Origin of the sequence: Tissierella sp. MB52-C2 (assembly GCF_030931715.1) — a bacterium.
GTDB lineage: Bacteria > Bacillota > Clostridia > Tissierellales > Tissierellaceae > Tissierella.
On record NZ_CP133261.1, the window covers coordinates 1,499,458 to 1,614,800 of the forward strand.

General features: G+C 29.8%; 131 protein-coding genes and 1 pseudogene (2 of these 132 only partly in view). 47 read left to right on the forward strand and 85 right to left on the reverse strand.

Going from position 1 to position 115,343, the window contains the following annotated elements:
• The 37 genes from steA to RBU61_RS07505 form a co-directional block, all read left to right on the forward strand.
• Positions 1-33 carry the 3' end of a putative cytokinetic ring protein SteA gene (gene steA / locus RBU61_RS07325; protein ID WP_308878981.1) on the forward strand. Its footprint begins 1,089 nt before the window's first position, so 33 of the gene's 1,122 nt are visible here — the last part of the coding sequence; its start codon lies beyond the left edge, outside the window; it ends in the stop codon at positions 31-33.
• Positions 34-44: 11 nt separating this feature from the next.
• Positions 45-920 carry a copper transporter gene (locus RBU61_RS07330; protein WP_308878982.1) on the forward strand — a complete coding sequence of 292 codons (876 nt, stop codon included), beginning with the start codon at positions 45-47 and terminating at the stop codon, positions 918-920.
• A gap of 17 nt (positions 921-937) precedes the next feature.
• Complete coding sequence (locus RBU61_RS07335; RefSeq protein WP_308878983.1) at positions 938-1,630, forward strand: glycosyltransferase family 2 protein; 693 nt, start codon at positions 938-940, stop codon at positions 1,628-1,630.
• 4 nt (positions 1,631-1,634) lie between these two features.
• Positions 1,635-2,450, forward strand: a complete 816-nt coding sequence (locus RBU61_RS07340; protein ID WP_308878984.1) for a phospho-N-acetylmuramoyl-pentapeptide-transferase — start codon at positions 1,635-1,637, stop codon at positions 2,448-2,450.
• Positions 2,451-2,459: 9 nt separating this feature from the next.
• A complete protein-coding gene (locus tag RBU61_RS07345) occupies positions 2,460-3,530 on the forward strand; it encodes a DUF3866 family protein (RefSeq protein ID WP_308878985.1) in 1,071 nt (356 codons plus the stop codon).
• A 15-nt stretch (positions 3,531-3,545) separates the two neighbouring features.
• Positions 3,546-4,088: an NUDIX hydrolase gene (locus RBU61_RS07350; RefSeq protein WP_308878986.1), complete on the forward strand. Its 543-nt coding sequence runs from the start codon at positions 3,546-3,548 to the stop codon at positions 4,086-4,088.
• Positions 4,089-4,152: 64 nt separating this feature from the next.
• On the forward strand, positions 4,153-4,773 hold the full coding sequence (gene spoIIM / locus RBU61_RS07355; RefSeq protein WP_308878987.1) for a stage II sporulation protein M: 621 nt from the start codon (positions 4,153-4,155) through the stop codon (positions 4,771-4,773).
• Between the two features lie 30 nt (positions 4,774-4,803).
• Positions 4,804-5,694, forward strand: coding sequence for a site-specific tyrosine recombinase XerD (gene xerD, locus RBU61_RS07360; protein ID WP_308878988.1), 891 nt, complete (start codon positions 4,804-4,806; stop codon positions 5,692-5,694).
• Between the two features lie 11 nt (positions 5,695-5,705).
• Positions 5,706-6,524 (forward strand): purine-nucleoside phosphorylase, encoded by an 819-nt coding sequence (locus RBU61_RS07365; protein WP_308878989.1) that lies wholly within the window; start codon positions 5,706-5,708, stop codon positions 6,522-6,524.
• A 14-nt stretch (positions 6,525-6,538) separates the two neighbouring features.
• Positions 6,539-7,843, forward strand: a complete 1,305-nt coding sequence (locus RBU61_RS07370) for a pyrimidine-nucleoside phosphorylase (protein WP_308878990.1) — start codon at positions 6,539-6,541, stop codon at positions 7,841-7,843.
• Positions 7,844-7,936: 93 nt separating this feature from the next.
• On the forward strand, positions 7,937-9,097 hold the full coding sequence (locus RBU61_RS07375) for a D-alanyl-D-alanine carboxypeptidase family protein (protein WP_308878991.1): 1,161 nt from the start codon (positions 7,937-7,939) through the stop codon (positions 9,095-9,097).
• Positions 9,098-9,194: 97 nt separating this feature from the next.
• Positions 9,195-9,785, forward strand: coding sequence for a site-2 protease family protein (locus tag RBU61_RS07380; RefSeq protein ID WP_308878992.1), 591 nt, complete (start codon positions 9,195-9,197; stop codon positions 9,783-9,785).
• A 5-nt stretch (positions 9,786-9,790) separates the two neighbouring features.
• Complete coding sequence (locus RBU61_RS07385; RefSeq protein WP_308878993.1) at positions 9,791-10,534, forward strand: segregation/condensation protein A; 744 nt, start codon at positions 9,791-9,793, stop codon at positions 10,532-10,534.
• A gap of 5 nt (positions 10,535-10,539) precedes the next feature.
• Positions 10,540-11,085: an SMC-Scp complex subunit ScpB gene (gene scpB / locus RBU61_RS07390; RefSeq protein ID WP_308878994.1), complete on the forward strand. Its 546-nt coding sequence runs from the start codon at positions 10,540-10,542 to the stop codon at positions 11,083-11,085.
• A 69-nt stretch (positions 11,086-11,154) separates the two neighbouring features.
• Positions 11,155-11,730, forward strand: a complete 576-nt coding sequence (locus RBU61_RS07395) for a DUF2953 domain-containing protein (protein ID WP_308878995.1) — start codon at positions 11,155-11,157, stop codon at positions 11,728-11,730.
• Entirely contained in the window at positions 11,684-12,112 is a 429-nt protein-coding gene (ytfJ, locus tag RBU61_RS07400) for a GerW family sporulation protein (protein ID WP_308878997.1), read from the forward strand. Before RBU61_RS07395 ends, ytfJ begins: the two co-directional genes overlap by 47 nt.
• 83 nt (positions 12,113-12,195) lie before the next feature.
• Complete coding sequence (locus RBU61_RS07405) at positions 12,196-13,296, forward strand: D-alanyl-D-alanine carboxypeptidase family protein (RefSeq protein WP_308878998.1); 1,101 nt, start codon at positions 12,196-12,198, stop codon at positions 13,294-13,296.
• A 73-nt stretch (positions 13,297-13,369) separates the two neighbouring features.
• On the forward strand, positions 13,370-14,077 hold the full coding sequence (locus RBU61_RS07410; protein WP_308879000.1) for a pseudouridine synthase: 708 nt from the start codon (positions 13,370-13,372) through the stop codon (positions 14,075-14,077).
• A gap of 13 nt (positions 14,078-14,090) precedes the next feature.
• Positions 14,091-14,495 carry a hypothetical protein gene (locus tag RBU61_RS07415; protein ID WP_308879002.1) on the forward strand — a complete coding sequence of 135 codons (405 nt, stop codon included), beginning with the start codon at positions 14,091-14,093 and terminating at the stop codon, positions 14,493-14,495.
• Positions 14,485-15,069, forward strand: coding sequence for a class I SAM-dependent methyltransferase (locus tag RBU61_RS07420; RefSeq protein WP_308879003.1), 585 nt, complete (start codon positions 14,485-14,487; stop codon positions 15,067-15,069). Before RBU61_RS07415 ends, RBU61_RS07420 begins: the two co-directional genes overlap by 11 nt.
• Before the next feature lies 1 nt (position 15,070).
• Entirely contained in the window at positions 15,071-16,471 is a 1,401-nt protein-coding gene (locus tag RBU61_RS07425; protein WP_308879004.1) for an oxaloacetate decarboxylase subunit alpha, read from the forward strand.
• Positions 16,472-16,989: 518 nt separating this feature from the next.
• Positions 16,990-17,190 carry a 4Fe-4S binding protein gene (locus RBU61_RS07430; protein ID WP_308879005.1) on the forward strand — a complete coding sequence of 67 codons (201 nt, stop codon included), beginning with the start codon at positions 16,990-16,992 and terminating at the stop codon, positions 17,188-17,190.
• 1 nt (position 17,191) lies between these two features.
• The gene (locus RBU61_RS07435) at positions 17,192-18,349 is read left to right on the forward strand and encodes a 2-oxoacid:acceptor oxidoreductase subunit alpha (protein WP_308879006.1); all 1,158 of its coding nucleotides are present in this window, start codon (positions 17,192-17,194) and stop codon (positions 18,347-18,349) included.
• Complete coding sequence (locus RBU61_RS07440; protein WP_308879007.1) at positions 18,330-19,151, forward strand: 2-oxoacid:ferredoxin oxidoreductase subunit beta; 822 nt, start codon at positions 18,330-18,332, stop codon at positions 19,149-19,151. The genes RBU61_RS07435 and RBU61_RS07440 overlap by 20 nt, the downstream gene beginning before the upstream one ends.
• A 1-nt stretch (position 19,152) precedes the next feature.
• Positions 19,153-19,716, forward strand: coding sequence for a 2-oxoacid:acceptor oxidoreductase family protein (locus tag RBU61_RS07445; RefSeq protein ID WP_308879009.1), 564 nt, complete (start codon positions 19,153-19,155; stop codon positions 19,714-19,716).
• Positions 19,700-20,590, forward strand: coding sequence for a MurR/RpiR family transcriptional regulator (locus tag RBU61_RS07450; protein WP_308879010.1), 891 nt, complete (start codon positions 19,700-19,702; stop codon positions 20,588-20,590). The genes RBU61_RS07445 and RBU61_RS07450 overlap by 17 nt, the downstream gene beginning before the upstream one ends.
• Positions 20,591-20,715: 125 nt before the next feature.
• On the forward strand, positions 20,716-21,330 hold the full coding sequence (locus RBU61_RS07455; RefSeq protein ID WP_308879011.1) for a histidine phosphatase family protein: 615 nt from the start codon (positions 20,716-20,718) through the stop codon (positions 21,328-21,330).
• Complete coding sequence (locus RBU61_RS07460) at positions 21,331-22,557, forward strand: NAD(P)/FAD-dependent oxidoreductase (RefSeq protein ID WP_308879012.1); 1,227 nt, start codon at positions 21,331-21,333, stop codon at positions 22,555-22,557.
• A 76-nt stretch (positions 22,558-22,633) separates the two neighbouring features.
• A complete protein-coding gene (gene aroH / locus RBU61_RS07465; protein WP_308879013.1) occupies positions 22,634-23,002 on the forward strand; it encodes a chorismate mutase in 369 nt (122 codons plus the stop codon).
• 54 nt (positions 23,003-23,056) lie between these two features.
• Complete coding sequence (cmk, locus tag RBU61_RS07470; protein ID WP_308879014.1) at positions 23,057-23,719, forward strand: (d)CMP kinase; 663 nt, start codon at positions 23,057-23,059, stop codon at positions 23,717-23,719.
• Between the two features lie 3 nt (positions 23,720-23,722).
• Positions 23,723-24,337 (forward strand): lysophospholipid acyltransferase family protein, encoded by a 615-nt coding sequence (locus RBU61_RS07475; RefSeq protein ID WP_308879015.1) that lies wholly within the window; start codon positions 23,723-23,725, stop codon positions 24,335-24,337.
• On the forward strand, positions 24,318-26,294 hold the full coding sequence (locus RBU61_RS07480) for a bifunctional 4-hydroxy-3-methylbut-2-enyl diphosphate reductase/30S ribosomal protein S1 (RefSeq protein ID WP_308879016.1): 1,977 nt from the start codon (positions 24,318-24,320) through the stop codon (positions 26,292-26,294). The genes RBU61_RS07475 and RBU61_RS07480 overlap by 20 nt, the downstream gene beginning before the upstream one ends.
• A gap of 88 nt (positions 26,295-26,382) precedes the next feature.
• Positions 26,383-27,159 (forward strand): protein-glutamate O-methyltransferase CheR, encoded by a 777-nt coding sequence (locus tag RBU61_RS07485; RefSeq protein WP_308879017.1) that lies wholly within the window; start codon positions 26,383-26,385, stop codon positions 27,157-27,159.
• Between the two features lie 35 nt (positions 27,160-27,194).
• The gene (locus tag RBU61_RS07490; RefSeq protein ID WP_308879019.1) at positions 27,195-28,250 is read left to right on the forward strand and encodes a M42 family metallopeptidase; all 1,056 of its coding nucleotides are present in this window, start codon (positions 27,195-27,197) and stop codon (positions 28,248-28,250) included.
• Positions 28,241-29,260, forward strand: coding sequence for a M42 family metallopeptidase (locus RBU61_RS07495; RefSeq protein ID WP_308879020.1), 1,020 nt, complete (start codon positions 28,241-28,243; stop codon positions 29,258-29,260). Before RBU61_RS07490 ends, RBU61_RS07495 begins: the two co-directional genes overlap by 10 nt.
• Positions 29,260-30,258, forward strand: coding sequence for a M42 family metallopeptidase (locus RBU61_RS07500; protein WP_308879021.1), 999 nt, complete (start codon positions 29,260-29,262; stop codon positions 30,256-30,258). The genes RBU61_RS07495 and RBU61_RS07500 overlap by 1 nt, the downstream gene beginning before the upstream one ends.
• Positions 30,259-30,475: 217 nt before the next feature.
• A complete protein-coding gene (locus RBU61_RS07505; protein ID WP_308879022.1) occupies positions 30,476-31,075 on the forward strand; it encodes a MerR family transcriptional regulator in 600 nt (199 codons plus the stop codon).
• 121 nt (positions 31,076-31,196) lie between these two features.
• On the opposite strand, the gene RBU61_RS07510 is transcribed toward RBU61_RS07505, so the two are convergent.
• Positions 31,197-32,513, reverse strand: coding sequence for an aminotransferase class I/II-fold pyridoxal phosphate-dependent enzyme (locus RBU61_RS07510; protein ID WP_308879023.1), 1,317 nt, complete (start codon positions 32,511-32,513; stop codon positions 31,197-31,199).
• A gap of 474 nt (positions 32,514-32,987) precedes the next feature.
• A complete protein-coding gene (locus RBU61_RS07515) occupies positions 32,988-33,725 on the reverse strand; it encodes a polysaccharide deacetylase family protein (RefSeq protein ID WP_308879024.1) in 738 nt (245 codons plus the stop codon).
• Between the two features lie 477 nt (positions 33,726-34,202).
• Here RBU61_RS07515 and RBU61_RS07520 point away from each other — a divergent pair, with 477 nt between their 5' ends.
• From RBU61_RS07520 to RBU61_RS07555, 8 genes are all read left to right on the forward strand, one after another.
• Positions 34,203-34,787, forward strand: coding sequence for an ATP-dependent Clp protease proteolytic subunit (locus RBU61_RS07520; protein WP_308879025.1), 585 nt, complete (start codon positions 34,203-34,205; stop codon positions 34,785-34,787).
• 207 nt (positions 34,788-34,994) lie between these two features.
• Positions 34,995-36,329 carry a tRNA (N6-isopentenyl adenosine(37)-C2)-methylthiotransferase MiaB gene (gene miaB / locus RBU61_RS07525; protein ID WP_308879026.1) on the forward strand — a complete coding sequence of 445 codons (1,335 nt, stop codon included), beginning with the start codon at positions 34,995-34,997 and terminating at the stop codon, positions 36,327-36,329.
• A gap of 28 nt (positions 36,330-36,357) precedes the next feature.
• Entirely contained in the window at positions 36,358-38,979 is a 2,622-nt protein-coding gene (mutS, locus tag RBU61_RS07530) for a DNA mismatch repair protein MutS (RefSeq protein ID WP_308879027.1), read from the forward strand.
• Positions 38,972-40,801: a DNA mismatch repair endonuclease MutL gene (gene mutL, locus RBU61_RS07535; RefSeq protein WP_308879028.1), complete on the forward strand. Its 1,830-nt coding sequence runs from the start codon at positions 38,972-38,974 to the stop codon at positions 40,799-40,801. The genes mutS and mutL overlap by 8 nt, the downstream gene beginning before the upstream one ends.
• A gap of 12 nt (positions 40,802-40,813) precedes the next feature.
• Positions 40,814-41,761, forward strand: a complete 948-nt coding sequence (miaA, locus tag RBU61_RS07540) for a tRNA (adenosine(37)-N6)-dimethylallyltransferase MiaA (RefSeq protein ID WP_308879029.1) — start codon at positions 40,814-40,816, stop codon at positions 41,759-41,761.
• 13 nt (positions 41,762-41,774) lie between these two features.
• Positions 41,775-41,996 carry an RNA chaperone Hfq gene (hfq, locus tag RBU61_RS07545; RefSeq protein ID WP_308879030.1) on the forward strand — a complete coding sequence of 74 codons (222 nt, stop codon included), beginning with the start codon at positions 41,775-41,777 and terminating at the stop codon, positions 41,994-41,996.
• 115 nt (positions 41,997-42,111) lie between these two features.
• On the forward strand, positions 42,112-43,404 hold the full coding sequence (locus tag RBU61_RS07550) for a methionine gamma-lyase family protein (protein ID WP_308879031.1): 1,293 nt from the start codon (positions 42,112-42,114) through the stop codon (positions 43,402-43,404).
• A 590-nt stretch (positions 43,405-43,994) separates the two neighbouring features.
• Positions 43,995-45,719, forward strand: a complete 1,725-nt coding sequence (locus RBU61_RS07555; RefSeq protein ID WP_308879032.1) for a S41 family peptidase — start codon at positions 43,995-43,997, stop codon at positions 45,717-45,719.
• A 71-nt stretch (positions 45,720-45,790) separates the two neighbouring features.
• On the opposite strand, the gene lexA is transcribed toward RBU61_RS07555, so the two are convergent.
• Entirely contained in the window at positions 45,791-46,408 is a 618-nt protein-coding gene (gene lexA / locus RBU61_RS07560; RefSeq protein ID WP_308879033.1) for a transcriptional repressor LexA, read from the reverse strand.
• 185 nt (positions 46,409-46,593) lie between these two features.
• Between lexA and RBU61_RS07565 the strand changes: the two genes are divergently transcribed.
• Complete coding sequence (locus RBU61_RS07565) at positions 46,594-46,899, forward strand: LysM peptidoglycan-binding domain-containing protein (RefSeq protein ID WP_308879034.1); 306 nt, start codon at positions 46,594-46,596, stop codon at positions 46,897-46,899.
• Positions 46,900-46,929: 30 nt separating this feature from the next.
• Here RBU61_RS07565 and RBU61_RS07570 read toward each other — a convergent pair whose 3' ends face one another.
• Positions 46,930-47,904, reverse strand: a complete 975-nt coding sequence (locus tag RBU61_RS07570) for a tyrosine recombinase XerC (protein ID WP_308879035.1) — start codon at positions 47,902-47,904, stop codon at positions 46,930-46,932.
• Between the two features lie 712 nt (positions 47,905-48,616).
• Between RBU61_RS07570 and RBU61_RS07575 the strand changes: the two genes are divergently transcribed.
• Positions 48,617-48,709 (forward strand): ATP-binding protein, encoded by a 93-nt coding sequence (locus RBU61_RS07575; RefSeq protein WP_374212495.1) that lies wholly within the window; start codon positions 48,617-48,619, stop codon positions 48,707-48,709.
• Positions 48,710-48,865: 156 nt separating this feature from the next.
• Here RBU61_RS07575 and RBU61_RS07580 read toward each other — a convergent pair whose 3' ends face one another.
• The 81 genes and pseudogenes from RBU61_RS07580 to RBU61_RS07965 all read right to left on the reverse strand — a co-directional run.
• The gene (locus RBU61_RS07580; protein WP_308879037.1) at positions 48,866-49,168 is read right to left on the reverse strand and encodes a hypothetical protein; all 303 of its coding nucleotides are present in this window, start codon (positions 49,166-49,168) and stop codon (positions 48,866-48,868) included.
• A gap of 545 nt (positions 49,169-49,713) precedes the next feature.
• Complete coding sequence (locus RBU61_RS07585; RefSeq protein WP_308879038.1) at positions 49,714-49,881, reverse strand: hypothetical protein; 168 nt, start codon at positions 49,879-49,881, stop codon at positions 49,714-49,716.
• Positions 49,882-49,886: 5 nt separating this feature from the next.
• On the reverse strand, positions 49,887-50,216 hold the full coding sequence (locus RBU61_RS07590; protein ID WP_308879039.1) for a hypothetical protein: 330 nt from the start codon (positions 50,214-50,216) through the stop codon (positions 49,887-49,889).
• A 301-nt stretch (positions 50,217-50,517) separates the two neighbouring features.
• Positions 50,518-50,655, reverse strand: a complete 138-nt coding sequence (locus RBU61_RS07595; protein WP_308879040.1) for a hypothetical protein — start codon at positions 50,653-50,655, stop codon at positions 50,518-50,520.
• Positions 50,656-50,959: 304 nt separating this feature from the next.
• Entirely contained in the window at positions 50,960-51,217 is a 258-nt protein-coding gene (locus RBU61_RS07600; RefSeq protein ID WP_308879042.1) for a hypothetical protein, read from the reverse strand.
• 396 nt (positions 51,218-51,613) lie between these two features.
• Complete coding sequence (locus RBU61_RS07605) at positions 51,614-52,276, reverse strand: Type 1 glutamine amidotransferase-like domain-containing protein (protein ID WP_308879043.1); 663 nt, start codon at positions 52,274-52,276, stop codon at positions 51,614-51,616.
• 334 nt (positions 52,277-52,610) lie between these two features.
• A complete protein-coding gene (locus RBU61_RS07610) occupies positions 52,611-52,775 on the reverse strand; it encodes a hypothetical protein (protein ID WP_308879044.1) in 165 nt (54 codons plus the stop codon).
• Between the two features lie 71 nt (positions 52,776-52,846).
• On the reverse strand, positions 52,847-52,981 hold the full coding sequence (locus tag RBU61_RS07615; RefSeq protein ID WP_308879045.1) for a hypothetical protein: 135 nt from the start codon (positions 52,979-52,981) through the stop codon (positions 52,847-52,849).
• Positions 52,974-53,102 (reverse strand): hypothetical protein, encoded by a 129-nt coding sequence (locus RBU61_RS07620; RefSeq protein WP_308879046.1) that lies wholly within the window; start codon positions 53,100-53,102, stop codon positions 52,974-52,976. Before RBU61_RS07620 ends, RBU61_RS07615 begins: the two co-directional genes overlap by 8 nt.
• The gene (locus tag RBU61_RS07625) at positions 53,089-53,319 is read right to left on the reverse strand and encodes a DnaB-like helicase C-terminal domain-containing protein (protein ID WP_374212519.1); all 231 of its coding nucleotides are present in this window, start codon (positions 53,317-53,319) and stop codon (positions 53,089-53,091) included. The genes RBU61_RS07620 and RBU61_RS07625 overlap by 14 nt, the downstream gene beginning before the upstream one ends.
• A gap of 2 nt (positions 53,320-53,321) precedes the next feature.
• Positions 53,322-53,462, reverse strand: coding sequence for a DnaB-like helicase C-terminal domain-containing protein (locus RBU61_RS19550; protein WP_374212496.1), 141 nt, complete (start codon positions 53,460-53,462; stop codon positions 53,322-53,324).
• A complete protein-coding gene (locus tag RBU61_RS07630) occupies positions 53,404-53,565 on the reverse strand; it encodes a hypothetical protein (RefSeq protein ID WP_308879050.1) in 162 nt (53 codons plus the stop codon). Before RBU61_RS07630 ends, RBU61_RS19550 begins: the two co-directional genes overlap by 59 nt.
• A gap of 38 nt (positions 53,566-53,603) precedes the next feature.
• On the reverse strand, positions 53,604-53,798 hold the full coding sequence (locus tag RBU61_RS07635) for a hypothetical protein (RefSeq protein WP_308879051.1): 195 nt from the start codon (positions 53,796-53,798) through the stop codon (positions 53,604-53,606).
• A 113-nt stretch (positions 53,799-53,911) separates the two neighbouring features.
• Positions 53,912-54,154 (reverse strand): DNA circularization N-terminal domain-containing protein, encoded by a 243-nt coding sequence (locus RBU61_RS07640; protein ID WP_308879052.1) that lies wholly within the window; start codon positions 54,152-54,154, stop codon positions 53,912-53,914.
• Positions 54,155-54,286: 132 nt separating this feature from the next.
• Positions 54,287-55,036, reverse strand: a complete 750-nt coding sequence (locus RBU61_RS07645; protein WP_308879053.1) for a WecB/TagA/CpsF family glycosyltransferase — start codon at positions 55,034-55,036, stop codon at positions 54,287-54,289.
• Positions 55,037-55,733: 697 nt separating this feature from the next.
• Positions 55,734-55,943 (reverse strand): methyltransferase, encoded by a 210-nt coding sequence (locus RBU61_RS19555; protein ID WP_374212520.1) that lies wholly within the window; start codon positions 55,941-55,943, stop codon positions 55,734-55,736.
• Positions 55,916-56,236, reverse strand: coding sequence for a methyltransferase (locus RBU61_RS07650; protein WP_308879054.1), 321 nt, complete (start codon positions 56,234-56,236; stop codon positions 55,916-55,918). The genes RBU61_RS19555 and RBU61_RS07650 overlap by 28 nt, the downstream gene beginning before the upstream one ends.
• A 30-nt stretch (positions 56,237-56,266) precedes the next feature.
• The gene (locus RBU61_RS07655; protein WP_308879055.1) at positions 56,267-56,503 is read right to left on the reverse strand and encodes a hypothetical protein; all 237 of its coding nucleotides are present in this window, start codon (positions 56,501-56,503) and stop codon (positions 56,267-56,269) included.
• A gap of 241 nt (positions 56,504-56,744) precedes the next feature.
• The gene (locus tag RBU61_RS07660; RefSeq protein WP_308879056.1) at positions 56,745-57,938 is read right to left on the reverse strand and encodes a pyridoxal phosphate-dependent aminotransferase; all 1,194 of its coding nucleotides are present in this window, start codon (positions 57,936-57,938) and stop codon (positions 56,745-56,747) included.
• Positions 57,939-57,964: 26 nt separating this feature from the next.
• Entirely contained in the window at positions 57,965-58,348 is a 384-nt protein-coding gene (locus RBU61_RS07665; protein WP_308879057.1) for a PadR family transcriptional regulator, read from the reverse strand.
• Positions 58,349-59,164 carry a PHP domain-containing protein gene (locus tag RBU61_RS07670; protein ID WP_308879059.1) on the reverse strand — a complete coding sequence of 272 codons (816 nt, stop codon included), beginning with the start codon at positions 59,162-59,164 and terminating at the stop codon, positions 58,349-58,351.
• Between the two features lie 70 nt (positions 59,165-59,234).
• A complete protein-coding gene (locus RBU61_RS07675; protein ID WP_308879060.1) occupies positions 59,235-59,495 on the reverse strand; it encodes a stage V sporulation protein S in 261 nt (86 codons plus the stop codon).
• Positions 59,496-59,574: 79 nt separating this feature from the next.
• On the reverse strand, positions 59,575-61,110 hold the full coding sequence (gene rny, locus RBU61_RS07680; RefSeq protein ID WP_308879061.1) for a ribonuclease Y: 1,536 nt from the start codon (positions 61,108-61,110) through the stop codon (positions 59,575-59,577).
• 166 nt (positions 61,111-61,276) lie between these two features.
• A complete protein-coding gene (locus RBU61_RS07685; RefSeq protein ID WP_308879062.1) occupies positions 61,277-61,930 on the reverse strand; it encodes an ATPase in 654 nt (217 codons plus the stop codon).
• A gap of 4 nt (positions 61,931-61,934) precedes the next feature.
• A complete protein-coding gene (locus RBU61_RS07690) occupies positions 61,935-62,183 on the reverse strand; it encodes a hypothetical protein (protein ID WP_308879063.1) in 249 nt (82 codons plus the stop codon).
• A gap of 11 nt (positions 62,184-62,194) precedes the next feature.
• Positions 62,195-63,649: an AAA family ATPase gene (locus RBU61_RS07695; RefSeq protein WP_308879064.1), complete on the reverse strand. Its 1,455-nt coding sequence runs from the start codon at positions 63,647-63,649 to the stop codon at positions 62,195-62,197.
• Positions 63,639-64,622 (reverse strand): metallophosphoesterase, encoded by a 984-nt coding sequence (locus RBU61_RS07700; RefSeq protein ID WP_308879065.1) that lies wholly within the window; start codon positions 64,620-64,622, stop codon positions 63,639-63,641. The genes RBU61_RS07695 and RBU61_RS07700 overlap by 11 nt, the downstream gene beginning before the upstream one ends.
• A 48-nt stretch (positions 64,623-64,670) precedes the next feature.
• Positions 64,671-65,729, reverse strand: a complete 1,059-nt coding sequence (gene recA, locus RBU61_RS07705) for a recombinase RecA (RefSeq protein ID WP_308879066.1) — start codon at positions 65,727-65,729, stop codon at positions 64,671-64,673.
• Between the two features lie 78 nt (positions 65,730-65,807).
• Complete coding sequence (locus RBU61_RS07710) at positions 65,808-67,046, reverse strand: competence/damage-inducible protein A (RefSeq protein ID WP_308879068.1); 1,239 nt, start codon at positions 67,044-67,046, stop codon at positions 65,808-65,810.
• Positions 67,047-67,059: 13 nt separating this feature from the next.
• The gene (gene pgsA / locus RBU61_RS07715; RefSeq protein WP_308879070.1) at positions 67,060-67,605 is read right to left on the reverse strand and encodes a CDP-diacylglycerol--glycerol-3-phosphate 3-phosphatidyltransferase; all 546 of its coding nucleotides are present in this window, start codon (positions 67,603-67,605) and stop codon (positions 67,060-67,062) included.
• Positions 67,602-68,930, reverse strand: a complete 1,329-nt coding sequence (gene rimO / locus RBU61_RS07720; RefSeq protein ID WP_308879071.1) for a 30S ribosomal protein S12 methylthiotransferase RimO — start codon at positions 68,928-68,930, stop codon at positions 67,602-67,604. Before rimO ends, pgsA begins: the two co-directional genes overlap by 4 nt.
• 1 nt (position 68,931) lies before the next feature.
• Positions 68,932-71,043, reverse strand: a complete 2,112-nt coding sequence (locus RBU61_RS07725) for a DNA translocase FtsK (RefSeq protein WP_308879072.1) — start codon at positions 71,041-71,043, stop codon at positions 68,932-68,934.
• Between the two features lie 143 nt (positions 71,044-71,186).
• On the reverse strand, positions 71,187-71,894 hold the full coding sequence (locus RBU61_RS07730) for an ATP-dependent Clp protease proteolytic subunit (RefSeq protein ID WP_308879073.1): 708 nt from the start codon (positions 71,892-71,894) through the stop codon (positions 71,187-71,189).
• Positions 71,895-72,049: 155 nt separating this feature from the next.
• Positions 72,050-72,289: a YlmC/YmxH family sporulation protein gene (locus RBU61_RS07735; RefSeq protein WP_308879074.1), complete on the reverse strand. Its 240-nt coding sequence runs from the start codon at positions 72,287-72,289 to the stop codon at positions 72,050-72,052.
• Positions 72,290-72,611: 322 nt separating this feature from the next.
• Positions 72,612-73,046 (reverse strand): deoxyuridine 5'-triphosphate nucleotidohydrolase, encoded by a 435-nt coding sequence (locus RBU61_RS07740; protein ID WP_308879076.1) that lies wholly within the window; start codon positions 73,044-73,046, stop codon positions 72,612-72,614.
• Between the two features lie 194 nt (positions 73,047-73,240).
• The gene (locus RBU61_RS07745; RefSeq protein ID WP_308879078.1) at positions 73,241-74,512 is read right to left on the reverse strand and encodes a pitrilysin family protein; all 1,272 of its coding nucleotides are present in this window, start codon (positions 74,510-74,512) and stop codon (positions 73,241-73,243) included.
• Positions 74,513-74,532: 20 nt separating this feature from the next.
• Positions 74,533-75,243: a polysaccharide deacetylase family protein gene (locus RBU61_RS07750; protein WP_308879079.1), complete on the reverse strand. Its 711-nt coding sequence runs from the start codon at positions 75,241-75,243 to the stop codon at positions 74,533-74,535.
• 649 nt (positions 75,244-75,892) lie between these two features.
• Positions 75,893-76,366 carry a group II intron maturase-specific domain-containing protein gene (locus RBU61_RS07755; RefSeq protein ID WP_308879080.1) on the reverse strand — a complete coding sequence of 158 codons (474 nt, stop codon included), beginning with the start codon at positions 76,364-76,366 and terminating at the stop codon, positions 75,893-75,895.
• 118 nt (positions 76,367-76,484) lie between these two features.
• Positions 76,485-76,715 (reverse strand): group II intron maturase-specific domain-containing protein, encoded by a 231-nt coding sequence (locus RBU61_RS19560; protein ID WP_374212497.1) that lies wholly within the window; start codon positions 76,713-76,715, stop codon positions 76,485-76,487.
• A 12-nt stretch (positions 76,716-76,727) separates the two neighbouring features.
• Positions 76,728-76,979: a hypothetical protein gene (locus RBU61_RS07760; protein ID WP_308879081.1), complete on the reverse strand. Its 252-nt coding sequence runs from the start codon at positions 76,977-76,979 to the stop codon at positions 76,728-76,730.
• A gap of 791 nt (positions 76,980-77,770) precedes the next feature.
• Positions 77,771-78,145, reverse strand: a pseudogene (locus RBU61_RS07765) (helix-turn-helix domain-containing protein); the annotation flags it as partial.
• A 141-nt stretch (positions 78,146-78,286) separates the two neighbouring features.
• Positions 78,287-80,026, reverse strand: a complete 1,740-nt coding sequence (locus RBU61_RS07770) for an ABC transporter ATP-binding protein (RefSeq protein WP_308879082.1) — start codon at positions 80,024-80,026, stop codon at positions 78,287-78,289.
• The gene (locus RBU61_RS07775) at positions 80,013-81,059 is read right to left on the reverse strand and encodes a S8 family serine peptidase (RefSeq protein WP_308879083.1); all 1,047 of its coding nucleotides are present in this window, start codon (positions 81,057-81,059) and stop codon (positions 80,013-80,015) included. The genes RBU61_RS07770 and RBU61_RS07775 overlap by 14 nt, the downstream gene beginning before the upstream one ends.
• Positions 81,060-81,193: 134 nt before the next feature.
• On the reverse strand, positions 81,194-81,886 hold the full coding sequence (locus RBU61_RS07780; protein ID WP_308879084.1) for a hypothetical protein: 693 nt from the start codon (positions 81,884-81,886) through the stop codon (positions 81,194-81,196).
• Between the two features lies 1 nt (position 81,887).
• Positions 81,888-82,964, reverse strand: coding sequence for a hypothetical protein (locus RBU61_RS07785; RefSeq protein ID WP_308879085.1), 1,077 nt, complete (start codon positions 82,962-82,964; stop codon positions 81,888-81,890).
• Positions 82,964-83,845 carry an ABC transporter ATP-binding protein gene (locus tag RBU61_RS07790; protein ID WP_308879086.1) on the reverse strand — a complete coding sequence of 294 codons (882 nt, stop codon included), beginning with the start codon at positions 83,843-83,845 and terminating at the stop codon, positions 82,964-82,966. Before RBU61_RS07790 ends, RBU61_RS07785 begins: the two co-directional genes overlap by 1 nt.
• A gap of 209 nt (positions 83,846-84,054) precedes the next feature.
• A complete protein-coding gene (locus RBU61_RS07795; RefSeq protein ID WP_308879087.1) occupies positions 84,055-84,234 on the reverse strand; it encodes a hypothetical protein in 180 nt (59 codons plus the stop codon).
• A 38-nt stretch (positions 84,235-84,272) separates the two neighbouring features.
• Positions 84,273-84,455: a hypothetical protein gene (locus RBU61_RS07800; RefSeq protein ID WP_308879088.1), complete on the reverse strand. Its 183-nt coding sequence runs from the start codon at positions 84,453-84,455 to the stop codon at positions 84,273-84,275.
• Between the two features lie 86 nt (positions 84,456-84,541).
• Positions 84,542-85,771 (reverse strand): radical SAM/SPASM domain-containing protein, encoded by a 1,230-nt coding sequence (locus tag RBU61_RS07805; RefSeq protein ID WP_308879090.1) that lies wholly within the window; start codon positions 85,769-85,771, stop codon positions 84,542-84,544.
• 78 nt (positions 85,772-85,849) lie between these two features.
• Positions 85,850-86,884 (reverse strand): radical SAM/SPASM domain-containing protein, encoded by a 1,035-nt coding sequence (locus tag RBU61_RS07810; protein ID WP_308879092.1) that lies wholly within the window; start codon positions 86,882-86,884, stop codon positions 85,850-85,852.
• A gap of 208 nt (positions 86,885-87,092) precedes the next feature.
• Positions 87,093-87,281 (reverse strand): hypothetical protein, encoded by a 189-nt coding sequence (locus RBU61_RS07815; RefSeq protein ID WP_308879093.1) that lies wholly within the window; start codon positions 87,279-87,281, stop codon positions 87,093-87,095.
• Positions 87,256-87,504: an accessory gene regulator B family protein gene (locus RBU61_RS07820; RefSeq protein ID WP_308879094.1), complete on the reverse strand. Its 249-nt coding sequence runs from the start codon at positions 87,502-87,504 to the stop codon at positions 87,256-87,258. The genes RBU61_RS07815 and RBU61_RS07820 overlap by 26 nt, the downstream gene beginning before the upstream one ends.
• Positions 87,504-87,647 carry a cyclic lactone autoinducer peptide gene (locus RBU61_RS07825; RefSeq protein WP_308879095.1) on the reverse strand — a complete coding sequence of 48 codons (144 nt, stop codon included), beginning with the start codon at positions 87,645-87,647 and terminating at the stop codon, positions 87,504-87,506. Before RBU61_RS07825 ends, RBU61_RS07820 begins: the two co-directional genes overlap by 1 nt.
• A 189-nt stretch (positions 87,648-87,836) precedes the next feature.
• The gene (locus RBU61_RS07830; RefSeq protein ID WP_308879096.1) at positions 87,837-87,983 is read right to left on the reverse strand and encodes a hypothetical protein; all 147 of its coding nucleotides are present in this window, start codon (positions 87,981-87,983) and stop codon (positions 87,837-87,839) included.
• A gap of 103 nt (positions 87,984-88,086) precedes the next feature.
• Positions 88,087-90,183 (reverse strand): polyribonucleotide nucleotidyltransferase, encoded by a 2,097-nt coding sequence (locus tag RBU61_RS07835; RefSeq protein WP_308879098.1) that lies wholly within the window; start codon positions 90,181-90,183, stop codon positions 88,087-88,089.
• Positions 90,184-90,284: 101 nt separating this feature from the next.
• A complete protein-coding gene (gene rpsO, locus RBU61_RS07840) occupies positions 90,285-90,551 on the reverse strand; it encodes a 30S ribosomal protein S15 (RefSeq protein ID WP_308879099.1) in 267 nt (88 codons plus the stop codon).
• Between the two features lie 125 nt (positions 90,552-90,676).
• Positions 90,677-91,591: a bifunctional riboflavin kinase/FAD synthetase gene (locus RBU61_RS07845; protein WP_308879100.1), complete on the reverse strand. Its 915-nt coding sequence runs from the start codon at positions 91,589-91,591 to the stop codon at positions 90,677-90,679.
• 12 nt (positions 91,592-91,603) lie between these two features.
• A complete protein-coding gene (gene truB, locus RBU61_RS07850) occupies positions 91,604-92,491 on the reverse strand; it encodes a tRNA pseudouridine(55) synthase TruB (protein WP_308879101.1) in 888 nt (295 codons plus the stop codon).
• Positions 92,492-92,499: 8 nt separating this feature from the next.
• Positions 92,500-93,471, reverse strand: coding sequence for a bifunctional oligoribonuclease/PAP phosphatase NrnA (locus RBU61_RS07855; RefSeq protein WP_308879102.1), 972 nt, complete (start codon positions 93,469-93,471; stop codon positions 92,500-92,502).
• Complete coding sequence (gene rbfA / locus RBU61_RS07860; RefSeq protein WP_308879103.1) at positions 93,464-93,841, reverse strand: 30S ribosome-binding factor RbfA; 378 nt, start codon at positions 93,839-93,841, stop codon at positions 93,464-93,466. Before rbfA ends, RBU61_RS07855 begins: the two co-directional genes overlap by 8 nt.
• A gap of 48 nt (positions 93,842-93,889) precedes the next feature.
• On the reverse strand, positions 93,890-95,983 hold the full coding sequence (gene infB / locus RBU61_RS07865) for a translation initiation factor IF-2 (RefSeq protein WP_308879104.1): 2,094 nt from the start codon (positions 95,981-95,983) through the stop codon (positions 93,890-93,892).
• Between the two features lie 48 nt (positions 95,984-96,031).
• Positions 96,032-96,295: an RNase P modulator RnpM gene (gene rnpM, locus RBU61_RS07870; RefSeq protein ID WP_308879105.1), complete on the reverse strand. Its 264-nt coding sequence runs from the start codon at positions 96,293-96,295 to the stop codon at positions 96,032-96,034.
• A gap of 11 nt (positions 96,296-96,306) precedes the next feature.
• The gene (gene nusA / locus RBU61_RS07875; protein ID WP_308879106.1) at positions 96,307-97,353 is read right to left on the reverse strand and encodes a transcription termination factor NusA; all 1,047 of its coding nucleotides are present in this window, start codon (positions 97,351-97,353) and stop codon (positions 96,307-96,309) included.
• A 14-nt stretch (positions 97,354-97,367) separates the two neighbouring features.
• On the reverse strand, positions 97,368-97,832 hold the full coding sequence (gene rimP / locus RBU61_RS07880; RefSeq protein ID WP_308879107.1) for a ribosome maturation factor RimP: 465 nt from the start codon (positions 97,830-97,832) through the stop codon (positions 97,368-97,370).
• Between the two features lie 239 nt (positions 97,833-98,071).
• On the reverse strand, positions 98,072-102,343 hold the full coding sequence (locus tag RBU61_RS07885; protein ID WP_308879108.1) for a PolC-type DNA polymerase III: 4,272 nt from the start codon (positions 102,341-102,343) through the stop codon (positions 98,072-98,074).
• Positions 102,344-102,385: 42 nt separating this feature from the next.
• Positions 102,386-103,435: a flavodoxin-dependent (E)-4-hydroxy-3-methylbut-2-enyl-diphosphate synthase gene (gene ispG / locus RBU61_RS07890; protein WP_308879109.1), complete on the reverse strand. Its 1,050-nt coding sequence runs from the start codon at positions 103,433-103,435 to the stop codon at positions 102,386-102,388.
• A 12-nt stretch (positions 103,436-103,447) separates the two neighbouring features.
• Positions 103,448-104,452 (reverse strand): RIP metalloprotease RseP, encoded by a 1,005-nt coding sequence (rseP, locus tag RBU61_RS07895; RefSeq protein ID WP_308879110.1) that lies wholly within the window; start codon positions 104,450-104,452, stop codon positions 103,448-103,450.
• Positions 104,453-104,470: 18 nt separating this feature from the next.
• Positions 104,471-105,247 carry a phosphatidate cytidylyltransferase gene (locus RBU61_RS07900; protein ID WP_308879111.1) on the reverse strand — a complete coding sequence of 259 codons (777 nt, stop codon included), beginning with the start codon at positions 105,245-105,247 and terminating at the stop codon, positions 104,471-104,473.
• Positions 105,248-105,997 (reverse strand): isoprenyl transferase, encoded by a 750-nt coding sequence (locus RBU61_RS07905; RefSeq protein WP_308879114.1) that lies wholly within the window; start codon positions 105,995-105,997, stop codon positions 105,248-105,250. It lies immediately after the preceding gene.
• A 49-nt stretch (positions 105,998-106,046) separates the two neighbouring features.
• Positions 106,047-106,604, reverse strand: a complete 558-nt coding sequence (gene frr / locus RBU61_RS07910) for a ribosome recycling factor (RefSeq protein ID WP_308879116.1) — start codon at positions 106,602-106,604, stop codon at positions 106,047-106,049.
• Between the two features lie 2 nt (positions 106,605-106,606).
• A complete protein-coding gene (pyrH, locus tag RBU61_RS07915; RefSeq protein ID WP_308879118.1) occupies positions 106,607-107,320 on the reverse strand; it encodes a UMP kinase in 714 nt (237 codons plus the stop codon).
• Positions 107,321-107,387: 67 nt separating this feature from the next.
• On the reverse strand, positions 107,388-108,035 hold the full coding sequence (gene tsf, locus RBU61_RS07920; RefSeq protein WP_308879119.1) for a translation elongation factor Ts: 648 nt from the start codon (positions 108,033-108,035) through the stop codon (positions 107,388-107,390).
• Between the two features lie 74 nt (positions 108,036-108,109).
• Complete coding sequence (gene rpsB / locus RBU61_RS07925) at positions 108,110-108,817, reverse strand: 30S ribosomal protein S2 (protein ID WP_308879120.1); 708 nt, start codon at positions 108,815-108,817, stop codon at positions 108,110-108,112.
• A gap of 148 nt (positions 108,818-108,965) precedes the next feature.
• Entirely contained in the window at positions 108,966-109,382 is a 417-nt protein-coding gene (locus tag RBU61_RS07930; RefSeq protein ID WP_308879121.1) for a DUF6115 domain-containing protein, read from the reverse strand.
• A 12-nt stretch (positions 109,383-109,394) separates the two neighbouring features.
• A complete protein-coding gene (locus RBU61_RS07935) occupies positions 109,395-109,724 on the reverse strand; it encodes a hypothetical protein (RefSeq protein WP_308879122.1) in 330 nt (109 codons plus the stop codon).
• A gap of 11 nt (positions 109,725-109,735) precedes the next feature.
• The gene (locus RBU61_RS07940) at positions 109,736-111,115 is read right to left on the reverse strand and encodes a FapA family protein (RefSeq protein WP_308879123.1); all 1,380 of its coding nucleotides are present in this window, start codon (positions 111,113-111,115) and stop codon (positions 109,736-109,738) included.
• A 10-nt stretch (positions 111,116-111,125) separates the two neighbouring features.
• Entirely contained in the window at positions 111,126-111,875 is a 750-nt protein-coding gene (locus RBU61_RS07945) for a FliA/WhiG family RNA polymerase sigma factor (protein WP_308879124.1), read from the reverse strand.
• Between the two features lie 20 nt (positions 111,876-111,895).
• On the reverse strand, positions 111,896-112,384 hold the full coding sequence (locus RBU61_RS07950; protein WP_308879125.1) for a chemotaxis protein CheD: 489 nt from the start codon (positions 112,382-112,384) through the stop codon (positions 111,896-111,898).
• Between the two features lies 1 nt (position 112,385).
• Positions 112,386-113,000, reverse strand: coding sequence for a chemotaxis protein CheC (locus tag RBU61_RS07955; protein WP_308879126.1), 615 nt, complete (start codon positions 112,998-113,000; stop codon positions 112,386-112,388).
• 11 nt (positions 113,001-113,011) lie between these two features.
• A complete protein-coding gene (locus tag RBU61_RS07960; RefSeq protein WP_308879127.1) occupies positions 113,012-113,443 on the reverse strand; it encodes a chemotaxis protein CheW in 432 nt (143 codons plus the stop codon).
• Between the two features lie 12 nt (positions 113,444-113,455).
• Positions 113,456-115,343: the 3' portion of a chemotaxis protein CheA gene (locus RBU61_RS07965; RefSeq protein ID WP_308879128.1), read on the reverse strand. Its footprint extends 101 nt past the window's final position; 1,888 of the gene's 1,989 nt are visible here — the last part of the coding sequence; its start codon lies beyond the right edge, outside the window; the stop codon is at positions 113,456-113,458.

Consider the following 115,343-nt stretch of genomic DNA (forward strand, 5'->3'; position numbering starts at 1 on the left):
AAAATTAAATTAAGATTATTTTTAGGTCAATAAGGAGGTAAAGTATGTTACCCAGTATGCGATTTTATATAATTTCTATAGTCTCCATTTTTATAGCATTGGGTATAGGAATATTCATTGGATTTACCATTGATACTCAAGATTTTATAACTGAACAAAAAAACATAATAAGTGAAATTGTGGAATCACAGTTTGAAACTTTAATTACTGAAAACAAAGAGCTTAAATCAAATGAAGAGAAACTTGAATTTGAAATTAAATACAGAGATGAATATATTGATGCTAGTTATGAATATTTAATCAAGGATAGACTAAAAGGATTAAATATAGGAATTATAGGAACTAATGAAGACTATGTTACATCTGGCATAGGTAGAGATTTAGAATTAGCAGGGGCTAAAGTAACAAATGTCACTACATTAAATAATATTATGATAAATAGAGAGGATTTAAATAATTTATATAAGAGTCTAGAACTAAATATGCCTAAAAATCCAGTAGAATCTACAGTAACTATCATAACAGAATCGATAGTAAATGGAAAAAGAAATGATATACTTGATGATTTAGAAAGACGGGGATTTATAGAGACCATTGGGAATTATGAAGAAAGTGTAGATTATCTTATTATTTGTGGCGGTAGTTTAACTGAATCTTCTAAGAGGATTAATCAACTGGATAGACATATTGTTCTAACAGTTAAGGAACATGATATTCCTATATTAGGAGTAGAAAAATCTAATGTAAATTATTCTTATATATCTGGATATAAAGACTTAGGCATATCCACAGTAGATAACGTAGATATGACCATAGGTAAGGTAGCCATGATATTAGCCATAGAGGGGATGGGTGGAAACTATGGAATTAAGGACACTTCAGAAAGTATAATTCCTCATCTTTATAATTCCATTCAATAATGAGTAGGAGAGATAATATGAAACAAAAAGGTAGACTTGTATGTGTAGTTCCTGTTTATAATGAGTCAGATTTAATTGTAGATACAGTAGAAAATTTAAAAAAGATAGATTCAATTGATGAGATCCTTGTGATAAATGATGGTTCACAGGATAATACGCTGGAAGTAGTCAATACTTTAGGTGTATCTGTAATTAATCTAGAAAAGAATCACGGCAAGGGCTATGCCATGAGAAGGGCAATAGAAACCTTAGAATATGAGTATATAGCATTTATTGATGGAGACTTGGGGGAAACCAGTATTCAGACAGAAAAATTAATTCTTCCAATAATAAATGGAGAAGCAGATGTATCTATAGCCAAGTTTTCAGAACGAAGTACTATGACTAATACTAAAGGTGGATTTGGCATAGTAAAGAGATTTGCCAAAAGTGGAATCTATCTTTTTACTAAAAAGGAAATAGACACATCTTTATCGGGACAGAGGGTTTATAAAAAGCAAGTCATTGAAAAAATGAACTATATACCAGACAGATACGGTATAGAAGTGGCTATGACTATTCAAACTATAAATAATGGTTTTTCAATAATTGAAGTGCCAGTTACTATGAATCATAGATATAGCCAAAGAAATTTAAAGGGATTTATTCATAGAGGAAAACAATTTATGGATATATTAAAAACATTTATAGTAATGTATTTTAGAAGGTGAGTATATGAATTATTATATAATAACTAGCTTTATAATATCTATTATTTTATCTTACATTGGTTTACCAATGGTTAGAGATTTACTATTGAATTCAAATGTTGTCTGTGAAAACTATGAATCTAAGACTATACCAATATCCATGGGTCTATTATTTATATTTGTTCAAGTAACTACACTAGGTATCTTAGAGATAATATTTGATTTTAACAATAACTTTAACTTGGTATATCTTTTAGGAATAAGTTTTATTGGTTTCATAGGATTGTTAGATGACTTAATAGGAGAGAAGAAAGTAAAGGGCTTAAAAGGACATATAAAGTCCTTTTTAAAAGGAACCCTTACGACTGGAGCTATTAAGGCTTTTATGGGGCTTTTTATTGCCTTAGTAGTTAGTTCTTTTATCTCTAATACATTAGGTGATTTTATTATTAATTCTTTATTAATTGGTTTGTTTACTAACTTTATTAACTTATTTGATTTACGTCCTGGTAGGGCATCTAAGGTTTTTTTGATTATCTCTGTAGTATTATTTTTGACTAGCTTTAAAAATGAAAGAAGTTATATTTTATTTTCATTTTGGGGAATACTTATACCCTATATTAGTTTAGATTTAAAGGCTAAGGTTATGATGGGAGATGTAGGCTCTAACACTTTAGGTTTTACATTAGGTATATATACCGCATCATATTTCAATACTATGACTAGACTTATAATTTTAGTGATATTAATAATTTTTCATATTATGGCTGAAAAGGTATCTTTCTCTAAGGTAATTGATAATAATAGATTTTTAAAGTTTTTAGATAATATAGGAAGGTAGTGAAACAATTTGATTAGCTATAAAAGTGGAATTGTAAAATCCATAATTAATGATGAAAAAGATATTACTACAGTTAATGTTAATGTTGAAGGTGAAGTATATAAAGCTGTGAATTACAAAGATTTCACAGGTGAAGTTAATGTAGAGGATGAAGTTGTATTAAATACTACAGCTGTTGATCTTTCTCTAGGTACAGGTGGATACCATTTTATTATATATAACCATAAAAACAAAACCATGGAACTTAAAGGACCAGGGCATATAATGAAATTAAGATACACACCATATCAAATGAGTTGTTTGGTAGCTGAGGAGGAAGATAGTCCATATCATCATATATTTAATGATTTTAAATCTTTAGATAATCATATATTTATTGTGGCTACTTTACACAGTATGGTTGCACCTATTGCTGCCATGATTAAATATATGAATAAGGATTTAAGAATTAATTATATGATGACAGATGGTGGGGCTTTACCTATGGCCTTTAGCAATACCATCCGAGATCTAAAGGGTAAGGAAATTTTAGATAAAACCATAACTGTAGGTCACGCATTTGGTGGAGATTTAGAGACTATTAATATATATACGGGTCTAATAGCTGCCAAGGAAATTCTAAAAGGAGATATTACAATAATATCTATGGGTCCTGGAATTGTAGGAAGTGGTACAAAATATGGTTTTACCGGTATGGAACAGGGTTATATAATTGATGCCATAAATAATTTGGGAGGGTTAGCGGTTGCTGTGCCTAGAATAAGTTTTAAAGACTTAAGGGAAAGACATAAGGGTATTAGTCACCATACTATTACAGTTTTATCTCAGATTACCAATACTAAAGCAAATGTAGTCTTACCTTACTTAGAAGAAGAAAAAGAAGATTATCTCAAGGAACAAATAGACAAATTAAATATTAAAACAAGGCATAATATTATATTCCAAGATGGGGAAGATATTCAAAAGGCAATGGAAATGTTTAATCTAAAAACAAGCTCCATGGGAAGAACAATAAAAGATGATATAGACTATTTCATTAGCCTAGGTGCTGTAGGACAATATGTAGCTAGTCTATTTTAATAGAGGAGGATATTTATGATCTTTGAAGAAAAAACTATGAAATCAGATAAGTTGTATGAAGGGAAAATACTTAATTTAAGGGTAGATACAGTAGAAATACCAGATAAGAAATATTCCAAAAGAGAGATTGTTGAACATCCTGGTGGAGTTGCAATAATACCTTTAACTGAAGATAATTCTATTATCCTTGTAAAACAATATAGAAAAGCAGTAGAAAAATTTCTATTGGAAATTCCTGCCGGTAAACTAGAGTTAAATGAAGAACCAAGAGAAACTGCCATAAGAGAGCTAAAAGAAGAAACAGGACTAGAAGCTAAGAAAATAGAATACATATCAGAATTCTATACTTCTCCTGGATTTTGTAATGAAAAGATATACTTGTTTTTAGCCACAGACTTAATTGAAGGAGAACCTAATTTAGATTCTGGAGAATTTGTTGAGACTGTGAAGTATAATATAGACGATCTTGTTAAGATGGTAGATAGAGGTGAAATTATAGATAGTAAAACCATAATAGGTATTAATTTTGCAAAAAAATATTTAGATAAAAAACAATAAGTGATATTATCCTCCTTTTTAGCATAATAATTTATAAGGCTTGTATACAAAGGGGGAAAATAAATTGATATCTGTAAGAGTTAGAAATTTAAGTAAAAGACATTTTCAAGCTAATTTTATTGTATATTTTATTTTAACTGTTTGTTTTATACTAGGTATAACTGCTGGTGCATTCTTAATTAACAGATTGAATTATGAAGAAAATCTAAAGTTTGCTAATTATTTTAGCTGGATTTTTGAGTATGTACAGATAGGAAATTCTAAATCAATAGATATATTCAAGATATCTTTGTTTTCTAATATAAAAATGGTATTACTTATTTGGGTTTTAGGGTTGATTAGTATAGGAGTATTAGTCATACCATTGATTGTTTCTTTAAAAGGTGCAGCAATAGGGATTACAGTTGGATTTTTAGTTAAGGAATTTGGAATGAAAGGTTTTATATTTGCATTATCAGGTCTTTTACCTCATTATTTAATAATTATACCTGGAATTTTGGCAATAGGTGCAATAGGATTAACCCATTCACTTTATTGTATAAAAAACAAGAAAGTCAGAACCCATGGCAATATTGTAGATTATTCAATTTTAATTTTATTATTTTTTATAGTTATTATATTAGGAGTTTTAATAGAAGGATTTTTTACTCCTTATTTCTTGAATTTAATTGAATTAAATTTATAATTTTTAAAACCATTACAAAGGAGAAGTAAAATGCCAGACAGTATTATGATAGATTATTTAGATTATATAAAAGAAGAGAAAAAATTAAGAAAAAATACATTAGAAGCATATAGCAGAGATATTTTACAATTCAAGGAGTACCTATTAGAACATAAAATCCAAAAATATGAGGATACAAATAAAACTATTATTATTACATATTTAATGAGCTTACAGAAAGAAGGAAAGGCAGCATCTACAATATCTAGAAGCTTAGCTTCAATTAGATGTTTCTTTCAATTTCTATTAAATAACAATATAATCAAAGAAGATCCAACATTAAATTTAAAGTCTCCAAAGGCGGAAAAAAAGATACCGTCTATTTTAACTATTGATGAGATTAATCTTTTATTATCTCAGCCTAAGGCAAATAACTTTAAAGAAACTAGGGACAAGGCTATGCTTGAACTATTATATGCCACTGGTCTTAGGGTATCAGAGATTATCTCAATTGATATTGATGATATAGATTTAGATTTAGGATTACTTACCGTTAAAGAAAATGATAATAATCAGAGAGTTATACCTGTTGGTACATTTGCATTAGATGCATTAAATAACTATATTTCCGTATATAGGCCTAAAGAAGAATATAAAACAGAAGAGCCACTTTTTATAAATTATAGTGGAAGTAGATTGACTAGACAGGGATTTTGGAAGATAATAAAGCAATATACTAATAAAGCTAATATAGACAAAGTCATAACTCCACATACCCTGAGGCATTCCTTTGCTGTACATCTAATAGAAAATGGTGCAGATATTAAGACAGTTCAAGAAATTTTAGGTCACTCCGATATATCTACTACTCATATATATTCATTCGCATCTAATGATGAAGAATTGAGAGAAGTATACAAAAAATCACATCCAAGAGCATAGGAGGAAAAGAAATGGAATACATGAATAAGATTAAAGAGGCAGTTAATTTTATAACATCAAAAACTAAAGATTCACCTAAGATTGGTTTAGTATTAGGTTCAGGATTAGGAAGTCTGGCAGATAAAATTGAAAATCCTACTATAATTAAATATACTGATATACCTAGTTTTCCTAGATCAACTGTAGAAGGCCATGCAGGACAGTTAGTAATAGGAAAGTTATCAGGTAAAATTGTTGTTGCTATGCAGGGAAGATTCCACTTTTATGAAGGTTACCCATTAAAAGATGTTACTTTTCCTATTAGAGTAATGTTTGGTTTAGGTGTAGAAAACCTTATAGTAACTAATGCAGCTGGTGGTGTAAATACAGAGTTTACTCCAGGAGATTTAATGATAATTACAGATCATATTAATTTTACAGGTCGAAATCCATTAATTGGTGAGAACCTAGATAATTTAGGACCTAGATTTGTAGATATGTCAAATCCATATAATAGAGAATATATTAAAATGACTAAAGAAATAGGAAAAAAATTAGGGTTGGAATTAAAAGAAGGAGTTTATATGTGGTTTACAGGACCTACATATGAAACCCCAGCAGAAGTGAAATTAGCTAGAATTGTAGGTGCTGATGCAGTAGGTATGTCTACTGTACCTGAGGTAATAGTTGCAAACCATGAGAATATTAAAGTTTTAGGAATATCTTGTATAACTAATATGGCATCTGGCATACTAGATCAGCCTCTTAACCATGAAGAGGTAGTAGAAACTTCCAATAAAGTAAAGGATAATTTTGAGAAACTGTTAATCGAAGTAATTAATAATATATAATTGGAGTTGAGTTTATGAGAATCTACGATATTATTAAGAAAAAAAGAGATGGTTACTCTTTAAGTACTGAAGAAATTAATTATTTTGTTGAAAACTATACAAATGGAACTATTCCAGACTATCAAGCTTCAGCTTTATTAATGGCTATTTACCTTAATAAAATGGACAAAAGAGAAACTCTAGATTTAACCAAAGCCATGATTAATTCAGGAGATACATTTGATTTATCCAGTATAAATGGAATAAAAGTAGACAAACATTCTACCGGTGGAGTAGGAGATAGTGTAACACTAATATTAGGGCCTATGGTTGCAGCTTGCGGCGTTCCCTTTGTTAAAATGTCTGGTAGAGGATTAGGTCATACTGGTGGTACTTTAGATAAATTGGAGTCTATTAAAGGCTTTAGAGTTGAATTAAGTAAAGATGAGTTTGTAAGAAATACTAATGATATTAATATTTCTATTTGTAGTCAAACTGGCAACATTACTCCGGCTGATAAAAAACTATATGCTTTAAGAGATGTTACAGCTACAGTTGAAAATCTATCTTTAATAGCTGGAAGTATTATGAGTAAAAAACTTGCCATAGAGTCAGACGCCATAATCTTAGATGTAAAGGTTGGTTCTGGGGCGTTTATGAAAAATATAGAAGATGCTATTTCTTTAGCTAATGAAATGGTTGCAATTGGTAATTCTTATGGTAGAAAAACCATAGCTGTAGTTACAAATATGGATGAACCCTTAGGTAAAGCCATAGGAAATGCTTTAGAAGTAAGGGAAGCTATAGAAACTTTACAAGGTAATGGACCAGATGATTTATATGAACTTTGCTTAAAACTAGGATCTAAATTACTTGTCCTTGCTAAAAAAGTCGATAATGAAGAAGATGGAAGAAATATTTTAATAGATGCTGTGAAATCAGGGAAGGCTTATGAGAAATTAATAGAATTAGTAGAACACCAAGATGGGGATATCTCCTATATAAAAAATACTGATTTACTTCCTAAGGCTAAATATATATTAGAAGTTAAATCTAAAGTAGAAGGATATGTGAAATCTATAGATGCAGAAGAAATAGGTAAGGCTGCCTTATATTTAGGAGCAGGAAGAGAAACTATAGAATCTAAACTAGATTTAGCTGTAGGTATTATTTTAAACAAAAAGGTAGACGATAAAGTAGAATTAGGTGAAGCTTTAGCCTATATACATTCAAATGATATGGAAAAGGCTAAAGAAATAGAAGAAAGACTACAGGAAATATACCTTATTGGTAATAAAAATATTGACGAAAAAGAGTTAATTTATAAAGAAATAGAATAAGCTTTTTCCAATTAATGTAAATAACTTAGACATTGCATAACTAAAGATTTTGTGGTTAATATAAAAGCAAACATATGAAATGGAGGTAATAGCTTGAAAAGGAAACTTATATCTGCCATATTATTGCTTTTAATTGTAATCACTTCTATTCCAACGGAGATCTACGCAGAGGAAGATTTGAAGATTAATGCTAAATCTGCAGTACTTATGGATGTTAATACAGGGGCTATTCTTTATAAATTAAATGAGAATGAAAAGCTGGCTCCAGCTAGTATAACTAAGATAATGACCATGGTACTAGGTATGGAAGCCTTAAGTAAGGGTAAGATCACTTTAGATGATAAGGTAATGGTAAGTGAATATGCTGCTGGAATGGGCGGCTCTCAAGTGTTCCTAGAGGCAGGAGAAGTTCAAACAATAGAAAATTTATTTAAGGCCATTGCCATAAGATCTGGAAATGATGCTGCTGTAGCTTTAGCTGAGCATATAGCTGGTTCAGAAGATATTTTTGTAAAGATGATGAACAATAAGGCTAAAGAATTAGGTATGCTAAATACTCAATTCCATAATGCTAGTGGATTACCTAATAATGACCATTATATTTCTGCATATGATGTTGCTTTAATGTCTAAAGAGTTATTAAAATACGAAAAAGTTCATGAATGGCTGACTACTTATATGGAAGATTTGACAGTAGGAAAAAATAAGAATAGTATACAAACCATGGTGAATACCAATAGATTGCTTAAGGAATATGATGGAACTACTGGTGTGAAAACTGGATCAACAAATGAAGCAGGTTTTTGCTTATCTGGTTCTGCAAAGCGAGGTAATTTAGAGTTAATAGCAGTAATTATGGGAGCTACCGACTCCAAGACTAGATTTAATGAAGCCAAAAGAATGTTAGACTATGGATTTGCAAACTATGATTCTGCCGAAATTGGTAAAAAGGGAGACGTTTTAGCTACAATTCCTGTGGAAAAAGGTAAATTACAGGAAGTGGAAGTTATGCTTTCTAAAGATTCTTATATATTATTAGCTAAGGGTAAGAAGGGTAATATTGAAAAAGAATTAGTCCTACCAGATATTATTCATGCACCTATATTAGCAGGAGATGAAATAGGAGAACTAATAATAAAAATAGATGGAAAAGAAATAGATAAAGTCAAACTTATTTCTAAGTCTGATGTGGAAAAAGCAAATCTATTTAATATTTTAAATAAAACTATAAATAGTTATCTAAGAGGAAGATAAATTAATTTAATATAAAGATTCTTATAGAACCTCGACTTTAGTGAGTCGAGGTTGTATAATGTTATAATATAGATTAATAGAAAGAAGGGTGTTAATAATGGATATAATTTATAATTTACCGGGACTTTTTACAGCTATTATATTTCATGAATTAGCTCATGGGTTTGTAGCCTATAAGTTAGGGGATTCTACAGCAAAAGATGCAGGAAGATTAACTTTAAACCCTTTTAAACATCTGGATTTAACAGGATTTGTTTTTCTACTTTTATTTAGATTTGGATGGGCCAAGCCTGTTCCCATAAATTCCTTTAACTTTAAGAATAGGAAACTAGGTACTATAATGGTTTCTTTAGCAGGTCCAGTGTCTAATTTTATAATAGCTATTATTGTTGGATTTATTCTTTCCTTAGATTTGATTACTAACGCCATAGTATTTAAAATATTATTTATAACTCTATGGTATAATGTTATGCTAGGTGTATTTAACTTACTTCCTTTTCCCCCATTAGATGGATCAAAGATAGTAGCATCTTTACTTCCTAAAAAACTAGAATATTATTTCTATAAATATGAAAGATACTTTTATCTAATTCTTATTATTTTAATAGCCACTAATACTGTAGATAAGTTAATGAGGCCTATTATAGACGCAGTATTAAATTTATTGATTTTGATATTAGGATGGTAAAATAGATGAATTATAAAGTAATGATAGACGCCTTTGAAGGTCCTATGGATTTATTGCTTCATCTTATTGATAAGGCTGAAATAGATATATATGATATACCTATCAGTCTTATAGCAGAACAATTTGTTCAATATATACATCAAATGGAAGAGTTGAATTTAGAAGTAACTGGAGAGTTTTTAGTAATGGCAGCTACACTTTTAGAAATTAAATCTAAATTACTTCTTCCAAATAAGACTTCTTCAGAAGATATGCAGTTAGAGCTTGAAGAAATAGATCCTAGGGTAGAATTAGTAAGAAAGTTAGTAGAATATAAAAAATATAAGAATGCAGCAATGGAATTAAAGAATTTAGAAAATATTTATTCTAAAGTTTATTATAAGCCAAAAGAGGATTTAATAGAATTTGAAGATGACGAATTTCAACTTGAAGGGTTAAATATAGAGATATTATTAAAGTCGATAAATAATATTATTAAGAAAAGAAGTAGGATAACATTAAGCTTAGATGTTGGAGAAATTCAAAGGGAAGAATATACATTAGAAGAATGTATGGAAAAAATTAAAAACCATATATCAGCAGGAGAAGTGCTTAAGTTTAGTTCTTTAATTAATGAAGAGAGTACTAAAAACGAGATAATAACTTATTTTTTATCTGTACTAGAATTAATTAGAATGAAGCATATAAATGTATTTCAAGAAGAAGATTTTTCTGACTTGAATATTAGTAGAAGAATAGAAGAGGAGTAATATATATGGATTCTAGAGAGATAAAATCTATTATTGAAGCCTTATTATTTACTTGGGGTGATCCTTTAGAAGCTAAGGACATAGCTTCAATCTTAGAGTTAAATAAAGAAGAAGTATCTAATATTATGGATGAAATGATAGATGAGTTTGATTATAATATGAGGGGAGTCAAAATAATAAAAATAAAAGATTCCTATCAATTAGGAACAAGGCCTGAACATTTTTCATGGATAAAGAAACTGTCTAATCCTAAAACAGTAAAGGGATTATCTAATGCAGCATTGGAGACTCTATCCATTATCGCCTATAGGCAACCTATTATTAAATCTGATATAGAAGCCATAAGAGGTGTAAGATGTGATAAAGCAGTAGAAACACTAATGGATAGAGAATTGATCAAAGAAATTGGAAGACTTGAACGGGTAGGACGGCCAATACTATATGGTACTACTGATGACTTTCTAAGGGCCTTTGGATTGGAAACATTGGAGAATTTACCGCCATTAAATGAACTTATGGATAATTTAGATAATATAGAAGAGGAAGAATAATACTAAATTTTAGTATTATTTTCTTTTTTTTGGAAATATTACTTAGTAACCTAAAAAGGAAGTGATGAAGTGATATATATTATTATCTTTCTATCTTTAGTTTTATTACTATTATTTCTTATACCTATAAAAGTAAAGATGTACTATGAATTTGCTGAAAAGTCTAGATATAAAGTAACAATTACATATTTGTTCGGACTTATAAAAAAAGAAATTGATTCCACAAGAAAGGAAAATATAGATAAAGAAGTAGATGATGAATTTAATATTAAAGGAAATCATAAATCCTACGTACAATATATAATCGATAAAGGTCATATAAAAAAAATGGATTTTAAAGTGAATATCGGATTTGAAGATCCTAGTTTGTTGGGCATGTCCTTCGGTATTGTTTGGGCAATAGTTAATGTTGTACTTAGTTATATTCTTAGAAACAAAGATATAAACAAAATTGAAGAAAAAGATATACAGATAAACCCTTTATTTAACATGGATATTTTTGAAATGTTTTTTTTATGTATAATTAACGTAAATTTGGTTTATATTATTATTGCATACATTAGAACTTTAAAAGAAATTAGAGAAGGTGGGGAGAGTATTGCCAGAACATCCAATAGAAGGATTAATGAAAACTACAATGAATAATTTAAAGGAAATGGTAGATGTAAATACTATAGTAGGTGATGCCGTACATGCGGCAGATGGCTCTGTGATAATACCAGTGTCTAAAATCTCTTTTGGATTTGCATCAGGTGGTAGTGAGTTCAATATGGGAAAAAACAATCCACAAGAAGAGAAACTTCCTTTTGGTGGTGGAAGTGGAGCGGGAGTTTCAGTATCTCCTGTAGGCTTTATTGTAGTTGGTAATGAACAAATAAAATTATTAACAGTAGATGAAGGTAGTAGTGCTTTAACAAATTTATTTGGATTCGTTGAGAAAATGGCTGATAATTTACAGCAATCATTCGGTAATAAAAACGACACTATGAGTACTCAAGGAAGCACAAATACTACTGAAATGCAGTAAAAGTTTATAAATAATTTTCAATAGGAGCAGGATATAATATCTTGCTTCTTTTAAATTATTCTATATTTTAAGGAGGTTATTATATGAAGAAAAAAATATGTCTTATTATAATTATAATAATGACTTTAAGCTCTAGTATAGTGTTTGGTCAAGAGTTGAGCTTAAGCGGACAATCATATATATTAATGGATGCTGAGACTGGAAGAGTTTTGTATGAAAGAAATGCACATAAAAAGATGCCTATGGCAAGTACTACTAAGATAATGACTGCTTTAGTTGCCTTAGAAAATGGAAAATTAGATGATAAAATAGTTGCCAAGGGTGAGTGTATTGGAGTAGAAGGATCTAGTATATATCTAAAAGAAGGAGAAGTTATTTCATTAAAGGATATGCTCTATGGATTGATGTTAAGATCAGGAAATGATTCATCTGTAGCTATTGCCAATCATATAGGAGGTTCTTTAGATGGCTTTGTATCTTTAATGAATAAAAAAGCAGAGTCCATAGGAGCAGTAAATACTAATTTTGCTAACCCACATGGATTACATGACGATTCACATTATTCCACAGCATATGATTTGGCGTTAATAACCAAAGAAGCCTTTTCCTATGAAGAATTTGGCAATATAGTAAAGTCTAAATCCTATACTGCAGATAGAGAGGAAAACAATTATTTTTACAATAAAAATAAAACTCTTTGGGAATATACTGGTGGAGATGGGGTAAAAACTGGATATACTATGAGATCAGGTAGGTGTTTAGTTTCATCTGCTACGAGGAACGGTATGCATCTTATAGCTGTATCTTTAAATGCAGGGGATTGGTTTAATGATAATTATAAGTTATTAAACTATGGATTCGATAATTATAGTAGATTATTTGTATATGATAATAATCAGTTTATTGAAAGAATTGATGTTGAAAACGGAAATAGAGATTATCTCAACCTAGTCACTGAAAACAGCTTTTTTTATCCTTTTAAAGAAGGGGAAAGAGAAAGCATAAAGCTTAGTATCGATGTACCTGATACTATAGAAGCACCCATAGAAAAAGGAGATAAAATAGGATCCATTTATACTTATCTTGATGGCAAACTAGTACACGAAGGTAATTTAGTGGCAAAGTCAACTATAAAGAGAATCAATAAATTGGAAAAACTCCTTAATAATCTTAAAATCAAATAAAAAAATATTTGATTTTACATTTTAATGGAAAAAAGGTAATATAGTAGTACAAGATGTTGAAAGGGGCTTTAAAATGAGACTACAAAAATATATTGCATTATGTGGAATAAGTTCAAGAAGAAAAGCAGAACAATTAATAATAGATGGTAAAGTAATGGTAAACAATAAAGTAATTACAGAATTAGGAACTACAATAGATCCTAATAAGGACGTAGTTAAAGTAGATAATAAGAAAATAAAGGCAGAAAAAAATAAGGTTTATATTATGTTAAATAAACCTATTGGATTTGTAACTACTTTAAAAGATGAAAAAGATAGGAAGATAGTTACAGATTTAATAGAGGGTGTCAAAGAAAGAATTTATCCAGTAGGAAGGTTGGATGCTGATACTACTGGATTGCTTTTATTGACAAATGATGGAGATATGGCATATAAGCTTACTCATCCAAGTAACGAGATAATGAAAAAGTATATAGCCATAGTAGAAGGAGTTCCAAATAAGGCTGAATTAGAAAAGTTTAGACGTGGATTAGTGATAGATGGAAAGAAGACTTCTAATGCATATATAAAAATAGCGAAAAGATATGATACTGAATCTATTCTTGAGATTGTAATCCATGAAGGTAGAAATAGACAAGTAAAGAAAATGTGTGAGGCGATAAATCATCCTGTTAAAAAACTAAAAAGAGTTTCCATAGGAGAAATCCAAATAGGTGGTTTAGATATAGGAAATTGGAGATATTTAGACGATGAAGAAATCAAATATTTAAGAAGCATATAACGATGGAGGAAGTATGTTATTATTAAGAAGATATTTAGAAAGTGAGAAAGATAAGATACAAGAAATTCTAGCTAAAGAAAATATAAAAGATTTATCTTTAGATGGTGTTATATATATAGGATTAGAAAATGAAGATTTATTTGGAGTGGCAAAGGCAGAGGAAGAAGAAAATAAATGGGTATTGAAATATTTAGTAATTAAGGATTCTAAGCGAGGAGAAAATCTAGGAGATGGACTCTTTAGATCAATAGTTAATTATCTCTATAATCAGGGAACTCATAGGGTTTATTTTAAATCTAAAGACACTTATTTTCTTAAAAAAGGATTTTTTGTAAATAAAGATGATGAATTAGAGTTAAATATACCTGAATTCTTTAGTAAAGGCTGCAATAGTTGTGGAGGTTGTAATGAGGTATAGTGAAATTATAAATACTTTAAAGATAGTTAAAGATATGATTTATAAATGCGTGAAAGATGGACAAGTTGTAGTAGATTGCACCGTAGGTAATGGAAATGATACTATATTACTGGCAAGACTAGTAGGAAAAACTGGAAGAGTATATGGTTTTGATATTCAAAAAAAAGCTTTAGATATAACAAAAGAAAGTTTAGCTTGTGAAAACCTAGACAATGATGTAAGATTAATACATGATGGTCATGAAAACATTGATTTATATATTAAAGAAAAAGTTGATTTTATTATATATAATTTAGGGTATCTACCAAAGGGTAATAAAAATATAAAGACTAATAAAGATACTACTCTTAAATCTTTACGAAAGGCAATAAATATATTAAATGATAATGGTATAATATTGATTACTTGTTATATTGGACATGAAGGTGGTTTAGAGGAAAAAGAAGAAGTGGAAAGATTCTTAAAGAGTTTAGACCAAAAACAATTTAATGTAGTAAAATATGATTTTATTAATCAAATAAATTATCCGCCTATTTTATATGGCGTAGAGAAATCTAAAACTAGGAGGGAGTAAAATGTCAGGCATAAAGATTACAGATACAATTTTAAGAGATGCACATCAGTCTTTAATAGCCACAAGAATGAAACTAGAGGATATGCTGCCTATAGCAGAAAAACTTGATAATGTTGGGTTTTATGCTCTTGAAGTATGGGGAGGAGCTACCTTTGATTCTTGTTTAAGATTTTTAAATGAAGATCCTTGGGAAAGATTAAGAGCATTAAGAAAGGCTTTTAAAAAGACAAAGCTTCAAATGTTATTAAGAGGACAAAACCTTTTAGGATATAGACATTATCCAGATGATGTTGTAGAAGAGTTTGTTAAAAAGTCGATAGAAAATGGTATAGATATTATTAGAGTATTTGATGCATTAAATGATCTTAGAAATATAAAAACATCTATAGAAGCTACGAAAAAATACGGTGGTCATGCACAGGCTGCTATTTCATACACTACTAGCCCTATACACAATACTGCTTATTATGTAGAGTTAGCTAAAGATATGGAAAAAATGGGTGTAGATTCTATATGTATTAAAGATATGTCAGGTATTTTATTACCTTATGCAGCTGAAACATTAGTTAAGGAAATGAAAAAAGTTGTGAAAGTTCCTATAGAAATTCATTCACACTTTACTAGTGGGTTGGCAAATCAAACTTATATGAAAGCTATAGAAGCTGGAGCAGATATAATAGATACGGCGATTTCACCATTGGGAAATGGAACTTCTCAGCCGGCTACTGAACCAATGATTGCATCATTACAAGGTTCTCCATATTATCCAGAGGATATTAATATGGAATTATTACTAGAAGTTTCAGATTACTTTAAGAAGTTAAGAGACAAGTATTTAGAGGAAGGTCTACTTAATACTAAGGTGTTAAATGTAGATGTAAATACTTTAGTATATCAAGTACCAGGTGGAATGCTTTCAAACTTAGTATCTCAGTTAAAAACTCAAGGGAAAGAAGATAAATTTGATGAAGTATTACAGGAAGTACCTAGAGTAAGGGAAGATTTTGGTTATCCGCCTTTAGTAACTCCAATGAGTCAAATGGTAGGAACTCAAGCAGTATTTAATGTTATACTTGGAGAAAGATATAAAATGGTTCCAACAGAGGCTAAAAATTATGTTAAGGGTTTGTATGGAAAACCTACTCTACCTATTTCTGAAGAAATTAGAAAGAAGATAATAGGAGACGAAGAAGTATTTACAGGTAGACCTGCTGATTTAATGGAGCCACAATTAAAAGAATTTAGAGATGAAATAAAACAATATATTGAGCAAGAGGAAGATATATTGACATATGCATTATTCCCACAGATTGCCATAGAGTTTTTTAAACAAAGACAGGCAGCAAAATATAAAATAGAAAATGATTTATTAAATCAAGAATATCAAACTCATCCAGTATAAAAAGAAGCCTTAAATAAATGAAAAGCACCTCCAAAAGTTAGATAATAAACTTAACTTTTGGAGGTGCTTTTGTATAGTCATCCAACATCATAATAAAAAATACACGTTCGGCTGTTTCGAATATGGGTAACTCCTACAATTCATTCAGCTATAAAATCCGTAAAGAAATTTATAGCTCCATTCATTGGGAGTAGTATCCAATGAAACAAGGGATAGCAAAGTTGAATTGTAGATACTACCCCTGTCAGGGTTGGCGAGATTTGCACCGACTGTAAGGAGGTTCAAGTGCGCAACCTACGGCTGGAGTTATTCCATATTCTGCAAATGCACTCTCTTAGTATTTTTTATTATGAATTCGTGTTGGATGCCTATACAATTAAACTTGTTATAAAGATTATCAATGTGAAGTTAAACTTGCAAAAATATATTAATTGGTTAAAAAATGAAATAAATCTTGCAATAGATATTTTGTTTTGATATTATTATATTAACAAATAATGTATAAGGGGGAAATAGAATTGCCAACCAAGACTGATAAATCTCTTACAGTAGATAAAAACTGGTGTAAAGGCTGTGGAATATGTGTTGCATTTTGTCCTAAAAGTGTACTTGAGATGAAAGATGGCAAGGTTAATATTAAGGATTTAGAATCATGTATACAATGTGGACAGTGTGAGCTTAGATGTCCTGATTTTGCTATTTATTTGGGAGGTAAATAATATGGCTGATAAAACGATTAAATTAATGCAAGGAAATGAAGCTTGTGTAGAAGGTGCTATAGCTGCTGGTATGAGATTTTATGCAGGATATCCTATTACCCCATCTACTGAAATTGCAGAATTATCTGCAGAGAAACTGCCTAAAATAGGTGGTAAATTCATTCAGATGGAAGATGAAATAGCAGGTATTTCTGCCGTTATAGGTGCTTCCATAGCTGGAGAGAAGGTCATGACAGCAACTAGTGGTCCAGGATTTTCTTTAAAGCAAGAAGGCTTAGGTTATGCAGTTATAACTGAAGCACCATGTGTAATAGTCAATGTACAAAGAGGTGGACCAAGTACTGGATTACCTACTGCTCCTGCTCAAGGAGAGATTATGCAAGCAAGATGGGGAACTCATGGTGATCATTCTATTATAGCCTTATATCCTTGGTCAGTTAAAGAAATATATAATACTACTATTAAAGCATTTAACTTGGCAGAAAAATATAGAACTCCAGTTATTCTTTTAATGGATGAAGTTATTGCCCATATGAGAGAAAAAATTGAGATACCTAATAATACTGAATTAGAAGTATATAATAGGAAAAAACCAACTTGTTCACCAGAAAACTATAAGCCTTATGAAGTCAAAGAAGGGGATCTGGTTCCAGAAATGGCTGGATTTGGTGAAGGATATAGGTTCCATGTGACGGGATTAGTACATAGTGAATCAGGTTTCCCCTCTGGAAATGAAAAGGTAGCAGAAAACTTAATCAACAGACTAATAGATAAAATAGAAGATAATAAGGATGATATAGTTGAAGTAAGCGAATACCTTACTGAGGATTCAGATATTGCCATAGTAGCCTTTGGTGCAACAGCACGTTCTGCTAAATCAGCAGTAGATACCTTAAGAGAAGATGGTATAAAGGCAGGGTTATTTAGACCTATAACAATTTGGCCATTAGCTGAAAAAGAATTACTTGAGCTATCAAAGAAAGTAAAACGTATAGTAGTAGTAGAGATGAACATGGGACAATATTATTTAGAAGTTGATAGAATTGCCGGTAAGTTTACTAAAGTAGAGAAATACGGACGTCTTAATGGGGAGCTAATAACTCCTGAAGAGATTATTTCTTTTGTTAAGGAGGATCAATATGCCAAGTCAACTAATTAATGAATTTTTTAGAACGGAAAATTTACCGCATATATGGTGTCCAGGTTGTGGTAATGGTATAGTTACAAGAGCTATAGTTAAGGCAATTGATAATTTGGGATTAGATAAAGATAAAGTATGTGTAGTATCTGGAATAGGATGTTCTTCAAGGGCTTCAGGATATTTAGATTTTAACACTATGCACACTACTCATGGCAGGGCTCTAGCTTTTGCTACAGGAATAAAACTTGCAAAGCCAGAATTAACAGTAATAGTTATAACAGGAGATGGAGATTGTTCTGCCATAGGCGGAAATCATTTAATTCATGCAGCAAGGAGAAATATAGATATAACTACTATTGTATTCAATAATAGTACTTATGGAATGACAGGGGGACAATATTCTCCTACTACTCCTACTGGAGATAAGGGAACCACAGCACCTTATGGAAATATTGATATGAATTTTGACCTATGCGAGCTTGCAAAAGCGGCAGGTGGAACTTATGTAAGTAGAGGAACTATATTTACTGCAAATATGTTAATTAAACAAGTAGAGGAAGGAATTAAGAATAAGGGATTCTCTTTTATAGAGGCTCTTACGACTTGCCCTACTTATTATGGTAGAAAGAATAAAAAGGGTGAAGCTGTGGATATGATGAATTATTTAAAAGAAAATGCCATAAATATTGCAGCATATGATAAATTAACAGATGAACAGAAAGATGGTAAATTTGTGGTTGGTGAGTTATATAAAAACACTAGAGCTGAGTATGTTGAAGAATATCAAAAAATAATTGAATCTTTTTCAAAGGAGCGATAATATGGTACGTCAAGAGTTAAGATTAACTGGTTCAGGAGGTCAAGGACTTATACTAGCAGGAATTATATTAGCAGAAGCAGCCTTATATGATGGTATGAATGTAGTTCAATCTCAATCTTACGGTCCTGAAGCTAGAGGGGGAGCCAGTAAAGCTGAAGTAATAATTAGCGAAGAAAAAATAAATTATCCCAAGGTTAATGATTGTGATATAATGCTTACTTTAACACAGGTTGCCTGTGATAAATATATACAATCATTAAAATCAGGCGGAGTATTAATAATGGATAAATCTTTAGAGAGATTACCTGAAAGAGATGATATAAAAATATATAGAGTTCCTATATTAGAAACTGCAATAGATAAGCTTGGTAAGCCAATGGTAGCTAATATAATAGCTTTGGGCAGCATATATGAGCTAACTAAAATAGTAACAAGAGATTCTCTTGAAAGGGCTGTACTTGATAGGGTACCAAGGGGCACAGAAGAGCTTAATAAAAGAGCCTTAGAAGAAGGCTTTAATCTAATAGCGGAACATAAGGAAGATTGTTATGGAGATGTATGTTGATTTGATTAAAAATATTCAAAATAGCTTTAATAGCTTAAGTAAAGGGCAAAGGCTTATAGCTGAATTTATTATAAATAATTATGATAAAGCAGCTTTCATGACTGCTGCAGCTCTTGGAGAAGCAGTTAACGTAAGTGAATCTACCGTCGTAAGATTTGCAAATACATTGGGTTACGATGGATACAGAGAACTCCAGAAGGAATTGCAGGAACTAGTTAAAAATAAACTCACCACAGTTCAAAGACTTACAATGGTGAATAAATATTCAAGCAAAGAAAGTGCATTGAAAAAAGTCATGGAAAAGGATACAGCAAATATAGAAAAGACTATAAATGAAATAGAATATGGTGCATTTCAAGAAGCCACAGACTTAATATTGCAGGCAGAAAATGTTTATATTCTTGGATTAAGATCCTCATCATTTTTAGCAGGATACTTAGGATTTTATCTTAATTTTTTAATTAAAAGAGTTGCGGTAATTACTTCAGGGCCTAATGATGTATTTGAACAATTATTAAAGGCTGATTCAAAAGATGTAATTATTGGAATTAGTTATCCAAGATATTCTAAAAGAACTCTAGAAGCTTTAGAATTTTGCAAGGACAAAGAATGTAAAATTATTAGTATAACTGATAGTTTACTTTCTCCGGCTTCTAAGTATGCTGATATTGCATTGATTGCCAGTAGTGATATGCTTTCCTTTGTAGACTCATTAGTAGCTCCAATGAGTCTAATAAATGCCTTAATAGTAACCATTGGTATGGAAAAAAGAGACGATATACAATCATCCTTTGAAGACCTAGAAAGCATATGGAAAAGATTTAATGTATACAACATAAATAATAAAGAATCATCAAATAAAAACGATATTTAATATATCGTTTTTATTTGATATAATATATCATAATAAATGTTATCATAAATGATAACATTTATTTATAGATAAAATTTGTTATAATATAAATACTATTACAAAAGAAAATTATAGAGGTGATACGATTGACTAAAATATTTTTAATAAGACATGGACAATCAGAATGGAATAAATTGAATAAAATTCAAGGACAGAAAAATACCATATTAACAGAACTTGGAGAAAAACAAGCTGCCCATATGGGAAATAGGTTAATTGAGGAAAACATAGACATAATATATAGTAGTGATTTAAAGAGAGCCTATGATACGGCGAAAATCATATCTAATATAATAAATAAACCTCTAATATCTAGCGAAGCCATTAGAGAAATAAACTTTGGACAATGGGAAGGCTTAAATACAGAGGAACTACAAGAGAAGTATAAAAATCAGTATCGCACATGGACTAAAGAACCAGATAAATTAAATATGGATGGAGCTGAAACTCTAGAGGATTTAAAGCATAGGGGTATGAAATATATAGAAAATATAGTTAAGGAAAATCAAAATAAAAATATTGCAATAGTGTCTCACGGAGTTATGTTAAAGGTCATTATTCTAGGATTGCTAGGTGTTGAGATGTCACATTATAAAAATATATCTTTAAATAATGTATCCCTTAGTATAGTAGAGTGTAGAACTTATAATAATGTCCTAACATTATTAAATGATACTTCACATTTAAAGGAGCTAATATAAATGAACAAAAGTGAAAAAATAGGAATAATAGGAGCAGGACCAGCTGGAATAATAGCGGCAGGAATTGCAGGATCTCGAGGAAAAGATGTTACTTTAATTGAAAAAAATGAAAGAATAGGTAAAAAGCTTTTTATTACAGGGAAGGGCAGATGTAATATTACTAATGATTCTCCAATTGAAGATTTTTTTGATAATGTAATGAAGAACAAGAATTTTCTATACAGTGGGTTTTATAGCTTTAGCAATATAGATATACTAAATTTACTTCATGGCTATGGATTAAGAACAAAAGTAGAAAGAGGAAATAGAGTATTTCCACAAAGTGATAAATCATCTGATGTAATTAAAGCTTTACAGAAATTCTTAGATCATAATAATGTCAATCTAGTTTTAAATACAAATGTAACATCAATTTATTACAATAATTCCAAATTCATAATAAAATCAAATGATAAGGAAATGAGTTTCGATAAGTTAATAATTGCTGCTGGAGGGGCTTCTTATCCTGCAACTGGTTCAACGGGAGATGGATATAAGTTTTCTAAGAGATTAGGCCATAAGATTACTGAGTTAAAACCATCCTTAGTTCCTATTGAAGTCAATGAAGAATGGATTAAAGAATTACAAGGCTTATCTCTCAAAAATGTAACTATATCTGCATATGCAAAAAATAAGCTTTTATATAATGAATTTGGCGAAATGATTTTCACCCACTATGGTGTTTCAGGTCCTATTGTATTATCTATGAGTAATTCTTTGCATAACTATACAAATGGCAAGATTGATTTAAAAATTGACTTAAAACCAGCATTAGATGAAAAAAAATTAGACGACAGAATATTAAGAGATTTTCAGATATACAATAATAAATATATAAGAAATGCATTGGATGATTTATTGCCTCAAAGGCTAATACCGACTATAATATCTTTGTCCGATATAGACCCAGAGAAGACAGTAAATCAAATTACTAAGGAGGAAAGAACAAGGCTATTAAATAATATAAAGGGGCTTACCTTTACATTCAAGTCCTTTAGACCAATAGAAGAAGCCATAATTACATCAGGAGGAGTATCTACTAAGGAGATAAATCCATCTACCATGGAATCAAAATTAATTTCAGGACTATATTTTGCTGGAGAAGTTATTGATGTTGATGCTTTAACAGGTGGGTACAATTTACAAATTGCTTATTCCACAGGCTATTTAGCTGGAAGTAATATATAAAAAATAGAATACAATAAAGCTAAAACTCCTTGTCTACAGTGAGGATTTAATATATAATAATTAAGGAAGTGATATTATGAAAATTGTATCTATTCGAGGTGCCATTACAGTAAAAGAAAATTCAGTTGAAAATATATTAGATAGTACTAAGGAGTTATTAACTGAAATCGAAAAGCAAAATAATTTAGATAGGGCAAAGGTTGTCAGTATAATATTTTCTTGTACTTATGATTTAGATAAAGTATATCCTGCTAGAGCTGCTAGAGATATGGGCTATATTCATGTGGGACTTATGTGTTTTAATGAGATGAAAGTAGAAGGAAACCTCAAAAAATGCATTAGAATAATGATTATTTATAATTCTGATATATCTCAAGAAGATATTAAACATATCTATTTGCGGGATGCAAAAGTTTTAAGACCTGATTTATCAAACAATCCTTAAGCCACCCAAAGGTGGTTATTATTTTGTATTGAAGGTAATTTTAGGAGGGGTATAATGAATAAGAATATTACAATTGCCATAGATGGACCAGCAGGGGCAGGCAAAAGTACAGTTGCAAAGAAAATAGCAGAGATTTTATCTTTTGAATATATAGATACAGGTGCGATGTATAGAGCTTTAACTTTTAAGGTATTAAATTTAGGTTTAGATCCTAAATCTGTTGATGATGTTATAGATACCATGAAAAGTACTTCGATTGATTTTAGAAATAATCATATTTACCTCGATAACGTTCAAATAGATAGAGAAATAAGAGAAAACATTATAAATCAAAATGTTTCCTATGTTGCTAAAATCAAAGAAGTAAGAGAAGGAATGGTAAAGATTCAGCGCGAATTAGCTAAAACCAAATCAGTAGTTATGGACGGTAGAGATATAGCTACAGTAGTTTTTCCCAATGCAGACTTTAAGTTTTTTATTACTGCAAGTGTTGAAGAAAGAGCTAATAGAAGATATAAAGAACTTATTGAAAAAGGTGAAAAAGATATATCATATGAAAATATAAAAAAAGAAATAGAATCTAGAGATAAAATAGATAGTACAAGAGAAATCGCCCCTTTAGTAGAGAGTAAGGATGCTTATAGATTAGATACTACCGATAAAACTATAGATGAATGTGTAGAAGAAATAATTTCAATAGTCAGTAGTGGGAGGTAGGAGATGAGCTTTTATAAAGTAGTAAAGACAGCAGCAGGATTTGTCTTTAAGATAATATATAGAATAGAAGTCCATGGAGAAGAAAATATTCCTATGGATGGCAGACTAGTATTATGTTCAAATCATATACATAATTTTGATCCACTTATTTTATCTATAGTATTCCCAAGAGAAGTTTCCTGGATGGCAAAGAAACAACTATTTAAAAGTAAAACATTATCATCTTTATTAAAAAAACTAGGTGCATTTCCTGTAGATAGAGAAGAATCCGATTTATCAGCAATTAAAAATGCTCTAAAGGTTCTAAAAAAAGAAGGAGTATTGGGAATGTTTCCAGAAGGTACTAGAGTTAAAGAGTTTAATTTAAAGAACGCAAAACCAGGAATTTCATTAATAAGTATAAAATCACGTTCTAGGGTTCTGCCTGTTTATATTGAAGGGAATTATAAAATTTTTAGAAAAATTAAAGTTTATTTTGGAAAACCTATTGATTTCTCAAAATATTATGATGAAAAACTAGGTACAGAGGAGTATAGCCGATTGAGTCAGGAAATTTTGCAATCAATATATTCAAATAAATATAAGGAGGAAGGCAAAATTGGAGATAATCATAGCTGATAATGCTGGTTTTTGTTTTGGTGTTAAGAGAGCTGTAGATATGACAAATAATGAGTTGCTAAACCCTAGCAAAGACATCTATTCTCTTGGACCCTTAATTCATAATCAACAAGCAGTGGAAAAATTAAAAGAAGAAGGCTTACAAACAATTGATGATACTAATGACATAGAAGGAATAAATAATAGTAAGATAATTATAAGAGCCCATGGAGTAAGTAAAAGTGTTATCGATACAATCAATGAAAAAGACTTAGAGATCATCGACAGTACTTGTCCTTATGTAAAATCTGTACATAAGAGGGTTGAAGAATATGAAAATCAAGGATATAATATAATAATAATTGGAGATCCAAATCATCCTGAAATAATAGGTATAAATGGCTGGTGTAATAATAATGCATTTATTGTAAATTCTTTAGAAGAAGCAACAAATTTACCTATTATGGATAAAATATGCGTAGTTTCTCAAACTACAAATACACAAGAAAAGTTTGAAACTTTATCTGAAATCATTAAAGGAAAAGGTAAGGAAGTTAAAATATTTAATACGATTTGCAATGCAACTAATCTAAGACAAGAGTCATGTAGACAACTATCCTCACAGGTTGATGCAATGATAGTAATAGGGGGATATCATAGCTCAAATACGAGGAAATTAGCAGAAGTTAGTAAAAAATATTGTAAAAATGTATATCATATAGAAACTTCAAAAGAATTACCTTTACAAACACTATCAAAATTTAATAAAATAGGAATAACAGCAGGTGCTTCTACACCTGATTGGATAATTAAGGAGGTAGTTGAAACAATGGACAATATCAACAACAATGAAATGATGGAAGCAATCGAGAATTCTTTTACCAAAATTCGTAGAGGAGATGTATTAAAAGGTGAAGTAATCTATGTTACTAATAACGAAGTTATGGTTAATATAAATTATAGATCAGATGGTATAGTTAATAGAGAAGAATTATCTAATGACCCAGAGGTAAAGCCTAAGGATTTATATAAAGTTGGAGATGAAATAAATGTTTTTGTAGTTAAAATAGATGATGGTGAAGGAAACGTTGTACTTTCTGCAAAACGAGCTAATGATTTCAAAAACTGGGATGAAATCGAAGTAATGTTTAACAATAAAGACAGAGTTGAATGTAAGGTATTAAACAGCATCAAAGGTGGTCTTGCAATATTGGTAAATGGTATAAATGGATTTATGCCGGCTTCCCAAGTTTCTACTAGTTTCGTAAGTGATTTAAGCGTATATAAGGGTAAAACATTAATAGCTAAGATTATTGATTTTGATAAAGAAAAAAGAAGAGTTATACTATCAAGAAAAGAAGTAGAAAGAGAAGAACTAAGCAATAAGAGAAAAGAATTATGGGCAAATATATCAGTAGACCAAGTAGTAGAAGGAGTAGTGCAAAGACTTACTGACTTTGGTGCATTTGTTGACTTAGGTGGAGTTGATGGATTAATTCACATATCAGATTTATCTTGGAATAGAGTTAAACATCCTTCAAATGTTGTTAAAGAAGGAGAAAAGGTTTTAGTTAAGATATTAGCTCTTGATAAAGATAAAAATAGAATTTCCTTAGGATTAAAGCAAACTGTTGAAGAACCATGGTCTTTATTCTCTAAAAATGTAAATGTAGGAGATATAGTTGAAGGTACAGTAGTGAATTTATTGGATTTTGGTGCTTTTGTTAGATTAAATGAAGGTGTAGATGGTCTATTACATGTTTCTCAAATATCTAAAGAGCATATAAATAAGCCATCTGATGCATTAAAAGTTGGACAAAAAATTAATGTGAAAGTTATAGATATAGATGAAGAAGGAAAGAAAGTAGGTTTAAGTTTAAAAGAAGCTTTAGAGCCAAGTGAGACAGAAGAAACAATAAGTCACAAGATAGACGAAGAGCCAGAAATAACTATTGGAGACATTGTGGATCAAGATTAATACAATTGATAATGAAGGGTTTTGATGTATGAAAATACATTAAAGCCCTATATTGTATTTTTGTTTAAATAATTTCAGGGGGACAAGAATGGCTAAATATGAAGCGTTTAAAAAAGATGTAAATAGATTGGTTAATATCGATCTAAATTATTATAAAGAAAAACAGATGAAAAGAAGAATATCATCCCTTTTAACTAGAAATAATTTTAGAGATTTTGATGATTACTTTATTGGATTAAAAGAGAACAAAGTTCTTTTAGAACAATTTATCAATTATTTAACCATAAATGTATCTGAGTTTTATCGTAATCCTTCTCAATGGGTAGTTCTACAAAATGATATTATTCCTTCTTTAATGGATAAAAATAAAGGAGGATTAAAGATTTGGAGTTCTGCCTGCTCTACAGGAGAAGAACCTTACTCCCTAGTGATGATGTTGTCTAATTTTTTTCCTTTAAGAGATATTAAAGTATTAGCAACAGATATTGATGAAGAAGCTATGAATAAGGCTAAACTAGGACTTTATAATGAAAAATCATTGGCTAACCTACCTAATGGATTTAAGGAAAAATATTTTACTAAAATTGAAGGATCATATAAAATCTCAGATGAAATAAAAAAATGTGTAGAATATAAGAAAATGGATTTACTTAAAGACAGGTTTCCCTCAAATATTGATTTAATAACCTGTAGAAATGTGATGATTTATTTTACTGAGGAAGCAAAAGAACTTCTATATTCAAAGTTTTATAATTCGCTAAATGAAAAAGGAATATTATTTGTAGGAAGTACTGAGCAGATAATTATGCCTGAAAAACATAAGCTAAAAACAGCTAAAACTTTTTTTTATGAAAAGATAGTTTAGTTCTTTTAAACTTATAAAATAAAGGAGGTATAAATTTGGATACCAAAGTACTTTTAGAGTTACTATGTAATGGAAATGGAGTTTCAGGGTATGAGCATAATTTACAAGATGGAATAATATCAGCATTTAATAAATATGCTGATGACATTAAGACAGACAAATTGGGAAATGTTATAGCATTAAAGAAGGGATCATCTGATACAGACAATGTTAAAATAATGCTTGCTGCCCATATGGATGAAATAGGTCTAATGGTAAAGGACATTGAGGAGAATGGTTTCATTAGGTTTACTAATATAGGAGGAATTGATCCTAGAACTATATTAGGTCAAGAAGTTATAGTACATGGTAAAGAGGATTTATTTGGTGTTATAGGGTCTAAACCACCTCATTTACAAGAACCATCTGAACATGATAAGGCAATCAAGATGGAAGATATGATTATAGATATTGGGTACTCAAAGGAAAAAGTAGATGAGCTTGTAAATATAGGAGATGTCATAACCATTAGAAGGTCCTTAACAAACCTGCAAGGTAGTAGAGTGGCATCAAAAGCATTAGATGATAGGGCTGGAGTAGCTGTTATTTATGAGACTATAAAAGAATTAAATAAGATGAAACATGATGCTGATGTATATTTTGTATCTACAATTCAAGAGGAAGTAGGAATGGCAGGGGCTATAGTAAGTACTTTTGGAATTAATCCTGATATTGGTATAGCTGTTGATGTTGGATTTGGAGCAACTCCTGAACTTTCTAAGGCTGATTCCATAGAATTAGGAAAGGGGCCTGGTATTACTTTAGGAGGCAATATCCACCCAGGACTTAGAAAAAATCTTACAGAGGTAGCTGGGGAATATAATATTCCTTTTCAAATGGAAATCACTCCAGGTTTAACAGGAACAGATGCTAGAGCCATGATAATGACCAAAGAAGGTGTTCCTTCTTTAGTATTATCTATACCATTGAGATATATGCATACATCAGTAGAAGTAGTTGATATGGTTGATATAAAGCATAGTGCTAAGCTATTGGCATTCTTTATTGCTTCTATTTCTAATGAGAATTTGGAGGGATTATTATGCTACTAAAACAACTAACAGAGGCTTCAGGAATTTCTGGAAATGAAAAAGAGGTTAGAGATTTAATAATCTCTGAGATAAAAGATCATGTAGAGTCTTTTAAAATAGATAGAATAGGTAATATTATTGCATATAAAAAAGGTAAAGATACTAGTAAGAAGTTAATGATAACAGCACATATGGATGAGGTTGGATTATTAGTTACAGATATTGATAATTTAGGTCTGCTTAAATTCACTACAGTAGGTGGAGTTGATAAAAGAATTTTAGTATCAAAACCTGTTCTAGTTGGAAAAGATAAGACTGATGGGGTAATAGGTGCAAAACCAATTCATTTGCAAAAAAGACAAGAATGGACTAGGGCACTTGGTATAGATGAATTATATATAGATATAGGAGTTAACTCTAAAGAAGAAGCTGAAAAGTTAGTTCAAATAGGAGACTATGTAACTTTCAAATCTGATTATATTGAATTTGGTGAAGACTTGGTTAAGGCAAAGGCCCTTGACAATAGAGTTGGATGTTCACTTTTAATTAATCTAATTAAAGAAGTTAAAGATATAAGCTTCTATGGAGTATTTACAGTAATGGAAGAGGTAGGGTTAGTAGGAGCTGGTCCTGCTGCTTATGAAGTTGATCCCGATATTTCATTAGTATTAGAAGGAACATTATGTTATGATATGCCAAAGCTTGATACGCATTTAGTACCTACTTATTTAAATAAAGGTCCTGCAATATCATTAATAGATAGAACGACTGTATATGATCGTAATTTTAGAGAAAAGATTACTAGTATTGCTGAAAAGAATAATATTCCATATCAATATAGAAAGACATCTATGGGTGGAAATGATTCTGGAAGGATTCATACTACTAAAGAAGGTTCAGTAACAACTACTATATCTGTACCTTGTAGATATATACATTCACCAACATCTGTAATGAGCAAAAAGGATTATAATCATACTTATGATTTACTAAAGGCTATTTTATCTGAATTTGAAAAGGAGGAATTATAATGAATATAAACTTTAACCTATTAAAGGATTTAGTTAGCGTATATGGACCAGCGAGTAATGAAGATTTAACGAGAGACTATATTACAAATGAAATTAAAGATTTTGTAGATGAGATAGAAGTAGATGCTCTAGGAAATCTAATTGCTAGAAAAAAAGGTGCTGGAAAAAAAGTTATGATCTCTGCCCATATGGATCAAATAGGACTTATGGTAATTGATATAGATGAAAAAGGATTCTTAAGATTTACAAATGTTGGTGGAATATCCCCTGTAGTTTCTTTAAGTCAAAGGGTTATTTTTGAAAATGGCACTATTGGAATTATATATGCTGAACCTGTTGATGATATATCTAAATTAAAATTAGAAAATATGTATATAGATATTGGAGCATTTAGTAAAGAAGAAGCTGAGAGAAAAATAAGCATAGGTGATATTTGTATATACAAATCAGAATATGTGGAAAATGAAAATGTAGTATTCACTCCTTATTTAGATGATAGAGTAGGATGTTTTGTAGCAATTGAAGCTTTAAAATCTATAAAAAACCCAGCTAATGATTTATACTTTGTATTTTCAGTACAAGAAGAGGTAGGACTTAGAGGAGCTAAGACTGCTGCATATAGGATTAACCCAGATGTTGGTATAGCTCTAGATGTGACGTCTCATGGAGACACTCCTAAGGCAAAGAGATTTGCAATCGGATTAAACAAAGGGGCTGCTATTAAAGTAAAAGATAATTCTATTATTTGTCATCCAAAGGTAAAGAATTTGCTTGTTAATTTAGCTAAAGATAATAATATACCTTATCAAATGGAAGTATTAGAATTTGGTGGTACAGATTCAGGTGCTATTCATGTAAATATGGAAGGAGTTCCATCAGGAGTAATCTCTATACCTACAAGATATGTACATTCTACTGTGGAAATGGCATCTAAAAATGATATAATTAACTGTACTAAACTTTTAATAGAGTTTCTGGAGAATGAATTAGATATTTAGTTTTGTTCAGATTTTTAGACAAAAATATAGAAAGAAGATCCATTTTTAAATAAATGGATCTTCTTTCTTTTGTTTCATTGGGATTCATGTAGTATTATGGTAGATTTTGCATTATTACAGGATAATTTGTATGAAAAAATTTTCTTTAAAATAGAGGATTTTAATCTTATATGGAGAAATATATAATAGTAGACTGGATTTGGAAGGGGAATATACTATGTTGGATTTAAATCACGAATATACCATATCAGAAGTATCTGAAATTACTGGATATGCTCCGCATGTTTTAAGATATTATGAGAAAGAATTTGAAATTGACGTTCCTAGAAATAATTCAAATCACAGATATTTTACATATAAAGAGATTGAGTTGATACAATATATAAAAACTCTACAGGATAAAGGTTTTACAAATAAACAGATAAAGCTTATTATACAATCTCCAGAAGTTATAATGAGTAATCAGGAAGAATCTGGCATAGTGTCAGCCAGTGATAATATGTACTTCGATACTTATCAATTAGCTAAGGAAATAAGCATGACTTTAGAAGAAGAGTTTTTTGAAAAATTATTAACCCATATCAATGAAGGATCTGAAAAAAATATCAATGTAATAGAAGAATTAAAAAATGAAGTGGCAATGCTTAGGAATGAGTTGAATTCAAAAGAAAGAGATGTATTAATATGTGAAAATGCGAAGTTAAAAATGCAAGTTAAGGAAAAAGAATTCGAAAATATTGAACTAAAAGGTAAGTTAAAAGAAATAGAAGAAAAACAAATAAGTTTTTTTAAAAGAATATTTATGAAAAATAAATAAGATAGAATATAAGTTATATATTTCTAGTGACTTTAGAATAATCTTTCTCATGGGATAAGGCATAGTATATTACTACCAAATATAGGTAATAATATACTATACCAGATAAATCCTTTTTATATTATCTTTGTGACTCGTATTGTTTTAAAAGTTTAATAAAAAGTTCAGGAATTTTAACCATGTTTTCAGGTGATTCTACAAAGGAAATTCTGAACTGAGTTTTACCTGGATTTTCTTCATCATTTTCAATATCATAGAATCCCTTCATTGGTGCAACAAGAAGAGTTGTTTCTACTCCGTCTATTACAACGGAACCCTTTCCTGCACAGTATAGAACAAAATCAATTGAATCGAAGCCTGGCTTTACAACATTTCTTACATCAATTACTGAATAAATTGATGCATCTGGGCTTGATACTATAAGATTTGGCTCTTGTTCCTTAAGTCCGTTGTAAACCTTTATTATTTGATCTTTATAATAATCTCTCTGTTGTTTACACCATCCAAGTATATCTTCTTTACTCTCATGTGCTAACGCTCCAAAAATATATTGGCCAATTACATTTGCACATAGATTAGCAGTATATTCTGCGATTGAACGGTTATTAAAATCTGCATTATCTGTAATTACTGCTCCTATTCTTAAACCGCAAGCATTCCATACTTTGGAAGCTGTCTCAATACTAATTCTTCTGCCTTCAATTCCTGGAATATCAGTATCTGTTAATCCCCAAATACTTACAAGTTTTTCGTTATCATCATAGTATAATTCACGATAAGCTTCATCACTTACCATCCACATATTATATTTAACGCATAATCTTGCAAGGTCTTTTAAAGTATCATATGTGTAGTATTGACCCGTTGGGTTATCATAAGGGATTACTAAAAGTGCCCCTGGATTATTTGCTTTTATCATTTCTTCAACTTCATCCATATTTGGTAAATTGAATTTGCCGTCTTCTCCCATATGACGTTTTATAGTTACTGTTTTACGTCCTACTCTTTCCGCAAAGGAAATATAGTTTGTATAAGCAGGGTCAATCATCATCAGAGGTCTCTCATCAGTTCCAGCTGGACCACAAACTCCCAAAATTAATAGCTCCATACCAGATGAACCACCATCTGTTATTTGAACATGAAGATTACTTGTATCGAATCCTTCACTTTCTAAGATGTTCTTAAATGCATTTTGTGCCTCAACAGTACCTGCTGTTCCTGAATATCTAATTACTCCACTAGCAAAAGGACTCTCAGGTGCATTAAGTGCAAACATTCTCTTTTGCATAGCTGGGTTTGTTGGTAAAGACACATTTCCTATTCCCACATTTATTACTGCCTCAGGCTTTACTGGACGCTCATCATATTTCATTTGAGCTAAACGAACATCTGATGGTGTTCTTGATTCAAAATGTGCTGATAATATTGGTTTACTCATTACAATTCTCCCCCTCTTTTGATTTATAGAAGATTGTGCCAATAAATTTAATTAGCTACATACCTTTATTATACACTAATTTAAATTAATTTCATCTTAATCTTAAACATTTACTTAAATTATTTCCTATTTCTGGTTTTAATATTATTTATAATTATGCATATAGTAGAAGTTAATATATTTTATATTCAATTCTACTTTTCTCTAGTTAAAACTTCTAAAATAAAAAGCAAAAAAGAAAGTTCCTAAGATTATAAATAGTGAAAATGATTTCCATAGTTTGGTATTATTAATTCAAATTATAATTATAGGAGGAGTTAGATTTCTTATAGAATGTCCAGAAAAGGTAAATGATACAGATAATCCTTTAGTTCTATTTCTCAATGTAGATAAACAGATATATAAATATGTAATAAGATAGATATAAAAAATATTAAAGAGGCTGTCTCAAAATAAAATTTTGAGGCAGCCTCTTTAATAATGTGATAGCTTTACTAGCTCAGATATGGTCACAAATTTGTAGCCTTTGTTAATCAATTCAGGTAAAATTAATTTTAAAGCTTCTACAGTATTACTAGTTTCATAGTATATATAATCATGAAATAATACAATGTCTCCATTCTCTATGTTTGAAATAGTATTAGAAACTATTTTATCCACACTTGGATTACTCCAATCTTTAGAATCTTGCCTAGAAGACCATAATACAATATCACATGATTCATCACTGATAATTTTCATTGTATTTTCATTATAAAGTCCATAAGGTGGCCGAAAAACTTTAGATTTAGCACCCGTTAAGGAAAAAATAATACTTTGAGTCTTATCAAATTCTTCTTTGAACGTCTGAGTAGAAGCTTTTTTGATATTTATATGCGAGTAAGTGTGATTACCAATTTCGTGCCCTTCTTCAGCCTGTCTTTTTATGATATCAGGATATTTTTCCGCAAATTGTCCTAAAACAAAAAAGGTAGCTTTAATGTTATATTGATCTAGCAGATCTAAGATTTCAGGAGTATATTGTGGATGTGGTCCATCATCAAAGGTTAAAGCTATAAATTTTTGTTGCTTAGAACCATTCCGTACTATATTTACATTGTAATCTTTTGATCCATTCGTGCTCACGGATATAACATATTTAATAGAAAATGCTGAAATTGCTAAAAATGCAACTAAAAAAATAATCTTTATTCTTAGAGGTTTTTTTATCATTTTTATGTTCCTTTCAATTATATACTTTATAGTTTAGTTAATATGTTGAGTTTATATACTCAATTAACAAATTTAAAAGTTACTAATTTTATGAAAAAATTCCTTATAAGAGTTTATATACTATAATTAAATATAGTTTAAAATCAATTCCAATTATGTTTTGAAAAAATAAAATGTATAATATCTTTAATTCTTCACATAATAATTATGTAAGGTTCGTAAATAGAATTCGACTTTCAGTTTTTACTGTAAGAAAAATATGTTCTCCTTTCATAAGGTCCGTAATGGATTTTTATGAATATAGACATATTACTCGAATCCATTACGGACCTTACTTTTTATTTTATAATAGTACTTTATCTTGCGATTAACAATTCCTAGTCAATTATGTTATAATTAGTTAAATTGAAAATAGTTGATAATAATTCTATTGTTATCATTAGACTTCAAAATACTAATTGATAGGAGAATGATACCATGAACAATCAAGATCAAAAACAAGAAAAAGAGACTTCAAGTTTAGTGCTAGAAAAATTATTGCAATCTAGATCAATCATAATTTCAGGAGAAATCAATCAAGCTTTAGCGGAAAAAATAACTACACAACTCTTAATCTTACAAGAAATGGGGAACCAGCCAATAAAATTATTTATCAACAGTCAAGGTGGTCATGTAGAAGCTGGCGATACAATTCACGATATGATTAAATTTATTAAACCCCGTGTTATAGTGATTGGTACTGGTTGGGTTGCAAGTGCTGCTATCACAATTTATCTTGCAGCAGAGAAACAAGATCGTTATTCTTTGCCAAACACAAGATATATGATACATCAGCCATTAGGTGGCCTAAATGGTCAAGCTACAGATATTGGAATTGAAGCAAAAGAGATATTGAGAGTACGTGAGAGAATTAATAGCATAATAAGTGAAGCTACTGGTCAATCCTTAGGAAAAATAGAAAAAGACACAGATAGAAATTATTGGTTAAATGCATATGAAGCGATTGATTATGGAATAGTAAATCAAGTTATTTCAAAATACGAAGAGCTAACGAATCTATAATTTGTTAGGATATTAGGAAACATAAAACAGCAAGCCTTATTATAAGGTTTGCTGTTTTATTGTTTCTAACCGTTCAAAATCAGTTCATTAAATTTTCTATTTTAGAATGGGCTGTTCCTTAGTCTATTCTATTTCTTTTATGGTTTTAATAATAGATATAATTATGCTATAATGTATCTAGTATAAATAAATTAATGAGGTGTAAAAATGAAGGAAAACAAAGGACAAAAAACATATCTTATTAAAACCTATGGTTGTCAAATGAATGAACATGACTCTGAGAAAATTTCTTGGATTTTGGGAAATATGGGTTATAGAGAAACAGAAGATATGAATGAAGCTGATTTTATAATATATAATACTTGTTTAGTAAGAGAAAATGCAGAACTAAAGGTATATGGTAATTTAGGAGCATTAAAGCAATTAAAAAGACAAAAACCTGATTTAATGATAGCTGTATGTGGATGTATGATGCAAAGAGAAGACGTAAGAAATGTTATTTTATCTAAACATAAACATGTAGATATAATATTTGGTACTCATAATATTCATAAATTACCTCAATTAATAAATAACCATTTACAGACCGGTGAAACAATTGTAGATATATTTGAAGATGGTAGAGAAATAGTTGAAGATATAAATTCAAATAGGAAATATGAATATAAAGCCTTTGTGAATATTATGTATGGCTGTAATAACTTTTGTACCTATTGTATAGTACCCTATACTCGAGGAAGAGAAATGAGCAGAGAGCCTGAAAACATAATTAAGGAAATAGAAGATTTAGCACAAAATGGGTGTAAAGAAATAACATTACTAGGGCAAAATGTAAACTCCTATGGCAAGTCTTTAAAAACAAATTATGGTTTTACAGATTTATTAAAGGATATAAATAAAATAGAGGGAATTGAAAGAATAAGATTTATGACTTCTCATCCTAAGGACTTATCAGATGAACTAATAGAGTGTTATGCCACTTTAGATAAATTATGTGGACATTTGCATTTACCTGTTCAGTCAGGTAGTAATAAGGTTTTAAAAGAAATGAATAGGAAATACTCTAGAGAAGACTATTTAGAAATTATTAATAAATTAAAGAAAGCAGTTCCAAATATATCAATTACAACAGATATAATTATAGGATTTCCTGGCGAATCAGATGATGACTTTAATCAGACACTTGAATTAGTAAAAGAAGTAAAATATGATTCAGCTTTTACTTTCTTATATTCCATTAGAGAAGGTACTAAAGCAGCCAATATGGAAAATCAAATAGATGATAAGATTAAGCATGATAGATTTCAAAAGTTAACAAACACATTAAATGAGATTGCTTTAGAATTAAATCAAAAATTAATAGGGGAGACCCTAGAAGTATTAGTAGAAGAAGTAAGTAAAAACAATCCTGATGTTTTAACAGGAAGATCAAGGACAAGTAAGCTTATACACTTTAAAGGAGAAGAAAGCCTTATAGGTTCTATTGTTAATGTGAAAATAGATAATGTTAAAACATTTACACTGGAAGGAAAACTAGTTTAATACTTCTCTACTTAGGGGGAGAAATAATTTGGAAAATTTAACACCAATGATGAAACAATATTTCAGTATAAAAAAACAATATGATGATTGTATATTATTCTTTAGACTCGGGGATTTCTATGAAATGTTTTTTGAAGATGCTTTAACGGCTTCAAAGGAATTGGAAATCACTTTAACTCAAAGGGATTGTGGAATGGCTGAAAAAGCTCCCATGTGTGGTGTACCTCATCATGTTGCTGAAACTTATATATCTAGATTAGTAGAAAAGGGATATAAAGTTGCTCTGTGCGAACAAGTGGAAGATCCTAAAGTTGCTAAAGGAATTGTACAAAGGGATGTAATTAAAGTTGTTACTCCTGGTACAATAACAGACCAAGCAGTTTTAGACGAAAAAACTAATAATTATTTAGTATCTATATACTTTGATAATTTAGGTGTAGGAATTTCCTATGTAGATAATTCTACAGGAGAAATGTATACTACTGAATTCCTAGGAGAATCAAGTCAAAATAATACATTTTTAATAGATGAGCTTGGAAAAATACTTCCATCGGAAATCATATGTAATGATGCAATTAATAGTAACGAAAAACTTTTAAAGATTTTACAAAGGACTATTAATCCATATATAAACGATTATAAAGAGGATGATATACGGAAAGACAATTTAGAATCCATAATTATAAATCATTTTAATGGAAAATCACTAGAAGATTTAGGTATCGATAGCAAGATATATTCTATTATAGCAACTAGTAAACTTATAGAGTATCTATATAAGACACAAAAATCGTCTTTGGAACATATTAATAATTTGTCTTATTATAGACCAAATAATTATATGATTTTAGATATAAATACTAGAGCAAATTTAGAGATACATGAGACTATTATAAAAAGAGATAGAAAAGGGGCATTAATTGGCCTGCTAGACAAAACCTCTACATCTATGGGTGGTAGACTTTTAAAAAAATGGTTAGAACAACCTTTAATTAATATAATAGAAATTGAAAAGAGAAATAATATTGTAGAATACTTTTTTGACAATATTGTAATTATGGATGATATAAAATCACTTTTGAGACAGATATATGATATAGAAAGACTTGCTAGTAAAATTTCTAATGGTAATTGTAATGCAAGGGATTTATTATCCTTAAGAAACTCAATCTCTGTCTTACCAGATATAAAGAAGATATTAAAGGACTTAGAAAATCCAGAGTTAATAAATATGAGTATCAATCTAGATACACTTGATGATATTTATTCCTTATTAGCTGATTCTATCAGTGAAAACCCTCCTATTACTATAAAAGAAGGTGGAATTATAAAAGAGGGATATGATGAAAAATTAGATCAAGTTAAAGAAGCCTGTTTAAAAGGGAGAGAATGGCTTACTACATTGGAAGCTAAGGAGAAGGAAAAAACTGGTATTAGGAATTTAAAAATTGGATTTAATAGAGTGTATGGATATTATTTTGAAGTAACTAAATCTAATATATCTTTAGTTCCAAACTATTTTATTAGAAAGCAAACTTTAACTAATTCAGAAAGATATTATACTGAAGAATTGAAAAGTATGGAAGATAAGATATTAGGATCAGAGGAAAAGTCCTTAGATTTAGAGTATGAAATATTCACTGAGATTAGAGATAAAATAAAAAAACATATAGATCGAATTCAAGCTACAAGTAAGATAATATCTCAAATTGACGTACTAAACGCTTTCGCTCAAGTGGCATATAAATTAAATTTTGTTAAACCTAGCCTTAATACAAAGGGAATTATTGAAATCGTAGAAGGAAGGCATCCCGTTGTAGAAAGCAATATTCAAAGCAACTTATTTATACCAAATGATACCTACTTAAATACAAGTGAGAGGATGGTTCAGATTATTACTGGACCTAATATGGCTGGAAAATCTACTTATATGAGACAGGTTGCCATTATAACCTTATTAGCACATATAGGTTCATTTGTACCAGCAAGTAGTGCAAATATATCTATAGTAGATAGAATATTTACTAGAATAGGAGCACAAGACAATCTATCACAGGGTGAAAGTACCTTTATGGTAGAAATGAATGAAGTATCTAATATTATAAGGTCGGCCACTAAAGATAGTTTGATTATTTTAGACGAAGTAGGCAGGGGTACTAGTACCTATGATGGTTTAAGTATAGCTTGGGCCATTGTAGAATATATTACAACTAATATAAAAGCTAAAACTCTATTTGCTACTCATTATCATGAATTAACTCAGCTGCAAAATGAAAATGATAATATAAAGAATTTAACAATTGTTGCTGAAGAAAGTGGCGACCAAATCATATTCCTAAGAAAAATAGTTGAAGGAAGTACAAATAAATCTTATGGAATAGAAGTTGCCAAATTAGCAGGTATAAATGAATCTGTTATTAATAGGGCCAACGAGATACTATCTCTTATTGAGGGTAACCATCAAATCAATATAAATAATAATATAAAAGAAGAACCAAGACAATTAAATTTAATGGATTATAAAAAAGATTATTATGTAGATAGAATTTTAAATTTAGATATAGATAATATAACACCTAAAGAAGCCTTAAATCTTCTTTATACTTTAAAGGAAGATGCTAAAAATCTAAGGAGAGATAATAATGAGTAAGATTAAGGTCTTAGATAATATTACTATACAGAAAATAGCAGCTGGAGAAGTTATAGAGAGACCTGCATCCATAGTAAAAGAGCTAATAGAAAACTCTTTAGATGCCAATGCAGATCATATAACAATAGAAATCAAAAACGGTGGTAAAACTTATATTAGAGTTACTGACAATGGAGATGGAATTGCAGGTGATGATTTGAGTTTAGCCTTTATGAGACATTCAACCTCTAAATTATCTACAGCTGAAGATTTGTATAGAATTAAGTCTTTAGGCTTTAGGGGAGAGGCTTTAGCCAGTATATCTCACGTTTCTAGGGTAGAGGTTATGACAAAAACAGAAGATGCCTTAGGGGGGATTAATGCTATTATTGAAGAGGGTAAGATTTTATCTCAAGAGTCAATAGGGTGTCCAAAGGGTACTACAATGATAGTAAAAGACTTGTTTTACAATATACCCGTTAGGAAGGAATTCTTAAAATCTGACCTTGCTGAATCTAATCAGATTTCAGATATTGTATATAAGGTTGCATTGGGAAATCCCAAAACTTCATTTAAGTTTATAAGGGATAATAGGGTTGTTTTAAACACTTCAAAAAATAATAATATGGAGTCCCATGTCTACAGCATTCTTGGTAAGGATTTTTCTAGTAATCTAACTAAAATTGACTTTGAAGATGAAGGTATTCATGTATATGGCTATATCTCTAATAATAAATTATATAGGAGCAATAGAAGTCACCAATATATTTATGTTAACGGAAGATATGTAAGCAATAAAAGTCTATCAAATGTTATTGAAAATCACTATAGATCCACTATTCCATTAAATAGGTTTCCATGTTTTATTATATTTATGGATTTGGATCCTGGTAGTATAGATGTAAATATACATCCAACAAAACAAGAGATTAAATTTGCTAATGAAGCTGAGATAATTGAAGTAGTAAATAAGGGGATAAAGGAGGTCTTGTATCCATCTTTATCTATACCTAGTATGAGTTTAAAAAATAATATGGAAGTAGATAAAAAACAGGATACTCCGACCCTATTAGTCGTGGATAGTGATTTAGGAATAGACACTAATATTATAGTTAAAGACTTTACTAATAAAATAATATATGAAGAAAAGAATGAACCTAGGATTATAGAATCTAACCTATTTGAAGATAATGAGATCATAAGTTACGAGCCTATAAAAGAGGAAGAAGTTTATAATGAAAAAGCTTCAGATATTAAAGATATACTCTCTAAGATTAGACCTATTGGCATAGTGTTTAATACTTATATACTTTCAGTAGATGATTTGAATCAAAGTTTATACTTTATAGATCAACACGCTGCACATGAAAGGGTTATGTACGAGAAGTATTTAGAAGAATTTGGCACTGAGAATATAGTTACTCAAAATCTTTTAGCTCCAGAAATTATAGATTTAACAAATATGGAGAAAATAAATGTAATGGAGAACCTAGATATATTCAGAGATTTAGGTTTCGATGTTGAGGAATTTGGAAATAATAGTATCGCCATAAGGGCTGTTCCTCTTGTATTTGGAATGCCTAGAATTAAAGATTTGTTTTATGAGATACTTGATAATATTAATAATGTTAAAAGCAATTATGATACTAAGCTAGAAAAGATAATGAAAATAGCATGTACTAAAGCAGTTAAAGGCGGAGATCATATGAATAATATTGAGATCAATAGTTTGATAAAACAATTAAAATTATGTGATAATCCACATAGCTGTCCTCACGGCAGACCTACTGTTTTAGAAATGACTAAAAAAGATATAGAAAAGTCATTTTTAAGAATTATTTAGAAGGATGATAAGATGAAAGACAATTTATTTATTTTAATAGGGCCTACGGCCATAGGGAAGACATCTCTATCCATTGAGTTGGCTAAGAGAATGGATGGTGAGATCATATCGGCAGATTCCATGCAGATATATAAATATATGGATATAGGTTCTGCAAAAGTATCTAAGGAAGAAATGCAGGGTATTCAACATCATTTAATAGATATAATTCTTCCTGACGAAGAATTTACTGTATCTGATTATAAAGATCGTGCTATAACTTTAATTAAAGATATTAATGGGAAACATAAGTTGCCAATGGTTGTAGGAGGTACTGGATTATATATAAATTCTTTAGTATATAAGTTGAATTTTACAGAGGTACCTCCACATAATGAAACTAGAACTAAATTAGAATTATTAGGAGAAAAACATGGAAATGAATATTTACATGAAATGTTAGAAAAGATAGATATAGATAGTGCGGAAAGAATAAGTGTCAATGATAGAAAAAGAATAATTAGAGCAATAGAAATATTTGAAATAACAGGCAAAACTATGACTGAATTTAATAAGGATTTTAGGCAGCCCATAGAGGACTATAATTTAGTGATGGTTGGGCTAAATATGGATAGAGAAAAATTATATAATAGGATAAACTATAGAGTAGATATAATGGTTGAAGAAGGGTTAATAGAGGAAGTAAAAAAACTTTTAGAAATGGGATACGATAGAAAACTTGTATCTATGCAGGGTATAGGCTATAAGGAGATAATAATGTACTTAGAAGGAAATATCTCTTTAGATGAGTCTATAGAAAAAATAAAGCAAGGTTCAAGGAATTATGCAAAAAGACAGTTGACATGGTTTAGAAGAGATAATAGAATTAAATGGGTTGATGTAGATAAGTTTAATAATTTAGAAGATTTAAGTCAATATATAATTGACTATTCTAAAGATAGATTTATAATTAATAGATAAAGGAGGGGACAAAATGAAACAAAACATAAACTTACAGGATATATTTTTAAATAAAGCCCGTAGGGAAAACATTGGTATTACAATATTTTTAGTTAATGGGTATCAAATAAAAGGCCAGGTAAAGGGATTTGATAATTACACTATAATACTAGAAAGTGAAGATAGGCAGCAGTTAATTTATAAACATGCTATTTCTACAATAATACCTATGAGACAGATAGACTTAGATAATTAATTTTTATTTAAATAATTTTATTTAAAAAAGTCTCTGATTACAATCGGAGACTTTTTATAACGAAACAAAAGCTTCTATAGAAGCTTTTGTTATTTTATAGAGAAAGGTGATACATATGAACAAGTTGACAGAAAATATATTATGTGAACAATTCGAGATAAAAGAGGAAGTAATTAAATTTGTACGAGAAAAAGAAAATTTAATTTTAGATAAATTTAAAGGTATTGATGATATTAAAGAATATAACCAATATAAAGTTATAAATGCCATGCAGAAATGCAGATTAGCTTCTACAGACTTTAACTGGACAACAGGGTATGGATATGGTGATATAGGGAGAGATAAGGTAGAAGAAATATATGCCCATGTATTTAATACAGAAGATGCCTTAGTAAGACCTGCAATTGCTTCAGGTACTCATGCCATTACTTTAACTTTATCCGGTATATTAAGACCTGGGGATGAACTTATAGCTATAACAGGTGCGCCATATGATACTTTACAGAAGGTAATAGGAGTAAAGGATAATATGTCTGGTACTCTAATAGACTATGGAGTAAAATATAAAGAGATTCCTCTAAAAGAAAATATTATCAATACGGAAAAGGTAAAGGATGCCATATCTAAAGATACTAAAATGCTTATGATTCAAAGGTCTACTGGATATAGTGATAGAAGGGCATTAACAATTGAAGAAATAGAAAATGCAATCAATGCTATTAGAGAATACAATAAAGATGTAATAATTATGGTGGATAATTGTTATGGAGAATTTTTAGAGCTTAGAGAGCCTACTGATGTTGGGGCAGATGTTATGGCAGGGTCATTGATAAAAAACCCTGGTGGGGGAATTGCTTTATCTGGAGGATATATTGTAGGTAAATCTAAATTAGTTGAACAAGTTTCAAATAGGTTGACGGCACCAGGATTAGGGAAGGAATGTGGGCTTACTTTTGGAACAACCAGAAGTACGCTGCAAGGACTATTTCTGGCACCTCATATAGTGTCTGAAGCCGTTAAGGGTGCATTATTAGTTGGAATAACATATAAAGAACTTGGATTCAAAATAGTTCCAAATATAGACGATGTAAGATCCGATATAATTCAGGGAGTAGAATTAAGGAGTCCAAAAAGAGTTGTAGAATTTTGCAGAGGAATTCAGGCAGCTTCAGTGGTAGATTCTTATGTTGTACCAGAAGCATGGGATATGCCGGGATATGAAGATAAGGTCATAATGGCAGCAGGTGGCTTTATAGAAGGTTCTTCTATTGAACTTAGTGCAGATGGCCCCATAAGAGAGCCTTATTTTGCGTATTATCAAGGTGGATTAACATATGAACACTGTAAGTTAGGAGTTATGAAATCTTTAAATAATTTATATAAAAATAAGTTAATAGATATGAAATAGAATAAAATTTAGTAAAATCTCATATGAAATAATAAAAGAATATCTAAAAATGACTATAAAAATATTGATTTTTCACTTTCCTTGCTTGATGAGGCTGATTTCGGGTAATTCTTAGTTTTCCGGAAAAAAATGAGGCTCTATTTTGCGTTTTAATAGGCTTTTGAAGGTATGCCAATGCTATTTACCCACTTATTTTAAGAAAAAGAAGATGATTTACTCATCTTCTTTTTTTGCAGTGTTGCTTCTTATTATTTGTAATTCAACTTCTAATGTAGCAAGTTTTTTATTTAATTCTTGAATTTTGGTATTGTATTCATCAATTTCCATCCTGTGTAAACTATAATTTTGTTCCATTTCCTTTTAACGAGTTAATTTAATAATAAAAGATAATATGAACAACAATGACGATATCTATATTTGTAATATATATAGTTTCTTTGGTGGGATAAATGCTGGTGGTCAAATTTATGCATAATAAATCGAGAAGACATATCAAAATATGTCGAAAAATGAGTATAATCAATTGCTTGACAGTTTTTTTTATGAATGATATGCTGATTTTAGCGACAATATATGATAAGGAGTTTTTTATGATAAATAAAAAAAGTAAAAATATAATATTTATATATATTATACTTATCTTGATTATAATCACTTCTTTACTTATATTTAGAGATACAATTTTTCAAGATAAAAATAAAGATGATTTAAAAGTTTATAATCTCAAAAAACTTTGCAAAGTATGGGGCTATGTTAAATATACTCATCCTGCTTTTTTATTAGGTGAGAAAGATTGGGATGAAGAACTACTTAATTTAATCCCTATAATTGAGGAATCTAAAAATGAAAAAGAAGTTAATAATATACTTTATGATTGGTTTATAGGTCTTGGAGAAATAGACTATGGAAATTATCAAGGAAAATTCATAGAGTGGGAAATAGCAAAAGAAGAAGATAAAATAGTACAAGTTGATACAAATTGGATTAAAGGTAAATCATATTTGGGAGATTCCCTTTCGGAGGTACTATTAGAAATAAGGGAAATTCCAGAATTAGATAGAAGTAAAGCTCCTGTATTATTTGAAAAAGGTCTATCAACTTTTTTTGAAAATGAAAAAATTTATAAAGATATGGATTATAGTGATAGTAGATACCGTTTATTAAGCCTTTTTAGATTTTGGAATGCTATAGAATATTATTATCCCTATTTAGATATATTAGATGATGACTGGAATTTAATATTAGAAGAATATATAGAGATTATGTTAAGTGGAATAGATAAACATAGCTATAATCGGACTCTTGCTTCACTTTCAACAAAACTTCATGATGGACATACTTTTTTTTCAGGTACTCAATTAGAAGATGCGTTTGAATTCTATGAAATTGAATTTGGTAAATATATAGCTCCAGTATATTTAACAAAAGCTGAGGGGAAATATGTAGTTGAAAGAATTGACAATGAATATAAAGATACATGCCCTTTATTAGCTGGTGATATACCTATAGAAATAAATGGTAAAAAGATAGAAGATGTTATAGAAGATCTAAAGAAATATATATCTATTCCAAATAATGAAAAAATATTAAACCCAATGGGTAGCATGATTTTAATATCTCATGAAAAAATAATGAATATAACTGTGCTAAGAGATAATGATAAAATAGAATATGAGCTTAAAGGAATGCCTTTTAATTTATATAATTACAACAATATAGAAGAAGATTATAAAATTTTAGAAAGCAATATTGGACTTATAAATCCATCTAAATTAAAATTTGATGAAGTAGATATGATTATGAAAGACTTTAAAAATACTGATGGTATAATTATTGATTTACGACAATATCCTAAGAGTAGCTTTGGTTTTTTACAAGAATATTTATTTGATAAAAGAATACCATATGCTAGTTTCAGTATTCCATCAAGAGCAGTTCCAGGTGTATTTATAAATACAGAAAGGTTTGCAGAATTTTCTACAGAACTTATATATGAAAATCCTATAGTAATATTGATGGATGAAACTACCCAAAGTGCAGGTGAAACTTCTGTTTTAAGCCTTAGAGAAGCTTCTAATGTAACTGTTATGGGAGAAAATTCTATTGGAGCAAATGGAGATGTAAGTTTCATACAGCTTCCTTGTGGAAATGCAATATCTTTTTCAGCTATTGGAGTATATACAGCTGAAGGTAAACAGACTCAAAGAATAGGACTTAGTCCAGAAATCCATATAGAAAAAACTATAGAAGGAGTAAGGGAAGGTAGAGATGAGTATATAGAAGAAGCAATTAAATATATTTTGGAAAATAAATAGTTGTTTATAATAATCGTTGGAGATATTTGGAAAGGCACCGCCAGTAAAATAGCAGGATATATCCTGCTATTTTACATTTTTCTAAATAAACCTATAACTTTCCCTAATATAGATACATCTGTGCTATATATAGGTTTCATAAATTGATTTTCTGGTTGTAATCTTATTTTATCTTTTTCTTTAAAAAATCTTTTTATAGTTGCTTCTTCCTCAAGTAAAGCAACTACAATATCACCGTTTACTGCATATTTCTGTTCTTTAACTAAAACTAGATCTCCATCTAATATACCTGCATCGATCATACTTTCACCTTGGACTTTTAACATAAATACATCATAATCTTTTACAAATTCCAATGGAATAGGATAAGTATCTTCAATATTTTCTACAGCTAATATAGGGGAACCAGCAGTTACCCTTCCTACAATAGGTACATCTACAGTCTTTTTAGAAACAAGTAGAAAATCATCGTTTCTATCAAGAATTTCAATAGCTCTTGGCTTTGTAGGATCCTTTCTAATATAACCTTTAGATTCAAGTTTTTCTAAATGACTGTGAACTGTAGAAGTAGATTTTAAATCAACACCTTTACAAATATCTCTAACTGAGGGGGGATAACCTTGTCTTTGAACCTCAGATTTTATATATAATAAGATTTCAATCTGCTTCTGAGTTAAATCTTCGTACATAAAACACACCTCTCATATCATATAATATATCAATGTAATATTTTTATTTAACTCATTATACCATATTAATGAAAAAAGTTCAAACAAAGGTTCGGTAAATTTCCAAAATACTATTGACACGGAACCTATGTTTGTGTAAAATGTATTTAGAACTACTGTTCAGAACTAATGTGCGAGGTGCTATTATGAAAAAAAGGTATAAAATAATTAACAAAACAAGATTTTATTCATTTATTACTTCAGTTTGTGTCATATTACTTTTGGTGATATTTAATTTATTAACAACTAATAAAGTCCACAGCTCAGTTTATGAAGTTAAATATAAAGAAGTCCAAGTAACAGAAGGTGATACCCTTTGGACTATTGCAATGAATCATTTACCAAATAATACGGATATAAGAAAGATGATATATAATATTAAAGAATTTAATGACATGAGTAGCAGCTACATATATCCTGGAAATGTAATAAAAATCCCTATGAATAATTAGCAAATAAATAGAACTAATAAAAGGAATTAATTAATTCCTTTTATTAGTTCTATTGGACAGAGGATTGCTTTTAACTGCATCTCTAAGTCTATCATCGTCTATATGGGTATAAATTTGAGTAGTAGATACTGATTCGTGCCCCAATAGTTCTTGTAATGCACGTATATCTACGTTTCCATACTTATACATCAAGGTAGCTGCAGTATGCCTCAATTTGTGGGTGGAGTAGATGGAAGGGTCTAAACCTGATTTCTCTAAATATCTATCAATCATATGTTGGATAGCTCTGTTGCTCATTCTATTTTTCCTTTTACTTATGAACATAGCTTTCTTATCCTTAGATTCTTTAGGTCGCACAGCAAGATAATCTTTAATGGCAAATACACAGCCATCGTTTAAGAAAACAGTTCTTTCTTTATTTCCTTTTCCAATAATAGATAGAGTATCATTGTCCTTAATTTTATCTATATCTATACTTGCAAGTTCAGAAAGACGAAGTCCACAATTTAAAAATAACATAATAATAGCATAATCTCTTTTTCTGTATTCTTCATTTTTGTTCTCTAGTACATTATTCAATAGTAATTCCGACTGTTCTAAAGTAAGATAAACAGGATGTCTATTTTCCTTTTTCGGAAATTCTAAAGCTTCAGCAGGGTTATGGTCAATTAAACTTACCTTAGAATAGAGGTAGTCGAAAAATGATCTAAGTGAAGCAACTTTTCTAGATTTAGTATAATTATTATTATCTCTTTTTTTATCGGCATATGAGATATATGCGTGCATATCTTGAATTCTTAATTTACTTATTAAATCTAAATCCACATCTGAAATATCAATCTGGTCAAATTCAATATCTTGTTCGACTAATCTATATCTTGTTTTAATAAATCTAAAAAAAGTTCTTAGGTCAAAAAAGTATTCTTTTACAGTATTGGGAGAAACCCCTTTAATTGTTTCCATATAATTTAAGTAATCCTCAAGAAGTATTGGTATATCATTCATTTAAGCTCCCTCTTTCCTTATAACATTAGTCACAAAATAGTTATTTTGTGACTAATGTTATTTTACACTAAAATTATCCAAAAATCAATATCAAAAAATTAATTTATTTAAGCAAAAAATAATCGAAAAACTTACTTATATAACAAATTTGAATTTAACCAATGTATTAACTTCATAATTAACCTTTAAAGATTATTCATGTAAATATATTCCTATGGATAATTGAAGCCCTTAAAAACCATTCTGAGAGGTCAAAATTTAAGAACTTATCCATTATATAATAGATAAGTTCTTAAATAGACTTTTAATATAATTATTTTATATTATCTACAAACTGAAAATTTTGTTTTACTGTTCTGTACGGAATACATACAAGAACTACTCTTCAGCTTTGTGAATTTAAAATCCTAATTGGCTGCCCTATTTTATTTTTTTAAAGTGATGTAGAATATTTTTTAAAATCCAGTTTCACCAAAAAATTAACATAATTATATTATGTATACATTTCTGGCGTTATGACTTTAAGATCTAAATAGTCGACATATTATATTTATGTCAACTATTTAGATTAGATAATAGGCCTATGGTTAGATTTTACTGGTTATCCATATAAAATGAATTTTCGTATAATAAACTATTTAACTGTTCTACAGTTCATGGAGTTGTTATCATTTTAAAGACAGGTGCTAGTTTAACTTATCCCGCCAAGTTTATGCTTATCGCCAGTATGAATCCTTGTCCATGTGGTTTTTCTGGGGACCCTCCACATGAATGCACTTGTAGAATATTGGACAAAACTATATAATCATAATGTTTATTTAAATTTAATGAAAAAAAATCTCCTTTGACAAATCTTATACTACTTACATCATTAAATTCCTTATATTCCTCTCCAATGTTACAAGGAATACATTTATCAACCACGATTACTTCACAATTAGGATTAGCCATTAAAATTGCATTAGCCCAATCCACCACTATTCCTTCCAATATCCAAAATATTTGAGTCTTTAAAATCACATATTTTACTTAAGGTATCTCTGATATCAAAACTAAAAGATCCATTTACATTATCTATAGCTTTTTGTTGTATTTCTGTTGCTACTTGTTTTGATATTTCATCCATAGCATTTTTTATATATAAATACTTTTCAATTTTTATATATAAATACTTTTCAATATGATCCTTTCCCACTAGATCTAGCTTTGTATCTTTTATGCTGTTTATTTTCTCATCTATCTTACTTAGTATATCTAAAAGCATTTACATCATCTATCACCTCTAGAGGGTCGTATGCTATGGTGACAATAATCTTTCTATGGTTGCATCACAATAAAAGCAATATGCTTTCATTTTCTCACGTCGTTATATATAATAAAAAATCCCACCGGGAAACTTGGTGAGATTTCTTGTAATCCTTATTTATTTGACACATGATTCATTTTGGAATAGTTTTCCATAGTATAATAATAGCACACTTAAAACGAACATGGCAAACAAGCTTAAGAATTACCTAAGAATCTATTATGTATCATTCTTACACTATCAGCTGTATTATTTCCACCTATACTCGCTGCCACCTGTTCCCATTCTAATCCATTTATATATCTTAATGTAAATATTTGCCGTATATTACCTTATATCATTAAAACTTTATCCATTTTTAAGTAAAATTTAGAATCATCAAGTTACTAAACTATCCCTATATTGTTTATGTAGTCATTAGTTTCTTCTACTAAGTCTATTAGCTCCTCTACCCTTCTATTCAGCTTTCTTTGCAGCCTATTTAGTTTATTATCATGTCCTTGCTAATCTACTCCTGTAATCAAGAAATCACTCTCTATATAGGGGAAATAAGGAGTAGATTCCTTTACTGGATCTGTTGTTATAGTGTAAGTAATATCTTCTATTTGTTTTTTTAGTATCTCTATTTCACTTTTTAAATATTTAAATTGCGATAATTGTTCTTTATCCATTTCTCCTACACCCCCTTCCTCTCTGCCTCAATCTGCTTCATAACTATATCTATATTAAGCTTAGTCTTATATATAAACTGCATATTGCTTTCATGTAAAGTCTCTGCTATATCTCTTTTTACTTTTAAATCTGCTATGTTTTCATTCCCTCGACATAGATCAGATATTATTGTTATTGGTATACCCTCCGTTCTTAATCTTAAGATTTCCTTTGCTAATTCTACTCTATAATCTCTTTCTGCTATTGCCCTATTCTTTACCCTTTCTCTTATAGCTGTAATTGCTTTGTTTAAATCACTTCTATATTTATTTAATTCTATCTGTAAATCCTGCATATCCTCCCTCCCAAAAAAGAAAAGCCCAGGGATTTTCTTTTATTATCCCTGGGCTTCTAGAGCCTCTATCTATGATTTAACACTTACGATATCAATAAAAATACCGCTATTATCATTTATTTTCTGTCATCAGTTCCCATCTCATACTAAATTTATCTATTAGAGATACAAAGCAACTGCTGTATGATGTTTCTAAGAACCATACCTCCATCAATTAATATATTGTAAGCGTTCTTAACATCGCTTGAGCAGTCAAATGTTGAGTTCCTATAACCATTTCTGCATGGTATACATAGTCTCCCTATCTGATAAATATGTTTCTTGGATTTGCGTCCTTATAGTGCATAAGTATAATTAGGCTACAATTAAATGCTTTTTGGTATAACTTTAAAGCTTCTTCACAATTACCATTAAAATGATAATTTGGGGTAACAATCATCTACTATCCTCCTAATACGTAATGTCTTCCTAATCTGATTAATCTAACAACAAAATCATACCATATTATTCATATTTTCAAGATAATTTTATATTTAATACCGTATTATTCAATTTTCAAGGTTCAAATTTCACTTTTTATATTTATGTTGCATAAATAGCTTTAGTTACTTAAAGTACAACATAAAAATACCGTAAAACTCTTTTCTGAATAATACGGTATTTTGATTAAATATTTTATTTTAATAATTATGGCGTTTTAATATAAATTATTCATCTTACCCATATATAAATCATCATATTGATTAAACTTTATTTTTATTGTTATCCATTACTGCACCTATAACTATTCCCATAAGCATTCCAAATCCAGATCCAAGAGCCAAAACCATTGGAAATAAACTATCTCCCATTAACCCAAACACAACTCCAATAACTGCTGCAAATAAACATCCTCCTATTAATCCAACGCCAACCCCAAAACCTACATAATGATTATTATCGTTTTCTTGATTTTTATTATTATATGAATTATCTTCATTAATATTGTTTCTCTTAGGCATTTTTACTCAATTCCTCTTCCTTGATTTTTCTGCACATAATCCCAATACTACGTATTACTAATATAGATATTGTAGCATATGTTTAATAAATATTGTAGTATATGTTTAATGGTAAATATAACCATTTTCCAATACCGTACTATTCAATTTTCAATGTTCAATCTCTATTTCCAATAATTACTTAAAAGATAAGATAAAAAATACCGCAAAATTCATTCCTGAATAATACGGTATTTTGATTAAATATTTAGCTTTTACAACATGACGTTTATTATAAATATTGTGCAAGAAACTTAATGTAGATTATGCTTATACTGTACGCGACCATGACCTTGCCTGTTGCAGAAGTTTTGCATAAAGAAATTAATTCAGTTAAGCCATAGCCACTCACCACAACTAAAGCGTCTCATCCAACTTCTGAATCTTTGAGTGAGAAATTAAATATACATTGCCTAAAATGTCGATTTTGTCTCCCTTTACGCGTACAGCACAATCTTTGTTTGACGCATAAACATTTATTTCTTCTGATAAAGGAGATAGTTCGCCTTGAATCTGCTCAATGTTATTTTCAAGATCAAAATGAGACAGGACAGAAAAATCGTCAAGGCCGATACCATCGTAAATAGAGCTTATTTCACCTTTATAGCCAGTGTATTTCGAGCATAACCATTTAGCGGACATGTTTATCGCACCAGCGCTTGTTCCCATCACAACGGCTCTGCTTTTTTTAATCAAATCCGACAATTCATATTCAATCAAAATACCGCTCTGTTCAACGGTATTTCCACCCAACAAGAAAATGACCGAAGCATTTTGAATTAATTTATGAGCCTCTTCCTTCTGTACGCCATAATCAATTAAATGATATTCATCAAACATAATGTTGGCCTGATCAAGCCACGAACGTTCAGTGGCACCAACTTCCTCATCTTCATGAAGAAATGGATTCGCACTAATCATAACAAGCGATTTTCTATCAGTTATATCCTCATGCAACAACTTAACCAGCTTCTCAGGAAAAATATCGTTAAACCAACCTAAATAATAGTGAGTTTTCATAAGTACCTCCGTAGTAAAGTTTATATAATATAAATAATCTGTAGTTCGCCTTATTATACGACTACGACCTACTTATATGATAATTGTAGCATACATATCATATAACACCAATAAGTTTATGGAAATATTTTACTTTTTAATACCGTATTATTCAGTTTTCAAAGTCCAATTTCATGTAAATAATTAACTATTCTTTTTAGTATCAATTTTAGCCTTAATCTTACATCTAGGACACACTATTTCTGCTCTCCCCTCAAGTTCAAGAAGTAATTTACCACATTCTTTACATCTGATTTTCTTCATTACTCCACACTCCGTTTCTCTGAAGTATTCATTACTGACCTAGCCACCATTCAAATACTTCTTGCCCTGTTTTCCACTCTGTCGGCAATTCTCGTTTTTTTCTTTCCGTCAACATTCTTTTAAATGTTTTAATATAGTTTGTTTTATGTTTTGGGAATCTCTGAAATTCTACTTCTCTTTGCTTTACTGACTGCATAGGGCAACCGATACATCCCAATCTTGTATATCCTTGATCGTACAGTTTCTTCAGCTAATAATAGAACTGGCTTATTCAAGTGGAGTCACCTCTAATATTTTAATAGCTCTATCTAACGCTTGTCTGTCTTTCTCAGAAAGATATTTATCTGCACTTCTTTTATATTTCAGGCTCGTCAACTTTCCTACAACCTCTTCCTTATTCATAATAATCCTCCTTCGTTCCCATCTCATAGAATACATTTGCTATACTATACATCTCCTGGTCTTCTTCTTTCTTTTCTCCGAAGTATTTATATAAATCTTTCATAGCATCAATTCCGTTCATAGCTTTCACTCCTATTTAGAAACTTTGTATATTCCTCATACCAAGTCAATTTAGTTCTTCCAACCCTTCCATTCCTATTTTTAGCTATTACTATATCTGCATCTCTTTTTATTTCTATATTTGTTCTATCATAGTAGTATTCACGATGTAAAAGCATAATCACATCTGCATCAAATTCTAATTGTGCTGTTTCTCTTAAGTCGCTCATTACTGGTATTTTTACATCCTCGTTTCATTTGCTCTAGATAAACTAGATACTATCAATACAGGAACGTCTAACATTTTAGCCATGTTTTTTATGTCATTTGATACTTGCTCCAATTGACTGCATATCTGATACCGTTTTATTAGGGTCATCATCTATTAATAAGTTTTTATTTAATAAATAGTTACTAGATTGTTTTCTGCCAAAGATAACTGTACCTATAGCTCTAGTTGCATCCTTTCTATTTCCTACGTTCATTCCTTTTCCCCACATATCAAGATAACTATCTATTGCAGTCATAGGATTACTTTGTTTAAGGATATAGGTTCAGCATCATTTTCTAGAAATATCATAGATTTATCTCTTCCACCTATTTCTATTTCGCTTCCATTATCATCCCAATACTCATCTACATCATCAGCTATTCCATTTAATATTACTCCATAGTCTATAGTGTTAAAGGTTACTTGTTTCTTTTTTTGAACCTTCACTTCTGAAAAGTGTTCTATAAATCCAAAGTTGTATTTTACATAATTAGGCGTTGGTTCTTGAGCTGCTTCCAGTCTATTAAATATAGCTTGTTGTATTTTCCATATGGGATGTATTAATGGACTGGTCCTTTACTATAAAATATACTGGCCAGCTTTTGAAACTCTTCATATGCACCTTTTCCTATAAATTCTCCTTTTCCATTTACTTCTCTAGGCTTCATTCCAATATCATCTACCTTATTAATATTAGTGTAAGGGTAATGGTGTATAGCTGTATTTTTTTCAAATCTTAATGAATATGTTCTAGGATTTATTGCCCATGTATAGCTTTTATATTTTAATGGGGATAATTTCAACCTAGCACCACCTTTCAATTCATGTAAAAAGACCACTAACTAATTATCTTAATTCAAAAAGAGACAAGTCAAATAGATAAGGACTTGTCTCTTTGTTTATATGTGTACAATGTGAAATTAAATTTAAATATACTACTGCTTTGAATTTTTATAAACTACTTCTACAAATGCTCTATATGCAAAAATCTTTAGTCGTTTCTGTCGTTCCTTTCGTGAAGGAGTAATGATTCTACGGTGTAACCATTCTAACTTCATTTTTTTCCAAATTTCTGGTGTACGTTTAACTTTTCCTGTAATAACATCTAAACTTCCACCTACACCAAAAGTAACTTTTGCAGGAATTCTATCTTTGTATGTATATATCCACTTGTCTGCTAATGGTGAGCCTAATGCAACAATAAGAATATCTGGTTTTGAGTTTTCAATATCTTCAATTATCTGTGTCTCTTCTTGCTTGTTGAAGAAACCATTATGTCTACCCGCAACTTTAACATTAGGATAATTTTCAGTTACGTATTCCGCCATCTTTTTGTTTACTGATTCCTCTGACCCAAAGAAATAAAAAGACCATCCTCTTTGGTTTCCTAACTTTAACAATTCTAAAAGTAAATCAAAACCAGTAACACGTTCAGGTATTGGATTTCTTTTTAATTTTGACGCTAAAACAATGCCAACTCCATCAGGAGTGATTAAATCAGCCTCAAGTGATATTTTCTTTAATTCGGAGTCTTCCTGAATATCTATCGCAATTTCTGGATTCACAGTGATAATATGAAATGTTTTGCCTTTACATTCCTTAATCTTGTTATCAATTAAATTAACAGTATCCATTAGAGTTAGTTTTGAAAACGAAATTCCTAAAATATTTACATAATTATTCATGTTTTATCTCCACCTTAAAAATCTATATATTAGCCAATTAACGATAAGAATCTTTGCGTCATAGACCTTGTTTTTGTTAATGTGATATAAGAAATCCTTGAACCCTCTACTAGACCCTGGTATTTACTTGTAGTACATTCTGTGTTGGTTTTATAGAAGATACTTTTACATTTTTATGAGGGGTCTGTAGCCATCTCATCAATACCTATATCACGATAATCACTGCCTTTTGTTAAAGGAATTCAGAAAACTCCTTCAAAGGTAAAACTTCCCATACCAAATAATTCATATACACAATATACTATATATACTAATAATAATCAATATGGTTTATAAGTAACCATAGCATAAATATAATAGATAGAACATACACAGAATACAGGGTTAAATTTATCTACTTATCCAACTTATTTATATTTAAGGTATTTCTCATCGATATTTTATATCGATCAAAAACATACCATATATTTTATCCAATTATATCAAAGAGACATACATTTAAAAATGGAGTAGGATTAAAATTTAATCCTACTCCAAATATGTACAATAAGAACTAATAAGAACTAATTTTTTGATACATAACTACTTACTCCTTTCTTATTTATTGATTCATAGATTATCATGCTTTGTACATCATTAATTACTTCTTTTTTATCCATATAAAATGAATTTTAGTATAATAAACTATTTAATTGTTCTACAGTTCTTTGTTTCCCTTGAATGGATTAATTTCATTACTTAATATATCTTCAATTATTATAATTTTAGTATCTTGACCAGAGTGTTTTCTACACACATTTAATATACGCTTACAATCTCTATCAGAATAATCATGTAGAATATTAGATAAAACTATATAATCATAATGTTTATTTAAATTTAATGAAAAAAATCTCCTTTGACAAATCTTATACTACTTACATCATTAAATTCCTTATATTCCTCTCCAATGTTACAAGGAATAGATTTATCAACCACAGTTACTTCACAATTAGGATTAGCCATTAAAATTGCATTAGCCAATCCCCCGCTATTCCCTCCAATATCCAAAATATTCAGGTCTTCAAAATCACATATTTTACTTAAGGTATGTCCTATATCAAAACTAATCGGATAATTGTATCTGGAATATATCTCATACTCAATATCTGATATATAATCAAAGAAACCACCTTTTATTTCTTGATTAATTTTATCCAATAATATTGCTATATTTCTAATAGTATTATTTTACTTCATCTTGAATTTTAAATTCTTTATCTTCAATAAATTTTCATCTGTGGCATAATAACCACTATCTTCATACATTATTAAATTGTGTGCAGCTAGCAAACGTAAAGTCGCATTAAATATATTTTCAGACAAACTACTACTAAATGAATATGCATTTGTATTATCTTGTTTTTTGTATGGTTCGCAATATTCGTCAAAGATAAATATAGCTTCATATAATCTACTATTATCCATTTGTTATTTCCCCTCTATATATTTTATAAGTCCACATATAATAATAAATCGGTGTATTATAAATATCTAATAGCGTGAGACGAACTATGTCCAGAATCATCTTTTCAAATTATATTATTTAGACAAACAAAACAATTAACATAATCATATTATGTAGACCATCTTGAGCTTATGGTTTTAAAAAAGAAAATGGTTGACATAAATATAATATGTCAACCATTTTTCCTTTATAAATTATCTTTTATTCTTCTACTATTTCTTTAATTCTTTTTAATCCTTCTTTAATATTATCCATAGATGTAGCATAAGAAAGTCTTATATATTTATCATCACCAAAAGCGATTCCAGGTACTACCGCTACCTTACTTTCATCTAATAATAGATTAGCAAAATCCATAGAGGAGTTTATCTCTTTACCTCTAATAGTCTTTCCTAATAACTGTGTAAGGTTTACCATTATATAAAATGCACCTTCAGGCTTTCTACAACTTAATCCCTTAATAGAATTTATTGTCTCTGCCATATAGTCTCTTCTCTCAACAAAATGTTTTTTCATCTCTTCTACACTGCCTTGATCTCCTATAAGCCCTTCAACACTTGCATATTGAGATATTGAACATGGATTAGATGTTGCATGGCTTTGAATATTGCTCATTACCTTAACTATCTGTTCATGGGCTGCAGCATATCCAATTCTCCAACCTGTCATAGCATGTGATTTTGACATACCATTAATAACTATTGTTAATCTCTTTATATCCTCATTGAAAGAAGCAATACAAACGTGTTTATTATCATCATAAATTAATTTTTCATAGATTTCATCAGAAATAATAAAGATATTATTCTTTACAGCCCAGTCAGCTATTTCTCTTAATTCTTCTTCAGTATAAATAGCACCTGTTGGATTGCTTGGACTATTTAATATAATAGCTTTTGTCTTATCAGTTAGTACCTTGTTTAAATCTTCTACATTAAATTTAAAATCATTTTCCTCTTTTGTATCTATTAAAACAGGAACCCCATCAGCAAGTCTTACTAATTCAGGATAACTTACCCAATATGGAACAGCATAAATTACTTCATCCCCTGGATTAAGTATTGCCATTAAAGCATTATGTATTGAATGCTTTGCACCACTTGATATTATAATATTACTTGGCTTATAGTCTAGATTATTATCTTTTTTAAATTTTTCACATATAGCTTTTTTAAGTTCAACAATTCCAGAAGCCGGAGTATATCTAGTTAATCCCTCTTTTATTGCTCTAATACCTTCATTTTGGATATTTTCTGGTGTATTAAAATCTGGTTCTCCAGCACCAAAGCTAATAACGTCTATTCCAGAGTCTTTCATAGCCTTTGCCTTTGCAGTAATCTCCAAAGTAATAGAAGGTTCAATTCTTAAGCCCTTTGTTGATAAAATAAAATCCATGAATAATCATACCTCCATAATTATATTTATAATTTTTCCTTATATATATCTTTTAACACATTTTTAACAATAAGTAAAGAATCTTCGAAAGAAGATTTATTTTGTAACAGTAATATCTTATAATGCTTTATACCTTCATCAGTTATTTTATATCTTCTTATGGATCTTTTCTCTGGTTCATCCCACCATCCTTCAATATAACCTTCACTCTCTAATTCTCTAAGTAATGGGTATATCATTCCAGGACTTGGCTCCCATTTATTTTCCAATCTCTTTTTAATCTCATCTTTAATTTTATTACCATAATAAGATTTTTCATTTAATAGATGTAGTATATAGAGCTTTACAAAGGAAGTAGTACCTATTTTTGTGGGAAATTGTCTTTGCCTTTCTCCTTTATATATTGTCACTTATATCCTCTCCTTAAATTGTGGAGTATCATTAATATTAACGAAATAATTACCTAGTAATGAACTTCCATCTTTAGAATCTCCATGGAAATCGGAACCACCAGTAATAATAAGATTGTTCCTCTTTGCAATTTGAATTAAGCAGTTGGTATCCTCCTGATTATGCTTTGAATGGATACATTCTAAGCCATTAATTCCCATTGCAATACAGTGTTGTATAATTTCTTTATTTTTTAATAGACCAGGATGAGCTAAAACTGAAATTCCACCAATATTTTTGATTAAAGCTATGGTTTCACTAATACTTATTTTATATCTATCCGCATAAGCTGGCTTACCTCTATCTAAAAACTTAGTAAAGCCTTCTGATACATTAGAGATATACCCTTTCTTGACCATTGCTCTTGCAATATGGGGTCTGCCTATATATTCCTCTCCCGAAAACTCTATAACATCTTCTAAGGAAAGCTTCATACCTAATTCATTAATTTTCTTAATCATTTCTACTCCACGATTCAACCTTGATTTCTTTAAAGTATCTGTTAATTTTATAAGTTCTGAGTCCTCATAATCTATGAAATACCCTAATATATGCACCTCTTCATCATCGTATACACAACCAAATTCAATACCAGGTATTACTATAAAGTTATTATATCTTTTACTATGTTCCATAGCAATCTTTATTCCAGTTATTGTATCATGATCTGTAATAGCTATACCATCTAAGTTTTTCGCAGCAGCTAAATCTACTACTTCTTCTGGAGAAAACAGTCCATCTGAATGATTTGTATGAATATGTAAATCAAAAAACATTAGTATCATCCTTTTCTTTTAAAGTTATCTCTATTACAAAAAAACCTGCCTTATCGGCAGGTTTTTTATATTATCTTGGTTCAACAATTAACTTAATAGCTGTTCTTTCTTCACCATCTATTATTATATCCGTGAAGGCTGGTACACAAATAAGATCGATTCCACTTGGAGCAACAAATCCTCTTGCAATGGCTACAGCTTTAATAGCTTGATTTAAAGCCCCTGCACCTATGGCTTGAATTTCAGCAGCTCCTTTTTCTCTTAAAACTCCTGCTAAGGCTCCTGCAACAGAATTTGGACTAGATTTTGCTGATACTTTCAATACATCCATTAAAATATCCCCCTCTAACTAAATTTTTTAAATATGATTTTATAGTACTTAATTTTATATTTATTTATTTAAAAAATCATTACTTAGCATATTCAATAGACCTAGTTTCACGAATTACATTTACTTTAATTTGACCTGGATAATCTAATTCAGCTTCAATTCTTTTTACAATATCTCTTGCTGTATGAATCATGCGACTTTCGGAAATTTCTTCAGGTTTTACTAGAATTCTAATTTCACGACCAGCCTGTATTGCATATGATCTTTCTATTCCTTCAAAGGAATTTGCTATCTCTTCAAGTTTCTGTAACCTTTTTATATAGGTTTCAAGGGTTTCTCTTCTTGCACCCGGTCTTGCTGCTGAAATGGCATCTGCTGCTTGTACTAAAACTGCTTCAACAGTTTCAGGTTCACAATCTCCGTGGTGAGCAGCAATTCCATGTAAAACTTCTTTAGATTCTTTATATCTTCTAGCTAAGTCTACTCCGATATCAACATGAGGACCTTCTATTTCATGGTCAACTGCTTTGCCTAAGTCGTGAAGTAAACCTGCTCTTTTTGCAATTTTTATATCTGCTCCTAATTCGGCTGCCATTATTCCAGCAAGATGAGCCACTTCTATGGAATGTTTTAATACATTTTGTCCATAGCTTGTTCTATATTTAAGTCTACCTAGAAGTTTAATTAATTCTGGATGAATTCCATGAACACCTGCATCAAAGGCAGCTTGCTCGCCTTCTTCTCTGATTATATTATCTACTTCTTTTTTAGCTTTTTCAACCATTTCTTCAATTCTAGCAGGATGGATTCTACCATCTACTATAAGCTTTTCTAAAGCAATTCTCGCTATTTCCCTTCTCACAGGGTCAAATCCCGATAAAACTACAGCTTCTGGAGTATCATCAATAATTAAATCAATTCCAGTTAATGTTTCTAGAGTTCTAATATTTCTACCTTCTCTACCAATAATCCTACCCTTCATTTCATCGTTTGGAAGGGCAACAACTGTTACCGTAGTCTCAGCTACATGATCGGCTGCACATTTTTGTATTGCAGTAGATATAATTTCTCTTGCTTTTTTCTCTGCTTCTTCTTTTGCTTTATTCTCAGTTTCTTTAATCATAATAGCAGATTCATGAACTATTTCTTTTCGAATTTCATCTAGTAACAATTCTCTTGCTTCATCTGAGGTTAAACTAGAAAGTCTCTCTAATTCTAAAACTTGTTTTTTATAGATATCATCAATTTCAGCTTCTTTATCTTCAGCTTCTTTAATCTTCTTAGCTAACACGTCTTCTTTTCTTTCAATAGCATCAGATTTTCTATCTATACTCTCTTCTTTATTAATGATTCTTCTTTCAAGTTTTTGAAGTTCGTTTCTACGCTCGCGATTTTCTTTTTCAGCTTCATTTCTAAGCTTATGGATTTCTTCTTTAACTTCTAATAAAAGTTCTTTCTTGCGAGCTTCTCCATCTTTTTCAGCATCTTCAACAATTTTTTTAGCTAACTCTTCAGCATTATTTATTTTACCTTCGCCAATGTTTTTTCTTATTAAGTAACCAGCGATAATTCCAATAATTGCTCCGAGAAGTCCTATTAAAATGTCAATTATCAATAACTAAACACCTCCTATTGTATTAAATTTTCAAGTTTCACACAGCATTTCAAATTTCATTAATTATAAGCATAATAAAAGCTTAATAAATTGAAATAGTAAATATGTATAGAATATACATATAACTCAATTTTATTACTTTTATAAGATAATGTCAAGATGATAATTAGGACGGAATCCTTGTTACAGTACTTTCGGAGCCCTTTAGCTCAATCCTATAACTATTGCTTCCAATAGATGCTAAATGATCATTATGAGTTACCATAATGATTTGTCTATTGAACAGCTCAGATGTTTGTTTTAAAAAGTCTGCCACATTAAATATATATTCATCACTAACGTGTTTAGCAGGTTCATCTAAGATTAATGGACCTGCTATCTTAGGTTTATGAGTCTGTAAAAATGCTATTCTAAGTGCTAAAGAAACAATATCTACAACTCCCCCACCTCTAGACAGTTCAGGCTTAGTTTTAATTAAAATATCTTCAACTTCATTAACTACATAAAATTCTGCATTAGACTTTCCTCTTTGTTCTTCTATTTCAATTAAAAATCTAATATCTGATTCAAATATATACTGTAAACATTTAGTTACTAAAGATTCAATCTGATTTTTAGACTGTTCTCTAGCAAATTCAGAAGTTTTTTGAAACAATATACAAACTTTGGACAGCAAATCTAAGTTTTCTTCTATTTCAATAAGTGAGTTCTTTGACATACTCAATTGCTCTTTAATCTTATCTCTCTTTCCAGATTCTCGAGCTAAATGTTCTTTTAATTTAATTAAAGAATTGTCTAATTCATTTATATTAGTTACCATTTAATCACTTCTTTTCTAATATATCTTTAGGTAGTAATGCATTTGCTTCTTGAAACAGTCTATCTATATCCAAAGTCAGCTTACTTATTTCACTTTCTAATTCTTCAGGTTTTATACCAAGGGCATTTAATTCTTTGATAATTTCATCTTCCTGTTGATTTAATTGTTCTAATCTTGCTTCAGCTTTGTATTTTAGATTTTTAGCCTTTTCTAAGTTTTCTCTTAAATTATTAAGTTCTTTTTCATAATCCATGATAATACCTCCTAATTATAATGATCTATAATATGATTTATTTTCTCATTGTCTATGGTACTAAAACATAAAGGACAAACCTCTTGTTTTAATAATATTTTCTTGTATTGAAGAACTTGTTTTTCCACTTGATTCTTATACTTATCCTGCAATACTTTTGTTTGCATAATTTCATCCCTATTAGAAATATAGTTAGTATATAATCGATTTAAAGTAAAGAGAAGATTAATTGCTTCTTGAAGTCTATTATAAATCATAGTTGCATTATCTACCCCTTGTAGTCTATCAACATATTGTGTTCCTATGGCTAAACTTTTATTAAGGGAAGAAATTTGTTTCTCTAATATCGTTAGTTTACTCAATTCTTTAATATTATTATCAATTTTACTGACATGGTTTTGTAAAATATCCATAGAAGCTAATTTACTACATATTGATTTTATATCCTTAATTTCAAAACTTAAGCTTTGAGACTTTAAATTATAATTAATTAAATTAATTCTTAAATCATATAATGAAGTCATTTTTACCATATGATTTTCAATTGATTCAATATCCTTTAAAGAATCTAAAATAAGTTTAGTACTAGATTTATTTACTAATAGCCTATTGAAGACATCCTTTAGCTTGTTTAAGCTTCCATATTTACTAAGGCTTAGGGAAATATTATTTAATACTTTATCTAATAAATTTATGCCACTAAGGCTTTCTATGTAATAATTCACTTTACTTTTCTCTTGAGAAATAGATGTAAGTTTTGTTAGTAAGGCCTTATATCTATCGATAGATATACTTTTTTCCTTTATTTGTTTTCTTATGTCATCTATGTGGTTAAGGTTATTATTTAATTCTTCTAGATAATCATATTCTAATAATTCATCTTCTAATTGATTTATACTATCTTCTATATTCTTCTTAGTATTAGATAGATTACGACTATCCCTTAGAGCTTCCCTTAGGGCATCATCAATAATATTAACCCCTACAAGTCTACCAATGGAACTTGCCCTAGTAGATGTCTTTTCTGATAATAGAAAGGCTCCCTCCAACTGATCACTTAAATTTATTGCCTTGGATAAATCACTATCTAATAATATTTTCTTTATACCTATTTTTTCCGTAATCTCATAAGGAACTGAAGTACCGAAGCCTTCAAATTTAGTCTCATTATTATCTGAGTCGTAAAGAAAATAGGCATTTTTACTTTTACTTCTGTATCTCTTTATCTTTGTTCCATCATTGAAGACAATTGTAACACTACATTCCTGTTCACCTTCTCTAATAAAATAATCTCCTGAAGGTTCATTATAAAGTGCCCATCTTATTCCCCTAAGAATTGCAGTTTTTCCACTATCAGATGGACCTAGAATAACATTTAATTGATCATCAAATTCTAGAACTGAGTACTTATGAGATTGAAAGTTTTCTAAGATTACTTTTTCAATATATATCATATTAATCACCATTTAATCCCTTCATTTGAATCAAAGCAATCCTTCTAAGGGCTTCGACTTTTATTTCTTCACCAACATCTTCAGCCGTAGAAACTTCAATTAACACTTCATTTATATCCATTTTCTCAAAATCTAAAGTGGCATCTATGGTTTGTTTAAATTCTGCCATTCTTTCATTTTTAAATAAGTTCTTTTCTATCTCCTGTCTATCTAAAACATCTGTACCTGGTGATGCGCTTTGTAAAGGAATTTCTCTTATTTTAATATCTTCCTCTAATTCTATTATTATTACCTTTGGTATTCTCTCTATTTCTCTTAAACTATTTGTGACTCTAACTAGGCTGCCAGGATTAATAAAGAATTTGTCATCAATTTTAGTAGTCTTAAATCCAGAATGATAGTGACCACAGAGGGTAATATCTGCTAAAGTATCTTTTATATCATCTATTAAAGTATAAGGTACTCCCTTTATAAAAGGTTTATCTAGTAACATACCATGAACCATATGTATGGAAAAATTCACATCATTATCTACATCTTTTAATATATAATAATCTCTTTTATCTAATGCATCAATATCATATACATAGGGCTGGCCTGTTAATTGAATTTTTATATTATCCTTTTGAAGAAAGATTTTATCACCGGATTTAACTAGATTAACTACTCCTAATGCATCTAATAATCCTAACATGGTTCTATTAACTGTATCAGGATTATGACCATATATATCATGATTTCCACTTATTAGATAAAATGGAACTTGTATCTTGTCTAAAATCATTGCAAATTTACTAGCCACTGCTATAGATACATCAGGTCTATCAAATAAATCTCCGCCATGTAATACAAAGTCTATCTTATTCTTTTTTATTATTTCGTTAATTTCAATTAATTTCTGTTCTAATGTGTCTACAAATATATCTTTTCTATTTTTAGGAGTATTGCCTCTAATATGAGTATCTGTAAAAAATAATAATTTCATATATAACACCTCACAAATAAACCTCCTATTATGTTAGGAGGTTTATGTTTATTTATCTTGATTCTCTGAATTGTTATCTGTATCTATGGAATCTGTGGGCTCTGTGTTATCATCAATCAAACCAAATTCAGCACGAATTTTATTTTCAACCTCTAAAGCTACCTCTGGATTTTCCCTTAAGAAATCTTTAGCATTTTCTCTTCCTTGTCCAAGCTTATGCTCATTATAGCTATACCAAGAGCCAGATTTATTTATAATATTAGCAGCTACACCAGTATCCAGAATATTACCTTCTCTAGATATACCAATACCATACATAATATCAAATTCTGCTTGTTTAAAAGGTGGTGCTAATTTGTTCTTTACCACTTTTACCCTAGTTCTATTTCCAATAATATCATCACCTTGTTTTAGAGATTCTATTCTTCTTATATCTAATCTTATACTTGCATAGAACTTCAGAGCTCTACCTCCTGTAGTAGTCTCAGGACTACCAAACATAACTCCAACTTTTTCTCTAAGTTGATTAATAAATATTACAGTAGAATTAGATTTATTAATTGTACCTGCTAATTTTCTAAGGGCTTGAGACATAAGTCGAGCTTGAAGCCCAATATGACTATCTCCCATTTCACCTTCTATTTCTGCCTTAGGAACTAAAGCAGCAACAGAGTCAATAACTACTATATCTATAGCTCCACTTCGCACTAGAGCTTCTGCTATCTCTAAAGCTTGTTCCCCTGTATCAGGTTGAGATATTATTAGGTTCTCAATATCTACACCTAATCTTTTAGCATATGCAGGATCTAAAGCGTGTTCAGCATCTATAAAGGCAGCAATACCACCAAGTTTCTGAGCCTCTGCAGCTATATGAAGAGTAACTGTAGTTTTACCAGAGGACTCGGGACCAAATATTTCAATAATTCTTCCCCTTGGAATTCCGCCAATTCCTAAGGCAATATCAAGATCTAAAGATCCTGTAGGTATCACATCAATATTTAATTTTGAATCCTCTCCCAAACGCATGATTGATCCTTTTCCAAATTGTTTTTCAATCTGACTTAAGGCCAAATCTAAGGCTTTTTTCTTTTCGCTGTTATCCATCATAGTACTCCAGTTATACTGGATTCACCCCTTTCATATTTCGAACATTAGTTCCAATTATATATTATAACAAAATAGGATTTAAGTCAATGATTTATTTAATAAAAAGCTTCTTAACTCGCCGAAGGCTTTAGTGACAGTTTTATTTTGTATAGCTTCTCTATTTCCAGTAAAATTACATTTAATAACAGTAGAATTTTCCTTACAGGATATGCATAAATATACTAATCCTATTGGCTTTTCTCTATTATCACCAGTAGGACCAGCAATTCCAGTAACAGATAGGGCTATATCTAAATTAGCCTTAATCCTAAGACCATTGGCCATTTCCATAGCCGTTTCTTCACTTACAGCTCCAAAGTTTTCTAATGTACTAGGATTGACGCCTAGTTCTTCAACTTTAGAATCATTGCTATATGATATAACACCTCTATCAAATACTTCAGACACTCCAGGTATTCGACCAAAACGACCGCTTATTAAGCCACTGGTACAAGATTCACAAAAACCGATTTTATATTTTCTTTCCTTCAACATATTAAATACTACAACTTCTATGGGAATATTATCAAATCCATAAATATATTTATGAAATCTATTCTGTAGTATATTGATTATATTATTGATTTTTTCTTTTATTAATTCTTTATCGTTTCCTTTACCTATTATTTTTATTTCTGTTTCACCTTCTTTAGCAAATGTAGCTATCATAATAGAAGAATCACTATTTATTAAGTCTTTAATATCCATTTCCAATTGAGACTCACCTATGCCAATTAAGTTTACAGATTTTTTTATAATATGATAATCTTCATGAATACGGGGTATTACTTCGTTTTTAAACATTAGTTTCATTTCTCTAGGAGGACCTGGAAGCATTATTATCTTTTTATTATCTTTAGATAGAAAGATTCCAGGGGCTGTGCCTATGGAGTTATTCAGAAACTCACTTCCCTCTAATTTATAGGCCTGTTTAATATTATTAGATGGCATAGATCTATTTTGCTTATTAAATATATCCTTAATAGATTTTTCCATATCATTATCACTAACCAGCTTTAAGTTTAAAGACTCAGCTATGACTTCCCTAGTCATATCGTCATCTGTAGGTCCTAATCCACCAGTAGTAATTATAATGTCTGACCTTTTCAATGCTATATTCATAATATCTTTAACTCTATCTTTATTGTCATCAACAGAAGTATGATAATATGTTTCAATACCTATTTCGAGTAATTTGCCAGAAATATACTGACTATGAGTATTTAAAGTACTACCTGTAGTAATCTCAGTTCCTATTGTAATAATCTCTGCTATCATATTTAATCACCTTTTATTTTATACCCATTTTCAGGGCTGATTTATTTCTATATATATAGTCTACTCCAGATAGCATGGTAAAAAACAATGAAATATATAACATAATCATATCAAATGGAAAATTAATTGAATTAAAAGGAAAATTATTAAGCAATAATGATATTATAGCTACTAATTGAGTAATAGTCTTAATTTTTCCCAAAGGACTTGCTGCTATAGTTATCCCTTCAGAAGCTGCAATTACTCTAAATCCTGTAATGGTAAATTCTCTAGCGATAATAGCTACTACTACCCATCCAGGAATAACACCTAATTCAACAAGAGAAATTAATGCAGCAGAAACCAAAACTTTATCTGCTAAAGGATCTATAAATTTTCCAAAGTTAGTGATCATATTTCGGCTTCTAGCAATATATCCATCTAATGTATCAGTTAAGGATGCAATAATAAAAACACCGGCAGCTAGATAAGTGCTATATTTCATATCAGAATATAATACCAGCATAAAAACAGGAACTAAAAATACTCTAAAAATAGTTATTTTATTTGCTAAATTCATTTAATTACCTCCCCTATTAAGTCATATTCTAAAGAATCAGTGATTTTAACTGTGACAAAATCACCTAAATCTATATCTTGGGAAGAATTAATATATACAACTCCATCAATATCAGGACTATCCATATATGTTCTACCTATATAAGAGTTTTCTTCAGAAAGTTCTTCTACTAAGACATCAAAAACATTACCAACTTTATCAGACATAATTTCCTCTGAAATATTTTGTTGAAGCATCATAATCTTGTTTTTTCTCATTTCTTTTACTTCTTCTGATACTTGATCTGGAAGATTATATGCAGGAGTATCTTCTTCTCGAGAATAAGCAAAGACTCCTAATCTATCAAACTTTATATCTTTAATAAAGGTATAAAGTTCATTAAATTCTTCTTCTGTTTCTCCAGGAAATCCTACAATAAAAGTTGTTCTAATTACTATACCTGGTATCTCCTGCCTTAATTTGTTTATTAAAGAGATTATGTCCTCTTTAGATGTTTTCCTATTCATTCTTTTTAAAACATTATTGCTCATATGTTGTAATGGAATATCAACATATTTAACTACTTTTTCATTATTCTTTATAGATTGGATTAATCTATTATTAAAATTATCAGGATATAAATATAATACCCTAATCCACGAGATACCATTTATACTATTTAACTTATCTAACAATTTATATAAAGAGTATTCACCATATAAATCTATTCCATAATCGGAAGTATTTTGTCCAATTAAGATTATTTCTTTAGTTCCATTATTAGCAAGATTTTCTACTTCTTTAAATATATCTTCTATTTTTCTGCTACGATGTTTTCCTCTTAATTTTGGAATAATACAATATGTGCAGAAATTATCACAGCCCTCAGAAATTCTCACATATTCGGTAATATTGAAATTAATTCGATTTACTTCCTCTAAATAGTCTGTATTTATATTTCCTGTCTTTTTAATTTTTTGATTTTCCATTTCTAATTCTTTAATAATAGATGATATTTCCTTAATATTGCCAGGACCTACTACTGCATCAATATCAGTAATCTCATCCATTAATTCTTGAGCATATCTTTCTGCTAAACATCCTGACAGTATTAAATATTTACAATTACCTTCAACCTTATACTTTGTCATTTCCCAAATTGTTTCTATCGATTCTTCCTTTGCCTTATCTATGAATCCACAAGTATTTACAATAATAGTTTCTGCTTCGTCTAAGGAATTAGCTACTGTATAGTTATTATCTGTTAATATACTTATCATTAACTCTGAATCAATTTCATTTTTTGAACAACCTAAAGTTATCATAGAAATTTTTTTTAATTTCATTTTATCTCTCCTTAGTTATTAAGTCTAAATCATCGGGTGATAATAACACTTTTCTAGGTTTACTTCCCTCGTATCCTCCTACAACTCCTCTCTCTTCCATTTCATCTACTATTCTGGCAGCCCTAGCATATCCTATTTTTAATTTTCTTTGCAACAAAGATATGGAGGCCTGTCCTTCCTCCACTACTAATTCTATTGCCTTAGGAAGTAATTCGTCACTATCACTAAATTGTATTTCCTTAGGACTTTCTATTACTTCAATAATATCTTCATCATACTCTGTAATATCTTGTGCCTTTAGTGCATTTACTACAGATTCTACTTCTTCATCTGATATAAAGGCACCTTGCAGCCTAACAGGTTTAGAATAGAAGGAAGGATAGAATAACATATCACCTTTCCCCAGCAATTTTTCAGCACCTGACATATCTAATATGGTTCTAGAGTCAATTTGTGACGATACAGCAAAGGATATTCTTGAAGGTATATTGGCCTTTATGGTTCCAGTGATAACATCTACAGAGGGCCTTTGAGTAGCTACAATTAAATACATTCCTGCTGCCCTAGCCATTTGAGCTAACCTACATATATAGTCCTCAATTTCCTGTGCCGCAACCATCATTAAATCAGCCAACTCATCAATGATTATAACTATCATAGGCAGTTTTTCTTCTCCATTTTCCTTAACCTTATTATTATAAGAACTAATATCTCTTACGTTGTTTTGGGCAAATAGCTTATATCTTTTTTCCATTTCTTCTACAGCCCAATTTAGTGCAAAAGAAGCTTTCTTTGCATCAGTTACAACTGGGATTAGCAAATGTGGTATACCGTTATAAATATTTAACTCTACTACTTTAGGGTCAATCAATAAAAGTTTAACATCTGCTGGAGAAGACTTATATAAAATACTCATAATAATAGTATTAATACAAACAGATTTTCCTGAACCAGTAGCACCAGCAATAAGTAAATGTGGCATTTTATCAATGGTAGAAACCACTGAGTTTCCAGATACATCCTTACCAAGGGCTAAAGGTATTTGAGAATCTAAACTATTGTAGGCTTCTGACATAATAATTTCTCGAAGCAATACACTACTTTTAGCTTTATTTGGAACTTCAATTCCTACAACTGATTTACCTGGTATAGGTGCTTCAATTCGTATATCTGATGATGCTAGACTTAGAGCTATATTATCAGATAAAGAAACAATTTTACTCAATTTTATACCAGGAGAAGGCTGTAATTCATAACAGGTTATAGTAGGACCTTTATTGATTTGATTAATAGTAGCATCAATACCAAAGTTTCTCATGGTTTCTTCAATAATTTTAGCATTGTTTAATATTTCTTTTTTATCGTTTCCATCTTGATTGGCTGTAGGTAGCTTTAGTAATGATAGTGATGGAATATCATATGTAGAAACTTGAGTTTTTTCTTTTTTACTTTCTATTTCTTCACTTATAGTATTTAATGCTAAATTATTTGACTCATCTTTGAAATTTATTTCTTTAATCTCTTTAATTAAATTTTTCTTTTCCTCTCTAGAGGAATCTTTAATATGAATATCTTCTTTAATTTGCTTTGGCTCCTTATCATTAACTATCTTTGGCTTACGCTTTTTATTCATTTGATTTTGAGATTTGCTGCCGATTATAGATATTATGTCTTTAATTTTAACATTTGTAATTATTAATAAGTTGATAATTACTATAAACATTAAAACTAAATAAGAACCAATGGCTCCAAAGAGCCTATAAAAGAAAAAACCAAAAAAGCTTCCTATTAATCCGCCACCTTTTCCAATCTTACTCAACTCTATTGCATTATCCATTCTATCAAGAAAAGAGTAGTCAAAGGGATTTATTCCATCAAGTAATATTAGCATACTTAGAAAAATAAATCCCATGGATAAAATAATGTTTTTTTCTTTAAGGTCTATATTATCTAAAATAAAAGTTATACCCACTAATATTATAACTAAAGGGAAAAAATAACTTCCGAATCCCATAAAGGAAAAAGTAGTGCCTCGAATTATAGATCCAATAATTCCCATCTTAAAACTAAATAAACTTATTATGGAAACTATTCCAATTCCAATAATAATCATACCTATAATATCTCTATTAAAGCCATTTTTTTCTTGTATCTTTTTTGTAGTTTTTTTCTTCGTTTTTTTCTTATTTTTTTCCAGATGAATACCCCCTTTAAACTACATACTGTAGTTATTATAGCATAATTTGGAATTCTATTCTATTGATTTTTCTCATCTATTAATTCCTTAAGTTTTTTTAAAGCCTGTGAAAACCCACCAACTTCATCTATTAATTTATATTTAACAGCTTCTTCCCCTACTAATATAGTGCCAACGTCATTTGCTATTTCATCTGTAGAATACATCAGTTCATTTAAAGTTTCACTGGAGATATTAGATGTCCTTAGAATAAAATTTATGATTCTTTGCTGCATCTTTTGAAAATATCTAAATGTCTGTGACACACCAATAACTAAGCCAGTAGTCCTAATTGGATGTATAGTCATAGTTGCAGTAGGAGCAATGAAGGAATGGTCTGTAGATGTGGCTAAAGGAACTCCTATACTATGTCCTCCCCCTAAGACTAAGGATACCTTTGGTTTGTCTACTGAGTTGATTAATTCAGATAAAGCTAATCCAGCTTCCACGTCTCCCCCTACTGTGTTTAAGATAATGAAAATACCTTCAATTTTCGGATCCTGTTGTGCTGCTATTAATAATGGGATAATATGTTCATATTTTGTCGCCTTCTTATCATTAGGAGCAATGGAGTGGCCTTCTATTTCTCCTATTATAGATATGAATTGGATATTATTTTTTGTTTCTGGAATACTAGGTACGCCCATTTCTTTAATATTGTCTATATTATCTTCTTTGTCTTGTACATCCTTTCCTTTATTTTCATCATTATCATTTTTATTTGTCATCTTTTTCCTCCTATAAATTAATATATCATTTATAGGATTTACTTTAAAACCAATAATATTCAAAAGTAAAAGAAGTTTCTATCTAAACACTTTCGCTATAAAGAAATACATATATCTAATTAGATATATGTATTAAATATAAGGCGGTTTAGTTTTTAATCTAGTTCTATTATAATCATGTCATAGCCTATTTTTCTAATAGTATTCCAGGGTATTTCAAATCCATTACTATCCAGTCCAAACAATTTAAAGCTTAATCTTTTTTCTGGTACTAATAAAGATATGATCTTACCTGTATCTTCACTGACTAAAAAATCGCTGTCTAATATTAGACCTAGTCTGCCGCCATTATTTAGATTAACGATTTCTTTTTGTCCTAGTTCTGATAATCGCATACAATCTCCTCCTAGTTATCTATATTAAATAATATTCTAGGAAAATAAAAATATGTATTATCAATTATGATAACATCTCATTAGATATAATGTCCTAAATGTCCAAATTCTCCTTCATTTTAAGACTACTATGAATACATCATAAGGAAACCCTGTGAGATTGTAAATAAGTTATAAAATGGTGATGATAAAGTTAAATTTATATCATAACCATATAAAAAAGACTAATAGATTTGATTTGAATCCATTAGTCAGATTTTATAAATATAATTCTAAAAATAAACTTCAGAAATAACACAAATTATTTCTTTAATATTCTACATTATTTCCTACCAGTGCTACCAAACCCTCCACGAGAATCATTACCTAAATCATCAACTTCTTCAAATTTTATTACAGGTTGATGCTCTATAATACGAAATTGGCAAATTCTATCATTAACATTTATTTCAGTATCACGAACAGCTAATGCTGGAAACTTCCATTCATCTTCATTTGAGCAATAGCTTTCATCTATAACTCCACAATGATTAGTCTGTATAATGCCAAAACTCTTAAATGTACTACTTCTAGGAACTAGAAGTGCTTCAAATCCCTTAGGTAGTTCCATTGCCACCCCTAGAGGAATTAATTTAAATTCTCCTTTTTTCATCTTGACATTTTCTGCTGCTCTTAAATCTATCCAATCACTTTTTCCGTCAATGTATCTTAATTTTTCAATTTCATCACTTAAATATTTAATCTTAATGTTTTCCATAAGTTAAACTTTCCTTTCATTGTTATTGTATATTTATAGTAAACAACAGTATAGTAAATATAAACCTCATATATCAATAGTTCTTATGCTATTAGCAAGAGTTATTCCATGCTTTAAGGTATAGACATAAATAAGCCCGTAGGTAATTCAAAGCTGCTTTTATTAATTATATTTATATTCATAATCTTTCTCCTCTAAAATAGTATATTTTTCATTTGATCTTCAATTTTGTCTTTGTTCTTGATATTTCCTACATAGGCTATATTAATCTTTTGTTTATTAAAAATTATATTAGCTATCTTTTCGATACTATCCATATTTACATTATCAATCTTATTTAATATTTCCTCCTGTGTTTGAACTCTATTAAAAATAGATAAGGATTTACCAATTTCATACATCCTACTAAAGGTTCCTTCCATGCCAAGAACATAGCTGCCTTTAAGTTGTTCTTTAGATTTATCTAATTCTTCCTTTGATATTAAGTTATTTTTAATATCTTTTATTTCTTCTTCAATATAACCTATTGTCTTTAATAATTGTGATGGATGTAGTCCCGCATATATATTAAATATTCCAGTGTCTTTATATGATGATGGATATGATTCAACTGCATAGGCTAGTCCTAGATCTTCACGTATCTTTTGAAACAATCGTGAACTCATGGTTCCGCCAAATACATTATTTAATACTAACAATGATTCTATATCATTATTAACTATGGGTAATCCCTCCATGCCAATGCAAAGATGTAACTGCTCAGTATCTTTTTCTATTCCTTTTAAGTTATTAGTAAAACCATATACATTGTTAGCCCTTTGATTTCTTAATTCTGATTTATCATAGTTTCCAAAATGATGATTTAATAGTTTTAAAACTTCTTTAGTATCTATATTTCCTGCTAATGATATGACTATATCTTCAGATCTATAATTATTCTCAAAGTAATTTATAATCTTTTCTCGATTGAAGTTCTTAATGTTTTTTTCTGTACCTAGTATTGGATAAGCATAAGATGTATTCTTAAATATTATTTCATTAAGAAGCTCACTAGCCACATCCTCAGGAGAATCTTGATACATATTTATTTCTTCTATTACTACTGTCTTTTCCTTTTCAATATCTGATTCTAAAAACTCAGAATTAAATAACATATCTCCTAGAACATCTATGGCAATATCTATATGATTAAATAACACTTTTGCATAGTAACAAGTACTATCCTTACTAGTAAAAGCATTTAGATGTCCCCCTATATTATCTATTGACTCTGCTATATCTTTAGCTGTCCTTTTTTTAGTTCCTTTAAATAACATATGTTCTATAAAATGAGACACTCCGTTATTTTCCCTATTCTCTTTCATAGAGCCATTATCAATAATAACTCCAATAGAAACAGAGTTGACATGGGGTATATTCTCCATAACAACTCTTATACCATTATCTAACTTATTTATTAAATACATATTTTCCTCCAGTGTTACTATTAGTTTTTTATTACATTACTTATTGTACCAATATTATAGCCATTTTCAAATAGGTATTTTATTATTCCTGGTAATGCCTTAACTGTTTCTGCAGTAGGATGCATCAAAACTATGGCTGAATTATGGGCTTTTTGTGTCACTCTCCTAAATATTATATCTGAAGTACTATCTTGTCTCCAGTCTATAGTATCTATACTCCACATTATAAGTTCATATCCCAAATCTTTTGCTGCCTTTACTGTATTATCATTATATGCTCCTGATGGTGGCCCAAAATACTTTGAATCAATTCCTAAAGTCTCTTTTATTATATCATGAGCCTTTTGAATTTCTTCTTTATTTCGATCATAATTTAATTTATCATAATCAATATGACTATACCCATGATTTCCAATTTCATGCTTAGCACTATAAATATCTTTTAATATATCTTTATTTTTTTCTGCCCACTTTCCTGTTACAAAATATGTGATCTTAATATTATTCTCTTCAAAGATTTTTAACATTTCTGGGATATATTCATTTCCCCAGTCTACATTACAGGCAAAAGCTATTACTTTTTCATCTATATTACCTTGATAATAGACATCAGAATTAAATGTTTCCTCTGCTTTGTTATAAACACCAAACATAATCAAACTTATAATTCCTAATAATGCTATAACTACAATAGTGAACAAAGTCTTTTTTCTTATTATAAATAATCTCATCTACATCCCTCCAATATACTTTATAATATATATATTCAAAGGATAATTTAATATACTAAATAAAAAACATTGATAATTTAACTTAACTTGTAAAAATTAGTTATTTTTTATCTTGATTCATTTTTCCTTTTTTGCTATAAATATCTTGGTGATATTACGGCTAGTAAAACTATTAAAATTAAAGATATCTTCAAAGATTATTGGGATGCCTTTATTGCTCAGGGGTATCCCATTCGTTCTGCTGTTTTAAAAAATGTTGATAGAATCATCAAGTAAGAATGTGGATATTCACTTTGGGTTCCTCATTTCATTGTTAAACAACTAGAAGAAGATAATTTATTTGATGGACTTGATCCATCTATTCCACCACAACCTGATTGTCAAGTTTGTGAAGGTACTATGACTCCAAAATCTTATACTGGAATTCATGGTGTTTATTACAAATACAAAAAATAATCTAATTTTAACATTAGTTTTTTTTACATGTCTATTTTTTTGAGGCTGCCTTTTTTCATTTAATAGGAAAAGTAGAACTTTCCTATTAAAATCGAGTAGGGCGAAATAAATCGCCCTCTCACACCACCAGTACTTACGGTTCCGTATACGGCGGTTCAACTAAATCTAACATTACGTCTGTGTAAGTAGTAATCTAAAGACATATTAATCCTCTTTGGGTTAATATGTCTTTAGATATCGCTCTTACTACACAGGTTTTCGTTACTACAAAATAGTACCTGTCTCCACAATATGAAGTTAGTCTTGCTAGGTCTTTGTTTACTCCCAACTTTTGTAATCCCCATTGCCTTTTAGATGGTACTTCCCATATTTTCCAGATTATCATTCTTAACCTTGTTCTTAAGTGAGCATCTATTCTTGTTAGCACACCTTTTATTGAACCAATTAAAAAATAGTTGACCCATTTTCTTATGGTCAGTTCTTTTAACTTTAACTCTAGTCTTTTGATTGAATCTTGATGAGGTCTCGCTTCCCATGTTTTGTCTTTTGAGTCTTTCCAAAATCCGAATCCTAGATATTTTAGTTGCCAAGGATTGATGATTTTACTTTTACTTGCATTCACCTTTAATCCTAGTTTTCTTTCTATCCAGTTGGTTATTGATTCCATCACTCTTGTGGCAGCTGCTTTGCTTCCTACAAAGATTAAACAGTGAGTAGACCTAAGGAACCTCCCCTTAAGTCCCTCTTAGACCCGTACGTGAACCTCTCAGCTCATACGGCTCCCATTATCCAGCCGATGGTAGTATTCCAAGCTTCCAGTGTGCGAACAGATTCTTATCACGCTTTGCTATTGTGCCAAGCCAATGCTCAGCACGACGCCTTGCTTTTCGCTTCTTGTATTTTCTACGAGCCCAATTTACAAGACACCCATTAATATATCGTAATACACCATAAATCTCTGATTTGTAAAAATGCGTGTAATAATTAATCCATCCCTGTATCTGCCTATTAAACATATTTGCTATGTCCTATAAGTTCTTATCAGGCTTCAGTTGCAATTTCCAACTTCGAACTTCTTTACGTATTGATTTCTTCGATTTCTCACCAATAGCTGGTAGGAAGTTTGTAAAGAATTTCCCATATTTATTCTTTGCATGCCTTGGTCTGAATGTATATCCTAGAAAATCAAAGGATGTGTACTCATGATTTCCCTTTCGGTCTTCATCTTTGCAATACACGGTTCTTGTCTTCTCCAAATTCAATTCTAGCCCAAACATCAAAAATTGTTCTTCTAACCTTAATGTGCACTCTACTCCTTTCCGCTAACTTAGTTTTTGTCTTAATTTTGTAAGCCTTGGACTCATTTACGTTTTGTCTGTACTTGGTCAGACTAACTAAGCTACGTACATTACATTTCGTGCTGTTTAGTTGTTCGGTTCTTCACTATTTCTAGCTACTATGACTTCTGCTGACTTCTCATTATTCGTTGTTACTACTGTTTCGCTAATGAGACCTCACGGGTTAAGTTACATATCTTTCATCGTTTACTTGCAGGGTTTACGCGTTAGGGTTAGGGTTACGGTTACCTTTTGGACTTTGTTGTTTTCAGCCAACTTATCCGCCTAACTCGCCTTGTATCTTGTTTCTGTTCGTCAAGCCACGATTTGACTATTGCTTCCTCTATCCCACACCTCACGATGTGAAACTTGCAAGTTGCTATGAGATTCGTCGATAACTACGCTCTGTAAGGACTTTCACCTTAGAAGTGTAACATGCCTGTCAAACTGAAAAAAGAGCTGCGTTATAGCAACTCTTATCAATAAATCATATATAATTGACTATCTCTCTAATTCCATGATAGTCAAATTCGAGTACAACCTCAGCAAAAACACCAGTAGATAACCGTAAAGAGTTAGTAATCCAGTGTTTATCAGCAAATTTCCCCTTTTGAAATTCAAAATAACAAAAGCTCGTTCGTTAGTCATTTGTATATCAATACTCCTCTTTTAACTATCTTCTCACTGGCAAATTTTCCTTTATGAGCATTCGAAATTGAAATTTAGGAATATTTTTATTCTTTATTTATATGATTCATACAAATAAAGATTGCTATCGCTGTAGCAATTAAAAATTCCGCAAAGATAACAGATGAATTCCATATCTTAAAATAAAAACGCCCAATAACATATACCGCAAAGAATAAGAGATAAACTCCAACACAATAAATAATGCAATGTTGAATAATGCCACGTTTTTTCTCTCTGAGCAACATTTGTTGCTGCTGTTTTTCTAATATTTCAGTCTTTATGGATAATTCATCTATTTCTGAAGGCTTTAAAAGATAATCTGTTGTAACATCAAAAATATTACTCAATTCAACTATTTTATCCAACTTTGGTATAGCTTGACCCGACTCCCATTTTGATATGGATTGTCTTAAAACATTAAGTTGTTCTGCCCCTAATGAGGTTAGTAAGAACTTTAATTATATTATAAATGTATTCTACTATTTATCTATGATATTTTAAGTTTCACTGTATAGCGTTTAATTATAGTCATCCTTTCTAAAAACATATATTTAAGATTCTCAGCTAACATTTTTCATATATAAGTTATAATATACATTCTTTGACTTCATTAACTCATCATGAGTACCCTTTTCAACAATTCTTCCATCTTTTATAGTATATATAATATCTGCATCTTCTACTGTTGAAAGCCTATGGGCAATTACAATTACTGTTTTATTTCTAATAAAGGATTCTAAGTTATTTTTGACATAGAATTCAGAAATATTGTCTAAAGAAGATGTGGCTTCGTCTAAAATAATAATAGGAGCATCTCTAAGTATAGCCCTTGCAATGGAAATTTTTTGTTTCTGTCCTCCTGATAATATTAGTCCTCTTTGCCCTACTACAGTATCAAATTGTTCAGAAAGTGACATAATAAAATCATATATATCTGCCGCTTTTGTAGCTTTTATTATATCACTCATTTCTATATTTCCATTAGATAGTACTAAATTATTTAATATTGTATCATTAAATATAAAAACATCTTGAGAAACGACACTAATATTCCTTCTTAGAAACTTTAAATTATATTCTTTAATATTCTTCCCATCTAATAATATCGCTCCTTCGTCCACATCCCACAGCCTTAGCACGAGATTAATCAAGGTTGTTTTACCTGAACCACTCGCCCCTACAAGAGCAGTTGTCTTTTTTTCTTGAAAATTAATATTCATATCTTTGATTACATAATTACCTTCAGTATATGAAAATTTTACATGTTTAAATTGAATGTTACCAATTATATAATTCGGTCTATATCCATGATTTACTTGTTCTATATTAATAGGCTCATCTAGCACTTTAAATATTCTTTCAATTGCTACAAATGCACGTCTAGTACTAGTCTTCAAATGTGCAATCCTAAATACTGGTCCTAATAGTCTTTGAGAATATGTATTAAATGCTATTAATGTTCCTAAGGTCATCTTTCCAAGCATAACTTTATATCCTCCATATCCCAAAACAGCTATTGTAATCAGAGAACTTATTATATTTGCACTTGCCATACTAAGTGAAAAATTTAATTCAAGTTTAACTTCATCCTCCAGTATTTTCCTAGAAGTAGGAAAATACCTTGCAAAAAAATGTTTTCTTGCATTTTGAACTACAAAGTTCATCATAGAAGATATAAATTCCTCTATTATTGATGTAAATTCTCCATATTTATCCCTCAAGTTAGTAACTATTTTATTAATTTTTTTACTAAATTTACTTTGAAAATAAAACATAACAGGCTGTAATATTATGGCAACAATTAATAAATCAAATTGTAATCTACATAAAAATATAAACATTACTATTGATGTACATATATCAGATATGATAGAAAATAACATTTTCGTAGAAAAATGTTCTATTGTATCTACATCACTATTAACTGTAGTAAGTAATTCTCCTGTGTCTACATTTGAATAATATGTCCCTGAGAATTTCTGTAAACGCCTAATCAATTTCAACCTCAAATCATAAACAATTTTTTTCCCTATAATAGAATACATATAATCTGATATTATTCTACTCCCATTTTCAAATAACATTACCACCAGATATATAGTCATAAATTTAATGAGAAGCTCTAAATTTTTATTAGGTATAGCATCATCTATTATTTTCATAATAATATAAGGTGATATAATTGTTAATAGTGAGTTAACAAACATAAAAAATGCAGCTAAAAAATGCTGTCTTTTATATTTAAATATAATTTTAAAAAGCTTACGAATATTCTTTTTATCAGTACTATCTATAATCATGGTTAACCCTCACATTTATAAAATCTAATAAAGAATATATAGATTGAAACGTACTAAAAGAGAGCAATTTGTAGTCTATCTTAATATTGAATTCTTTCTCAATATTCTTTGTTATTTCATAAAAATCTTTAGACTTGTAATGAATCTTATCATTAGGAAGCATATATTTGTACAATAATGGAATATCTTGTTGTGGCAAATTTAAAACTTTAACAAAAATTTTTTCTAGCTTCATTAAATTTTTCTTAGAATAATTACTTTTCCAATTGGATATTTCGCAGGAACATGAATTTATATCATTAGTATCATCATCATCCCAAGAATTTTTTACTGCCTTATATTCTAATAATTGATTTAATTCTTCAAAAGAAATATTATCATTTTTAGCTAATATATTTAATACTAACCCTGTAAATAACGATGTAGCTTTACTGTTTCCTCCGAACATTTTATATTTATTATCTAAAGTTGGAACTAAGACAGGTGTTATATCAGCCACACATTGTATTTTCTTTGCACTATTGTACCAGTAATTATATGAATTGGCGAATGGCATACCCCTGACCCCTATTACATTTTTAAAAACAGCCGGAAAACTATCATTATTACTATTTTCTAAAGAGCATATTATTATTTTTCCTTGCTTATACAATTCATTACATACTTTATATAATTCATTCTTATATTTCTCATTTATAGTAGCAACACTTAAATTCACAACTCTTATATCTATATTTTTAATATACTTTAATGCTTCAATTAATGCTTTTGAATGTGTCTCTGCTTCTTTATTTAGTATTTTAACTACAAATATGTTTACATTAGAAGATACCCGCTGTATCATTGATGCACAAAAAGTACCGTGCCCATTTTCATCATTATAACTATCTTTTTTAATCACTAGTTCTTTGTTATTATCATATTCAAAACTCAGTCCACCAATAATACATTCACTAAAATCTTTATTATTTATATCAATACCACTATCAATTATAACGACATTATTCTTAAATTTTTTTAATATATTATCCATTATGTATTCACCCACTTTATCATAACTGTTTTATAAAATTCCTTTTAAAACCTTATATAACTGCTCAAACATTTTTATCCATATTCTCCTATATTTTATAAGATACTACTATAAGTGTCTGATCTACATATACTTTAAGCTGTTTTTTTAAGCAATACTCTTTTTAAAAAATATATTTGTCTTCTTTCTAATGGACTCCTATTTACTAGCCAACCATTAAATGCCATTAATACAATCATAAATCCAAGTAAAAATATCTTAGATCTGTCATAATTATAGTGATTTGAAAAAGAAAATATATTAAAAATTGATGATCTTCTCATATTAACATTCCAATAAACCCAATACATTAATGATACTATATAACCAGCTTGAACTATAGAAAACAAATTTGCTACAGTCATTGAAAATACTCCTAAGAAAATTGTTCCCGTAAATCCAATCCATAAAAATTCCCAATAAGAAAATAAATATCCTTCATATATATTTCCATAAGGTGTAAAACCAAAATAAACCAGCAAAAAAGGTATAAGCATGAAGAGCATCAGAAGAAAGCTAATAAATAAAAATCGTACCAAAAGAATTTTTGTCTTGTTCTCTCTCGTTAAAAAAAGTATTTCTGATGTATAACTATACTTATCTACCAACATAATATCTGATATCATCACTATTCCTACAAAAGGCATATATATTTCTGAAAGATTCATAAAGTCCAGTAATGTTGGACAGTAAAAAGCAATAGGAATAATTGCCATAAATAATGCACATAACAGCCACTTTATTGGCGAAAATAGAATTTTAGTATTATATTTTAGATAATCAATCATTTTATACAACCCTCCAAGCCTTTTTATCTGTCCTCTCCCATATTTTGCAAGATACTATAAGTAGCACAACAGTCAGTGCCATATATATAATTCGATTTTGTATAATTACATCATTAATAGATTCTATAATTAAAGTACGGATTAAAAATTTATATAATGTAACAGAAAAGTTCCCACGCCCTATAAAAACTCCTTCTGTAACATTAAATATAAAGTATAATATATATATAGGAATTACTGCCATACCATTATTAAATACCAAAGATAATGTTACTATTAATGCGCTTGCAAATAATAACGATGGTAAAACATAAATAAGTATTTGGACTATCATGTCAAGAAATTTTGTATTCCAGCCAGCTCGTCCAAACTTAACACATACAATAGAGTCCACACATATTCCAAGAATAAATACACTTAAAAAAAATGACAGGAAGCATCCAAAATACCTACCCAACACGTACTCATAAGATTTGACTTGCTTTGTATGTATTAGTTCATTCATTCTATATCTTCTATCCTTCGAAAATAAAAGTGCAAAAATGGGTAATATCAATATCCCCCCAACCAATTGAGCTAAATCTGTGTAATTCATAGAAACTTCATATGTATATGCCTTATCTCCTAACCAAGAATATAGGTTTTTATTTACCTCTTTAACAGTACCTAATTTCTCTTTACCATTATCCATAAAAGCTTTTATCCATTCTCCTATCCACTCTGCTGTCTCAATATCATTTTCCTTTCTAACATAATTCATAATCTGCGAAATGCTGAGTCCTTCTTTATCCATTTTTTCACCAAGTTGTATCATGTACCCCTCCACATTTACACCTGCTTTTTCCATACTCTTAAGCCTATGTATAACATATTCTCTAAGTTCTTCTTCAGTTCTATCTACATAAAGATATTCATGGTATCCTTTAATTGCTTTAATATCTGCATCACTTTTTACAGGAAGATAAAATATATATGACATTTCGCTATAAGTAAACCCAACAAATAGCAATACACATAGCCAAAATATGATGCTCTTCACTTGCTGTTTCATTTCAAAACCTATAATGTCAAATATCATTATTTAGCTTCCTCCTTTGATGACAATAATATATATGCATCTTCAATAGAAGGTTCTACTTCTATACAATCAAGACTAGGTTGATCTTTAGATACAATTCTTGCTTCTATTTTCCCCTGCAAATACTGACTTGAAATTACTGTATAATTTTGTTTAAGCTCATCAAGTTCGGTAGTTTTATATAAAGTACATTTCCATGCACTTCCTTTTGCCTGCTGGATTAAATCTTCTACGGAGCCTTTATATATAACTTTTCCATAATCCAGAACAACTAATCTTTCACATGTACTAGCTATATCTTCTACAATATGAGTAGAAAGCAGGACTGTGTTATTTTTCGAATATTCACTTAATATATTTCTTATTCTAACTCGTTCTTCTGGATCTACACCAGATGTTGGCTCATCAACAATTAATATCTTAGGTTCACTCAAAAGTGCCTGTGCAATGCCTAATCTTTTTTTCATTCCACCTGAAAGTTGTCGAAACCTTTTATGAGACTGTTTTTGTAAATTTAACTGTATTAGCACTTCCTCAATTCTTTCTTTTCTCTTTTTTGGTTTCATTTTATTTAACATTCCCATATAATCCATAGCTTCATAAACAGTTAAATTGTTATAAAAAGCAAATTCCTGTGGTAAATAACCTAATAAAGATTTAATAGACAAAATATTTTTCTTTTTAAGAGGTATACCGCATATTTCAACTGAACCCCTAGTAGGCTCTAATAAGGTAGTAAGAATTCTCATCAAAGTAGTCTTTCCTGCACCATTCTTGCCAAGTAACCCAAACATACCTTGTGATATATGCAAATCGACATCATTGAGTGCAGTAGTTTCCTTACCATATATTTTGGTAAGTTCTTTTATTTTTATATCCATGCTTATTAATCATCCTTTCTCGCATAATCTTGAAAACTTTTAAGAATATTTCTATATGTCTGTCTAATTATATTCATATTTTTTAAATAAATATCTTTCAAAAACTATTTGTATGAAGGATTCTATGGAATCCTTCATACAATTAAAACAGACTAGTTATTTAAATACTCTTATTTTATCTCCATGGAATATTTAATATCTATGCGGGATTACATCCATGTTGATTTTTTAGGAGTGTACACATCTTCATATTTATAGCAACCTTTTACATTGCCATTGGTTTTGCCTACCCATACCATTTCTTCAAAACAATCAGTATCACAAGCACCTTGTCCTTTTACATCTAACTTATCTATCTTATCTGAAATTTTTTGTATTTTAAAATTCATCAAATTTCCCCCTTTGTTTTTCCATAATTACTAAATTACTAAAATAAAGGATTGCCTCTAGCATTATATCCTTCATCATTGTACCAGCATGAAGAACTCTCTTCTTTTGATCTCTTACCTTTCCAAACAGTAACTTCACAATCAAATTTACAATCTTTACCCTGTCCCTTAACATCTAGGATATCTACCTTATCTGAAATCTTTTGTACCTTTAAAGTCATCAATACTCACCCCCTTATTCAAATAGTTAATACTAGTCCGTTTTAAGCATTTGTTAACTTTTAATATATTAAAAAGTTCATTGTGATTATTCCCATAAGAGTTCATTTAAATGAGGCTTCATATAATCACAACGCTCTTTGAATAAATCTATATTATTTTCTAATATATATAAATCATGCAAACATCGCCAACAAAAAAAATTAACATTACAATCACAACAAAGAGGATGTTGATCAGGCTCAAAATCAGACAAACAGCTATGTGTACATGCTATTTCATTTTTCTCTTCAAATAAAATACGTAAATCTTCAATTTCATCTACATTGCCCAACTTAAACTGCTCATCAGTAAACAAATCACATGGAAATATATCTCCATTGTATTCAATGGTCAATTCATTAACCCCTGCCTTACAAGAACATCCTATTATTTCATGTTTATTTTTTAGTTCTGAAGGGGAAGAGATTTCTTGAGCATTTGAAACAAATTGAGTTAATATATCAGAGTTTCTTTCTGCTCGTCCTAAAAGCGCTAATTGTCTAAGCATAGGCTTAGTACCTAATTCCTCATTAAGCTTATAAAATTTATTAACTACATTTTGATTGTTTTTAGTAAGAACCATTGAAAGACTAATCTTTTTATAATCATTTTTATGTAATAGTTTAATACTATTAACTACTTGCTGGAAAACCCCTTTTCCCCTGATGATAGAGCATGATTCTTCATCTGCCCCATCTATACTAATATCAATATTATGTGCTAAAGCAGCTAAAGGTTTAACATTATCAGTATTTATAAGCGTTCCATTTGTCATTACTGATATTTTTCCATCATAATTACTTGAAGTATGTTTTAAAATATCTACGAAGTCATCCCTAATCATTGGTTCACCACCCGTTAAGGTTATATGGGAAGGTTTTAAAGCCTTTACTTTGTCTATTATTTGAAAAACTTGGGAAGTAGTATACTTATCATGGTTATTTACCTTATCCGCATCAACTATACAGTGCATACATTCTAAATTACACCTTTTGGTAATAGAAATGCTAACATCATTTATTTTATTGTGTTTTTTCTCAGTTTCACTACTTAGCTCATGTAAATTATCCAACAATTTTTTAAAATATAATTTATCTTCATCATCAGCTAAACTATCTAATAATTCCTCTTCTGTACTTTGATTATCAATACTATTCTTTAATATATCATAACATTCTCTAGAAATTTTCATCCATGAGCCATTTCTACGATTAAAAACTATGACTCTATTATTATTAAAAAGAAACCTGATTGATGGTGATAAATATAAATCCATATTTATATCTCCTCTCATTTGATTTTTTAGTCTAACTCTCTTTTCTTTTTTCTTTTAATAATATGAAATTCTGTAATTTTATGAAACTTTTAAATTATATTTTGAAAATTTATACATTATATTCTCTATTGCACACATTACTGGTGAAGGCATATTGAAATTATCCGTTAATACTTTATTTATTAACTTACATCTTGTAGCTGAACAGCAGTTATAGTAACTACATCCATTGCATATTTCATTTTTTGTATTAAAAATACTATGAATTTTTTGTAGCTTTATTTTATCTATACCTGTATCAATATTTCCTATTCTATATTCCTCGTCTTCAACAACATAAGTACAGGGATATATGTCCCCATTTGGATCGATATTTAAAGTTGTTATTCCTCCTCCACAATTCCCTTTTTTATATATTTCTACATCAACAATAGATATACTAAGATTGCTATTTTTTTCTTTCTCTCGTTTAAACATTTCGAAAATCTTTTCTGTTTCTTTGCACAAAATATCTATGTGATGCTTGTCCCATCTATCATCAAAATAATCAGCAACTGGTATAATGGTATTAAATCCCATTTCTACCAAGTGTTGTACACTTTCATATAGATTATATACTGTATCAGTATTAAATGTCATTCTAATTCGAACATCTTGCCTAATCTTTAATAAAGACACAAACTTGTCAATTACCAAATCGTAAGTCCCCCTACCATTTTTAAGCATTCTATTTGTATCATTAATTAATTTATTTCCGTCTAAACTTGCAGAAAGAGAATAATAAAAATTCTCACACAAGTATTCTTCTATTTTTTCATCTAACAGAATTCCATTTGTTGTTAACCCGAACATTAATCTTTTATTACTACTAGAAAAAATTTGCTTAAATTCCTCTGTTATATATTTTATTAAGTCAAATTGTAACAAAGGTTCTCCACCATGAAAATTAATAATAAGTGTATCCTCATTTAATTCATTAAAATGTTTCATAATATATTGTATTGATTTATCAGCAGTTTCTATACTCATCATCTTATTAGTCTTATCATTGCCCTCATAACAGTATCTACATTTCATATTACATTGAGTAGTTATCCATAATGTAACTAACATTTTAATTCCCCCTTTAGGTGTATTGTATCTATATTACTATAATGTTATTGATACCTTTAAAATCAAACCTTTTAAGCCAATCCACTATCAATCTATTTAAATGGCATTTGAGTTAATTCTGAAGTAGTTAAATTTCCAGAACAAGAAATTTAAGTTTAAGCAATACAGGGTTTAAAATGTAAGCTGTATTTTCCGCTTACCAAATACATCAAATTTTGATTATAAAATCAGTCTTGATTTTTCCCAAAATCAACATTAAACTTACTATAAAAATTGATACAGCCATAATTAATGCTATTTCTTTAAAATTTAATATTAATAATGATATAGTAATTATTATCTCTGTAATAAGAATAATACTTGTCCTTCTTTTATATATAGCCCTTACTTTTAGCATGATACCCTCCTCCATAAGCTCTAAGTGGGATATATACTATCATAAATAAAATGCTTTCCCAGACCGCTCTAAACATAAATCCTATTAAGATTGTTGTTGTGATGTTTAGTAATATTAGAAGTCCTTGATGTAATCCATAGGCATAAATCTGCCTATCCTCATCTTCTATTACTCCATTAGCAATAAAGTAGCTTGTCACCTTTTCAATCATATTATTAGCCATTAGTTTTTACGAAGTTTTTCTGCACCTTTTGGTAATTCAGGCTGATAAGCCAGATACATACATGTTGTATTTACATTCATAGATGTTACCATCAATGCTAAACTTGCAAGAACTTTACTAAACCTTAAAACAACTTTCTTCACACAAATCATCCACCTTGTTATTTTTTGTATATTTGTATATTTGTATTTTTATTATACAATAAGAAGTAATAGCTTTTTGGGAATTTGTTGAAACTTATATATCTTTTTGTTGAAACTTACAATTTTTGTATATTTATTACTAAAATATTAAAGGACTTTGATTTCTCAAAGCCCTAACTATCTAATCTATTAGACTCCATACATTAATATATCAACATGAAATCTTTTTTCAGTATGATATAATTTCAAGTTATCAATTGTCCCTTTTTTAGCAACTTCCCATGGAAAATACTTTTCTTCCACATTTATTTCATCTTTATCAAATATGTATATCATTAGTCCTATAAGAATTTCCAACTCTTATTTTATAATAGGAAAGTAGAACTTTCCTATTATAAAATAAAAACATGAACCTTAATATGGTTCATGCATTAATATACTATTCTTCAGTTTTTGGTTCTTCAGGCAATAATACTTTTCTAGAAAGATTTATTCTTCCTTGATTATCTATTTCCATAACCTTAACTAATACTTCATCTCCAACTGCTAATACATCTTCTACTTTATTAACTCTTTCTCTAGCTATGTTGGATATATGAAGAAGCCCTTCTTTACCATTTAGAACATCTATAAAAGCTCCAAAGTTAGTAATTCTAGTAACTTTTCCTAAATAGATTTCTCCTGGCTCTACTTCTTTAACGATTCTATTAATTATATCTATGGCTGCTTCGCCACCTTCTTGTGTTACTGAAGCAATGAAAATCTTACCAGTGTCATCAATATCTATTTTTACGCCTGTTTCATCTATTATTTTATTAATTACTTTTCCACCAGGTCCAATTATATCTCTTATTTTGTCTGGATTTATTTGCATAGTATATATTTTAGGAGCATACTTAGATAAGTTTTCTCTAGGTGTTGATATGGTTTGCATCATCTTATCTAATATATATAATCTACCTTGTCTAGCTTTTTCTAAAGCTTCCTCTAGTATTGGCTTATCTATTCCTGCTATTTTTATATCCATTTGTATAGCCGTAATTCCATCTGCAGTCCCTGCCACCTTAAAGTCCATATCTCCTAAATGGTCTTCCATACCTTGAATATCAGATAAAATAGCTACATTATTATTTTCTTTTATTAATCCCATAGCTATTCCAGCAACAGGAGATTTTATAGGAACACCTGCATCTAATAAAGCTAAAGTACTTCCACATACACTAGCTTGAGATGAAGAACCGTTTGAGCTAAGAACTTCTGATACTAATCTTATTGTATACGGGAATTTGTCTTCAGATGGTATAACTGGTTCGAGAGCCCTTTCAGCCAATGCCCCATGACCTATTTCTCTTCTGCCTGGTCCTCTTAAAGGCCTAGAATCTCCTACAGAATATGGCGGGAAGTTATAATGGTGCATATATCTTTTAGATTCTTCTTCTCCTAAGCCATCAATAACTTGTGCATCACTAACTGCACCTAATGTGGCTATTGTAAGAACCTGAGTCTGACCTCTCTTAAATAATCCTGAACCATGAGTTCTAGGTAATAACCCTACATCTGTAGTAATAGGACGTATTTCATCTGTTTTTCTATTGTCTGGTCTTATACCTTCTTCTACTATTAATCTTCTGACTTCGTCTTTTAACATATTTTCAATTACTACATTTATATCTTGCACTGACTCTGGATATTCTTCTAGCAATACTTCCTTTATTTCCTTATTTACTTTATCTATATTATCTAATCTCTCTTGTTTTTCAAAAGTATTTATAGCTTCTATTAATTTTTCTTTACCAAAAGCAACTATCTTTTCTCTTATTTCTTCATTAGGTCTAAATAAATCATATTCTTTTTTATCTTTACCTACTTCGCTTTTAATATCTTCAATAAAATCACATAGTTTTTGGATTTCAGCATGAGCTGTTAGGATACCATCTAACATAACTTTTTCTGTTACTTCATTTGCTCCTGCCTCAACCATCATTACAGCATTTTTTGTTCCTGCTACAACTAAATGAATTTCTGATTTTTCTCTTTCTTCACTATTTGGATTTATGATGAACTTATCATCTATTAATCCCACAAGAACTGATCCTGTAGGTCCATCGAATGGAATATCTGATATAGATAGAGCAATGGATGACCCAATCATTGCTACAATATCTGGTGAGTGGTCCTGATCTGCTGATAAAACAGTAGTTATAACTTGTACATCATTTCTATATCCATCTGGAAATAAAGGCCTAAGTGGTCTATCTATAAGTCTTGATGTTAAAATAGCTTTTTCACTTGGTCTGCCTTCTCTTTTTATAAATCCACCTGGTATTTTTCCTACTGAATATAATTTTTCCTCATAGTCTACACTAAGTGGGAAAAAATCTATTCCTTCTCTTGGCTCCTTAGAAGCTGTAGCAGTGGCTAAAATCACTGTATCACCATATTGAACCATACAAGCACCACTAGCCTGTTCTGCCACCTTACCAATAGTTACAATTAGGTCTCTACCAGCTAAATTATACTGGAATTTCCTTTCCATGCAATCCCTCCTTAATTTTAATATATTTAATATATTTATTATATCCATAATTCATAAAAGTATCTAATATAAATCAATAGAGCGGGAGTTTCCCGCTCTTATTAACCTCTGATGCCTAATTTTTCAATTAAAGAACGATATCTTGCAATATCATTGTTTTGAAGATATTTTAAAAGACCTCTTCTTTGACCTACCATTTTAAGTAATCCTCTTCTTGAATGGTGATCTTTTTTATGAGCTTTTAAATGCTCATTTACAGAATTTATTCTGTAAGTTAAAATTGCAATTTGTACTTCTGGTGAACCTGTATCACCTTCGTGTAATTTGTACTCATTAATAATTTGTTCTTTCATTTCTTTTGTTAACATAAATAATACACCTCCAAAAAATTTAAAATACTCCAAGGGCTGCGTAAAACGCTGAGGATACGTTGAACGAAGCCTTTGGTAACGTTGCAATATAATATTATCATAATAAATAGTAAATGTAAATATTAATGTTTGAATTTAACCATTTCTATATCTAAATTCATTTGATTTATCAATTCTTCTTTATTCTTGAATTTAATATCATCTCTTAAAAAATCTATAAATTCCACTTCTATCATTTTTCCATATATGTTTTCACCGAAATCTAATATATAGGTTTCTATTTTTAATACATCCTCATTAAAAGTAGGATTATAACCTATATTTGTGGCAGATAAATATCTTCTATTATCAACTATAGTATTAGTAATATAAACTCCATTTTTAGGTATTACAAAATTGTCCATAGGTTCCATATTAGCAGTGGGAAAGCCTAATTTATTGCCTCTATTCTTCCCTGTTATTACTTTTCCTAATATAGAATATGGACGACCTAATATGTTAGTAACTTCATCCATATGACCAATGGCTATTAAATTTCTTATAATAGAACTGCTAATAACTTCATTATTTTTATAAACAGGATCTAAAACTATTACATCTATATTGTGTTTTTTCCCAAGTTCTAATAAAAATTCAGAATCACCTGAAGCCTTATATCCAAATCTATAATCAAATCCAACCACTAATAGTTTGCAATTCATTTTATCTATAATAATATTTTTAATAAAGTCTTCTCCTGATAATTTCATTAAATTATCATCAAAATCTAAAAGGTAGATAATATCAATCCCTAATTCTTCACATATTTTAAACTTTTGTTCGTTACTTGTTATCATATTAGGTTTGTTATTGTCTATAGTAGCTTTTGTATGATTTTTAAATAATAAAAGGGAAGATTTAATTCCCAAATCTTTAGCTTTGGAAATCATAGTATTAATTAACTGTTGGTGTCCAATATGAATACCATCAAAGTTACCTAAAGCAATAGCAGTATTAAATCTTGTTTCATTATAATTTGATAAATCAATTATTTCCATATATATATCACCTTATATCATTAAAACTTTATCCATTTTTAAGTAAAATTTAGAATCATCAAGAATTATTTTTCCTATTCCAACAAATATATCTTTACAATAAACTCTAAGTAACTTATTCATCATATTCTCCTCAGTATCAACCTGTAAAACAACGCCATTAATTAATTTAGAATATAAATATTCTGGTACAGTAAATCTCTCTATATGTTCTAAGGCTTTATCCATGGGAGTAATTATCTGTAAAATTTCCTCATGATTTAATTTGCTAATATATTCAATACTATAGGAATCTTCAATTTTAAAACTTCCTGCACCTACTCTTAGTAAGTATGACATATATCCATAGGTGCCTAAATCCATTCCTATATCGTCACATAAAGTTCTGATATAAGTTCCCCTGGAGCAACTGGTATAGAATAAGATCTTTTTACAATCTTCTATACTCAATATTTTCTGGTCATATATTTTTATACTCCTAGGAGTACGCTCCACAGTTTTTCCTTCTCTAGCAAGTTCATAGAGCTTCTTACCCTTATGTTTTAATGCTGAATACATAGGTGGCAGTTGAGATATATCACCTATGTATTTTGACATAGTAGATATTATCTCATTCTCCGTTACTGATTTATTAGAGATAGATATTACTTTTCCATCTCCATCTTGAGTATCAGTTCTATATCCTAAGGTTAGTTCACCTATGTATTCCTTATTGCTGTCTAAGAGATATTCTGCAATCCTGGTACCTTTACCTATACATAATGGTAGTACTCCAGATGCATTGGGATCTAATGTTCCTGTGTGTCCTATCTTTTTTGTTTTAAGTGTTCTTCTTAATAAGTTTACTGCATCATGGGAAGTCATTCCCCTTGGTTTAAAAAAGTTAATTACGCCGTTCATACTACCACCTAAAATACCTTTTTTATTTGTTCTAAAATTAATTTTTCAGCCATGTTTATAGGTTGATTAATAGTACATCCTGCTGCTCTAATATGTCCTCCACCATCAAAGTTAGCACAAATTTCAGCAACATCTACATATTTCTTACTTCTCATGCTAACTTTGATGTCTTCTTCTTTAATTTCTTTTAACAAAACGGCTATTTCCACTGAATCTATTTCTCTAATAAAGGAAATTATCCCCTCTGTATCTTCCATTTTAGCATTTGAATTATTTAGCATATCTTGGGTTACTTGTATTATGCCTACCTTATTATCATGGTAAAACTTTAGAGTCTCCAGCACTTTTATAAATAGTTTTGTTTTTTGAATACTTCTATTTTGATATAGATTGATATTGATATTACTTTTATCAATACCTAGCTTTATTAACTCAGCTGCTATCTCATGGGTTTCTGATGTAGTATTATCATACATAAAGCTTCCAGTATCTGAACTTATGGAAGTATAAATACAAGAAGCTATATCCTTATCTATAATAATTCCCATTTTACTTATTAATTTATATACTAATTCTCCAGTAGCAGCTGCATTACTATCTACAATATTGATACTTCCAAAATTAGTATTGCTAATATGATGATCTATATTAATAATATTTTCTATTTTCTCTAAAAATACTTTATTTTTACCTAATCTGTTTTCATCGCTTACATCTAAAGCTATAAATAGATCCAATTCAATAGTATCATCATAGTCCATGATTTTATCTATATTTGGAAGAAATGAAAAATTTGTAGGAATATCATCACTTTTAAACATAAAAACTTTTTTATTAATCTTTTCAAGTGCATTGCCCAATGCAAGAATAGATCCAAGATTATCTCCATCAGGATTAACATGAGAAGCGATTCCAATGTTCTTGTTATTTTTAATTAAATCAATCCCTAAATCAAATTCACTTTCAATATTGTTAATCATTTTTATTGTCTCCATGATCTTTAGAATCCTTATTAACATCTTTAATTAATTTAGACATATAAATACCATGTTCAATAGATTCATCTAAAACAAAAATTGGTTCAGGAGTGTATCTTAAATCTACTTTACTGCTAATTTCTTTTCTTATAAATCCCTTAGCACTTTCTAAACCTTTTATTGTATTTTCTTTTTCTTCCTTATCTCCAAATACAGATACATATATTTTCGCATAACGTAAATCTCTAGTTACTTCTACTTTTGTTACAGTAGTAAGAGAATTAACCCTTGGATCTTTAAGTCCATTATAAATCAATTCAGAAACAACCTTTTTTACTTCTTCTGAAATTCTACTTATCCTTTTATTGTTCATTTAGTCACCTCTATTTCTCCATTTCTTTTGCCCTTTTTAATACTATATCTATTTCTGAACTTCTTTAAGAATATATGATTCTAGTAGGTCTCCATCTTTAATATCATTATAATTTTCTAACCCTAGCCCGCCTTCATATCCAGATAAGACTTCTCTAACATCATCTTTAAATCTTTTTAATGATGAAACATTTCCTTCAAATATAACAATATCATCTCTTAGAAGTCTTATTTTTGAGTTTCTAGTTACTTTACCATCTAATACATATATACCAGCTATGGTATTTCCATTAGGTAATCTAAAGGTAGCCCTTACTTCAGTTCTTCCTATTACTTCTTCAACTATTTTTGGTGCATGCATACCCTTAATTGCTGATTGAATATCTTCTATGGCTTCATAGATTACTCTATAAGTTCTAATATCAACTTTTTCCCTCTTAGCTACTTCAATAGCATTTAAATTTGGTCTAACATTAAATCCTACAACTATGGCATTAGATGCTGAAGCTAACATTATATCAGACTCAGTAATTCCACCTACACCACCATGTATAATATTAGTCTTAACTTCTTCTGTACTAAGTTTTTCAAGTGATTGTTTTAAAGCTTCAATAGATCCTCTTACATCACCTTTTATAATAATATTTAAATCTTTAATTTCACCAAGCTTTATTCTTTCAAATAAATCATCTAGTGATATTTTCTGATCTGATCTCATTTGTTCTGCTCTTGTATTTTCCTTGTTTTTCTCACCTATAGTCCTAGCAGTTTTCTCGTCATCTACTGCATATAGTAGTTCTCCTGCATTTGGAACTTCAGATAATCCTAAAACAACTACTGGCGTAGATGGGCCTGCTTTTTTAACTCTTTTTCCTTTATCATCAAGCATAGCTCTAACTCTACCAAAGGAAGAACCAGAAACCACCATATCTCCTACTTGTAATGTTCCTTTTTGAACTAATACAGTTGCTAAAGGTCCTTTACCCTTATCAAGTTGAGCCTCTACTATTGTTCCTACAGCATTTCTATTTGGGTTTGCTTTTAATTCCTGCATTTCTGCAACAAGTAAAATCATTTCTAATATATCTTCTATTCCTTCACGATTCTTAGCTGATACTGGTACTGTAATAGTTTCTCCACCCCAGTCTTCAGGAACTAAAGCATTTTCAACTAGTTCTTGTTTTATCCTATCTACATTTGCAGTAGGTTTATCCATTTTATTAATAGCCACAATTATAGGAACATTGGCAGCCTTTGCGTGATTTATAGCTTCAATGGTTTGTGGCATAACTCCATCATCAGCTGCAACTACTAATATTGCAATATCTGTTACCTGTGCTCCCCTAGCACGCATAGATGTAAAAGCCTCATGGCCTGGAGTATCTAAAAAACATATCTTTTTATTATTAATATTAACAGCATAAGCTCCTATATGCTGAGTAATTCCACCTGCTTCAGATTTAGTAACACTGGTTTCTTTAATAGCATCTAATAAAGATGTCTTACCGTGGTCAACATGACCCATTACAGTTACTATAGGTGCTCTAGTTTTTAAGTCTTTAGGATCATCTTCATAATCCAAACTATATTTTTCCTCTAAGGATTCAATACTTTCCTCTACAGTATCTTGTATTGTAAGTTGGACACCAAATTCTTCTGCAACTATTATTGCTATATCTGAATCTATAGATTGATTCTGATTAACCATTACTCCTAGACCTATTAGTTTGGAAATAACTTGGGAAGAACTAACTCCTATTTTGTCTGCTAAATCTTTTACGATTATATCATTTCCTATTTCTATAACAACCTCATTCCTTTCTTTACTAATTATAGTATTTTCTTTCTCTATACTATTATTCTTTTCATTATGTTTATTATTTTTCTGCTTTTTATTATTTTTGCTTTTGTTACTTTTGATATATTCAGTATCTATATCTTCATCTTCAATTTCCTCTTGTTCAGCAGGAGAATTTTGCACTTCTTCCCCGACTAATAGTGACTTTATTATGTCTGCTTCTTCATTTTCTAAGGTACTCATATGATTACCTACTGGTATTTCTAAATCTATAATTTTTTCAATTAAATCTTTGCTGCTAATTCCTAATTCCCTAGCTAATTCATATACTCTAACTTTTTTCATATTATATACCCCCCTATTATCTTTGAAGGTGATATCTCTGGTTTCTAATTAAGATTTAACCATGTTTTTCAAATCTTCATATATATTATTTGATACTTCTACCTCTAAAGCTCTAGACAATTTGTTTCCTTTTTGTGCAATTTCAATACATTCGATATTAGAACAAATATATGCTCCTCGACCATTTGTTTTTCCTGTTGGATCAACAACAACTTCTTGCTCGTTATTTCTTACTACCCTTATTAATTCTTTTTTAGTTTTACCTTGAGCACAAGCAATACATTTTCTTAGAGGAATCTTTTTCTTTTTCAAATAATCACCTCTTATTCACATTCTTCCTTATATTGGGATTCTGATTTAATATCTATTTTCCAGTTTGTTAGTTTAGCTGCTAGTCTAGCATTTTGACCTTCTTTTCCTATGGCCAAAGAAAGTTGATAATCTGGTACAACTACAATGGCAGATTTTTCCTTTTCATTAGCTATTACATCTACCACCTTAGATGGACTTAAACTATTTGCTATAAATTCTCCTATATCTTTACTCCATATTACAATATCAATTTTCTCGCCCTTTAATTCATCTACTATTACTTTTACTCTGCTGCCTTTAAATCCAACACATGAACCTAGCGGGTCTACGTTAGGATCCTTAGAGAAAACTGCAATTTTAGTTCTAGAGCCTGCTTCTCTTGAGATTGAGAATATTTCTACTATACCATCATCTATCTCTGGAACTTCCAACTCAAATAATCGTTTAACTAAATTAGGATGTGATCTAGATAATATTATTTGAGGTCCTTTTGTGGTTTTCTTAACTTCTAATATAAGTAGTTTTAATCTATCACCTTGATTATATTCTTCACCATCTATTTGTTCTACAGGTGGTAATACTCCTTCGGTTTTTCCTAAATCTATATATACATTATTTTTACTAATTCTTTGCACCTGTCCAGTAATTATTTCATTTTCTCTATTTATAAATTCATCAAAGATAACGTCTCTTTCTGCATCTCTTATTCTTTGTATGACTACTTGTTTAGCAGTTTGAGCAGCTATCCTACCGAAATCCTTAGGTGTAATTTCTATTTTAACAAAGTCTCCAATTTGGAATTTATCGTCTATTTGTTTTGCTTCATCTAGACTTATTTCTAAATATTCATTATCTATTTCTTCTACTACTTCTTTTAAAGCTATTACTTTTACTTTTCCAGTAGTTCTATCCATTTCTACTTCGACATTCTGTGACGCACCAAAGTTTTTCTTATAACTAGAGATTAGTGCAGACTCAAGGGCATCAAATATTATCTCTTCGGAAATGCCTTTTTCCTTCTGAATTTCACGAAGAGCATTGATAAAATCTCCATTCATTCATTAAACCTCCCTTAAAATTTAACAGCTAATTTAATTACAGCGACTAATTCTCTAGGTATCTCTATAGTAGTATTAGTTTCTGTTTTTAATATAATTAAACCTTCATTATAATTGTCTAAAGTTCCTTCTATTACTTTTTTGCCTTCTAAAGCTTCATATAACTTGATTTCCACATCTTTTCCCAAGTTTCTTTTTAAGTCTTTATCAGTTTTTAAAGGTCTATCTAATCCTGGAGATGATACCTCTAAATAATAAGCTACTTTAATTGGGTCTTGTTCATCTAATCTTTCACTTACTAATTGACTCATTTTTTGACAATCATCTAAGTTTATTCCGCCTGGTTTATCTAAATATATTCTAAGAAAGTGACTTGCACCTTCTTTTACGAACTCTATATCCACCAATTCATAGCCTAATTCTTCTGCTAGTGGCTCACATATTTCCTTAATAACTCCTAAAATACCTTTTTTGTTCAATTTATTCACCTCCATAGATATTTAGCTTAATTTAAAAACTACAAATGTCAAAAGCTTATATTAGATAGTAAATGTAGCTTTTGTTGAAACTTATTAGGGTCAAATCAAGTTCCCTTTGTAAAGTTTAAAAAGTAGAATTTTCCTATTCTTTATAAAAAATCAAGAGTGGGATAGCCCACTCTTCACCAGAAAAAAAATTTACTTTTGCCAAATTAATTATATCACACTTTAAGGAAAAATCAAATATTAAAAAGACTTATTTGATTACTCAATGGCAAATCTCCCAAGCAACCATGGTTGTTTAAAACTTCTAAAACAGGTTTGCTTACTTTACCACGATTAATTAAATCTTCCCTAGAAATAAACTTAGAAATATTTCTCTCTTCTACAATCTTTCTGGCAACGTTTTCTCCTAATCCTTCTAAACTTTTAAGTGGTGGCAAAATTCCATTCTCATCAATAGCAAATCTATCGCTATCTGATTTATAAAGATCAACATTTTGAATCTTATAACCTCTAGCATACATTTCTAATACAACTTCTAAAACAGTTAATAGATTTTTTTCTTTTGCGGTCATATCATTACCTAGTTTTTCTAGTTCCTCAATCTTAGTCTTAACCGTTTCTCTACCTTTTATAACTAAATCTGCATCAAAATCACTGGCTTTAATAGTAAAATAAGTTGCATAAAATGCTTCAGGATAATAAACTTTAAAATATGCTATCCTAAAAGACATCATAACATATGCAGCAGCATGAGCCTTAGGGAACATATATTTTATCTTTTTACAAGAATCTATATACCATTCAGGAACTTTTAGCTCTCTCATTTGGTCTTCTTCTTCTTGAGTTAAACCTTTTCCCTTTCTTACTTTTTCCATTATTTTAAAGGATTTCTTGTTATCCATCCCCCAGTTAATTAAATTTAACATAATATCTTCCCTTGTAGAGATTACTTTACTAAGGGAAGCAACATTATTCTTAACAAGATCTTGAGCATTATTTATCCATACATCTGTTCCATGAGATAGACCACTGATCCTTACTAGCTCTGAAAAAGTTTTAGGTTGAGTCTCAATGAGCATTTGTCTTACAAACTTAGTACCAAATTCTGGAATGCCTAAAGTACCTACTTCACAATTTATATCTTCCTTAGTTATTCCCAAGGGCTCTGTACTAGTAAATAGCTTCATTGTCTTAGGTTCATCTAAAGGTATTTTAGTAGGATCTACTCCAGTAATATCCTCAAGCATCCTTATAATAGTAGGAACATCATGTCCTAGAATATCAAGTTTTAGTATTCTTCCACTAATTGCATTATAGTCAAAGTGAGTAGTTATTACTCCCGACTTTTTATCATCAGCTGGATACTGTATTGGTGTAAAGTCTAAAATATCTTTATACTTTGGAACAATCATTACCCCACCAGGATGTTGTCCTGAAGTTCTTTTTATTCCTGTGCAGCCTTGAACTAGCCTGTTAGTCTCAATTGGGTTAACGTTTGTATCTCTTTCTTCAAAGTACTTTTTAACAAATCCATAGGCTGTTTTATCCGCTATGGTTCCAATGGTTCCTGCTCTAAACACATATCCTTCTCCAAATAATTCCTCTGTGTATTTATGTGCCACAGCTTGATATTCTCCAGCAAAGTTTAAGTCAATATCTGGTTCTTTATCTCCTTCAAATCCTAGAAAAACCTCAAAGGGAATATACTGTCCATCTTTATTTAATTCAGTATCACATTTTGGACATATTTTATCCGGAAGGTCGGCACCTGAAGCTACGGAACCATCATCAAAGAACTCATTATATTTACATTTTGGACATACATAATGAGGAGCCAATGGATTTACTTCTGTAATCCCACTCATAGTAGCTACAAAAGAAGAACCTACAGATCCTCTAGAACCAACTAAATATCCATCTTCTAATGATTTCCAAACAAGCTTTTGAGCAATTATATACATAACTGCATATCCATTTTTAATTATAGAGCCTAATTCTCTCTCTAGTCTTTTCTCTACAATATCTGGTAAAGGTTCTCCATATACTTCTATTGCTTTTTCATAGGTAATCTTTCTTAGTTCCTCCTCTGCACCATCTATAATTGGTGGATAAGTTCCTTCAGGTATAGGGAGTAATTCTTCTACCATATCATTTATTAAGTTCGTATTGTCTATGACTACCTCTTTTGCAACATCCCTTCCTAAATATGAAAATTCATCTAACATTTCATCAGTTGATTTAAAATATAATGGTGGCTGAATATCGGCATCTTGAAATTTTTGTCCTGACATTATTATTCTTCTATATATTTCATCTTCAGGATCTAAAAAGTGGACATCTCCTGTAGCAACTACAGGTTTATTATTTTCTTTACCTAATTTGTATATCCTTCTATTTATATCTCTTAGTTGCTCTTCATCTTTTAGAATTCCCTCTCTAACTAAATACATATTATTTTCTATAGGTTGAATTTCTAGATAATCATAAAACTTTACAATATCTCTTATTTCATTATTACTTCTGTTCTTTATTATCGCCTTATATAATTCTCCTGCTTCACAGGCACTTCCTATTATTAATCCATCTCTATTGGCTTCTATAAGAGATTTTGGGATTCTAGGTCTTCTATGAAAATAATTTATATGAGATTCAGAAACTAGCTTGTATAAGTTTTTAAGTCCAATTAAGTTTTTAGCAAGTATTATTATGTGAAATGTTTCCTCTTTAGATATATCCTTATTGGAACCTAGCCCATTTATTTGATCAAAACTTTTTACATTTCTTTCTTCCAACATATTTAAAATCTTAAGAAATATTTCTGCTGTAGCAGTAGCATCATCTACAGCCCTATGATGGTTAAGTAAGCTTATATCTAAATGTTTAGCAATAATATTTAGCTTATGACTTCTTAAAGAAGGAAAAACTGCCCTAGATAACTCCAATGTATCCAATACTGGATTGTTTAATTCCAGATTATATATCTTCATTTTCTCTCTAATAAATCCAATATCAAAAGATGCATTATGAGCAACTAAAACATCTTCTCCAATAAAGTTTTTAAAATCAGTAATTATTTCTCCTATGGTTGGTTTATCTCTTACCATTTCGTCTGTAATCCCAGTAAGATTTGTAATGAATTCTGGTATAGGTCTTTCAGGATTTATTAACTGACTATAAGTATCTGTAACTTCACCATTTATAATTTTAACAGCACCAATTTCAGTTATCATATCATTTATAGGAGATAAACCCGTAGTTTCTATATCAAATACTATATATGTGGAGTATTCCTTATTTTTATCATAGTTGGTTACTATTCCTTTTTTATCATTTATTAAATAACCTTCCATACCATAAATCATCTTTATTCCTAAAGACTTACTTAAATTCATAGCCTCTGGAAATCCTTGAACTATTCCATGATCGGTTATGGCCAATGCCTTATGGCCCCACTCCTTAGCACGGGCAGCAATTTTCTTTAAAGGAGAAATTCCATCCATTGAACTCATTTGAGTATGAAGATGTAGTTCTACTCTCTTTTCTTCGGAAAATTCCTTTCTTTCTTCCTTCACAATCTTATTAAGAGATTTTAACATTATAACTATACTCCTAGAGTAATTGTCGAAGATAACATCTCCAGCTACTCTTACATAGGATTCATTATTTATATTAGCAAGAAAATCTCCAGAATGTTCTTCCGATAAAAATACTTTTGCAGCAATAGAATCTGTTAAATCTGATATGTGAAAAGTAACTAAAGTTTTATTATTTCTTATATCTCTACTTTCAATATGAAAAATTTGACCTTCTATAACACAAGACCCTGTCTGCATATTTATAGTCTTTATCTTTACAGGTACATCTTTTATTTGCTTACCATATATATAGTATTTATTAGAAACAGTTACTTCTTTGCTAGTGGAATTGTTCTTGGAAGATTCAACAGTACTATTAACTATATTAATTGCCATTTCTTTTTCTTCTGCAATTATTGTATCCATAAAGTCTTTTTCTTCTGCAAAATCATTATCTGAGACTTTAATAGACAAATCTAAATCTAACTCCTCTTTAAGTTTCATCTTTATATCTTCTATTAATCCACTTTTTTCTATGGAGTAATGAGCCATTTTATTTGGTGGACAAATTATAAGGGAGTCATCTCTGATCTCCCATTTTAAATCCTCAATCCATGAACTACTAGATTGAATTTCTTTTTTTATAATTTCTAAAAGATTTTCTTCATAAAATTTTATCTTATCCATAATGCTGCCTGTAATATTATATTTAAGTTTTAATATAGTATTAAAATCGGTAAACTTTTTACTAAATATATTTTCCAGTTTATAAAGTGCATTATTATTGATAAGGTCGGAAGATTCCATATAAATAATTATATTCATAGAAGGTTTTATTACTTGGACTTTGTTAATAGCTATATCCATGAGTTCTTTTTCATCTAATTCATCTTTTTTTATTAATTCAGATATACATATCTTTTTCTTCATTTATATAACATACCCCCTTCTCCTTATTGGGATATTTTAGTATTACAGTTTTTCTATTTCCCTCAATAGTTCATTTAATAATTCTTCTTCTTTAACTTTTTTTATTATTTCACCTTTTCTAAATATCAATCCTTCACCTTTACCGCCAGCTATTCCTATATCTGCCTCTCTAGCTTCACCAGGCCCATTTACAGCACATCCCATTATGGCAACCTTTATATGTTTATCAATTCCTTCAAGTCTCTTTTCTGCCTCTTCTACTATATTGATTAAGTCTATATTAGTTCTGCCACATGTGGGACAAGAAATAATTTCCAAACCTTCATTTAATAAGTTAAGTGATTTAAGGATTTCCCTACCTACTCTTACTTCTTCAACAGGATCTCCTGTTAAAGAAATTCTTACTGTATCACCTATACCCATAGATAATAATGTACCTATTCCAACAGAAGATTTAATAGTCCCTCTCCATAATGGACCTGCCTCGGTAATTCCTAAATGTAGAGGATAGTCTACTATATTGGACATCTTTTCATAAGCTCTAATAGTAAGAGGAACATTGCTTGCCTTTAGTGAAATCTTTATATCATAAAAATCCATATCTTCTAATAATCTTATTTGCTCCAATGCACTGTAAACCATTGAATCTTCATTTACTCCATGATATTTATCCAAAAACTCCTGTTTAAGTGAACCTGCATTTACTCCTACCCTTATGGATATATCTTTTTCTTTACAAGCTTTTACTACTTCTTTAACTTTATCTAATGAACCAATATTACCTGGATTTAATCTAAGACCATCAACTCCATATTTTATGGATTCCAATGCTAATTTATAATCATATTGAATATCTGCAATTATAGGAATATTGATTTGTTTTTTTATTTCTACTATGGCTTTGGCATCTTCTAAATCTGTAATAGCAGATCTAATAATGTCACAGCCAGCATTTTCTAACTTCTTGATTTGGTCTACAGTAGAATCTATGTCTTTTGTTAAGGTATTTGTCATGGATTGAATGGAAATAGGATTATCTCCTCCAATCAATACATCTCCAACCTTTATCACTTTAGTTTTTTTTCTATTCATTTTCATCACCTATTAAAAAATATTAAATTTAATTATATCTCCATAAGTCACTAGTAACATTAAAGATATTAATAAAACAAATCCAACGAAATGTATGAAGCCTTCTTTTTGTGGGTTTATAGGTTTACCTCTAACTAATTCTATTAACAAGAACACTACTCTACTACCATCTAAAGCTGGTATTGGCAATAGGTTAAAGAAGCCTAGGTTAATACTAATGAAACCTAGAAAATATAATAGATTATTAATTCCTTGCTTCGCAGCAGCTCCCACCTCATGTATTACACCTACGGGACCTGAAAACTGTTTAAGTCCAACTTCACCTTTAAAGATCATGCTTACAGTAGTAAACATGAGTTTCAAAAACATAGCTGTCTTTTCAAACCCGCCTTTTATTGCAGAACCTATGGATTTTTCTGATTTAGGAGCTATACCTATTATAGTTCTATCATCTTCCACAGTAGGCTTGAGTTCTATTATTTTAGTTTCATTATCCCTTTGTATTTCTATTTCCATCGCTTGATTTGGATCAGATGAGTTTATGGAATCTACAACACTCTCCCAAGTTAGGGTAGATTTATTATTTATTTTAGTAATTATATCTCCTGATAATAAACCACTTTTTTCTGCTGGGGAATTTACTATTGTGTTTTCGATAATATTGGTAGGAGTACCTTGCCCATAGGAGACAATAGAAAGTATTACAATTGCAAGAATAAAGTTCATAATAGCTCCAGCTACTACAACTGCTATCCTTGATAATGCAGGTACTTTATTAAATCCCCTAGGATCATTAGACTCTTCATCTTCACCTTCCATTCTTACATATCCACCAATAGGTAAAGCTCTCAATGTATATTCTGTTTCTCCTTTTTTCTTCTGTATCAACTTTGGTCCCATACCTATGGAAAACTCATTTACTTTAATACCTACCATTTTGGCCACAGCGAAATGACCAAATTCATGTACTAATATTACTACTAAAAAAACAAATATGGCTGATATTGCCGTTAACATTTAACCACCGCCTATATATTAAATTAAAAAGATACTAATATAATAGTATATTACAGGAGCTGTAAATATTATACTATCAAATCTATCCAATACCCCACCATGACCTGGCATAATAAATCCATAATCTTTAATTCCACATAGTCTCTTTATCCTTGAAGCAACTAAATCACCTAGCTGTGCTATTATTGAACAAATTATAGCAAGTAAAATTAGCTTCCATATAGGAGTTAAACCAAAATATATAGAATATATAATTGATAAAACAGTACTTCCAATTATTCCGCCTATGGAGCCTTCCACCGTTTTATTGGGACTAATTTTAGGACATAATTTTGTTTTTCCAAATAAATTTCCTGCAACATATGCAAAGGTATCTGTTCCAAAGGCTATAATGAAAATTAGCCAGATATATTTAGTATTATTTAAATATACAATATGAAACATTAAGAATGGAATATATAATATTCCTAAAAAAGTTGCAGATATATCTTTTATGGATATATCCTTATTTGTAATAACTAATATAAGCAATGTAATAATAATTAAAGTAAATATAAGACCCAAATATTTATTTAGCAATATGGCATTTATAAACAATCCAACTACCCCTAAATAGCCTACAGCATATATAGGCTTAATATCGATTTTTTCTAAGGCTTTATATAACTCTCTTAAACCAATGGTTGAAACTATGTAAACAGCAAAAGATAATAAATATCCACCTTTTGAAACAACTAAAATCAATAGGATTAAACCTATTAAGCCGCTAAAAAATCTCTTGCTTAAATCTTTCACTTATATTCCTCCAAATCTTCTATTTCTCTTTTGATAATCGATAATTGATAACATTAAATGTTTTTCTGTAAAATCTGGCCACAGAACGTCAGACAACCAAAATTCTGTATATGCTATTTGATATAACATAAAATTACTAAGTCTTAATTCTCCGCTTGGTCGAATAAGCAAATCTGGATCAGGTTGCCCTTTAGTATAAAGATAATCGGAAAAATTCTTTGAGTTTAAATCTTCTATATTTATTTTACCCATTTCTATATCATTTAAAAGATTTTTAATTCCAAATATAATTTCGTCTCTACCACCATAATTTAGACCAATATTTAAAATCATACCAGTATTTTGAGATGTTTTTTCTATGGTCTTCATTACTTCCTTTCTTGCAAATTCAGGTAGTTTACTAATATCACCCATAATTTGCACTTTAACATTATTTTCATGCAATTTATCTAATTCTCGCATTATGTATTGAACTAAAATTTTCATCAACCCTTGCACTTCTTCCATAGGTCTTTTCCAGTTTTCAGTGGAAAAAGCATAAAGAGATAAATATTTTATTCCTAAAGTAGAAGCGGCACTAACAATTTCAATTACCCTTTCCATTCCTTCCTGATGTCCAAAATTTCTCGGTAAAAATCTTTTCTTTGCCCATCTGCCATTTCCATCCATGATTATTGCAATATGTTTAGGAAGGTTTTCCATATCAATTTGACTCTTTAATTTCTCTATAGGCTGACTTATATCTGCCATAATATCACCTCATTACTAAAAACCCCTTCCTATTTAGAAGGGGTTTTCACTATATTTCCATTAATTCATCTTCTTTTTTCTTTGTTACAACATCAAGTTCTTCAACGAATTTGTCTGTTATCTTTTGGATTTCGTCCTCTGCTGATTTCTTATCATCTTCGCTAATTTCCTTGTTTTTTTCCATTTTCTTTAACTGTTCATTTAACTCTCTTCTTATGTTTCTAATTGCAATTTTAGCATTTTCTCCATTTTTCTTAACAACCTTAGTTAAATCTTTTCTTCGTTCTTCAGTTAAAGTAGGAATAACTAATCTTATTAATTTCCCATCATTTGTAGGCGTTATTCCTAAATCAGATTTTAATATTTCCTTTTCAATTACAGGAATTAAATTTACATCCCAAGGCTGAATAACTAACAATCTTGGTTCTGGAGCAGAAACACTTCCTACCTGTTTTAATGGTGTAATCTGTCCGTAGTAATCTACTGTAATCTTGTCAAGTAATGCAGGATTTGCTCTTCCTGCCCTAATGCTTTGTAACTCTTCTTTGTACACTGAAATAGTTTTGCTCATTTTTTCTTCAGCTTCTTTGTAAAGTTTAGTATACATAATTAATCCTCCTTTACATGTGTTCCAATTTTTTTACCTAAAACAACATTAATAATATTATTTGGTTCATCGATTCCAAATACAATTAAGGGAATTTTATTATCCATACATAGAGAAGTTGCAGTTGAATCCATTATACCAAGACCTAGGTTTAGTATATCTATATATTTTAAAGTATCAAACTTTTTAGCATTACTATTTATTTTAGGGTCTGAGTCATATACACCATCTACACCTTTTTTAGCTAATAGTATTACTTCTGCTTCTATTTCAGCTGCTCTTAAAGCTGCAGTAGTATCTGTTGAAAAATAAGGATTACCAGTTCCCGCAGCAAAAATAACAACCCTACCCTTCTCCAAATGTCTAACAGCTTTTCTTCTTATGTAAGGTTCAGAAATCTGTCTCATCTCTATAGCAGATTGAACTCTAGTATTAACTCCTATATTCTCAAGAGAATCTTGTAAAGCAAGGGAATTCATCACTGTTCCCAACATACCTATATAGTCAGAAGTAGTTCTGTCCATGTCCTCAGTTGATCTACCTCTCCAAAAATTTCCTCCGCCTACTACTATAGATACTTGCACGCCTAGATTATGCAATTCTTTAACCTCTTTGGATATCTGGTTTATAGTATCTATATCAATTCCAGCTCCCTTATGACCCGCTAAGGCCTCGCCGCTTATTTTTAAGACTACCCTTTTAAATATCGGGTCCATTAAACTCACTCCTAATGTTAAGTATATTGTTATTTAAATGGAGAACAATTATCTGTTCTCCATTTAATTACATATTCATTTGCTTTGCAACTTCATCAGCAAAGTTTTCTTCTTTTTTCTCGATTCCTTCGCCAACTTCAAATCTTACAAATCTTCTTATTTTTATGTTTTCACCTATTTTAGCAATTTTCTCATTTAATAAATCTTTGATCTTAACATCTGGATCTTTAATGAAGTTTTGATCTAATAAGCATATTTGTTCAAAGTATTTTTCTAATCTACCTTCAACCATTTTAGCTGCAACGTGCTCTGGCTTACCTTCGTTCATAGCTTGCTGAGTAAGTACTTCTCTTTCTCTTGCTACTTCCTCTTCGCTTACTTCTTCTCTTGATACATATTTTGGATTTGAAGCTGCAATTTGCATAGCTATATCTTTAACAAATTGTTGGAATTCTTCAGTTTTAGAAACAAAGTCTGTTTCAGAGTTTACTTCTACTAAAACTCCTATTCTCCCACTATGGATATATGATTCTACTAATCCCTCTGCCGCTATTCTACCTGATTTTTTCGCAGCTTTAGATAGTCCTTTTTCTCTTAATAGGTCTATAGCTTTTTCTATATCACCACTGGTTTCTACTAAGGCTTTTTTACAATCCATCATTCCAGCGCCTGTTCTTTCTCTTAATTCTTTTACTATTGAAGCACTAATGTTCATTTTATCCCTCCTATATTGTTAAAAATGGTAAGAGCATAAGAGGAACCACCCCTTTAACTCTTACCCTACTTTTTTTACTCTTCTGCTGTTTCTATTTGTTCTCCTTGTTTAGCCTCTAAAACTGCATTTGCTACAGTTTCAGTTAATAGCTTAACTGCTCTTATTGCATCGTCATTACCTGGAATAACATAATCAACTTCATCTGGATCACAGTTAGTATCAACTATGGCAACAACAGGAATTCCAAGAATATGAGCTTCTTTTACTGCTATTCTTTCTTTTCTTGGATCTACAACAAATAGAACATCTGGTATTCTATTCATATTTTTAATTCCACCTAGGAATTTTTCTAATCTTTCTTCTTCGTGTTTTAATTTGATAACTTCTTTTTTAGGTAATACATCAAATATTCCTTCTTCTTCCATTTTACCTAGTTCGTGAAGTCTATCAACTCTATTTCTAATAGTCTTGTAGTTTGTTAACATACCACCAAGCCATCTTTGATTAACAAAGTGCATATTACATCTTTGTGCTTCACTTTCGATTGCTTCTTGAGCTTGTTTTTTAGTACCCACGAATAAAACTTCTCCACCATTAGCAACGATTTCCTTAATGAAATCATAAGATTCTTCTACCTTCTTAACTGTTTTTTGTAAGTCAATAATGTAGATTCCATTTCTTTCAGTAAAAATATACTGTGCCATTTTAGGATTCCATCTTCTAGTTTGATGTCCAAAATGAACTCCTGCTTCTAATAAACCTTTCATTGTAATTACTGACATACTATTCACCTCCAAGTTTTTTTCCTCCATCCCTTTCATACAATAAAGGAACCCTTAGGCACCACCTTTACTGTCAGGGGATGTGTGTAATCACTATAGTAGTATAACACATGGTTAATTGTAAATCAACGTTTTTGTATAAATATGTCTATTTTTTTATTTCATACATTTTTAATATGATTTCAATTTCTCTAATTCCCTTATTTAACTTCTTTGCTATCTCTTCATTTGTTAAGCCAATCTTTTTTAATTCAATGACCTTTGTATGAATAGACGATAAATTTAATGCTTCATCTGTTTCATTACTTTTTTCATCTTTATCTCTTAAAATATTATTATCTAATGTATTATCTATTTTAGTATCTATTGTATCCAGTTTATATTTAATTATATCATCAAAGCTTCCAGCAATTTCTTCTGTAAATCTATGATATTCCTTTAGCTTATCTTCTATTGTCTTTAAATCATTTACTAGTTTCTTCTGTTTTCTAGTATTTTTACCTATGACACAGATTGAAAAAGCAATAAGAATCAACCCTATTATATTTAAAATGATATTTAACATGTCGCACCTCTATTATATACGTATATCAATATTACTTCCTATATTTTTACATTTATTTTTTTCTTTTATTTCTTCCCTATCTTCAGAAATAGAATCTGATTTCTTATTTTTTTTATTACGTGAGTTTTCTTGCTCCTTATGTCGTTCTTCATCTCTAACTCTTGTATTGCTGCTTTTATCTGTATCTATGACTTTCTTTTTATTCCTGTTTATATTCTTCTCTTGTTGTATAAATCCACTTTCTACAATATTTCTATTTTTCATATTTTGTATATGTTTATTGCTCGACAGTTCTTGAGTTCTTGGAAGCATTACATTATGGTCAATGGGTTTAATGGACATACTATCACCCCTTAATATGTTCCTACTCTTATTTCGCCATTTTCTCTATAAAATCTGCATCTCTTCATTTCATCCCTTATGTACATATAGCTATCTCCTATTATAACTTTAACTCCAGGATAGATAGTATCTGCAACCATTATTTGTCCCCTCGATAGATTAGTCATCTGGTCTTTTATTTGATTTAGTTCTCTTTCTGTTTTCCCAATTTCCATATTTAATGTAAGTTGTCCTTTAACAAGATCACTGTATAATTGGCTCTTGCTACCATCTAGTTTATTGGAACGTTTTAGTGTTTCTAAGACCTTTAAAGATTGATTTATTTTTTCTAAATTATCTTTAGATGATTTTAGTTTTTCACTTAAACCATCATATCTATGTTTAATATCAGGGTCAACACCTACTTCTAATATAGTAGTAGTAGCCATAGATGAGCCTATGATTCTAGCCCTAATCTCGTTTTTTGCCTTACAGCTTCCTCCCACAATTAGCCCTTTTTTCCCTAAGACAATAATATTAGATTTGGAAGCAACATTACTGTGCATAATAGCTTCAGCCGTTATATTTTTTCCACAGTTAATTACAGAGTTTTCAATGAATTTAGTAGAAATGTTTCCCTTAGTATTTATAGTTAGCCTACTATATCCTTGAATTCCCTGACGTACTAGAATATCACCTTCTGATTCGATATAGCCCCCTTCTAATGCTCCCTTTACTTCAACAGAGCCAGTAGATTTTAAAATAAATCCATTTAATATATCTTTATTTACAATTACATTTCCATTAAAATCTATATGGCCTGTACTACTGTCTATATTTTCTATACTTAATACAGGTGATACTATAACTCTACCACCACTTAATTCTACTAGACCACTGGATTCTGCCTTTAAAAAAGTACCATCAAAAGAAACACTTACATTTTTACCATATCTAAACTTGGGTACTTTCCCCCTAACATAGGGTATTGGCTCACCATTTACCTTTGTTCCATTTACTCCCTCTCTTGGAGGTATAATTTCAGCCAAAATATCATTGGCCTCTACAGTATTAAGTGCATCTAGGTCTTTATAGTTTACAGTCCCATCTTGATTTAATTTAGGCAGTAAGGGTTTTTCTAAATCAAAATGATACTTTATACTGCCGTCTTTTCCACTAATAGGTGGCGTTCCTTCGGCAATGCACGTTTTTTCATTAATTATATTGCTGTTTAGAGTTCTTCTTAAAGTTTCTTCATCTAGACCATATTTAATATATTCTTTTATATTATTTAGTATTTCAATATAATTTAAGTTCGTATCCTCTTGACTATCCCCTGCTTTTAAAGTTATATAACCAAATAATCCATCTTTACTAATTTCTAGAATTATATTGTTATGTATATTATACATACTCCACCTCCTATAATCCTCTAACTATACCTCTTTTTTCCAATGAATTCTTAATCTTCAAAATAGCTTTGCTGTGTATTTGCGAAATTCTGGATTCTGAAAGTTCCATAATATGTCCTATTTCCTTATAAGTTAGCTCATCATAGTAATATAAAGAAATTACCATTTTTTCATTATCATTTAAGGAATCTATGGAGTTTGCTAATATTTCTTTTAGTTCTTTTCTTTCATAGACTACCTCTGGAGTTACTGTATCATGTTCAACTTCTAGGGAATAATCTCCCTTTGTTAGTAATATTTCCTCCAAGGAAGAAATATTAAATGTAGCTATATCAGATAATAGCAACTCTAATTCATTTAATGAAATCTGTAAATGAGATGCAATTTCTTCGTTATTTGGACTTCTTCCTAATTCATTTTCAAGATATGATATTGAACTTTGAACATCTTTTGATTTTTTCCTTAAAGATCTTGGTACCCAATCTAATTTTCTAATACTATCAATTATAGATCCCTTTATCCTGATTTGCGCATAGGTTTCAAACTTAATATTTTTAGTTATATCAAATTTGTCTATACTATCTATTAAACCTAATATACCATATCCTAATAAATCATCATACTCTATTTTACTACCGTAAAAATTATACATTCTTCCTGCAACAATTTTTACTAAACCAACATAATTTTCTATTAAAGATTTCTTTATTTCTTTATCTTTGGTATGATCGTACTCTATCCATAAATTTTTAATATCCATCTTATTTCCCCCCATGGAAATTATATTATTTTTTCTCCATGGCCAATTGTCTTAACTTGCAATGAACCGTCTGTAGAATTTAATATTATAGTTCTACCAAAATTTCCACCTGTATCTTCTGAAATTATTTTAATATTTAACTCCTTTAACTTCATTTTAGTAGCAGCTACATTTCTTTCACCGATTTTTAAAATGTCATTATTAGAATTAAAATTAAACATTTGAGAACCACCAGTTATTTTAGCTATTAAATTGTTCTTGTTTGCACCCATTTTAATCATTGAATTTAATAATTCTTCAATACCTGTATCTGCAAACTTAGCTTTATTTTCATTATTCTTTATTTCCCTACTGGAGGGCAACATAATATGAGCTAGTCCTGCAACTTTATTCGCTTTATCATATAATATAATTCCTACACAAGAACCTAATCCTAATGTGGTCAAAAAATTAGGAGATTTAGTTACATTCAGATCTGCCATTCCAACTTTTATAGTTTTTACATCCATTCTACTTTACTCCCAATGCAATTAATATTTTATCAAAAGAATCTAAATCTGGAAGGAAAAATAAATTTCCAGATACAAGATTTCTTTCTTCTTCAAAGACTGTTTCTATCATCAAGGCATGATCTGACATATGTCCATATTGAATAGCTGGTACACTAAGAATAGCACCTGCCATATCTATAGAAATTGAGGGAATAGATATAAAAACATTTAACCCTGTAAGAGAAGATAAAGAATTTGCATAGGATGATGCTATAATATTTCCTACCTCTGATAAAGCTGATATATCCATATCATCAAGCTCTTTACCTTTTTTCTCTCTATTATATAATAAGTTTGTTAAATTAATGGCAGAGTCCAAGTCTAATGCAAACATCATATTACCTACTACATCTTCTAAAAGTTCAAAGTAAATTCCAACTACTAAGTTTTCCTCTCCACCTAATATTTGGGCAACATCTTTAAACTCCATAATCCTAACATTAGGCACTCTCATATCTATCTTTTTAGATATCATACTTGCCAAAGCAGTGGCAGCATTTCCCGCTCCTATATTTCCTAACTCCTTAAGTATGTCTATCATAAAATTATTTAGATTTTCCACATTAATAGTCATATAATCCACCTCTAATACTCAAGTATTTTTAATGGCTCTAATAATATTATTAATCTATCAGTTAATTTACCAATTCCACATACATAAGATAAATATTCGTTATCAGGAGAAACAGGAGTATTATCTATATTCTCTTTATCTATTTCTATAACTTCTGAAGATGAGTCAACTATTAACCCTGCTAAAATATCTTCATCTGAAACTATAATTATACGAGTATTATTGTTTATCTCTTTTGATTCCATATTAAGTTTTAATCTTAAATCAATTACTGGAATAACTTCCCCTCGTAAATTAATAACTCCTTTAACATGATTTGGAGCATTAGGGATTCTAGTAGATGCTTCCATCTTTTCTATAGAAATAACTTTACTAATTGGGATTCCATAATATTCCTTTTCTAATTTAAATACTACATACTTATTATCTATTGTATCAGTCATATTGTCTCCCCCTTATATTAGTGAATTAACATCTAATATCAATGAAATATTTCCATTACCTAAAATTGTAGCGCCAGATAAATATTTAACTCCACTTAAATATTTTCCTAAGCTTTTAATAACTATTTCTTGTTGTCCAATTAAATTATCAACTATTAGACCTGCTTGCTTGTCCCCTTTTTTAACTACTACAACTATTAAATCTTCTTTTTCATCATCATCTGAAATATCAAGTACATTCTTCAATCTTATAATTGGTAAAGTCATACCTCTATAAAGTACAACTTCCTGACCCTGTACATCCCTTATCTGACTTTGGGATATATTTATTATTTCAGTAATAGAACTTAATGGGATAGCATATATTTCATGACTTAATTTTATAAGCAATGCTTGGATTATTGCCAATGTTAAAGGAATTCTAATTATAAACTTAGTACCCTTTCCTTTACTGCTAACGACTTCTATATTGCCATTTATTGCCTCAATTTTGCTTTTAACAACATCAAGTCCTACTCCTCTGCCAGAAACATCTGATATAGTTTCTGACGTACTGAAACCAGCTTCAAATAATAGGCTAATACTATCTTCCACTGATAAACTTTCAGCTTCTTTTTCATCTAAAATCCCTTTTTCAATAGCTTTATTCCTAATGACATTGTGATCTAAACCTTTACCATCATCTTCAACTTCGATTACAACATTGTTTCCATCGGGGTAAGATTTAAGAACAACAGTACCTTTTTCATCTTTTCCATTTTTTAATCTATCAGCAGGTAATTCAATTCCATGGTCAATAGAGTTTCTAATTAAATGAATCAAAGGATCTCCTATTTCATCTATTACAGTTCTATCAACCTCTGTCTCTTCTCCACTCATTTCCAATGCTATTTCTTTCCCAAGTTCTTTAGACAAATCTCTTACTAGTCTTGGGAATCTATTGAATACTCTTTCTATAGGAACCATTCTAACCTTCATCACGGCATCATGTAGACTAGTAGTTATTCTTTCTAGATATTCTATTGTTTCTGTTATATTCTCACCAGTGGTTTTTTCACTTAAGTCGTCCATTCTAGTTTTGATTATTATTAATTCACTGACTAAGTTCATTAGATTATCTAATCTTTCAATATCTACCCTGACAGTTTTGCCGACCTTTCCTTGATGTCCACTAGACTTTTCATTTTTATCATTCTTTTGAGGACTTGTATTAGTAGTCTTACTTTCATCTATAATGCTTCCTTCTTCGTAATCTACATTTTCAAAGTCTAATAAATCAATTTTTTCTATTTCTGATATTTGCTTTAATTCCTTCAATATATCTGATTTTTCATTAGAGCTTACCATAATAACAGAGAAATTAAATTCGAATTTTTCGTCTTCAATATCTTCTACAGAAGGATTAGAATAAATAATTTCACCAAATGTTTCTAAAGTATTGAATACTATGAAGGCTCTTGCTGATTTTAACATACAGGATTCACTTAAAGTAAAATCTATTGTATATATGGATAGCCCCTCGTCTTCTGCTTTCTTTACCGCCTCCATAATAAAGTCGTTGATTTTATCTTTTTCTTCAACCTCTAGTTCTGCACTTATATCAATATCCTTTTCTTTACTTAATATATTTCTTAATTTACTTATTAATGGTTCGTTCGTATCGCTATTTTCTACTCCCTCACTGATAATAGTGCTTACTGAAGAATCTAATGCGTCAAAACATTCAAATAGAATATCGATTATATCTTCTGAGAGTTTTATTTCGTTACTTCTTACTGCTTGTAAAACATTTTCCATCTCATGGGTTAGATTAGCCATATTATGAAATCCCATGGTACCAGACATTCCCTTTAATGTATGAGCAACTCTAAAGATTTCATTTATATTTTCTATATGTGAA

Excerpts from the sequence above, each read along its gene's own strand:
- lexA (WP_308879033.1), bottom strand. The coding sequence starts at position 46,408 with ATGTACGAAGATTTAACTCAGAAGCAGATTGAAATCTTATTATATATA.
- RBU61_RS07740 (WP_308879076.1), bottom strand. The coding sequence starts at position 73,046 with ATGGAAAACATTAAGATTAAATATTTAAGTGATGAAATTGAAAAATTA.
- RBU61_RS07425 (WP_308879004.1), top strand. The coding sequence starts at position 15,071 with ATGTCAGGCATAAAGATTACAGATACAATTTTAAGAGATGCACATCAG.
- RBU61_RS07785 (WP_308879085.1), bottom strand. The coding sequence starts at position 82,964 with ATGATATTTGACATTATAGGTTTTGAAATGAAACAGCAAGTGAAGAGC.
- RBU61_RS07435 (WP_308879006.1), top strand. The coding sequence starts at position 17,192 with ATGGCTGATAAAACGATTAAATTAATGCAAGGAAATGAAGCTTGTGTA.
- RBU61_RS07930 (WP_308879121.1), bottom strand. The coding sequence starts at position 109,382 with ATGTTAAATATCATTTTAAATATAATAGGGTTGATTCTTATTGCTTTT.
- RBU61_RS07790 (WP_308879086.1), bottom strand. The coding sequence starts at position 83,845 with ATGGATATAAAAATAAAAGAACTTACCAAAATATATGGTAAGGAAACT.
- RBU61_RS07940 (WP_308879123.1), bottom strand. The coding sequence starts at position 111,115 with ATGTATAATATACATAACAATATAATTCTAGAAATTAGTAAAGATGGA.
- RBU61_RS07610 (WP_308879044.1), bottom strand. The coding sequence starts at position 52,775 with ATGCAGTCAGTAAAGCAAAGAGAAGTAGAATTTCAGAGATTCCCAAAA.
- RBU61_RS07775 (WP_308879083.1), bottom strand. The coding sequence starts at position 81,059 with ATGGATAATATATTAAAAAAATTTAAGAATAATGTCGTTATAATTGAT.
- RBU61_RS07835 (WP_308879098.1), bottom strand. The coding sequence starts at position 90,183 with ATGGAAAGGAAATTCCAGTATAATTTAGCTGGTAGAGACCTAATTGTA.
- RBU61_RS07630 (WP_308879050.1), bottom strand. The coding sequence starts at position 53,565 with ATGAACGTAGGAAATAGAAAGGATGCAACTAGAGCTATAGGTACAGTT.
- aroH (WP_308879013.1), top strand. The coding sequence starts at position 22,634 with ATGAAAATTGTATCTATTCGAGGTGCCATTACAGTAAAAGAAAATTCA.
- nusA (WP_308879106.1), bottom strand. The coding sequence starts at position 97,353 with ATGAATGGAGATTTTATCAATGCTCTTCGTGAAATTCAGAAGGAAAAA.
- RBU61_RS07370 (WP_308878990.1), top strand. The coding sequence starts at position 6,539 with ATGAGAATCTACGATATTATTAAGAAAAAAAGAGATGGTTACTCTTTA.
- RBU61_RS19560 (WP_374212497.1), bottom strand. The coding sequence starts at position 76,715 with ATGTTTAATAGGCAGATACAGGGATGGATTAATTATTACACGCATTTT.
- RBU61_RS07695 (WP_308879064.1), bottom strand. The coding sequence starts at position 63,649 with ATGGTGATTAATATGATATATATTGAAAAAGTAATCTTAGAAAACTTT.
- hfq (WP_308879030.1), top strand. The coding sequence starts at position 41,775 with ATGAAACAAAACATAAACTTACAGGATATATTTTTAAATAAAGCCCGT.
- RBU61_RS07660 (WP_308879056.1), bottom strand. The coding sequence starts at position 57,938 with ATGGATTTTATTTTATCAACAAAGGGCTTAAGAATTGAACCTTCTATT.
- tsf (WP_308879119.1), bottom strand. The coding sequence starts at position 108,035 with ATGAACATTAGTGCTTCAATAGTAAAAGAATTAAGAGAAAGAACAGGC.
- rpsO (WP_308879099.1), bottom strand. The coding sequence starts at position 90,551 with ATGTTAACAAAAGAAATGAAAGAACAAATTATTAATGAGTACAAATTA.
- miaB (WP_308879026.1), top strand. The coding sequence starts at position 34,995 with ATGAAGGAAAACAAAGGACAAAAAACATATCTTATTAAAACCTATGGT.
- RBU61_RS07745 (WP_308879078.1), bottom strand. The coding sequence starts at position 74,512 with ATGTATTTAATAAATAAGTTAGATAATGGTATAAGAGTTGTTATGGAG.
- RBU61_RS07575 (WP_374212495.1), top strand. The coding sequence starts at position 48,617 with ATGCTTATCGCCAGTATGAATCCTTGTCCATGTGGTTTTTCTGGGGAC.
- RBU61_RS07620 (WP_308879046.1), bottom strand. The coding sequence starts at position 53,102 with ATGAACGGAATTGATGCTATGAAAGATTTATATAAATACTTCGGAGAA.
- RBU61_RS07700 (WP_308879065.1), bottom strand. The coding sequence starts at position 64,622 with ATGAAATTATTATTTTTTACAGATACTCATATTAGAGGCAATACTCCT.
- RBU61_RS07950 (WP_308879125.1), bottom strand. The coding sequence starts at position 112,384 with ATGGATGTAAAAACTATAAAAGTTGGAATGGCAGATCTGAATGTAACT.
- RBU61_RS07450 (WP_308879010.1), top strand. The coding sequence starts at position 19,700 with ATGGAGATGTATGTTGATTTGATTAAAAATATTCAAAATAGCTTTAAT.
- RBU61_RS07385 (WP_308878993.1), top strand. The coding sequence starts at position 9,791 with ATGAATTATAAAGTAATGATAGACGCCTTTGAAGGTCCTATGGATTTA.
- RBU61_RS07805 (WP_308879090.1), bottom strand. The coding sequence starts at position 85,771 with ATGGATTTATATTTATCACCATCAATCAGGTTTCTTTTTAATAATAAT.
- RBU61_RS07550 (WP_308879031.1), top strand. The coding sequence starts at position 42,112 with ATGAACAAGTTGACAGAAAATATATTATGTGAACAATTCGAGATAAAA.
- RBU61_RS07520 (WP_308879025.1), top strand. The coding sequence starts at position 34,203 with ATGAACAATCAAGATCAAAAACAAGAAAAAGAGACTTCAAGTTTAGTG.
- ispG (WP_308879109.1), bottom strand. The coding sequence starts at position 103,435 with ATGAATAGAAAAAAAACTAAAGTGATAAAGGTTGGAGATGTATTGATT.
- rseP (WP_308879110.1), bottom strand. The coding sequence starts at position 104,452 with ATGTTAACGGCAATATCAGCCATATTTGTTTTTTTAGTAGTAATATTA.
- xerD (WP_308878988.1), top strand. The coding sequence starts at position 4,804 with ATGCCAGACAGTATTATGATAGATTATTTAGATTATATAAAAGAAGAG.
- RBU61_RS07505 (WP_308879022.1), top strand. The coding sequence starts at position 30,476 with ATGTTGGATTTAAATCACGAATATACCATATCAGAAGTATCTGAAATT.
- RBU61_RS07725 (WP_308879072.1), bottom strand. The coding sequence starts at position 71,043 with ATGATTATTATTGGAATTGGAATAGTTTCCATAATAAGTTTATTTAGT.
- RBU61_RS07730 (WP_308879073.1), bottom strand. The coding sequence starts at position 71,894 with ATGACAAATAAAAATGATAATGATGAAAATAAAGGAAAGGATGTACAA.
- scpB (WP_308878994.1), top strand. The coding sequence starts at position 10,540 with ATGGATTCTAGAGAGATAAAATCTATTATTGAAGCCTTATTATTTACT.
- rpsB (WP_308879120.1), bottom strand. The coding sequence starts at position 108,817 with ATGTCAGTAATTACAATGAAAGGTTTATTAGAAGCAGGAGTTCATTTT.
- RBU61_RS19550 (WP_374212496.1), bottom strand. The coding sequence starts at position 53,462 with ATGATGACCCTAATAAAACGGTATCAGATATGCAGTCAATTGGAGCAA.
- RBU61_RS07750 (WP_308879079.1), bottom strand. The coding sequence starts at position 75,243 with ATGAGATTATTTATAATAAGAAAAAAGACTTTGTTCACTATTGTAGTT.
- pgsA (WP_308879070.1), bottom strand. The coding sequence starts at position 67,605 with ATGAATTTAGCAAATAAAATAACTATTTTTAGAGTATTTTTAGTTCCT.
- RBU61_RS07495 (WP_308879020.1), top strand. The coding sequence starts at position 28,241 with ATGCTACTAAAACAACTAACAGAGGCTTCAGGAATTTCTGGAAATGAA.
- RBU61_RS07570 (WP_308879035.1), bottom strand. The coding sequence starts at position 47,904 with ATGAATGATATACCAATACTTCTTGAGGATTACTTAAATTATATGGAA.
- RBU61_RS07655 (WP_308879055.1), bottom strand. The coding sequence starts at position 56,503 with ATGGATAATAGTAGATTATATGAAGCTATATTTATCTTTGACGAATAT.
- RBU61_RS07380 (WP_308878992.1), top strand. The coding sequence starts at position 9,195 with ATGGATATAATTTATAATTTACCGGGACTTTTTACAGCTATTATATTT.
- RBU61_RS07685 (WP_308879062.1), bottom strand. The coding sequence starts at position 61,930 with ATGGTAACTAATATAAATGAATTAGACAATTCTTTAATTAAATTAAAA.
- RBU61_RS07735 (WP_308879074.1), bottom strand. The coding sequence starts at position 72,289 with ATGCGATTATCAGAACTAGGACAAAAAGAAATCGTTAATCTAAATAAT.
- RBU61_RS07670 (WP_308879059.1), bottom strand. The coding sequence starts at position 59,164 with ATGTTTTTTGATTTACATATTCATACAAATCATTCAGATGGACTGTTT.
- RBU61_RS07565 (WP_308879034.1), top strand. The coding sequence starts at position 46,594 with ATGAAAAAAAGGTATAAAATAATTAACAAAACAAGATTTTATTCATTT.
- frr (WP_308879116.1), bottom strand. The coding sequence starts at position 106,604 with ATGTATACTAAACTTTACAAAGAAGCTGAAGAAAAAATGAGCAAAACT.
- RBU61_RS07475 (WP_308879015.1), top strand. The coding sequence starts at position 23,723 with ATGAGCTTTTATAAAGTAGTAAAGACAGCAGCAGGATTTGTCTTTAAG.
- cmk (WP_308879014.1), top strand. The coding sequence starts at position 23,057 with ATGAATAAGAATATTACAATTGCCATAGATGGACCAGCAGGGGCAGGC.
- RBU61_RS07645 (WP_308879053.1), bottom strand. The coding sequence starts at position 55,036 with ATGAATAATTATGTAAATATTTTAGGAATTTCGTTTTCAAAACTAACT.
- RBU61_RS07420 (WP_308879003.1), top strand. The coding sequence starts at position 14,485 with ATGAGGTATAGTGAAATTATAAATACTTTAAAGATAGTTAAAGATATG.
- RBU61_RS07415 (WP_308879002.1), top strand. The coding sequence starts at position 14,091 with ATGTTATTATTAAGAAGATATTTAGAAAGTGAGAAAGATAAGATACAA.
- RBU61_RS07755 (WP_308879080.1), bottom strand. The coding sequence starts at position 76,366 with ATGGAATCAATAACCAACTGGATAGAAAGAAAACTAGGATTAAAGGTG.
- RBU61_RS07820 (WP_308879094.1), bottom strand. The coding sequence starts at position 87,504 with ATGGCTAATAATATGATTGAAAAGGTGACAAGCTACTTTATTGCTAAT.
- RBU61_RS07945 (WP_308879124.1), bottom strand. The coding sequence starts at position 111,875 with ATGGATATTAAAAATTTATGGATAGAGTACGATCATACCAAAGATAAA.
- RBU61_RS07590 (WP_308879039.1), bottom strand. The coding sequence starts at position 50,216 with ATGCAGGATTTACAGATAGAATTAAATAAATATAGAAGTGATTTAAAC.
- recA (WP_308879066.1), bottom strand. The coding sequence starts at position 65,729 with ATGATGGATAACAGCGAAAAGAAAAAAGCCTTAGATTTGGCCTTAAGT.
- miaA (WP_308879029.1), top strand. The coding sequence starts at position 40,814 with ATGAAAGACAATTTATTTATTTTAATAGGGCCTACGGCCATAGGGAAG.
- RBU61_RS07330 (WP_308878982.1), top strand. The coding sequence starts at position 45 with ATGTTACCCAGTATGCGATTTTATATAATTTCTATAGTCTCCATTTTT.
- RBU61_RS07595 (WP_308879040.1), bottom strand. The coding sequence starts at position 50,655 with ATGATTGTTACCCCAAATTATCATTTTAATGGTAATTGTGAAGAAGCT.
- RBU61_RS07885 (WP_308879108.1), bottom strand. The coding sequence starts at position 102,343 with ATGAAGAAAAAGATATGTATATCTGAATTAATAAAAAAAGATGAATTA.
- RBU61_RS07690 (WP_308879063.1), bottom strand. The coding sequence starts at position 62,183 with ATGGATTATGAAAAAGAACTTAATAATTTAAGAGAAAACTTAGAAAAG.
- RBU61_RS07515 (WP_308879024.1), bottom strand. The coding sequence starts at position 33,725 with ATGATAAAAAAACCTCTAAGAATAAAGATTATTTTTTTAGTTGCATTT.
- rimO (WP_308879071.1), bottom strand. The coding sequence starts at position 68,930 with ATGAAATTAAAAAAAATTTCTATGATAACTTTAGGTTGTTCAAAAAAT.
- RBU61_RS07935 (WP_308879122.1), bottom strand. The coding sequence starts at position 109,724 with ATGTCCATTAAACCCATTGACCATAATGTAATGCTTCCAAGAACTCAA.
- RBU61_RS07815 (WP_308879093.1), bottom strand. The coding sequence starts at position 87,281 with ATGCTAAAAGTAAGGGCTATATATAAAAGAAGGACAAGTATTATTCTT.
- infB (WP_308879104.1), bottom strand. The coding sequence starts at position 95,983 with ATGAAAAAAGTTAGAGTATATGAATTAGCTAGGGAATTAGGAATTAGC.
- RBU61_RS07960 (WP_308879127.1), bottom strand. The coding sequence starts at position 113,443 with ATGACTGATACAATAGATAATAAGTATGTAGTATTTAAATTAGAAAAG.
- RBU61_RS07845 (WP_308879100.1), bottom strand. The coding sequence starts at position 91,591 with ATGGAAATAATTGATTTATCAAATTATAATGAAACAAGATTTAATACT.
- rbfA (WP_308879103.1), bottom strand. The coding sequence starts at position 93,841 with ATGAACAATAAAAGGATAAGTAGAATTTCAGAAGAAGTAAAAAAGGTT.
- RBU61_RS07500 (WP_308879021.1), top strand. The coding sequence starts at position 29,260 with ATGAATATAAACTTTAACCTATTAAAGGATTTAGTTAGCGTATATGGA.
- truB (WP_308879101.1), bottom strand. The coding sequence starts at position 92,491 with ATGAACGGCGTAATTAACTTTTTTAAACCAAGGGGAATGACTTCCCAT.
- RBU61_RS07580 (WP_308879037.1), bottom strand. The coding sequence starts at position 49,168 with ATGCTTTTAGATATACTAAGTAAGATAGATGAGAAAATAAACAGCATA.
- RBU61_RS07510 (WP_308879023.1), bottom strand. The coding sequence starts at position 32,513 with ATGAGTAAACCAATATTATCAGCACATTTTGAATCAAGAACACCATCA.
- RBU61_RS07770 (WP_308879082.1), bottom strand. The coding sequence starts at position 80,026 with ATGATTATAGATAGTACTGATAAAAAGAATATTCGTAAGCTTTTTAAA.
- RBU61_RS07955 (WP_308879126.1), bottom strand. The coding sequence starts at position 113,000 with ATGACTATTAATGTGGAAAATCTAAATAATTTTATGATAGACATACTT.
- RBU61_RS07445 (WP_308879009.1), top strand. The coding sequence starts at position 19,153 with ATGGTACGTCAAGAGTTAAGATTAACTGGTTCAGGAGGTCAAGGACTT.
- RBU61_RS07615 (WP_308879045.1), bottom strand. The coding sequence starts at position 52,981 with ATGAATAAGGAAGAGGTTGTAGGAAAGTTGACGAGCCTGAAATATAAA.
- RBU61_RS07485 (WP_308879017.1), top strand. The coding sequence starts at position 26,383 with ATGGCTAAATATGAAGCGTTTAAAAAAGATGTAAATAGATTGGTTAAT.
- RBU61_RS07675 (WP_308879060.1), bottom strand. The coding sequence starts at position 59,495 with ATGGATGTATTGAAAGTATCAGCAAAATCTAGTCCAAATTCTGTTGCA.
- mutL (WP_308879028.1), top strand. The coding sequence starts at position 38,972 with ATGAGTAAGATTAAGGTCTTAGATAATATTACTATACAGAAAATAGCA.
- RBU61_RS07555 (WP_308879032.1), top strand. The coding sequence starts at position 43,995 with ATGATAAATAAAAAAAGTAAAAATATAATATTTATATATATTATACTT.
- RBU61_RS07780 (WP_308879084.1), bottom strand. The coding sequence starts at position 81,886 with ATGATTGATTATCTAAAATATAATACTAAAATTCTATTTTCGCCAATA.
- RBU61_RS07605 (WP_308879043.1), bottom strand. The coding sequence starts at position 52,276 with ATGAAAACTCACTATTATTTAGGTTGGTTTAACGATATTTTTCCTGAG.
- RBU61_RS07795 (WP_308879087.1), bottom strand. The coding sequence starts at position 84,234 with ATGAATTTTAAAATACAAAAAATTTCAGATAAGATAGATAAGTTAGAT.
- pyrH (WP_308879118.1), bottom strand. The coding sequence starts at position 107,320 with ATGGACCCGATATTTAAAAGGGTAGTCTTAAAAATAAGCGGCGAGGCC.
- RBU61_RS07460 (WP_308879012.1), top strand. The coding sequence starts at position 21,331 with ATGAACAAAAGTGAAAAAATAGGAATAATAGGAGCAGGACCAGCTGGA.
- RBU61_RS07340 (WP_308878984.1), top strand. The coding sequence starts at position 1,635 with ATGAATTATTATATAATAACTAGCTTTATAATATCTATTATTTTATCT.
- RBU61_RS07800 (WP_308879088.1), bottom strand. The coding sequence starts at position 84,455 with ATGACTTTAAAGGTACAAAAGATTTCAGATAAGGTAGATATCCTAGAT.
- RBU61_RS07855 (WP_308879102.1), bottom strand. The coding sequence starts at position 93,471 with ATGATTAACAATATTGAAAGTGAATTTGATTTAGGGATTGATTTAATT.
- RBU61_RS07830 (WP_308879096.1), bottom strand. The coding sequence starts at position 87,983 with ATGATATACATATTTGATAAAGATGAAATAAATGTGGAAGAAAAGTAT.
- RBU61_RS07440 (WP_308879007.1), top strand. The coding sequence starts at position 18,330 with ATGCCAAGTCAACTAATTAATGAATTTTTTAGAACGGAAAATTTACCG.
- RBU61_RS07585 (WP_308879038.1), bottom strand. The coding sequence starts at position 49,881 with ATGGATAAAGAACAATTATCGCAATTTAAATATTTAAAAAGTGAAATA.
- RBU61_RS07905 (WP_308879114.1), bottom strand. The coding sequence starts at position 105,997 with ATGGCAGATATAAGTCAGCCTATAGAGAAATTAAAGAGTCAAATTGAT.
- RBU61_RS07365 (WP_308878989.1), top strand. The coding sequence starts at position 5,706 with ATGGAATACATGAATAAGATTAAAGAGGCAGTTAATTTTATAACATCA.
- RBU61_RS07335 (WP_308878983.1), top strand. The coding sequence starts at position 938 with ATGAAACAAAAAGGTAGACTTGTATGTGTAGTTCCTGTTTATAATGAG.
- RBU61_RS07600 (WP_308879042.1), bottom strand. The coding sequence starts at position 51,217 with ATGCCTAAGAGAAACAATATTAATGAAGATAATTCATATAATAATAAA.
- RBU61_RS07350 (WP_308878986.1), top strand. The coding sequence starts at position 3,546 with ATGATCTTTGAAGAAAAAACTATGAAATCAGATAAGTTGTATGAAGGG.
- RBU61_RS07410 (WP_308879000.1), top strand. The coding sequence starts at position 13,370 with ATGAGACTACAAAAATATATTGCATTATGTGGAATAAGTTCAAGAAGA.
- RBU61_RS07810 (WP_308879092.1), bottom strand. The coding sequence starts at position 86,884 with ATGTTAGTTACATTATGGATAACTACTCAATGTAATATGAAATGTAGA.
- RBU61_RS07710 (WP_308879068.1), bottom strand. The coding sequence starts at position 67,046 with ATGATAGCAGAGATTATTACAATAGGAACTGAGATTACTACAGGTAGT.
- RBU61_RS07405 (WP_308878998.1), top strand. The coding sequence starts at position 12,196 with ATGAAGAAAAAAATATGTCTTATTATAATTATAATAATGACTTTAAGC.